Source organism: Streptosporangium sp. OZ121 (genome assembly GCF_051918885.1).
Taxonomy (GTDB): domain Bacteria; phylum Actinomycetota; class Actinomycetes; order Streptosporangiales; family Streptosporangiaceae; genus Streptosporangium.
On sequence record NZ_JBPXMC010000024.1, the window covers coordinates 57,672 to 141,808 of the forward strand.

Annotated in this window: 67 protein-coding genes, 2 tRNA genes, 1 pseudogene and 1 riboswitch; of the genes and pseudogenes, 24 read left to right on the top strand and 46 right to left on the bottom strand. The window is 72.0% G+C overall.

Features of this window, described 5'->3' with window-relative positions; genetic code table 11:
• Positions 1-100 precede the first annotated feature (100 nt).
• From ACTOQ1_RS32060 to ACTOQ1_RS32080, 5 genes are read left to right on the top strand one after another with little or no spacing between them, the layout of a single operon-like run.
• On the top strand, positions 101-2,626 hold the full coding sequence (locus ACTOQ1_RS32060; protein ID WP_440071710.1) for a hypothetical protein: 2,526 nt from the start codon (positions 101-103) through the stop codon (positions 2,624-2,626).
• Positions 2,619-6,059: a DUF6603 domain-containing protein gene (locus tag ACTOQ1_RS32065; protein ID WP_440071711.1), complete on the top strand. Its 3,441-nt coding sequence runs from the start codon at positions 2,619-2,621 to the stop codon at positions 6,057-6,059. The genes ACTOQ1_RS32060 and ACTOQ1_RS32065 overlap by 8 nt, the downstream gene beginning before the upstream one ends.
• Positions 6,056-9,052: a hypothetical protein gene (locus ACTOQ1_RS32070; RefSeq protein ID WP_440071712.1), complete on the top strand. Its 2,997-nt coding sequence runs from the start codon at positions 6,056-6,058 to the stop codon at positions 9,050-9,052. Before ACTOQ1_RS32065 ends, ACTOQ1_RS32070 begins: the two co-directional genes overlap by 4 nt.
• Complete coding sequence (locus ACTOQ1_RS32075; RefSeq protein WP_440071713.1) at positions 9,049-13,914, top strand: hypothetical protein; 4,866 nt, start codon at positions 9,049-9,051, stop codon at positions 13,912-13,914. Before ACTOQ1_RS32070 ends, ACTOQ1_RS32075 begins: the two co-directional genes overlap by 4 nt.
• Complete coding sequence (locus tag ACTOQ1_RS32080) at positions 13,911-15,794, top strand: hypothetical protein (protein WP_440071714.1); 1,884 nt, start codon at positions 13,911-13,913, stop codon at positions 15,792-15,794. Before ACTOQ1_RS32075 ends, ACTOQ1_RS32080 begins: the two co-directional genes overlap by 4 nt.
• 179 nt (positions 15,795-15,973) lie before the next feature.
• Here the strand turns inward: ACTOQ1_RS32080 and ACTOQ1_RS32085 are convergent, their stop codons facing one another.
• A complete protein-coding gene (locus ACTOQ1_RS32085; protein ID WP_440071715.1) occupies positions 15,974-16,450 on the bottom strand; it encodes a GNAT family N-acetyltransferase in 477 nt (158 codons plus the stop codon).
• Positions 16,451-16,544: 94 nt separating this feature from the next.
• Between ACTOQ1_RS32085 and ACTOQ1_RS32090 the strand changes: the two genes are divergently transcribed.
• Together ACTOQ1_RS32090 and ACTOQ1_RS32095 are read left to right on the top strand one after the other, a co-directional pair.
• Positions 16,545-17,339 (top strand): neutral zinc metallopeptidase, encoded by a 795-nt coding sequence (locus ACTOQ1_RS32090; RefSeq protein ID WP_440071716.1) that lies wholly within the window; start codon positions 16,545-16,547, stop codon positions 17,337-17,339.
• A 235-nt stretch (positions 17,340-17,574) separates the two neighbouring features.
• Entirely contained in the window at positions 17,575-17,886 is a 312-nt protein-coding gene (locus tag ACTOQ1_RS32095; RefSeq protein WP_440071717.1) for a hypothetical protein, read from the top strand.
• Positions 17,887-17,900: 14 nt separating this feature from the next.
• Here ACTOQ1_RS32095 and ACTOQ1_RS32100 read toward each other — a convergent pair whose 3' ends face one another.
• Positions 17,901-18,389: an N-acetyltransferase family protein gene (locus ACTOQ1_RS32100; RefSeq protein ID WP_440071718.1), complete on the bottom strand. Its 489-nt coding sequence runs from the start codon at positions 18,387-18,389 to the stop codon at positions 17,901-17,903.
• Between the two features lie 300 nt (positions 18,390-18,689).
• Between ACTOQ1_RS32100 and ACTOQ1_RS32105 the strand changes: the two genes are divergently transcribed.
• Complete coding sequence (locus ACTOQ1_RS32105) at positions 18,690-18,965, top strand: hypothetical protein (protein ID WP_440071719.1); 276 nt, start codon at positions 18,690-18,692, stop codon at positions 18,963-18,965.
• 185 nt (positions 18,966-19,150) lie between these two features.
• Here the strand turns inward: ACTOQ1_RS32105 and ACTOQ1_RS32110 are convergent, their stop codons facing one another.
• The 3 genes from ACTOQ1_RS32110 to ACTOQ1_RS32120 form a co-directional block, all read right to left on the bottom strand.
• A complete protein-coding gene (locus tag ACTOQ1_RS32110) occupies positions 19,151-19,585 on the bottom strand; it encodes an N-acetyltransferase family protein (protein WP_440071720.1) in 435 nt (144 codons plus the stop codon).
• A gap of 201 nt (positions 19,586-19,786) precedes the next feature.
• A complete protein-coding gene (locus ACTOQ1_RS32115) occupies positions 19,787-20,695 on the bottom strand; it encodes a phosphotransferase enzyme family protein (protein ID WP_440071721.1) in 909 nt (302 codons plus the stop codon).
• Complete coding sequence (locus ACTOQ1_RS32120) at positions 20,692-22,062, bottom strand: helix-turn-helix domain-containing protein (protein ID WP_440071722.1); 1,371 nt, start codon at positions 22,060-22,062, stop codon at positions 20,692-20,694. The genes ACTOQ1_RS32115 and ACTOQ1_RS32120 overlap by 4 nt, the downstream gene beginning before the upstream one ends.
• Before the next feature lie 276 nt (positions 22,063-22,338).
• Between ACTOQ1_RS32120 and ACTOQ1_RS32125 the strand changes: the two genes are divergently transcribed.
• The 4 genes from ACTOQ1_RS32125 to ACTOQ1_RS32140 all read left to right on the top strand — a co-directional run bounded on the left by ACTOQ1_RS32125 (position 22,339) and on the right by ACTOQ1_RS32140 (position 27,114).
• Positions 22,339-22,839: an ATP-binding protein gene (locus ACTOQ1_RS32125; RefSeq protein WP_440071723.1), complete on the top strand. Its 501-nt coding sequence runs from the start codon at positions 22,339-22,341 to the stop codon at positions 22,837-22,839.
• Between the two features lie 242 nt (positions 22,840-23,081).
• Positions 23,082-23,930: a TetR/AcrR family transcriptional regulator gene (locus tag ACTOQ1_RS32130; protein WP_440071724.1), complete on the top strand. Its 849-nt coding sequence runs from the start codon at positions 23,082-23,084 to the stop codon at positions 23,928-23,930.
• Entirely contained in the window at positions 23,927-26,488 is a 2,562-nt protein-coding gene (locus ACTOQ1_RS32135; protein ID WP_440071725.1) for a PEP/pyruvate-binding domain-containing protein, read from the top strand. Before ACTOQ1_RS32130 ends, ACTOQ1_RS32135 begins: the two co-directional genes overlap by 4 nt.
• Before the next feature lie 107 nt (positions 26,489-26,595).
• The gene (locus ACTOQ1_RS32140; protein ID WP_440071726.1) at positions 26,596-27,114 is read left to right on the top strand and encodes an O-acetyl-ADP-ribose deacetylase; all 519 of its coding nucleotides are present in this window, start codon (positions 26,596-26,598) and stop codon (positions 27,112-27,114) included.
• A 141-nt stretch (positions 27,115-27,255) separates the two neighbouring features.
• On the opposite strand, the gene ACTOQ1_RS32145 is transcribed toward ACTOQ1_RS32140, so the two are convergent.
• Together ACTOQ1_RS32145 and ACTOQ1_RS32150 are read right to left on the bottom strand one after the other, a co-directional pair.
• The gene (locus ACTOQ1_RS32145) at positions 27,256-28,014 is read right to left on the bottom strand and encodes a restriction endonuclease (protein WP_440071727.1); all 759 of its coding nucleotides are present in this window, start codon (positions 28,012-28,014) and stop codon (positions 27,256-27,258) included.
• Positions 28,015-28,158: 144 nt separating this feature from the next.
• Positions 28,159-28,770: a TetR/AcrR family transcriptional regulator gene (locus ACTOQ1_RS32150; RefSeq protein ID WP_440071728.1), complete on the bottom strand. Its 612-nt coding sequence runs from the start codon at positions 28,768-28,770 to the stop codon at positions 28,159-28,161.
• 83 nt (positions 28,771-28,853) lie between these two features.
• Here ACTOQ1_RS32150 and ACTOQ1_RS32155 point away from each other — a divergent pair, with 83 nt between their 5' ends.
• Complete coding sequence (locus ACTOQ1_RS32155) at positions 28,854-29,804, top strand: SDR family NAD(P)-dependent oxidoreductase (protein ID WP_440071729.1); 951 nt, start codon at positions 28,854-28,856, stop codon at positions 29,802-29,804.
• Between the two features lie 93 nt (positions 29,805-29,897).
• On the opposite strand, the gene ACTOQ1_RS32160 is transcribed toward ACTOQ1_RS32155, so the two are convergent.
• The 4 genes from ACTOQ1_RS32160 to ACTOQ1_RS32175 form a co-directional block, all read right to left on the bottom strand.
• Positions 29,898-30,704: a thioesterase II family protein gene (locus ACTOQ1_RS32160; RefSeq protein WP_440071730.1), complete on the bottom strand. Its 807-nt coding sequence runs from the start codon at positions 30,702-30,704 to the stop codon at positions 29,898-29,900.
• The gene (locus ACTOQ1_RS32165; RefSeq protein WP_440071732.1) at positions 30,701-33,706 is read right to left on the bottom strand and encodes an SDR family NAD(P)-dependent oxidoreductase; all 3,006 of its coding nucleotides are present in this window, start codon (positions 33,704-33,706) and stop codon (positions 30,701-30,703) included. Before ACTOQ1_RS32165 ends, ACTOQ1_RS32160 begins: the two co-directional genes overlap by 4 nt.
• Before the next feature lie 377 nt (positions 33,707-34,083).
• Positions 34,084-34,968, bottom strand: a complete 885-nt coding sequence (locus ACTOQ1_RS32170) for an NAD(P)-dependent oxidoreductase (protein ID WP_440071733.1) — start codon at positions 34,966-34,968, stop codon at positions 34,084-34,086.
• 1 nt (position 34,969) lies between these two features.
• Positions 34,970-35,815, bottom strand: coding sequence for an SAM-dependent methyltransferase (locus ACTOQ1_RS32175; RefSeq protein WP_440071734.1), 846 nt, complete (start codon positions 35,813-35,815; stop codon positions 34,970-34,972).
• Between the two features lie 1,069 nt (positions 35,816-36,884).
• On the opposite strand from ACTOQ1_RS32175, the gene ACTOQ1_RS32180 reads away from it, so the two are divergent.
• Complete coding sequence (locus tag ACTOQ1_RS32180) at positions 36,885-37,148, top strand: SAV_915 family protein (RefSeq protein ID WP_440071735.1); 264 nt, start codon at positions 36,885-36,887, stop codon at positions 37,146-37,148.
• Positions 37,149-37,450: 302 nt separating this feature from the next.
• Here the strand turns inward: ACTOQ1_RS32180 and ACTOQ1_RS32185 are convergent, their stop codons facing one another.
• The 3 genes from ACTOQ1_RS32185 to ACTOQ1_RS32195 form a co-directional block, all read right to left on the bottom strand.
• Positions 37,451-38,320 carry a class II glutamine amidotransferase gene (locus ACTOQ1_RS32185; RefSeq protein ID WP_440071736.1) on the bottom strand — a complete coding sequence of 290 codons (870 nt, stop codon included), beginning with the start codon at positions 38,318-38,320 and terminating at the stop codon, positions 37,451-37,453.
• 85 nt (positions 38,321-38,405) lie between these two features.
• Positions 38,406-39,836 (bottom strand): glutamate decarboxylase, encoded by a 1,431-nt coding sequence (locus ACTOQ1_RS32190; RefSeq protein WP_440071737.1) that lies wholly within the window; start codon positions 39,834-39,836, stop codon positions 38,406-38,408.
• 193 nt (positions 39,837-40,029) lie between these two features.
• On the bottom strand, positions 40,030-40,806 hold the full coding sequence (locus tag ACTOQ1_RS32195; protein ID WP_440071738.1) for a DUF4184 family protein: 777 nt from the start codon (positions 40,804-40,806) through the stop codon (positions 40,030-40,032).
• Positions 40,807-40,974: 168 nt separating this feature from the next.
• Here ACTOQ1_RS32195 and ACTOQ1_RS32200 point away from each other — a divergent pair, with 168 nt between their 5' ends.
• A complete protein-coding gene (locus ACTOQ1_RS32200) occupies positions 40,975-41,547 on the top strand; it encodes an NADAR family protein (RefSeq protein WP_440071739.1) in 573 nt (190 codons plus the stop codon).
• A 203-nt stretch (positions 41,548-41,750) separates the two neighbouring features.
• Here the strand turns inward: ACTOQ1_RS32200 and ACTOQ1_RS32205 are convergent, their stop codons facing one another.
• Entirely contained in the window at positions 41,751-41,948 is a 198-nt protein-coding gene (locus ACTOQ1_RS32205) for a hypothetical protein (RefSeq protein WP_440071740.1), read from the bottom strand.
• A gap of 211 nt (positions 41,949-42,159) precedes the next feature.
• Here ACTOQ1_RS32205 and ACTOQ1_RS32210 point away from each other — a divergent pair, with 211 nt between their 5' ends.
• On the top strand, positions 42,160-42,966 hold the full coding sequence (locus tag ACTOQ1_RS32210) for a hypothetical protein (RefSeq protein ID WP_440071741.1): 807 nt from the start codon (positions 42,160-42,162) through the stop codon (positions 42,964-42,966).
• A gap of 619 nt (positions 42,967-43,585) precedes the next feature.
• On the opposite strand, the gene ACTOQ1_RS32215 is transcribed toward ACTOQ1_RS32210, so the two are convergent.
• A tRNA-Ile gene (locus ACTOQ1_RS32215) sits at positions 43,586-43,659 on the bottom strand.
• A 149-nt stretch (positions 43,660-43,808) separates the two neighbouring features.
• On the opposite strand from ACTOQ1_RS32215, the pseudogene galK reads away from it, so the two are divergent.
• Positions 43,809-44,914: pseudogene (gene galK / locus ACTOQ1_RS32220) on the top strand (galactokinase).
• Between the two features lie 100 nt (positions 44,915-45,014).
• On the opposite strand, the gene ACTOQ1_RS32225 reads toward galK, so the two are convergent.
• Positions 45,015-45,653, bottom strand: a complete 639-nt coding sequence (locus ACTOQ1_RS32225; protein WP_440071742.1) for a MarR family winged helix-turn-helix transcriptional regulator — start codon at positions 45,651-45,653, stop codon at positions 45,015-45,017.
• Between the two features lie 128 nt (positions 45,654-45,781).
• Here ACTOQ1_RS32225 and ACTOQ1_RS32230 point away from each other — a divergent pair, with 128 nt between their 5' ends.
• A complete protein-coding gene (locus ACTOQ1_RS32230) occupies positions 45,782-47,008 on the top strand; it encodes an MFS transporter (RefSeq protein WP_440071744.1) in 1,227 nt (408 codons plus the stop codon).
• Positions 47,009-47,032: 24 nt separating this feature from the next.
• On the opposite strand, the gene ACTOQ1_RS32235 is transcribed toward ACTOQ1_RS32230, so the two are convergent.
• Positions 47,033-47,671, bottom strand: coding sequence for an FAD/NAD(P)-binding protein (locus tag ACTOQ1_RS32235; RefSeq protein WP_440071746.1), 639 nt, complete (start codon positions 47,669-47,671; stop codon positions 47,033-47,035).
• Positions 47,668-47,928, bottom strand: a complete 261-nt coding sequence (locus ACTOQ1_RS32240; RefSeq protein WP_440071747.1) for a hypothetical protein — start codon at positions 47,926-47,928, stop codon at positions 47,668-47,670. The genes ACTOQ1_RS32235 and ACTOQ1_RS32240 overlap by 4 nt, the downstream gene beginning before the upstream one ends.
• A 39-nt stretch (positions 47,929-47,967) precedes the next feature.
• Positions 47,968-48,080: riboswitch (SAM riboswitch) on the bottom strand.
• 52 nt (positions 48,081-48,132) lie between these two features.
• Between ACTOQ1_RS32240 and ACTOQ1_RS32245 the strand changes: the two genes are divergently transcribed.
• Entirely contained in the window at positions 48,133-48,654 is a 522-nt protein-coding gene (locus ACTOQ1_RS32245; RefSeq protein WP_440071748.1) for a DUF402 domain-containing protein, read from the top strand.
• Positions 48,655-48,724: 70 nt separating this feature from the next.
• Here the strand turns inward: ACTOQ1_RS32245 and ACTOQ1_RS32250 are convergent, their stop codons facing one another.
• Positions 48,725-49,477: an ABC transporter permease gene (locus ACTOQ1_RS32250; RefSeq protein WP_440071749.1), complete on the bottom strand. Its 753-nt coding sequence runs from the start codon at positions 49,475-49,477 to the stop codon at positions 48,725-48,727.
• The gene (locus tag ACTOQ1_RS32255; RefSeq protein WP_440071750.1) at positions 49,470-50,408 is read right to left on the bottom strand and encodes an ATP-binding cassette domain-containing protein; all 939 of its coding nucleotides are present in this window, start codon (positions 50,406-50,408) and stop codon (positions 49,470-49,472) included. Before ACTOQ1_RS32255 ends, ACTOQ1_RS32250 begins: the two co-directional genes overlap by 8 nt.
• Before the next feature lie 100 nt (positions 50,409-50,508).
• On the opposite strand from ACTOQ1_RS32255, the gene ACTOQ1_RS32260 reads away from it, so the two are divergent.
• Positions 50,509-51,246: a TetR/AcrR family transcriptional regulator gene (locus ACTOQ1_RS32260; RefSeq protein WP_440071751.1), complete on the top strand. Its 738-nt coding sequence runs from the start codon at positions 50,509-50,511 to the stop codon at positions 51,244-51,246.
• A gap of 171 nt (positions 51,247-51,417) precedes the next feature.
• Here the strand turns inward: ACTOQ1_RS32260 and ACTOQ1_RS32265 are convergent, their stop codons facing one another.
• The 7 genes from ACTOQ1_RS32265 to ACTOQ1_RS32295 form a co-directional block, all read right to left on the bottom strand.
• Positions 51,418-52,191, bottom strand: a complete 774-nt coding sequence (locus ACTOQ1_RS32265; protein ID WP_440071752.1) for an enoyl-CoA hydratase-related protein — start codon at positions 52,189-52,191, stop codon at positions 51,418-51,420.
• 60 nt (positions 52,192-52,251) lie between these two features.
• The gene (locus ACTOQ1_RS32270; RefSeq protein WP_440071753.1) at positions 52,252-53,019 is read right to left on the bottom strand and encodes an ABC transporter ATP-binding protein; all 768 of its coding nucleotides are present in this window, start codon (positions 53,017-53,019) and stop codon (positions 52,252-52,254) included.
• A 46-nt stretch (positions 53,020-53,065) separates the two neighbouring features.
• Positions 53,066-54,112, bottom strand: coding sequence for an ABC transporter permease (locus ACTOQ1_RS32275; RefSeq protein ID WP_440071754.1), 1,047 nt, complete (start codon positions 54,110-54,112; stop codon positions 53,066-53,068).
• Between the two features lie 49 nt (positions 54,113-54,161).
• Positions 54,162-55,319, bottom strand: coding sequence for an ABC transporter substrate-binding protein (locus tag ACTOQ1_RS32280; RefSeq protein ID WP_440071755.1), 1,158 nt, complete (start codon positions 55,317-55,319; stop codon positions 54,162-54,164).
• Complete coding sequence (locus ACTOQ1_RS32285; RefSeq protein WP_440071756.1) at positions 55,319-56,494, bottom strand: agmatinase family protein; 1,176 nt, start codon at positions 56,492-56,494, stop codon at positions 55,319-55,321. The genes ACTOQ1_RS32280 and ACTOQ1_RS32285 overlap by 1 nt, the downstream gene beginning before the upstream one ends.
• A 235-nt stretch (positions 56,495-56,729) precedes the next feature.
• Complete coding sequence (locus ACTOQ1_RS32290; RefSeq protein ID WP_440071757.1) at positions 56,730-57,851, bottom strand: nitric oxide synthase oxygenase; 1,122 nt, start codon at positions 57,849-57,851, stop codon at positions 56,730-56,732.
• Between the two features lie 398 nt (positions 57,852-58,249).
• Positions 58,250-58,325, bottom strand: a tRNA-Asn gene (locus ACTOQ1_RS32295).
• Between the two features lie 170 nt (positions 58,326-58,495).
• On the opposite strand from ACTOQ1_RS32295, the gene ACTOQ1_RS32300 reads away from it, so the two are divergent.
• Positions 58,496-58,807, top strand: a complete 312-nt coding sequence (locus tag ACTOQ1_RS32300) for a YtxH domain-containing protein (protein WP_440071758.1) — start codon at positions 58,496-58,498, stop codon at positions 58,805-58,807.
• A gap of 251 nt (positions 58,808-59,058) precedes the next feature.
• Here the strand turns inward: ACTOQ1_RS32300 and ACTOQ1_RS32305 are convergent, their stop codons facing one another.
• The 4 genes from ACTOQ1_RS32305 to dnaG all read right to left on the bottom strand — a co-directional run bounded on the left by ACTOQ1_RS32305 (position 59,059) and on the right by dnaG (position 64,154).
• Positions 59,059-59,520, bottom strand: coding sequence for a hypothetical protein (locus ACTOQ1_RS32305; protein WP_440071759.1), 462 nt, complete (start codon positions 59,518-59,520; stop codon positions 59,059-59,061).
• Positions 59,517-60,818: an MGH1-like glycoside hydrolase domain-containing protein gene (locus ACTOQ1_RS32310; RefSeq protein ID WP_440071760.1), complete on the bottom strand. Its 1,302-nt coding sequence runs from the start codon at positions 60,816-60,818 to the stop codon at positions 59,517-59,519. The genes ACTOQ1_RS32305 and ACTOQ1_RS32310 overlap by 4 nt, the downstream gene beginning before the upstream one ends.
• Before the next feature lie 193 nt (positions 60,819-61,011).
• A complete protein-coding gene (rpoD, locus tag ACTOQ1_RS32315; RefSeq protein WP_362677942.1) occupies positions 61,012-62,148 on the bottom strand; it encodes an RNA polymerase sigma factor RpoD in 1,137 nt (378 codons plus the stop codon).
• A 152-nt stretch (positions 62,149-62,300) separates the two neighbouring features.
• On the bottom strand, positions 62,301-64,154 hold the full coding sequence (dnaG, locus tag ACTOQ1_RS32320; protein WP_440071761.1) for a DNA primase: 1,854 nt from the start codon (positions 64,152-64,154) through the stop codon (positions 62,301-62,303).
• Between the two features lie 235 nt (positions 64,155-64,389).
• Between dnaG and ACTOQ1_RS32325 the strand changes: the two genes are divergently transcribed.
• A complete protein-coding gene (locus ACTOQ1_RS32325; protein ID WP_440071762.1) occupies positions 64,390-65,244 on the top strand; it encodes a M23 family metallopeptidase in 855 nt (284 codons plus the stop codon).
• Between the two features lie 93 nt (positions 65,245-65,337).
• Here the strand turns inward: ACTOQ1_RS32325 and ACTOQ1_RS32330 are convergent, their stop codons facing one another.
• The 4 genes from ACTOQ1_RS32330 to ACTOQ1_RS32345 all read right to left on the bottom strand — a co-directional run bounded on the left by ACTOQ1_RS32330 (position 65,338) and on the right by ACTOQ1_RS32345 (position 71,606).
• Positions 65,338-66,570: a deoxyguanosinetriphosphate triphosphohydrolase gene (locus ACTOQ1_RS32330; protein ID WP_440071763.1), complete on the bottom strand. Its 1,233-nt coding sequence runs from the start codon at positions 66,568-66,570 to the stop codon at positions 65,338-65,340.
• A gap of 268 nt (positions 66,571-66,838) precedes the next feature.
• The gene (gene ppdK / locus ACTOQ1_RS32335; RefSeq protein ID WP_440071764.1) at positions 66,839-69,481 is read right to left on the bottom strand and encodes a pyruvate, phosphate dikinase; all 2,643 of its coding nucleotides are present in this window, start codon (positions 69,479-69,481) and stop codon (positions 66,839-66,841) included.
• Positions 69,482-69,726: 245 nt separating this feature from the next.
• Positions 69,727-70,938 carry a sensor histidine kinase gene (locus tag ACTOQ1_RS32340; protein ID WP_440071765.1) on the bottom strand — a complete coding sequence of 404 codons (1,212 nt, stop codon included), beginning with the start codon at positions 70,936-70,938 and terminating at the stop codon, positions 69,727-69,729.
• A complete protein-coding gene (locus tag ACTOQ1_RS32345; protein WP_362677182.1) occupies positions 70,935-71,606 on the bottom strand; it encodes a response regulator transcription factor in 672 nt (223 codons plus the stop codon). The genes ACTOQ1_RS32340 and ACTOQ1_RS32345 overlap by 4 nt, the downstream gene beginning before the upstream one ends.
• A gap of 257 nt (positions 71,607-71,863) precedes the next feature.
• Between ACTOQ1_RS32345 and ACTOQ1_RS32350 the strand changes: the two genes are divergently transcribed.
• Positions 71,864-73,057 (top strand): RNA-guided endonuclease InsQ/TnpB family protein, encoded by a 1,194-nt coding sequence (locus tag ACTOQ1_RS32350; protein ID WP_440071766.1) that lies wholly within the window; start codon positions 71,864-71,866, stop codon positions 73,055-73,057.
• Between the two features lie 39 nt (positions 73,058-73,096).
• On the opposite strand, the gene ACTOQ1_RS32355 is transcribed toward ACTOQ1_RS32350, so the two are convergent.
• The 6 genes from ACTOQ1_RS32355 to ACTOQ1_RS32380 form a co-directional block, all read right to left on the bottom strand.
• On the bottom strand, positions 73,097-74,044 hold the full coding sequence (locus tag ACTOQ1_RS32355) for a VWA domain-containing protein (RefSeq protein WP_440071767.1): 948 nt from the start codon (positions 74,042-74,044) through the stop codon (positions 73,097-73,099).
• Positions 74,041-74,970 (bottom strand): DUF58 domain-containing protein, encoded by a 930-nt coding sequence (locus ACTOQ1_RS32360; protein ID WP_440071768.1) that lies wholly within the window; start codon positions 74,968-74,970, stop codon positions 74,041-74,043. The genes ACTOQ1_RS32355 and ACTOQ1_RS32360 overlap by 4 nt, the downstream gene beginning before the upstream one ends.
• Positions 74,970-75,992, bottom strand: a complete 1,023-nt coding sequence (locus ACTOQ1_RS32365) for an AAA family ATPase (RefSeq protein WP_440071779.1) — start codon at positions 75,990-75,992, stop codon at positions 74,970-74,972. The genes ACTOQ1_RS32360 and ACTOQ1_RS32365 overlap by 1 nt, the downstream gene beginning before the upstream one ends.
• 35 nt (positions 75,993-76,027) lie before the next feature.
• The gene (locus ACTOQ1_RS32370) at positions 76,028-76,201 is read right to left on the bottom strand and encodes a hypothetical protein (RefSeq protein ID WP_440071769.1); all 174 of its coding nucleotides are present in this window, start codon (positions 76,199-76,201) and stop codon (positions 76,028-76,030) included.
• Positions 76,202-76,528: 327 nt separating this feature from the next.
• Positions 76,529-77,914: a glycine--tRNA ligase gene (locus ACTOQ1_RS32375; RefSeq protein WP_440071770.1), complete on the bottom strand. Its 1,386-nt coding sequence runs from the start codon at positions 77,912-77,914 to the stop codon at positions 76,529-76,531.
• Positions 77,915-78,069: 155 nt separating this feature from the next.
• On the bottom strand, positions 78,070-78,348 hold the full coding sequence (locus ACTOQ1_RS32380; protein ID WP_344748919.1) for an antibiotic biosynthesis monooxygenase family protein: 279 nt from the start codon (positions 78,346-78,348) through the stop codon (positions 78,070-78,072).
• Between the two features lie 80 nt (positions 78,349-78,428).
• Between ACTOQ1_RS32380 and ACTOQ1_RS32385 the strand changes: the two genes are divergently transcribed.
• On the top strand, positions 78,429-78,818 hold the full coding sequence (locus tag ACTOQ1_RS32385) for a DUF6703 family protein (protein ID WP_440071771.1): 390 nt from the start codon (positions 78,429-78,431) through the stop codon (positions 78,816-78,818).
• Positions 78,819-78,883: 65 nt separating this feature from the next.
• Here the strand turns inward: ACTOQ1_RS32385 and ACTOQ1_RS32390 are convergent, their stop codons facing one another.
• The 4 genes from ACTOQ1_RS32390 to ACTOQ1_RS32405 form a co-directional block, all read right to left on the bottom strand.
• Positions 78,884-80,428 (bottom strand): aldehyde dehydrogenase family protein, encoded by a 1,545-nt coding sequence (locus tag ACTOQ1_RS32390; RefSeq protein WP_440071772.1) that lies wholly within the window; start codon positions 80,426-80,428, stop codon positions 78,884-78,886.
• 29 nt (positions 80,429-80,457) lie between these two features.
• Positions 80,458-82,188, bottom strand: coding sequence for a glyoxylate carboligase (gcl, locus tag ACTOQ1_RS32395; RefSeq protein ID WP_440071773.1), 1,731 nt, complete (start codon positions 82,186-82,188; stop codon positions 80,458-80,460).
• Positions 82,185-83,054, bottom strand: a complete 870-nt coding sequence (locus ACTOQ1_RS32400; RefSeq protein ID WP_440071774.1) for a 2-hydroxy-3-oxopropionate reductase — start codon at positions 83,052-83,054, stop codon at positions 82,185-82,187. Before ACTOQ1_RS32400 ends, gcl begins: the two co-directional genes overlap by 4 nt.
• Positions 83,055-83,193: 139 nt before the next feature.
• Entirely contained in the window at positions 83,194-83,979 is a 786-nt protein-coding gene (locus tag ACTOQ1_RS32405; protein WP_440071776.1) for a hydroxypyruvate isomerase family protein, read from the bottom strand.
• Between the last annotated feature and the right edge of the window lie 158 nt (positions 83,980-84,137).

Here is an 84,137-nt window from a genome sequence, read left to right on the forward strand (position 1 = left end):
CGCCTTCCGAACGGACGCGAGGTCGGCCCCGGCCCGGGGCGGCACGGTCTGGAACGCTCTGCCGGACGACGGCGCCTGACCGACTTCCATGGGGGACGCGTTGATTCCCGGCATTGTCCTGTTTCCGCACTGCGACCTGCACCTCTCTCTCGACGACCCGGAGCTCGGCGTCCAGGTCTTCCGCCGCACGATGTCCGGCTTCCAGTCGCCGTACGACCTCGTCCCGATCGCCGGCGCCGACGTGAGGTTCGACTTCTACGCGCCCCACGCGCCGGAGGGGCAGCGATATCAGAACCTGCCCGTCGTCCAGCCGGACGGCAGGGTCGTCGCCACCACACCGGGGATCTACCTCTTCCAGTGCACGGCCGACACCCGCTCGATCGTCGGCCGGCTGCAGGTGCACCAGGCGATCACCGACTGGTGGTTCGGCAACGACTCGATCACGACGGCGGTGGACACGGTCGCCCACGCGCAGCCGACGATCTATGCCAGGTTCACCCCGGACGACACCGGCACCGACCTGGTCGGGGACATCACCGGGCACGGCTACGTGGCGCTGGAGTCGTCCGACGAGGGCAAGGTCGAGCTGAACCCGCTGCAGCGCCTGCGCGGTATCGCGGAGACCGGCGACCAACCGGTCAACCTGATCGGCAGTTACCTCAACGTGGTGCGGCAGCTCCCGGTGCGGGTGGTGGACTACCGCAGGCGCAGGGACATCCTCGAACCCGTCGTCCACGACCCGATCGGGGATCACCACCTCACGCCCAACCTGGTGTTCCTCGGCGAGGGCTTCACCGCGTCCGACCAGATCGCCTTCGACGAGATCGTCGAGGACGTCTACATGGACATGTTCATCAAGCCCCGTCACGAGCCGTTCCCCATGCTGATGAGGAGCATGAACGTCTACAAGGCTCCCGTCAGATCCACCCAGGGCCTGCTCACCCCCGGCTTCCGGGTCGTCGACCACTCCGACCTCAAGGGCATGCCGGTACCACTGCAGATCGAGGTGAAGGGCTTACCGGCGGACGCCTACACGGTGCCCCAGCTGACACTCCTGGTGGGTCTGCCGAAACGGGGAGAGAGCCGCTCGGTCGAAGCTCTGAGAACCGAGTGGGGCACCCAGCACCTCGACGGCCTCGACCTCGCCAGGGTGCATCCCCCCGTGGTGGAGAGGTGGCGGACTCAGGGGTCCACCGCCGCGCTCCAGGCCCACGACACGTTCTTCGGCCTCCACCTCGGCCGGCGGCCGGCCGATCGCGAATCCGACAACCACCCGGTGCCCAACCCCGGTGCGGACGGTGACCAGGCACTGCTGCCGGCGTTCGTCCGGAAGCTCTACACCTTCTATCAGACCGGCGGGCCCCACAACATGCAGCTCGATCCCCGGCGGCATCCGCCGGAGCTCTACGGCGAGAACATGGAGAACCCGCTCACCTCGGTGAGCACCTTCGTCCGCGGGCTCGCGGAGTCGCTGCCACCCCACAGGCATGTGGGGCCCGAGTGGATCCCCGACGGGGTCAACCTGAAACTGAGCCGGGGGCTGATCGTCGTGATCGCCAAGGACTTCATGCACGGCGGGCAGAACATCGAGCACGGGCTCGCCTGCCTCACCCTGAACTCGCGGGACCGGACGGGGTTCGCCTCCGGAAGCCCCTCCGTTCACACGAGACGGCGCACGGGGGCGTCGGCGCTCACCTACGACAAGACCAGCGTGAGCGACCTCGCGATCCACGAGCTCGGTCACAGTTTCAGGCTGGGCGACGAGTACGAGGAGAACGCCGGCCGGGCACCCGCGGCCGGGGGAGACGGGTTCGACAACCTCACATCGTGGACAGCCATCGCTGACCCTGCCAATCCCGGGCGTTTCCTTCCTGAAAGGGTGAAATGGCTGGGCCTGATACGCGTCAGGTTCGCGTCCCGGGTACGGGACGTGCAGCCGCTGCCCGACGGCATCAGGGTCACCGTGCCGCCGGAGGACATCCCGCACTGGGAGCGGGTGCGCCTGGAGAACCCCGCGGTCCTTCTCCAGAGGACCCTGAGTCTCGGCATGGGCCAGATCCCGTTGATCCCGGGTGAGTTCGGGAATCTGATGGAGTTCCACATGGGGAGCAGCCCCGACCCGGTGGCCGCGACCATCGACCTGACCGGGCCCCCGACCCCCTTCGGGAAGGACTCCATCCTCCTCAGCCAGTTACGCAACACGAGCAACGAGCCCCTGTTCGTCACCGAACGACGCGTGCTCGATTTCCTCCGGAATCCCGAGGGCCGGCCCGGGCGCCCGCTCAACGTCGACGTGGCGAACGACCCCAACGGCCCCGGGCCCCACAGCGGGCCCGACCTGCCGAGAGAGATCTCCGCCTCCACGCCGGGCAACCCGCCCGGTCGCAGGGTCACCTTCACGCCGGCCAACCCGTCCAGCCAGACGATCGGCGTGTACGAGGGCGGGCTGAAATACGCCCAGGGCGTCTACCGCCCGGCCGGCTCCTGCAAGATGCGCAACCAGCACCAGTCCGGCGACGACGGCAAGTTCTGCTTCGTGTGCCAGTGGCTGATCGTGAACCGGCTGAATCCCTCCCTGCACCGCACTCTGGACCTCACCTACTCGTTGGGGACGCCCCATGCCTGAGCCGAGCACGTTCGACCGCGTACTGTGCGAGCTGGCCCTCGCGTTGCGACCGCTCACGCGGGCGCTGTCGTCGCCCAGAGCCGCGCGCGGCCTGCTGCGGGAGCTGGGCTGGGTCGTCGACGACGTCCCGCAGCCCCTGCTCGACCTGCGCACCGACCTCGACGTGCTGGACGAGGCGCTGCGCAGGATGTTCGGCCCGGCCGAGCCCGTGAACCCGGCCGCGCGGCCCGACGACCTGGCGCGCGTCCTGGCCGCCGTCGGGCGGATCGTCGGCGCCGTCCGCGACCTCGCCACCGACGACCTCATCCCGTCCTCCCTCCAGAAGGACGGGTTCGGCCAGACGTTCCCCCGCCAGCTCGTCGACCACCTGGTGGGCGCCTATCTGACCAGGCACCGGCCACGCGTCGGTTTCGCCCTGCGGGCCCTGGGCGTCCTGCGCACCACCCGCGAGCCCGCGCAGGGTGACCGCCCCGCCTACCGCGGGACGACACTCGACCTGGCGAGGCTCCCGCAGGCTCTCGGCGACCCCGAGGTGGTGCTGCGCGACGCGTTCGGCTGGGGCGAGGACACCTTCGACCACGGCGCCTTCCTGTCGGCCGTGGACGACCTCCTCATGTCGGTGGGTGTCGACGTCAGGTTCGGCCCGGTGGAGGACGCCACGGCGACCGGCCTGCTGGGACTGCCCGCCGGGGAGGATCCGCCCATCGAGCGGGCCGTACCGCGCGGGCTCAAGGCCGTCCTGCTGGAGCAGGTCGTGGACGGGACGGTCACGACCGCCGGCGTCCGGCTGCTGCCGCTGCCCGCCACCGCGACCGGCAGGCCCGGACTCGCGCTCGTGCCCGCCCTCGACGGCGCGCTCGACACCGCCCTGCCGGTCGGCGGCGACCTGACCGCGACCGTGCGCGCCGACCTCGACCTGCAAGGTGGCGTCGGGCTGCTGGTACGGCCCGGCGAGCCCGTGGACCTGATCGTCGGTTTCCTGTCGGAGGAGGCGCCCACCCACGCGACCGGCTCGATCCAGGTCAGGCTGGACGGCGCCACCGGCGCCACCGGCACGCCGCGGGTCCTGCTGGGCGCCGAGGACCGCACCCGGCTGCGGCTGCGCGGCCTCGGCGGCGCGGGCGGCCTGCGCGTCGACGCCGGGGACGGCCTGGACCCGTACGTCGAGCTCGAACTCAAGGGCCTGGAGTTCGTGTTCGTGCCGGACGGCTCCGACGGTTTCCTCGCGGCCGTCATGCCCTCGGAGGGGTTCGCCTTCGAGACCGACCTGACGATCGGGGTCTCGCACCGGGACGGGTTCGCCTTCCGAGGCACCTCCAACCTGGAGATCCAGGTCCCGGCGCACCGCAGGATCGGCCCGGTGGAGGTCCGGTCGCTGACGATCTCCGCGATGCCGTCCGGCGGGAGCCTGCCCGTCTCCCTCGGCGCCACCTTCGCCGTCTCCCTGGGCCCGGTGCGGGCGCTGGTCGACCGGGCCGGGCTCACGGTGAACCTGGAACCGAGGCCGGACCTCGACGGGAACCTCGGCCCGGTCGACCTCTCGGCAGGCACGCTGCCGCCCTCCGGCGTGGGCCTGGCCGTCGACGCGGGCATCGCCTCCGGCGGCGGCTACCTGCGGTTCGACACCGAGCGCGGCGAGTACTCCGGCGTGCTCGAACTCGCCCTCGGCGAGGCCCTGTCGCTGAAGGCCCTCGGCGTCCTCACCACCCGGCCGTTCTCGCTGCTGATGCTGGTCACCGCCGACTTCGGCGAGGGGCTGCCGGTCGGGTTCGGGTTCACCCTGCTGGAGGTGGGCGGGCTGCTCGGGCTCGACCGGGGCATGAACGTGGCCGCCCTGACCGAGGGGGTGCGTTCCGGCTCGCTGGGGTCGCTGATGTTCCCCCGCGACGTGGTGGCGAACGCGCCGAAGGTCATCGGCGACCTGCGCGCCTACTTCCCTGCCCGCCCTGGAACGTTCCTGGTCGGCCCGATGGCGAAGCTGGCCTGGGGCACGCCCCGGCTGATGCACCTCACCCTGGGCGTGATCGTGGAGATCCCGGGCGACGTCGCTGTGGTGGGCGTGCTGCGGGTGGCCCTGCCGCACGAGGACGCCCCGGTCGTGGTCCTTCAGGCGCAGTTCGCCGGCGCGATCGAGTTCGGCAGGCGGCGGATGTTCTTCCACGCCGCCCTGTTCGAGTCCAGGATCGCCTTCGTCCCCCTCGACGGGGAGTTCGGGCTGCTCGTCGCGTGGGGGGAGGACGCCGGCTTCGTCGCCTCGCTCGGCGGGTTCCACCCGAACTTCGAGGCGCCCGCGCTGCCGTTCCCGACGCCGCGCCGGGTGACGATGAGCCTGCTCAACACCTCGGTTGCCCGCCTGACCGCGCGGGGATACCTCGCGGTCACCTCCAACACGGTCCAGTTCGGCGCCCGGATCGACCTCTACTTCGGGGTGTCGGCGTTCAGCGTCACCGGCTTCGTCGCCTTCGACGCGCTGCTGCGGCTCCTGCCGCTCCACGTGGAGGTGGAGATCGCCGCCGCCATGTCGGTGAAGGCGTTCGGCGTCGGCCTGTTCTCGGTCAAGATCCGGGGCAGCCTGGACGGCCCCTCGCCCTGGCACGTCAAGGGCCACGGCGCGATCTCCCTGCTGTTCTGGGACCTGGACGTGGAGTTCGAGCACACCTTCGGCGACCCGCTGTTCCAGCCGGAGCTGCTGATCGACGTGCTGGACGCGCTGGCCTCCGAGCTGGAGCGGCCCGAGGCCTGGAGCGCCGTGCCCCCCGGGGGCGGGCGGCCGGCGGTGACCGTACGCGAGCCCGCCGAGACCACCCTGCACCCCAACGGGGTGCTGCGCGTCTCGCAGAAGGCGCTGCCGCTGGGGCTCACCCTCGACAGGGTGGGCACCCAGCGTCCCACCGGGGCGAACCACCTCACGCTCACCCCGGCCGGCCCCCTGGTGAAGGTGGCCGACGCGCACGAGGAGTTCGCCCCGGCCCAGTTCGTGGAGCTGTCCGACGCGGACAGGCTGAGCAGGCCCGCGTTCGAGACCCAGCGCTCCGGCGTGGACCTGGCCGCGGCGGGCGACGACCTGCGCACGAGCGGGATGGCCAGGCGGGTGGTCCGCTACGAGGAGATCCTGCACGACCGGTCCTTCACCAGGGAACACCGCCGCCTGGCCCCCTACCAGGAGGGGCTGTTCACCTTCCTGCTGCGCGACAACGCGGTGGCGCGCTCCCCGCTGTCGCGGTCCGGCCGCGACCTGCTGCGCCCGCCCGGGGAGACGGTCACCGTGTCGGGCGAGAGCTACACCGTGGCCTACACGGCCGACAACCGCGCCCACGTCCCGGCCTTCGCCGGCGCCGCGGCCGCGCACGAGTTCCGGGCCGCGATGGTCTCGGGCGACCCGGCCGTGGCCGGCTCCGTTCACGTCATTCCGAGCTTCGAGGTGGTTCCATGACCGCGCCCGCCTACACGTTCCTGCCGTGGCTGCGGCGGGGCCTGGCCAACCAGGTGACCGCCGCCGACGGCGACCCGGCGGTGCGGCTCCGCCCCCGGGTGACCGTCTCGCTCACCGCGAGCGGCCGCTCCCCCGGCGGGGCCGTGCAGAACCGTACCCTCACCAGGCAGGTCTCGCTGTACGGCCCGGCCGACGTCGTGGGCATCGACCCGAACGCGATCGTACGGACCGAGCCGCGCCCCTGGATCACGAACGCCGAGCCCAACCTGCTCGCCCACGTGGACTTCTACGACGAGGACCTCCCCTGGCGCCACACCCCGGCGGCCCCGGCGGCCGGGCGGCTGCGGCCGTGGCTCACCCTGCTGGTGCTGACCGAGGAGGAGTTCCGCGACAGCCCGGCGGGCGGCGCCGCCCCGCTGCCCCGGGTGGACGTTCTCGACCCGGCCGTACTGCCCAGGGCCGACCAGCTGTGGGCCTGGGCGCACGTGCACGTCGACCGCGGTCTCGGCGGCGACGACGGCGAGATCGTCTCCGGCGACGGCCCGGCGGTGGCCGCCCGGCTCGCCGCCACCCTGGCCGGAGATCCCGACCTGGCCCGCTCCCGGCTGCTGTGCCCGCGCCTGCTCGCGCCGGACACCGGCTACCACGCGTTCCTGGTGCCCACCTTCGAGGGCGGGCGCCGGGCCGGGCTGGGACTCGACCCCGGCGACATCCCGGCCACCATGACCGCGTGGCCCGCGTCGGCGTCCGACCAGGGCCCGCGACCGCAGCCCTCGTCGTTCCCGGTGTACCACCGCTGGTACTTCAGGACCGGCGCCAGGGGCGACTTCGAGACCCTGGTCAGGCTGCTGCGCCCGGCCCCGATCGACCCGGCGGTCGGCACCCGCGCCATCGACGTACGGCATCCCGGCTCCGGCGTGCGCGGCGTCGACAAGCCCGGACTCGACGGCACGCTGCGCCTCGGCGGGGCGCTGCGGCCACCCCACCTCCCGCTGCCGGGCGACCCCTGGGAGTCCTGGGACGAGCCGTTCCCCCGCCCGCTGCAGGAGGACCTGGCCCGCCTGATCAACCTGGCCGACGACTATCGCGCCGAGGCCGACGCGGACCCGGTCATCTCGCCCCCGCTGTACGGGCGCTGGCACGCGCCGGCCTCCCGGGTACGCACCGACGAGGCACCGGACGGCTGGGTGCGGCGGCTGAACCTCGACCCCCGGTTCCGGATCGCGGCCGGCCTCGGCGCCAGGGCGGTGCGCGAGAACCAGGAGCGGTACATGCAGGCCGCCTGGGACCAGGTCGGCCAGGTGCTGGCCGCCCAGCGGCGCGTGCGCAACGCCCAGTTCGGCCTGCGGGTGAGCACGGTCTGGCACGAGCGGCACCTGGCCTCCACGCTGCCGGTGCCCCAGCGGGCGCTGTACCTCACCGCCCCGCTGCACCGCCGGATCCTGTCCGGGGGCGAGACGCTGCGCCAGGCCCAGACCACCGCCCGCGTCTCGCCGACCCTCTTCTCGGCGCCGCTGCGCCGGGCCCTGCGACCGCGCGGCCGGATGATCGGGCTGCTGCCGTTCGACGAGCATCATCAGGCCACGCGCCTGCTGGACCGGGTCAACACCGGCGAGGTCGACCCCGCGCCGCCGGAGCAGCCTCCACCCGGCGTCCTCACCGCCGACGTGGCCGCGACACTGGTCGACGACCCCACGGCGGCCGCCACCGTCGGGGAGTCCGGCCTCACCCCCGGGTGGCTGGCGGGACTGCCGGGCGCCTCCGGCTTCACCGTCGGCACGCTCACCAAGCCCGGCACGCCCGGACGCGGCGGCGAGGACAGCCCCGAGGCGATCATCTTCAAGGAGGCGCTGGAGGACAGCCTCGACTTCCGCGAGGAGGCCGAGCAGAGGGGCACCCCGCCGGAGCCGGACGAGGTCGACCTGGACGGCATGGCGCAGACGGCGGTGGACGCGGTGCGCCCCGAGGTGACCATCCCGCGCCGGATCGAGACGACCGTCCACATCCCCCAGGCGATACGCGACGAGGTCGGCCCCGGGCTGGTCGAGCCCATGGCCTACCCGGTGATCGACCAGCCGATGTACGAGCCGCTGCGGGACCTGGGCACCGACCTGTTCCTGCCGAACGCCGATCTGATCACCCCCAACACGGTGACGCTGCTGGAGACCGACCAGCGCTTCGTCGAGTCCTACCTGGCCGGGGCCAACCACGAGTTCGCCCGCGAGCTGCTCTGGCGCGAGTACCCGACCGACCAGCGGGGCACGCCGTTCCGCCAGTTCTGGGACGTGCGCGGCGCGACGGCCGCCGCCTCCGGCGACGCGCGGGAATCGCTGCGGGACATCCCGCCCCTGCACGAGTGGGCGCCCGCCTCCTCGCTGGGCAGCCACGACCACCGCGACACCGGCGGCGGGCGCGACGAGCTCGTGCTGGTGATCCGCGGCGAGCTGCTCAAGCGCTACCCGAACGCGGTCGTCTACGCGCACCGGGCACGGTGGCCCGCGCCGGGCCAGACCGGCCCGCGGCAGCTGTCGGGCGACCCGGACGCGGTGCGCACGCCACGGTACGCCGCGAGGATCGACCCGGACATCACCATCCTCGGGTTCGACCTCACCGCGGAGGAGGCCATCGGCGGCGACGACCCCGACACCGACCCCGGCTGGTACTTCGTCATCAAGGAACGCCCCGGTGAGCCCCGGTTCGGCCTGGACACCGAACCGAGCTCCCCCCGCGAGGTGTGGAACGACCTGTCGTGGCCCGAGGTCCACCCGGGCCCGGCGGGCGGCTGCCTCGACCTCGCCACCGCCCCGGCCTCCCTGACGCTCACCGCGCCGGCCGGGCCCCCCGAGGCGGTCCAGCACGCCGAGGACGTCCAGGTCCGCTGGGATCCGGCGATGACCGCCGCCGACCTCGCCTACATCCTCTTCCAGGCCCCGGTACTGGTCGGGGTGCACGCGGCACAGATGCTCCACACACCCTCCGAGGAACCCTCATGAGCCAGTTCACCACCGACCCGCGCGAGGGCGTCAGCGACCTCGACGACGGCTCACCGATCCTGCTGATGCCCGTACGCCTGGAGACCAGGTTCGCCAAGGACCCCGCGCTGCTGGTCCGCGTCTACCCCGACGACTGCAACCTCTCCACCTTCGACGCGGAGATGACGCCGTCGGAGGTCGACAACGTGCGGCGCTACTGGACCGAGGCGCGCGAGGCCGGCCCGGCCGAGGCCCCCCGCAGGGCGGCCTGGCGGCGGCTGGTGGCCGCGCACGGTTCCGGCCGGGCCACCTGGCTGCGGACCGCGCACCGGCCCGCCAACCCGTCGGGACCGCCGGAGTTCCCCGAGGTCACCACCAAGCAGGACGCCTGGTCCCAGGCGCCGCGCGTGCTGCTGATGCCCCAGCGTTTCGTGGTCGTCGGCTTCCGCGCCGGCGAGGATCCGCTGGTCGAGATCGGTACCGAGATCGACCAGGAACTGTTCGCCGGGCCGGACCCGGCTGCCACGGGCGAGGACCAGCTGCGCCACGACGAGAACGGCGACCTGGTCGTGCCCGACCGGCTGCGCTGGCTGTCGGACTTCGACCGGGCGGTCGAGGTGGGCATGGGCCTGCGGATCCCGCTCACGCCGCGACAGGCCGAGGGCGGGTTCGACCGGCTGCTGGTGCTCGGCGTGCGGCTCGGATCCGAAGCCGAGGAGGGCGCCGCCCAGCTGCGCGACCTGCTGGAGCGGCACGCCCGCAGCCGCACCGGCGTCGCCCTGGTGGCCCAGGGCACCCCCACCAACAACGGCGAGGACACCGGCTCCGGGCACGGCCGCCGCGACGACCCCGACGCCTCCTTCGACGACCTGCGCGAGCCGGCCTACGAGGTCACCCCCCGGCCCGACGAGAAGCGGGACGGGCAGTGGCTCGCCGAGTACCTCGGGCTGCCGGCCGACTTCTTCGTCCACACCCGCGGTGCCGCCGGGACGGACCGGCTCACCTCCCGGGCCATGAACACGCTGCTGTGGCCGGCCACGTTCGGGTACTGGATGCGGGCGATGATGGGCCAGGTGTTCGACGGCGGCGCGACCGACGGCGTCGGCGAGTTCCTCACCGGGCACGTGGTGGGCGGCGGGGCCGTGCCGGCGATCCGCGTCGGCGCCCAGCCGTACGGCATCCTGCCCGCGACCGCGTTCTCACGGCTGGAGTGGCCGGACCGCGACAGCGACGCGGACAAGCTCTCCGGGCCGCTCTACCGGGTGCTCGACACCGTCCGCCGGGACTGGACGCCGCTGGTCGAGCGGGTCGCGCGCGTCGGCGGGCCGTCCGGCGACCCGCACCAGACGCTCCTGGACGTGCTCGCGCTGCACCCGGGCTCGGTGGAGTGGTCGCAGCGCTACGCCGAGAGCCTCACCACCCTGGTCAACCGGCTGAACCTACGGGACCTCGCGGGGGCGGTCCAGCAGATCCTGCCCGCCGCGCGTCGCGTCGCCGCCCGCGAGTTGCTGGGGCGCCACGGGTACGACGGCCCCGCGCCGCCCGTCCTCGACCAGGTGTTCTCCGGCCGGCGGAACCTGCTCGGCGGCGGGGTGGTGGACGGGCTGCCGCCGTCCGAGTCCGCGCCGCTGCGGCCCGCCACCACGGACGGCCGCAATTACCTGGCCTGGCTCGGCTCGGCCGCGAGGAACGGCCTGGAGCGGCTCTACGAGCAGGAAGGCTTCGTCGACGACCGGCCCCCGGCGTCGCTGCTCTACCTCCTGGCCAGGCACGCCCTGCAGCAGGGATACCACGAGAGCGCGATCCGGCTGTACGAGGCGAGCGGCCTCTACACCCCGGCGCAGGCCCGGACCGCCAGGACCGACAACCCCGTCCTGCACATCAGCTCCGGCAACCCGCTGAGCGAGAGCCGCTACCAGCCGCTGTTCGCCACCGCCCCGCCGATCACCGGGAGCCCGACCCGCCGGGTCGGCGACCACATCGCGATGACGCTCGGCTCGCCGCAGAGCGTGGAGCTCGCCGCCCAGCTCGACGCGCTGGCGCGGCTGGAGAACGCGCCCACCGCCCAGCTGGGACGGGCCTTCGCCGACCACGTCGACACCTGCTCCTACCGCCTCGACGCGTGGCTGCTCGGCCTGGCCGACCTCCAGCTCACCCGGATGCGCGAGCAGCGGCCCACCGGCCTGCACCTGGGCGCGTACGGCCTGGTCGAGGACCTGCGCCCCGGCCGCTCCGAGCGCCTCGACTTCGAGCCGGAGGACGAGGACGTCGCCGCCGACTTCCGGGGCGGGCCGCTCGCGCTCGACCCGGCCAACCAGGGCTTCGTGCACACCCCCTCGCTCAACCACGCGGTCGCCGCCGCGGTGCTGCGCAACGGCTACCTGTCGGGCGTGGCGCCGGGCGAGGGGCCCGCGGTCGACCTGTCCTCCGCCCGGGTGCGCGCCGCGCTGGCGCTGATCAACGGGGTCCGGGAGGGGCAGAGCCTGAGCGACCTGCTCGGCCACCGGTTCGAACGCGGCCTGCACGACCGGCACGACCTGGCCGAGGTCGACGCCTTCGTCCAGCCACTGCGCAAGGCGTTCCCGCTGCGGGCCGACCGGATGGCGTCGACCCGCACCGACGACGGCGTGCCGATCGAGGCGATCGAGGCCGGAAACGTGCTGGACGGCCTCGCCCTGGTGGAGCGGCTGCGCACCGCGAGCGGCTACCCGTTCGGGGTCGCGGGCCTGCCCGCGGCGAGCCCCGCCCAGGCGGCCGCGATCGACGCCGAGGCGCACCGGCTGCTCGACACCCACGACGCGGTCGCCGACCTCGCCCTGGCCGAGGGCGTCTACCAGGCCGTGATGGGGAACTACGACCGCGTGGCGAGCACCTACGACGCCTACGCCAAGGGGGCGAGCCCCGCTGAGCCCGACATCGTGCGTACGCCGTCGAGCGGCGTGACCCTCACCCACCGGGTGGCGCTGCACCTGCCGTCCGCCACGACGCCGGGATCCGGCGCGACTCCGCGCGCCCGGATCGAGCCCTCGATCAACGCCTGGCTCGCCGGGGTGCTGCCGCCGCTGGAGGAGGTCGGCTGCACGGTCTCCTTCCACTCGGCCGGCGGCGGAGCCGAGACGACCCGCGAGGTCACCCTCGCCTCGCTCGGCCTGCAACCCGCCGACCTGGTGGCGATCGGGCGCGTCGAGGCCCTGTCGGAACTGGACGCCCGGGTACGCCGGTTCGTCCGGGCCACCTTCGACCCGCGCCCCGACCGGCCCGTCACCGTCGATCACCACGAGGCGGCACCCGGCCGGATCAGCGTGTTCGAGCTGCTGCCCCTGCTGCGGGCGGCCCGCCGGCTGGTGACCCTGTCGCGCCCGCTGACCGGCAACGATCTGCGGCTCACCGCCGACGCCCGCGCCGGCGACGAGCCCGCGCCGTTCGTCGACCGCCACCGGGTCGGCTCGGTGGACACCGCGTTGCGGGTGGCGCGCTCGGAACTGGCCGCGGCCGCCGACGCCCTGGCCGCCCCCGGCCCGGTCGCCGACGTGGACGGCCTGGTGGAGTCCGCGGTGGACGCGCTCGCGCACGCGGCCCTGTTCGGGCTCCCCCAGGCCGGATGGGACTTCGCCCACGAGGCCCTCGGGCCGGCGTACGCCGACCTGCTGGCCGCGTGCGCCGAGACCGCCGGGCGCTGCGGCGACCGGCTGGAACGGTTCGCCGAGGAGTTCGCGCGCTACCTGGCGGTGCCTGCGGAGGGGGCGGACGAGGAGCGGTTCCTGTTCCTCGGCCGGGCCGAGGCGGCCGTCTCCACCGCGCCGATCCAGCCCCGGCCTGCCACCCCGGCCGCCTTCGCGGCCGCCCTGCAGGCGGGCCCCGTCGCCGACCTGAGCGCGGCCAGGGACCGCTACCAGGCCGTGGCGGCCACCACCCGGACGACGGTGGGTGGCCTGCGCGCCGACATCCTGGCCATCCCCCCGGCCGCGCCGGTCGATCTGGCCGTACCCGACCTGGCGCCGGCCGAGGACCGGCTGGTCCGGCTGCTCGCCGACACCCGGGCGGTGCTCGACGTCGTGCTGGCCGAGACCGACCGGCGGCTGGCGGCGGCCGGGACCGCGTTCGACCGGCACGACGGCACCGACTCACCGGCCGAACGGGTGGCGGCTCTGCGGGAGGCGGCCGGAGCGCTGCTCGGCGACGAGTGCCGGCTCGTCCCCGAGTTCGCCCTGGACGGCCAGCACGCCGCCCAGGTCTCGGCGGCGCTGGCCGCGAGCCGGTCCGGGGCGCCGTTCGCCCACCTCGACGTGGACTTCCCGGTGGACACCTGGCTGCACTCGGCCGCGCGGGTCCGGGAACGGCTGCACGACTGGGAGCGGCTGCAGCTGCTGGCCGGGGCGTTCGGCGGCGCCGAACCGGAACTCGACGCGCTGCAGCTGCCACCGGTCACCGGCGAGGGCTGGCTCGGCCTCGACGTCCGGCCGGACCAGGTGGTCGACTCCGACCGGCTGCTCTACACCGCCCACCTGCCGTCCGGCTTCGTGCCGGGCGCGCCCCAGCGGGGCCTGCTGCTCGACGAGTGGACCGAGACGATCCCCTCGGCCACCGCGGAGAGCGGCATCGCCTTCCACAGCGACCGGCCCGGCACCGAGGCTCCGCAGGCGATGCTGCTCGTCACCCCGACCCTGACCCGGGGCGCCTGGCAGTGGGACGACCTGGTCGACGCCGTGTGCGACACCGTGGACCTGGCCAAGCTGCGGGCGCTGGAACCGCACCACATCGCTGAGCTGCCCTACGCGTCCTTCCTGCCGACGACCCTGATGGCCAGTCAGGTCAGGCAGCTCACCATCGCCGCCGACCTCGCACTCAACAACGTGCTCGCCGACGTGAGGGCCCCGTCATGACAGAGAAGTACATCACCCCGCAGCTCGGCTCGGTGATCGCCTCCCGCCGCAGACCCGGCGTGACGTTCTGGAACCGGCTGGAGGGACGGCCCCGCACCCGCGCCTTCGACCGCGCGCTGCGGGCGGAGGTGCGCGACGCGCTCTGGATGCTGACCCGCCAGTGGCAGGTCGGCGAGCTGCGCGGCGAGGACGCCGGCTCCCCCATCCAGGCGAAGGTCCGCGTCGACACGACGCCGGTACGGGCGTTCCGCGCCCCCGGCGCCGAGAGGACGGCCTCGGACCTGCCGCCCCAGGCGGAGGTGGAACGGCTCCCCCTGCCCGCCGAGACATCGCTCGACCTGCGCCTGCTGATGGGCAGGTACTGGCTGAAACTCCTCGCCACGGTATGCCCGGCCGCGGCCGGCGCCTACCGGGCCGCCTACCCCGCGCCCCGGCCCGACCCCGCGTGGGACGCCGGGATCTGCGCCCACCCCCAGGTCTGGTCCGCCCACCGGGCCGCCGCGACCCGGCTGATGGACGGCGCCGCCCTCTACCGGTCGATCGTGGCCGGGACCCCGGCCTCGACCGGCATCGAGGAGGTCGCCGGCGCCGAGCCCGAGGTCGACGCGCTCGGCGTGCGGTTCGCGGCCTGGTTCGACCGCCTGATCAGCCGTCCGGAGGAGGCCTCCGCCTGGCGGCCAGAACGGATGGAGTACGGCTTCCAGGCCGACGCCGGGACCCGTGACGACCCGGCCGGCCTGGTCGCCGAGGAGTACTTCCACGGCCGGATCGACTGGCACGCCCTCGACGCCGTCCCCACCCCGCCCGACCCGGGCGACGACGAGACGGCGACGACCCGGCACGTGCTCACCACGCTGCCCACCACCGCGTCGTTCAACGGCATGCCCAACACCCGCTGGTGGGCCTTCGAGGACGGCGACACGAACTTCGGCGGCATCCGGCCCGACAGCACCGACCTGGGCACGCTGATGCTCGTCGAGTTCGGGCTGGTCTACGCGAACGACTGGTTCGTCGTCCCGTTCACCGTCCCGGTCGGCACCGTGGCGAGCGTGCGCGGCCTCGTCGTGACCGACGTGTTCGGCGAACGCACATGGGTCGAACCGGCCCTCTCCGAGGACTGGAAACTGTTCCGGACCAGCGTGGCCGGCGGCGCTGTCGGCGGCGCGGGGGCCGCGGGAGGTGCCGCGATCGGCGGCGCGGGGGCCGCGGGAGGTGTGGCGGGAGGTGCCGCGGTCGGCGGTGCGGGGGCCGCGGGGGGTGTGGCGGGCCACGATCTCACCGTCCTCGACACGGCCGACCACCTCCAGGAGAGCGCGCCCCTGGACGAGGTCGTGTTCGTCCGCGACGAGATGGCCAACCTCGTGTGGGCCGTCGAGAAGACCGTCCCCTCCCCCGCCGGAGGCGGCATGCCGGGAGCGGAGGCGGGCCACGAGCTGCGCGACTTCCTGCTGCGCGACTTCGAGCGCCGCCACGGACACCCTCCCGCGCCACCGCCGCCGGCCGAGGGCACCCACGTCCGGTACGAGGTGATGACCTCGGTGCCGGAGAACTGGATCCCGATGATCCCGATGCACCGCCCCGGCGACAACCGCGAGATCCAGCTGCGGCGGGCCGCGATGCCCCGCACCTTCGACGGCGACCCGGACCCGCCCGCCCCGGTGCGGCCGCGCACCTGGTTGCTGGGGGCGCCCGGCCTGCACGTCCACGAGGAGGAGGTGCCCCGGGCGGGCATCCGGGTGACGCGGACCTACCGGCGCACCCGCGACCGGCGGGGCCGGGTGCACCTCTGGCTCGGCGCGACCAAGCGGACCGGTCGTGGCGAGGCCTCCAGCGGGCTGGTCTTCGACCGCCTCGCCGACCACCCCTCTCGGGGGTCGTGAGCCCTGCGATCCGGGGCAGGGGTGCTCACGGCCGCCGTTCCCGGGGGTCGTGACCCCTGCGATCGAAGCCGGGGGTGATCACAACGTCCCTTCCCGGAAGTCGCGACCCCTGCGAGCCAAGCCCGGGGTGATCACGATTACCGATGGACCTGAGGGCGCCGGGGACGTCCCGGGCGCTCTCAGGCCCCGGGCAGGTCCAGCTCGCCGACGACCTCCTCGCCGCTCCTCTCCCCGGTCAGGCGGAACCCGAGCCGCAGGTAGAAGCGCTCGGGTCCGTGCTCTCCCGGAACCCAGGTCACCGTCACGCGCGACTGCCCGCGCCTCGCGATCTCCGCGCACACCGACTCCACGGCGAAGCGGCCGTATCCCCGGCCCTGCTGGTCGGCGGCGATGTTCAGCCGCCAGAGCCCCGAGCGGAGCCTGTCGTCCGGGTCGTCCGGATCGAAGCGGACATCGAAGAAGGCCATCACGAAGCCCACGAGCCGCTCGCCGTCGTAGACCAGCCGCGGCCAGGCGATCTCGGGTTGCGCGTACGCCTCGGCCAGCGACCACGCGACCGGAGCCACCCGTCCCTCCTGGTCGGGGCGCACCCGGAGCCGGCAGGCGGCCTCGACGTTGTCCGGCGTGACCTTCTCCAGGCGCGGCGATGAGGACATGCCGGACACCCTACAAGTCCGCCTTTCCCGTCCGCCTTCCCGTTTTCCGGCGCCGCCTCGGCCCGGCGCGCCGGGAGTCCTATGCTGTCCGGCCATGCGCCTCCTCCCGCCCGGCGTCGCCTCCCGGCGCTCCGCCGCCCTCACCCGATGGGCCCTCCTGGTGACCGTGTGCCTCACCGTGCTGCCGTCCGGGGTCGCGCGGGCCGCCTCGCCCAAGAACCCGCTGCTGAGCAGCGGGAGGCTGGCGGCCACCTCCTGCCAGGAACCGCCGATCATCGACAGGGGCGTGCCGCTGCCGCGCGAGTATCTGACGGCGGTCATGAGATGCCTGGACACATCGTGGTCCGCCCACTTCGCCCGCGCCGGGCTGAGGTTCCGCAAGCCCGCGGTCCGCTTCTACGAGGAGCCGACGCGGCGCGTGTGCGGGGTCCGCTGGCCCGCCAACGCGGACGCCTTCTACTGCACCGAACGGGCCACGATGGTCTTCCCGCTCACCGGCCACTGGATCGAGGGCCGGACCGACCTGTATCCCCTGAAGGTGGCGGCCCACGAGTACGGCCACCACCTGCAGAGCCTCACCGGCGTCAGGGCCGGCTACGAGGCCCGCGCCCGCTCCGACCGCGCCCACCGGGCCGAACTCGGCCGCCGCTACGAGCTCCAGGCCGACTGCCTGGCGGGCGTGTTCCTGGGCAGCGTACGAGCCTCGCTGCCCCGTACCGGACAGGACTGGGAGGCGCTGTCCGGCGCGCTTCGCGCCGGCGGCGACGAGGGCGGCCACCGCACCCACGGCACCGGCGCCAACCGGCTCCGCTGGTTCGAACGCGGCCTCCGGGCGGTCTCCCCCGCCGCCTGCGACACGTGGACGGCTCCCGCGTCCCGGGTGTCCTGATCCGCGAGGGGAGATACGATCGCGAGCCCGCGTCTCTCCGTCGTCGCCGGCCGGAGGACCGCGAGGCCGGCCGCCGGGACCGGGCCGCCCGGCGTGCCGTCGGAGAACATGTCGTCAGCCCCGAACGCGAAGCCGAGGAGACAGCGAGATGCGCGGGTCACCGCACGACCGGGCCCCGGCGGCCCCACCGCTCCCGATCCCGCCGCCCCCGGGCGGCCCTCTCGGGGGTGCCTGAATGGGAGCCAGGGACCACGAGCTGCTGCAGGCCGCCAAACGCGTCGCCATCGCGCTGGGCCTCACCCCCGACGAGGTCATGCGGCGCTTCGTGGAGCTGGGCCGCGGCGAACGCGCCGACTGGTCCAGCGGCGAGCTGCTGCTGTTCGCCCTCGCCCAGCTGGCGGCCGAGCGGCCGCTCCCTCCCGGAGCGGGCAGGCGCCCCGAGACGATCGAGGACGTCGAGGCACCGCGCCTCGGCGTCGTCCCGGGTGGCCGTCGGCGCGGTGCGACCGCCGCGCCCGAGGGCACCTCGGGCGTGGAGGGCGGCTGACCTGCCGCGAACGATCAGAGGGGCCTGTACATGATGTGCAGCCCGACGTAGCCCTTGACCGGGTGGTCGAAGCCCTCCGGCAGGGTCGCCAGCACCTCGAAGCCGAGTGAGCGCCACAGTCCCACCGCCCGGGTGTTGGTCTCCACGACGGCGTTGAACTGCATCGCCCGGTAGCCCTCGGCACGCGCCCAGTCGAGGACGTGCTCGCCCAGGGCCCGCCCGACGCCGCGTCCGGCGTGATCGGGGTGGACCATGAAGCTCGCACTGGAGATGTGCGAGGCGGGCCCCATGTGGTTGGGGTTCATCTTGGCCGTGCCCAGGACGGTCCCACCGGCGTCGACGGCGACGACCGTGCGTCCCGGATGCTCGAGAAGCCACATCGCCCGGGCCCGCTCCTCGCTGACGTCGCGATCCCAGGTGAAGGTCTCACCCGCGGCCACGATCTGACGCAGGAAAGGCCAGATCAGCGGCCAGTCGGCGGACGTCGCGTCTCTGATCGGCATGACGTCCAGAATGCTGGCCGGGGTGACGGGCCGCAAATCGTTTTCACAGGGATCTTCGCCGGCGTCCCCGTTCGCGGCCGGCCGCGGATCCCACGGCCGGCACCGCCCGACCGTACGGAATCGGCAAAGCGCACCAGGAAGATCTTGAAGGAGAGCGGCGTCACCGTACGGAGTGACACCAGAGCGATCGGGCATCTTCCAGGTGGGGAGTCCGGCCACGCGGGCTCCATCCGATCGGCGATGGCCTCGGGCCATGGCGCCCTACAGCCGTCCAGCGCACGACGCTCCCAGGAGAACCCGATGGCTCCCAAACCCAGCCAGCCCGTCACCGATGACAGCATCGTCGTCCGCCAGCTCAGCCACTACCAGTTCAGCTGGATCGCCGGCGAGCCGGGCCGACCCGGCAGCTACACCTTGCAACTCGTCCTGGACCAGGGGGCCTGGGAAGAGGTGCTGACGCTGGATCCCGATGACGCCGACAACCTCCAGGAACTGTTGTCCGGCGCCGGGACCGTCTTCTACGACGTGCGGCGCCGCACCCTGATGTTCGGTACCACCCCCGTCGGCCGTAGCTGACGTTCCGGGCGGGCGCAGCACGTGATCACTGAGACCGATCGCGTCGGCGCCCCGGGCTTCGTCCGCTCGCCGAGGGCGGCGAAGACATCGGGGGCGTCACGGAACCCGTGACGTCGGGACCGTTCCCCGGCCGGATCACCGGGGACGCCGGCCGGGGAGCGATCCCCGGCTGTCCCGCCCGATGGCTAGAGGTCGATCTGGTAGAGGATGAACCCCCTGTTCACGCCGACCTTGTCGTAGAGCCGCCGGGCGGCGGTGTTCGTCTCCTGGGTGGACCAGTAGACCCTGCTGCAGTCGCGGGCGCGTGCCCACTCGGTCACTTCATCGATCAGTGCCCGCCCCGCCCCCCTGCCCCGGGCGTGCGGCGCGGTGAACAGGTCCTGCAGGTAGCACACGTCCAGCGCCGTGGTGCTGGAGTGGATGAGGAAGTGCGCGATGCCGACCAGCTCGCCGTCGAGCTTCGCGCCGAGGGCGTGCATCCGTACGTCCTCCCGGAACTCGTCCCAGGCACGGTCGTACAGTTGGGGCGTGAGCGTGCGCTCGTAGAAGTCGTTGTAGCCGCGGAACAGGGTTTCCCATCGAGGGCGGTCAGAAGAGGTGAGCTTGCCGATCCTGAGCATGCGATGTCCTCCGAGCGACGGTCGGGAGTTCAGCCCCTATGTCCCCCGTGAGGACCACCCCGAACGTTGACCGGGTGTCGCTTCCCGACAACCTGCCCCCACTTGCCCGTCCCCCAGGACCACGTCCCGGAATCCTCCGGCCGGCGCACGGCCCCGGTGTCCCCGGGGCCGTGCGCGGTTTCCGCCGGGCCCGTTCACCGGTCACCGGTACGGCTGCCACCTGACCGTCTGGTCGCGGGACCTGAAACTGCGCATGCGGTGTTCCCACTGCGGCCGGATGCCCGGGTTGCTGCGCAGGACGGGCACGACGCTGGTGACCAGCTTCAGCTCGCGGAGGCGGCGCAGCACCGGGAAGCCCGGCCAGCGGGTGACGTCGAAGCCGTAGCCCTCGGCGAGCGGCGTGTGCTCGTCCCAGGGATAGTCCATCCGCAGGCGTCCGACCGCGACGGGGGCCAGGTCCCACTCGCGCGGGCCGATCGCCGTGCTGTCGAAGTCGCACAGCACCGGCCCGGCGGGACCGGCGATGACGTTGCCCATGAACACGTCGCCGTGGATGACCCCGGCGGGGAGCACGTAGTCGAGTGCGGCGAGCCGCTCCTCGATCTCGTCGCACTCGTCGAGCAGGAAGGCGTGGTCGCCAGGGGGCAGGTCCTCCGGCTCGTCGAGCCGCTGGCGGACCTCGGCCATCGGGGCCCACTCCGGCAGGTCCACCGGCGGGTCCGCGAGCGTGTGCAGCCGCCTGAGCACGGCGGCCAGGTCACCGCCACCGGGGCGCGGCCCCACCTCGGGGGTGTTCTCCCACAGGGTGACCAGGTGGCCCTCCACCTGGAGCGGCTGCTCGCAGCCGGGCAGCAGCCGCACCGCGGGGAAGTCGTGGTCGGCCAGCCAGCGGGCGACCCGCACCACCGTCGGCACGCGGGAGCGGGCGGCCGAGGAGCCGGCGACCCGCACCACGACGGACGCCCGCCGCAGGCGGAAGACGGCGTTGTTGGTGAACTTGATCAGCTCGGCGTCACCGGGTACGAGCCCCGCCCGGGCGCAGACCGACGCCAGCAGCGAGTGGAGCCGGTCGCGGGTGAGCCCGCCGGCGTGGTCGGTGGTCATCGTCATGCGGCGCGCACCGCCGAGATCCGCCGGGCGAGGTCCTGCGCGTCGCCGCTGTGCGCCCGCATCATGGCGACGGCCTGCAGCGGCGCGAGGCGGTCGATGATCCTCGCCGAACGGATCTCGGTCGCCAGGGTGACGGCCTCGTCGCCGTTGGCGAGCCCCGAGGTCATGTCACCGGTTCTGAGCTGCACCGTCGCGAGGGCCGTCAGCTCGAAGGCCCTGCTCCTGGCCATGCTCGGATCGCGCTGCCCGAGCGCGTCGGTGAGGAACCGCTCGGCGATGCCGAGGTGACTGTCGAGGTGGGTCACGGCGAGGTCGGCGTGGACCATGCCGCTCGTGGCGTCGAGGTCGGCGGTGCCGAAGAAGCTCACCCAGGCGGGTGACTCGCGGTCGCGGGCGCGGGCCAGTTCGTCGCTCGCCCTGTTGATCGACTTGAGGGCGAGGTCGCTGTCGCCCAGCAGCGCGTAGGCCCACGCCTCGTTGGCGAAGAGCATCGCCACGGTCCGCTCGCAGCTGGCGTCCTGCGCGCAGATCTGCCCGAGCTGGAAGAACCGCAGCGCGTCCAGGATGCGGTCGCAGTGCAGGTGGACGCGCCCCATCCGATACAGGACGTTGGCCGCGAGCGAGGGGTTCCTCGCGTACTTGGCCTGTTCCAGCGCGCGGGCCAGGTGACTTCTCGCCGCCCCGTACAGGCCGACGTCGAAGGAGGTCCAGCCCGCGAGGTTGTGCTGGTCGGCCAGCGCCTGGTGCAGCCGCAGGGTGACCGACTCCGGGCACGTGGCCCGCAGCAGCCGCTGCGACCAGGTCAGCTGCGCCACCACCGCGTCGCGGCAGACACCGCCCCCGTGCCGGTAGTCCAGGGCGCGCAGCGTGCGGGTCACCGCCTCGATCTGCTCGACGTCGGCCATGCCGATGCGGTACGGGACGGGGGTCTCCGTGGGCGTCAGCGGCTCGGCCCACTCCTCGGCGTCCCCGACCGTCGCGCCGATGGTCACCTGCGCGGCGTGCGCGAGGAGGCGGCGCACCTGCTCGTCCTCGCCGGGGTCGTCGCGGTGGTCGGCCGCCGCCGTCCCGGCCAGCGCCGTGGAGGAGGCGTCGTAGGCCAGTCCCATGTAGCCGCGCGGGATTCCCAGACCGTCGGCGATCCGGCCGAGCACCTCGTACGCCATCACCTGGCGGCCCTTGAGGATCTCGGAGATCTCCGACTGGGACTGGGCCGTGAGGGCGGCGATGTGACGCTGGGAGACCCCGATCCGCTGGAGTAACCGGTACACGGTGGCCATGTCGCGGGCGGCCAGAGCCTGGCGCATCTGCGGGCGTTCCCAGAGCGCGGGGTCGATTTCCTGCGCGTTCCCACTGCTGACGTTCATGCCGACCTTCCCGGCCGAATTCCCCTGACGGTTTGCCTTGACGGGTTCCCTGACGCCAAGGTAACCGGCGACCCGGCACCGCCGGAGCCGTATCGGTACGACCGATCATGCAAGGTGATCGGCCCCGCTTATCGCCGAACCGATCTGCGGAAAGTATTGGCCCTGCGACTCTCCGTATATCGGTCTTGTCCCGCACCATGGGTAATTCAGACCAGCGAGCGGCCGGACACCCCCGGCGGACCGTGCCCCTGGTGCCCTTACGCGATAGGAGCGACGATGCTCACCGAGCGCGCTCAGGCTCTGGACTTCGGCGTGCACGGCATGATCCAGGGCCGCTTCCGGATGACCGCCTGGTGCCTTCCGCAGGGCGGCGCCGCCCGCCGCGCCCGCAAGCTGCTCCACGACCTGCTGTCCCGGCCGCCTTTCGCCGCCCACGAGGTGGCCGAGCTGGAGGTCGTGGTCACCGAGCTGGCCACCAACGCCAGCAGCTACGCCCCGGGACCGTACGAGCTTCGCGTCCTGCACGACGGCGATCTGCCGATCAGGGCCGAGGTGGCCGACGCCGGTGGCGGGGTCCCGCTGATCGAACGCCTGCTGCGCCGCCCGTTCACCGCCCCCTGCCGCGTGGACGATCTGGAGCTCGGCGGGCGGGGCCTGCGGATCGTCGACGAGTTCACCGCGGGCCGCTGCGGGGCGCGCTGGACGCGGCTGTGCGGCACCGGGCAGATCGGGACCGGCGTCTGGTTCGACCTGCCCGCGCACCGCCCCCGGACGTGACCCTTCACGCCTCAGCGCACTCTGGAAGTACCCCGGGCACCGCTCACCGGCACCGCCTCCGCGCCCCCGGGCATACCCGCGGCCACCGCTCACCGGCACGCCCCCGGCCGCACCCCCGGGCACCGCTTCCGCGCCCCCGCCCCGCACCCCGTCCCCGTACCGCCATCTCCCCGGCGGTATGGTATTAATTAAATGACCAGATGAGGATATTTGGTCAAATTTACGGGAAATGGTAGGGGACCATGAAGCCGGAGGGCAGGAAGGCGGGCCGACCCCCGCAGGACGCCTCGCACCGGCTCGCACGGGCGCACCGCATCCTGGACACCGCCGCCGACCTCGTCCTGCGCTGGGGGTACGACAAGACCACCGTCGAGGACATCGCCCGGCGGACCGGGGTCGCCAAGGGCACGATCTACCTGCACTGGAAGACGCGCGAGGAGTTGTTCGCCGCGCTGGTGCGCCGTGAGCGGGTCGAGATGATCACCGAGGTGCGGCGGCGGCTCGGGGACGGCCCGGCCACCCTCCGCGACCTGCTCAGGTCGCTCGCCTCGGAGGTTCTCGGCAGGCCCCTGATGCGGGCGAGCATCCTGGGCGACTCGGAGGTGCTGGGCAGGCTCACGCGCCAGAAGCGGGACGGCGCGGCCGGCGCCGAGCTGGGCGGCGACTTCCAGGCCTACCTCGGCACGCTGCGGGAACACGGCGCGCTGCGAAGCGACCTGTCGCCCGCCGAACACGTGACCATGCTCGTCTCCGTCCTGTACGGGTTCCTGCTCGTCTCGCCGATGATGCCGGGCGGGTACAGGCCGTCCGACGAGCGACTAGCGGAGCTGATCGCCGACGCCGGCGGCAGCGCGACGGAGGCCGCGGGCCCCCTCCCCGCCGGCGTCACCCGGGTGGTGACGCGGGCCACCCTGGAGTACGTCGACGCCACCGTGGAGGCCGCGCAGCGAAAACTGCGCGTCTCCCTGGGCCTCGAGGAGAACGGGGAGTCCGAGGAGAACAGGGAGTCCGGGAAGTTCGGGGAGTCGCGGAAGTTCGGGGAGCCCGGGAAGTTCGAGAAGCCAGAGAAGTTCGAGGAGAACACGCGGTGAAGACCCTCCCCCTGGACGACGAAGCGGCCGACCTCGCGCTGGCGGGCGGCAAGGGAGCCTCGCTGGCCCGGCTGGCCCGCGCGGGCCTGCCGGTTCCCGGCGGTTTCCACGTCACCACGGACGCCTACCGCGACTTCGTCTCGCGCGACGGCCTGAACGACCAGATCATGGAGGCCGTCTCCGGCATGCCTCCGGAGCAGGCGTCGCCGCGGATCGCGGCGCTGTTCTCGGAACGGGAGATACCGGCGGAGACCGCCGCCGAGATCCGCGCGGCCCACGCGAGGCTCGGCGAGGACGTGCCGGTCGCCGTACGCTCGTCCGCCACCGCGGAGGACCTCCCCGACATGTCGTTCGCCGGGCAGCAGGACACCTACCTCAACATCCGGGGCGACGGCCTGCTGGACGCGGTCCGGCGCTGCTGGGCCTCGCTGTGGACCGCGCGCGCCATCGCCTACCGGGCCGCGAACGGCGTGCCGCAGGACGACGTGACGCTGGCCGTGGTGGTCCAGGAACTGGTGGCCGCCGACGCCGCGGGCGTCCTGTTCACCGCGAACCCGGTCACCGGCGCGCGCGACCAGATCGTGATCAACGCCTCGTGGGGCCTGGGCGAGGCCGTCGTCGGCGGGCAGGTGACGCCCGACACCGTCATCGTCGCCAGAACCCGCGGTGGAAAAGGCGAGAACAACGAGCACGACGGGAACAGCGGCATCGGCGACATCGTCGAGGAACACGTCGGCGACAAGACCGTCATGACGGTGCGCACCCCCGGCGGCACGCGTGAGGAACCCGTGCCCGAGGACCTGCGCCACCGGCCCGTGCTCGACCCGGCCCAGGTCACCCGGCTCGCGCGGCTCGCGACGGAGATCGAGGAACTGTACGGGACGCCCATGGACGTGGAGTGGGTCAGGCGCGAGGGGACGTTCCTCATCGTGCAGGCCCGCCCGATCACCCGGCTCAGGCAGCAGGTCGAGGAGTGGAACGACAGCCTGACCGGCGACTACCTGTGGACCGGCGCCAACCTCGGCGAGGCCATCCCCGACGTGATGACGCCGTCCACGTGGTCACTCGTCCAGATCTTCATCGGGGAGGCGATGTCGACGTCGGCGCTGCCGGGCTTCAACATGGTCGGCAACATCGGCGGCCGCTTCTACATGAACCTGAGCGTCGTGTTCTCGGTGGCGCGCGCCCTGGGCATGCGCAGGCGGCTCGGCGCGGTCGAGCAGGTCTTCGGCAGGCTGCCGCGTGGCCTGGACGTGCCGCTGCTTCCCGCCTCACGCTGGCAGATCATCAGAAGCGTGCTGCCGCTCGCCTTCACCCTGCGCAGGCGGATCGCGGCCAACGCCGCGAGGATGCCCGGTTTCCTCGCCACGGCGCGGCGGCGATGCGAGGAACTGCGCGGGCGGATCGCCGCCACCGCGACCACGGGCGAGCTGGCCGGATTGTGGGAGGCCGAGCTGCTTCCGTACTTCGTCGAGGCCTGCCAGACCCTGGAGGCCGCCGGGCGGCAGGGCGGCAACACCCTGGTCATGACCCGCGCCAGGCTGCGCGAGATGGTGGGCGAGACAGACGCCGAGGCCATACTCACCGGCGCCAACGCCGACGGGGAACTCGCCAGCCTCGGGACGATCGTCGGCCTGGAGAAGCTCGCCGCGAAGGAGATCGACAGGGAGACGTTCGCCCGCCTCTACGGGCACCGGGGCGCGCACGAGTTCGAGGTCTCCATCCCACGGCCCGGCGAGGACCCGCGGTGGATCGACGCGCAGCTCGCGGCCGTTTCCGAGAGCAGCGGGCACACCGGTGCGCTGCTCGACCGCCAGCGGGAGGCGCGTGAGGCGGCCTGGAGGCGCTTCGGGGAGCGTTACCCCCGCAAGGCGGCCAGAACGCGCCTGCGGGTGGCGCGGTGGAACGCGATCGTCCGTGACCGGGAGTCGGCCCGCTCGGAGGTGATTCGCGCCTTCTGGGCGTTGCGCTCCTTCGTCCTGCGGGCCGGGGAGCTCACCGGCCACGGTGACGACCTGTTCTTCCTGTCGATCCAGGAGATCCTCGCCGTCCTGCGCGGCGACGACGCACCGGCGGAGAAGGTGGCGGTCCGGCGGGCGACGTACGAGCGGTACGCGGCCCTGCCCGCCTATCCCACGCTGATCGTCGGCCGGTTCGACCCGGAGCGCTGGGCCGCCGATCCCGGCCGGCGCGGGGACATCTTCGACGCCAGGGGCGGCGGCGCCCCGGTGAGCGACACCGTGACCGGCTTCCCCGGAGCGCCGGGCGTCGTCGAGGGCGTGGTCCGCGTCATCGCAGGTCCCGAGGACGGCGACAGGCTCGCCCCCGGCGAGATCCTCGTGACGACGCTGACCAACATCGGCTGGACGCCGATGTTCCCCCGCGCCGCCGCCGTGGTGACCGACATGGGCGCCCCCCTGTCACACGCCTCGATCGTCGCCCGCGAGCTCGGCATCCCGGCCGTGGTCGGTACCGGCAACGCGACCATGCGCCTGCGCGACGGCGACCGGATCAGGGTCGACGGCGAGCGCGGCACGGTCGAGCTGCTGGAGCCGTGATCCCCCGGTGGCCGGGGACCGCCGGGGTGACCGGCCGCGGCGGAAAAACGGGAAACCGGGGAAGGACCCGATACGAGAAGACGAACCGCCGAGGAAGGCCATGGCTCATGAGGATCACGCTGGTCCAGGGGGACATCACCACGCAGTACGTCGACGCCGTCGTCAACGCCGCCAACTCCTCGCTCCTGGGCGGCGGCGGGGTCGACGGGGCCATCCACCGGCGCGGCGGCCCCGCCGTCCTCGCCGAATGCCGGGACCTGCGCGCCTCCCGGTACGGCAAGGGACTCCCCACCGGGCAGGCCGTGGCCACCACCGCGGGAGACCTCCCGGCCCGCTGGGTCATCCACACCGTCGGCCCCGTCCACTCCCTCACCGAGGACCGCACGCACCTGCTGGCCTCCTGCTACCGCGAGTCCCTCCGCGTCGCCGACGAACTCGGCGCCACCAGCGTCGCCTTTCCCGCCGTGTCGGCGGGAGTCTACGGCTGGCCGATGGACCACGCCGCCCTCACCGCCGTCGGCACCGTACGGGCCACTGCGACACAGGTGACGGACCTGCGTTTCGTCCTGTTCACCCCGGAGGCCCACGCCGTCTTCGAAAAGGCCCTCGACACCGCGGGATCGTGAGCCGCCCCGGCCGGACGGACCCGGGATCCGACACCGGCTAGCCGGGAGACTCGCCGGTCGCCGCCTCCCGGCGCCCCCGGCCCCGCAGTGCCCCGGCATGCCCCGGCATGCACCGGTGCGCACCGGCGGACGGCCCGGTCGTCAGGCCGGTTCGTCGCCGAGCGCTCCCTCCAGGCCCGTATCGCCGTCCGGACAGGGCGTCGCGGGACGGCGTCCCGGCAGGAGTCGCCGGCCGGCCCCGCGGCGTGCCCGCGGAGCGAGGGTGAAGGACCCGGTGAACCAGGCGGCGAGCAGCGCGCGGTCGATCAGCGTCAGGCCGGTGCCCGCCGCGCACTCCCTGGCCGGAGCCGTGAAGGTCGACGAGGTGACGAGCACGCCGCGGTGGCCGGGATAGGCGTGGAGCGCGCCGAGAAGGTCGCGGATCTGGGGTGAGCCCACCGAGGTGCCCCAGCGCTTGCACTGGATGACGAAGTGTTCGCCGCCGGGCGCGGTCGCGACGACGTCGACGCCGCCGTCACCGCTGCCGCCGATCCTGCGCACCCCGCGGAAGCCCTCGCGCCGCAGCAGGGCCTCGACGAGGGCTTCGAACCGGTCACCGGTCATGCGGTCGACGCGTTCGAGGCGCGCGTTGTCCTCCAGCCATTCCCGCTCCCGGGCCTCGATCACCCGATGGCGGAGCACGAGCGCCCCCGCCAGACCCGCGATCAGCACGATCGTGCCGCCGATCACCAGCGGCCAGTTGGCGACGACGACGTCGACGAGCCACACGGCGGCCACGAAGAAGGCCGCGGCCGCGACCGCCCACAGGAACCGGTCGCCGTCACCCTGGCGCCGGCGCGGTCTTCGCCCGCCGGACGCCCGCCGTCGTACCGCCTTGGCGGGTGTCCGTCGCCGTGCCATCGCGCACCTCCGGGGGACGAGGGTGGAACGTTGCCGCTGACCCTGCCGACTCTGACAACGGGCACCGACAGTTTCCAGGGCGACCCAGGGCGACGTGCTTCGGGGCGACCGGCGAACGCGAAGAGAGGGCCGGGCGACGGAGCCTCAGTTCGCCCGGTGGTGGCAGCACACGACCAGGTCCACGGCCTGCCGCATCGCGTTCCGCACCCCTTCGGGCGAGTCGCCGCGCCGAAGGCTGGCCAGTGTCGCCGCGCTCACCGCGCCGACCATCGCGCCCACCAGGGCAGCGGCGGCAACCGGGTCCAGCTCGTCCGGATACGCCTGGTGCAGCGCCCGGGCCAGCTCGGTCTGCGCGGTGACATACCCCTGCAACAACCGCGCCTGCAACACCGGCGCCGACTCGGCCAGGCGGACCCGGAGCGCCGCGAGCCCGCTGGTCAGATCGCTGTCCCAGCTATTGGCGATCATCTGTTCCATCGCCCGCGCGAGAACGCCGGGAAATCGCTCCTCGGCGCCGCGCTCGGCGACCGCCTGCAGTGCCAGATCGATCCGCACGTCGGCGTTGGCGAAGAGCACGTCCTCCTTCGTCTGGAAGTGAAGGAAGAACGTACGGGTGGACACCTCCGCGGCCTCGGCGATCTCGGCCACCGTGACGTGTTCGAACCCCTTCCGCTCGAACAGGCGGACCGCCGCCTCGATCAGCGCCTGCCGTGTGCGCCGCTTCTTGCGCTCCCGCAACCCCGGACTCTCCGTCATGACCTCAGCCTATTGCATTCCATGCATTGCTTCATGCAATGTATTAATGCATCAAGTGTATTGATTGAGAGGGAGTGGTGCACGTGGGGAGTCTGGACGGACGCGTCGTCCTCATCACAGGAGGCGGGCGCGGCATCGGGCGAGAAGAGGCGTTGTTCTTCGCGTCCGAGGGTGCCAGGGTCGTCGTCAACGACCCCGGCGTCGCCGTCGACGGCACGGGTGGCGACGCCGACGTGGCGGCAGCGGTGGTCGAGGAGATCATCGCCCGCGGCGGGCAGGCGGTCGCCAACACCGACAGCGTCGCCGACTGGCACGGCGCCCGGCGCATGGTGAACACGGCCCTACGGACCTTCGGTGACCTCCACGTCGTCGTCAACAACGCGACCGTCGAACGGAACCGCGGAATGGCCGACCTGACCGAGGAGGAGTTCGACGACGTCATCGCCGTGAAGCTGAAAGGCACGTTCGCGGTCACTCGCTGGGCGGCCCGTCACTGGCGCGAACGGTTCGAGGCCGGCGACCGCGTCGACCGTGCCGTCGTCAACACCTCCTCGGGCTCGGGCCTGCTCAACCCGCTGCCCACGCAGGCCTCCTACGCCGCCGGTAACGCCGGAGTCGCGGCCATGACCATCGTCGGAGCTCTCGAACTCGGCCGGTACGGCGTGCGGGTCAACTGCGTCTCGCCCTCCATGGCGCGCACCCGGCTCACCCTCCAGGTCCCCGGCATGCGCGAGGAGCCGCCGGCAGGACGGTTCGACCCGCTGCACCCCTCCACCAACGCGCCCGTCGCCGCCTACCTGGCCACCGCGGCGTGTCCGCTCACCGGTCAGGTGCTCTCCATCCGAGGCGGATCGGTCACGGTCAACCACGGATGGTCGCCCGGTGCGCACGTCCACAAGGACGGCCTGTGGACGGTCGACGAACTCGCCGACGCCCTCGGCCGCGCCCTCGGCCCCACCGGGCGTACGCAGCTCCAGCAGATGATCGACGCCCTCCTCGATCAAGGAGCCCGTTCCGGCGGCACACCCGGATGACCGGCATCGGGGGACCCGCCTCCGGTCCCGCCGCCCGCTGCCGGGCTGTCGCCGATCACGATCGTGACATCTCTTCCATGTGCGCCGGGAACCTCACACGTGCCCTGAAGAAGCGGGTGAGCCCTCGCGGAACGCCTGGTCGATGTCCCCGACGCCGGCGAGGCGCTCCGCGATGTCGGCGACGAGTGCCCCCTCCGCGTCCATCGGACAGAAGGGGCTCCCGGGGAAGGTCCGCAGCTCGAACCCGGAGCCCGCGACGCGGCTCCAGGCACGCATCTCCCCGTGGCTCACGCGCGGATCGTCCGTCCCCAGGTAGCCGATGATCGGAGCGGTGACCGGCGGGGTGAACGCGGGCCGGTAGGCGTGCAGGAGATCGTGGTCGGCCCGCAGCGCGATCATCGCCAGGTCCATCAGCTCCGGGAAGCGCAGGAGCGTCGGATTAGCGGCGGCGGCCTGCTCGGCGAGCTGGCGGTCGCCGATGGGGATCCTCCTCGCGTCGTCCGCGCACAGGTGCGGCGCCGCGTGCGCGGACACCAGCAGCGCCGCCGGGGAGATCCGGTATCGTCCGGCGAGCCTGACCGCGACCTCGTACGCGACCACGGCGCCCATGCCGTGCCCGAACAGGGCGAGCGGCCGGTCCGCCAGGGTGACCAGTGCCCGGCAGACGTGGTCGACGAGGGTTTCCATCCGGTCGATCGGCCGCTCGTTGACGCGGTTCTGCCTGCCGGGATAGCACACGGCGGAGAGCTCGACGTCGGCGGGCAACCGGTCCTGCCACCCGTGGTAGGACATCGGGGCACCCCCGGCGTGGGGGAAGCAGACGAGGCGCGCGCGGGGCTCGGCGAGCGAGCACTCCCCGTGCAGCCACATGCGGGAGTCGGCCGGGATCGTCTCGGTCACGGGAGGTCGTTCCTTCCGGGGGCCGCGTACGGGCCGGCCGCCTCCGGTTCTCCCTCGCCCCCGGCCCGGGGGGTCGCGTCTCCGTGCGCGCGAGACTCCCCGCCCGCCGCAGAGGTCGCGGCGAGGTGACGCGTGCGCAGGGGCCGTGACCGGGCGTCCGGCGCCGGGGCCCGCCGGGCGGGGTCCGTGTCCCCCGGAGGGCGGGAGGAGACGACGACCTGACCCAGCGAAAGGACGGCCAGGCACCTGTCGAAGACCGCCGGCCCCTCCTCGGGGCTCAGCCCTCCGGTGAGGCCCTCCCCGGTGAGCTCACGGTGACGGCGTTCCGCGTCACGGGCCGTTCCCACGCCGTTCCACCGGTCCCAGTTGATCGACAGCACCGGTACGCCTCCGCCGTCGCGCCGCGCGCCGAGGGCGAACGTGTCGAGGAAGGCGTCGGCGGCCCCGTGACAGGTGCGGCCGGGCGCCCCGGAGAACGACGCCAGCGAGGAGAACAGCACCACGAAATCGGGAAGCGCGCCCACCTCCCGCAGGACCGAGACCAGGGTGGCGGTCCCCTCGGTCTTGGCCCGCAGGGCGGCGGCGATGCCGTCCTCGGTCAGGAACTCCGCCATGCCCTCCCCCGGCACGCCCGCGGCGTGGATCACCCCGTGGATCTCGCCGAACCGCGCCCGCGCCTCTTCGAGGACCTCCCTGAGGCGCCGGGCGTCGGCGACATCGGCACCGCGCACCAGCACGTCGTCCCCCCGCTCCGCGAGAAGGGCCCTCAGCGCCGCACCCTCCCCGCCACCGGAGCCGGAGGCGGGGCCGGGGCCGGGTCCGTACGACGGGAACGTCCCGGACGCCTCGCGCCCGATCAGGACGAGCCGCGCCGAGTGGACGGCCGCGAGGTGTCCGGCCAGCCGCAGCCCGATCCCGCCCGTCCCTCCGGTGATCACATAGGTCCCGCCCCGGCGCACCGAGGGACTCCCGTACGTGCCGGGCGCCACGTCCAGCGGCTCGAACCCGCGCAGCCAGCGGTGCCCCGCCCTCAGGCCGACCGGATCCTCGTGCGGCGGGCGGCAGAGCTCGGCCAGGAGCTCCGCGGCCCGTATCCCGTGGTCTTCGTTGTCGCCGGGGTCCAGGTCCACGAGCCGGACACGTGTGCCGGTCAGCTCGCGGCGGAGCGGCCCGGCGGCTCCGACCGTGAGGGCCGCCCGCGGGTCGAGCCGCTCGCCTCCGGTGATCTCCAGGGCTCCCCGGGTGACGAGGCAGAGATCGGTCTCCGGCCGGCCGCTCAGGGCACGGGCCAGGCCGGCGACATGGCCCAGCGGCGGGCAGACCTGTGCGGGCAGTGACGCTCCCCAGAGGCAGACGATACGCGACGGCCCCTCCGCGTCACCCTCCACCGTCTTCAGGAGCTGCTCGTAGTCCTCCCCGCACCGGGGGTCGATCGTGATCCGGTCCCGGGCCGCGTGGTGGAACGCGCGCCCCGGGGTGACGACGACGGTCGTGGCCCCGTACTCCTCCAGCCTCGCGGCGACCGCCTCGGCGAGGGGTGACGAGTCGGAGAGCAGGATCCAGCGGTGTTCCCGCACGGCGGGGCCGGGATCGGCCGGGGACACCTCCACGGCCCGTTTCCAGGTGATCCCGTAGAGACCGGCGGACGAACGTTCCCGCCCGGTGACGGCGGGATCGGTGACGCGCGGCCGGTCCGGAGAGTGAGCGACGGCCGGCAGGTCCGGCGGGTTGACTCCGGTCGGCCGGTCCGGCAGGTGAACGGCGGCCGGCCGGTCCGGCGGGTGAACGGCGGCCGGCGCGAAGGGGTGAGGCGGCGCGGGCGGCCTGAGCCGCCGCTCCGGCCGCGGGGAGGACAGGTCGACCTCGACGCCCGCCTCCCGCAGCCGGGCCAGCGCGCCGAGCAGGACCTCCCCGTCCGTTCGCTCCTCCGCCGGATGGCGGGTCACGTTGACGACGACGGAGTCCGTACCCGCTCGTGCCCGGGCCAGCGTGGTCAGGGTCGTGCCAGGTCCCACCTCGACAAGGATCTTCGGACCGCCGGCCAGGACGTGGCCGAGTCCGGCGTCGAAGCGGACCGTCGCCCGCAGATGGGTGACCCAGTACCCGGGGTCGGCGAAGTCGGCGTCGCCGGTCCCCGTCACGCCGGACACGAGGCGCAGCGAGGGGCGGCGCAGCGGGACGCCGTCGAGGAAGTCGCGGAACTCGTCGATCACGGGGTCGACCAGGGCCGAGTGCGCGGCGGTGCTGAGCGGCAGGAGGCGGCAGGCGATCCCGCGCCGGTCCAGGAGTTCCCTGACCTCGGCGACGTGGGCGGCGGGACCGGCGAGCACGCAGGACGCCGGGCCGTTGACCGCCGACAGGCACACCCCCTCCCCGAGGAAGGGCTCGACCTCCCGCTCGGAGGCCGGAACCGTCAGCATCGCCCCGTCGCGCAGGGTGGCCAGGAGCTCTCCGCGCCTGGCCACGACGGCCAGGGCGTCGCGCAGCGACATGACGCCCGCGACACAGGCCGCGGCGTACTCACCGACGCCGTTGCCGATCAGCAGGGAAGGGCTCACCCCCCGCGTCATGAGGAGCCGGGCGAGTGCGATCTCCATGACGAACACGGCCGGCAGCGCCGGCGAGGGGCCGGCCTTCCCGGCCTCCTCTCCCGCCGCCCCGTTCGTCTCCTCCCCCGCCGCCCCACCCGGGGACACACCGGTCTCACCGGCCTCGCCCGGGAGGGCCGGTGCCGCGTCCGCCCACAGGGCCTGCAGCCGCTCGGCGGAGCGGCCGGGCAGCAGGCCCAGGCACTCGTCCACGGCCGCGCGGAAGACCGGTTCGTCGCGGTAGAGCTCGCGGCCCATCCCGGGATACCGTGCCGCCCCGCCGGGGAACATGAACACCACGTCGCCACCCGTACGGACGGCGGGGACGGGCGCGCGGGGAGGGCGGCGGGCGATGCCGGCGGCCTCGGTGCCGGCACCCGGAATCCCGAGATCGGGAGCGCCGGGATCGGGCATGCCGGGACCCCGGGGACCGGGATCGGGACCTCCGGGGCCGGGGGTGCCTGGACCCGGAACTCCAGGGCCGGGAATCCCGGGGCCTGGGATTCCGGGGCCGGGGACGGCCGGATCGGGAAGGCCTGGACCGGGAGTGCCCGGCCTCGGGGAACCGGGTCTCGCGACGCCGCCGGTCCCGGCATCCTCGCCGGAGCCGCCGAGACCGCCAAGGCCATCAAGGCCATCAAGGCCGTCGTGGCCGCCGGAGCCATCAGGGCCATCAGGGCCGTCAAGGCCGTCAAGGCCGCCGGAGCCATCAGGGTCGTCGAAGCCGCGGAGGTCATCAGGACCGTCAGGTGACTCGCCGTCGACCGGTTCAAACCCGTGCATGCTTCACCTCAGCGGTCATGGAAGGCCGCTCGGCGGCTGCGGAACTGTTCGGTGAGCACCGCCACGTGCTCGCGCCGGTAGCCCTGCTCCATCGCCCTCAGCACGCGCTCGCGCATCACACCGAGGTAGGACTGGTCGATCCCGGCCCGCTCCGCGATGCCCGCCAGGTTGTTGAGAACGCCCAGGTGCGAGGTGAGCGGAGCCTGCTCGAAGGTGTAGTCACGGCGCGCGATGAGACCGAGGCCGACGCCGATCGTGTTCTGGAAACCGGGGTCGTAGAGCGGCACGGACTCCGCGAAGTCGTTGAGGGGGACTCCCATGCTCTCCGCGATGGCCGAGCATTCGAGGAAACCGTTGACGAAGGCGTAGTAGAAGGCGCTGGAGACGACGTGGTAGGCCTTGGCGTAGCCGGGATCGGGGCCCAGGCGCACCTGCTTGCCGGACAGCGCCTCGGTCACGCCCGCCAGCTCCTTGAAGTCCTCGGCCGCCCCGCCGTAGACGGTGAAGCAGTCTTCGGTGCCGATGGCGTCCGGGTAGTTGAGGATCGCGGCCTCCAGGTATCTGCCTCCCGCGGCCTCCACCCGCTTCCGCAGGGGTGCGACGTCGTCGGGGATGCCGCTGGCGTGCTGGACGACGAGCCTGCCGGAGAGGTCGGCCGCGGTCTCGTCGAGGACCGCGTGGGTGATCTCGTAGTCGAGAAGGCACAGCAGCACGATCGGGGAGGCCTCGATCGCCTCGGCGGCCGTCGCGTGGAGGTGGACGTCCCGTCCCGCGAGCCTCTCCGAGCGTTCCGGCGTACGGTTCCAGACCGAGACCTCCAGGCCCGAGTCGACGCAGGCCCGTACGATCGCGGAACCGACCACCCCGGCCCCGATGACCGTCACATCCGTCATGTCAGTGCTCCATCCTGGTGAAGGTCATGACCACCCCGCCGATCTCGGCGGCGTCCGCCCACGCGGCGAAGGCGGCGGGCGGCCGCCCGGTGCCGGGCGTCCCGCGTCCGGCCTCCGGCCGCGCCCCGCTCTCCCGAGGCCCGCGCGCGAGCCGGGAGAAGGAGTCACGCACGTCCTCGGTGATGTCGACGAGCTCCGTGGCGGCCATCCCGGCCCGCCGCGCCGCCGACAGGTGGTCTTCCGGCGCGTCGAGCGACACGGCGTTCAGCATGGCCAGGTGGGGGCCGACGCGCTCGCGGACCTTCTCGGTCATCGGAACCCGCGGGTAAGGCGTCTCGACCACCAGGCGGCCCCCCGGGCGCAGGACCCTGGCGATGCTCCGGTAGAAGGCCGCGATGTCCAGGTTCGGGGTGACCTCGAGGGCCAGCACCGCGTCGAACGAGGCGTCGGCGAACGGCAGGTCCATCGCGTCGACGTGCCGGAACCGCACCGTCTCCGCCACGCCCTGTGCCGCGGCGTGCTCGGCTCCTTCGCGCAGTGCCTCCCGGTCGATGTCGATCGCCACGACCCGCGCGCCCAGGGTCCGGGCCAGGCGCACGGCCGGGCGGCCGTTGCCACAGCCCACGTCCAGCACCCGGGAGCCCGGTCCCACCCCCAGTCTGGCCACCACGAGGTCGGCCATCCGCTCCGTGGCCTCCAGGGTCGGCGCGACGTCCTGGGAACCCGCCCAGAAGCCGTAGTGCCGGTCGGGCCCCGCGATCCCGCCCACCAGTGCCGTGAGCTCGTTGTAGGTCGACTCGATCTTCGAGGACGGCGAGGGGCCGGTCCTGACGTTTCCCGCGCCCATCCGGAATTCGGAGTCGTCACCATCCAGACCAGAAATGAGACACCCCCTTTAACCAGAATCAACCCGGCTTAAGCAGAGAAACGCGACTTATCCCGACAGGCACACATCGCCGGCCGGGCGAACCCGCCGGTTGGGCGAAACACTAGCAGCGGGCGCCGATACCGTCGATGACCCTGAATATTGGTTTCTCGCCAGACAAGGTCAACGTTTCCACTGACATCAACATGGACGCCACCCCCTTTCGCCATAAAGCCATTCTTCAGCAAAGGCGACCTAAATCCGATCTCCTTCCCCCCGGTCGTTCCTTTTCCGGTCCACGGGCATTCCGTCCACGGGAACCGGCCGGTCGCACCGATCCCGTTCCGGCCTGAATGCGCAGTTCACAGACTCGTGGACCAACTGGTTCCGCCACGGAACAAAGAAATCCCCAACAGGGAAACCGCCGAGGGGGGTCTGACGAAAAACAGCCGATGTCGACAGTCGCTCTTGGGCTCCGTTCGCGCTACGCCAAGCCCCCACGGCCGGAATACCGGTGGCGCGACAACGAGGAACCGAAGAAAGAAAGATCCCCGCAGTCCCGGAACGCGCACTGTCCGGATGTTCGCAAAATATCTCAACGATTTACATTTTATCGCCTTATAGCTCTACGCGTCTTCCGGTCCGCGAGCACCTCCCGGATGGTTCCACACCACCGACGACGGGCACGAGGATTTCCCGCTCACCCCGCTCCGCCCACCGACGACGGGCCCGGTACGCGACACGTCCCGCACCGGGTCGCCCGGCCCGGCAGGACGGCAGGGCGGCAGGGCGGCGGACGGGACGGCAGGACGGCAGGGCGGCAGGACGGGACGGCGGAACGACCTGCGGCACAGCAGGGCAGCGGGCCGTCTCCCGAGCGGGCCCCGACCGGAGGCGACGCCCTCCCGCACGCCCCGGGCAACGGTGTGCCGCGCGTCAACGTGACGTCAACGCTCCCGGCATCCCCGTCTGAATCATGTAGAGATCACACCGAAATCCATCGGAAGGGAGATAACGTCATTTTCGTACGAGTTCTCACCAGGAGGAAGCAATGTCGGAAGTCCCGTTATACGTGCCGGTCCGTGAAGGCGCCTTCAGCATGTCGCTGCGGCTGTTCAGGACCGATTCGGGCAGGAGGACGGCAGCCGCCTTCTCCTCGCCGATGCGCCTGACCAAGGTGCTCGGCGCCGGCCAGCGCTGGATCCGGCTCACCGAGCCCGCGCTCCGGAACATGATCGAAGATCTGGACGTCACCGGCATCGTGATCGACCCCGCCGGGACGACGGCTCAGCGGACATCCCCTCAGGCCGCGTGATGTGCGTTCTCACACAGGACCTGGAACACCAGACCGCCTCCGCGACGGAAGGCGTACCGGAACACCGCCCGGCGGCCGGAACCGCCGGCACGCCCCCTCGCCGCCCGTCACCGTCACCGTCACCGTCACCGTCACCGTCACCGTCACCGGGGGAACGGTCCGCCCGTACGGCGAGCCCGTCGACCTGGCGCGGGTTCCTGCTCACACGTCCCTCCGGTCATCCGCCTCGGCGGTTCCGGACCTGATGTCGCGCCACCTCGTCCCTGACCGGTGGTTCGACGCGCACACCGCGAGACGCGGTCTCAGGTGACCTGCTGCGAGGCGGCGGCCTCGGGGCGCAGGTCGGCGAGGCTCAGCCGGTGCGCGGGCTCGTCGGGCAGCACGATCCGGCGGGTGGGGTGGAGGCCCGGTCCGATGTGGAGCAGCTCGCCGGGCTCCATCGGGCACCAGTCGGGATGGTCGTCCATGTGCTCGCTGGCGACCACGAAGGCGGGGACATCCACCAGGTCGCGGGAACGGACACGGATGCGGCCGTCGGTGCCGCTCTGGTCGAGGTGCCGTCCGCCGCGGCACCCGCCCGCGGCACGCTGGAGCACGTACAGCTGGTGGGTGTCGGGGTAACGCAGCGCCCACAGATCCCGCGGGGTGCTGAGGACCAGGTTGAGGGCGTAGACGGGCAGGTTCTCGGCCACCCAGCGGGCGGCGGCCTCGATACCGGCGGCGACGTCGCCGCCGTGCGCCCTGGTCTCACGGGTGATCAGCGCGAAGAAGCGCTCGGAGTCGGTCTCCCCCTCGACCAGATCCCGGTACTCGCCCAGCTCCGCGTCGAGTTCGTCCAGGCCCTCGATCACCCCGTTGTGTGCGAAGAGCCGCCCGTCCTGCAGGAAGGGATGCGTGTTGCGTCTCTCCAGGCCACCGGTGGAGGCGAAACGCACGTGGGCCACGAAGGTGGCGGATTCCGTCTCCTTGGCCTCCTCTGCGAAGCACTGGTCCCGGTAGGCGGCGACGGGCGTCTTGTGCACCTCCGGGGTGCCGTCGGCGTCGAAGTACCCCAGACCGGTCCCGTCGGGATAGTGGTGGCTCTGCTCGCTCATGCTGACCGGCGCGTCCAGAAGCCAGAAGGTGGCACACGTGCGCCGAGGCGCGCTGCTCATGCCGAACAGACGGCACATCCCGATCTCTCCTTCTCCCTCGTCCTCCGCCCGCGCCGGTTCTCCCCCGTCCGGCGCGGACGTCTTCGATCGTCGCCGCGCGCCTTCAGCCGTGGCCGTGACGGCGAGAGCTCTTGCTCTCGGTACCGTGCGCGAAGCCTCCGGCGTCATCGGCGGTGCGGCGCGGTTCGCCCTGAGCCTCCAGCCGGGGCAGCACCCTGCGCAGGTCCTCCAGCAACAGATCGGCCAGGTCGTGGCTGAAGCCGTTGCGGACGACGACGCGCAGTACCGCCAGGTCCGTACGGTTCTCGGGGAAGGTGTAGGCGGGCACCAGCCAGCCGCGCTCACGCAGCGCGGCGGAGACGTCGAAGACCGTGAAGCCGTCGACCCCCTTCCGTACCCGGAAGGCGAACACCGGGGTCTGGCCGCCGTCGGTGATCAGCTCGAACGGGCCCAGCTCGGCGATCTCCCCGGCCAGGCGGGTCGCCACATCCCGGCACGTCCGCTGCACCCGGCGGTAACCGTCGAAGCCCAGCCTCAGGAAGTTGTAGTACTGCGCGACCACCTGGGCGCCCGGCCGGGAGAAGTTCAGCGCGAAGGTCGGCATGTCCCCGCCGAGGTAGTTGACGCGGAAGACCAGGTCGTCGGGGAGCGCCGGGGAGTCGCGCCACAGCGCCCAGCCCACTCCGGGCATCACCAGGCCGTACTTGTGCCCGGAGGTGTTGATCGACGCCACCCGCGGCACCCGGAAGTCCCAGTGCAGGCCCGGGTCGAGGAAGGGGGCGATCATGGCACCGGAGGCGCCGTCCACGTGGATCGGCACGTCGAGGCCGGTGCGGGCCTGCAACTCGTCCAGGGCCACCGCGATGTCGGCGACGGGCTCGTAGCTGCCGTCGAACGTGGAGCCGAGGACGGCGACGACACCGATGGTGTTCTCGTCGCACGCCTCGACCGCCGTCTCGGGGCTCAGGTGGTATCGATCGCCCTCCATGGGCACGTACCGGGGCTCGACGTCGAAGTAGTCGGCGAACTTCTCCCAGCAGATCTGCACGTTGACGCCCATCACCAGGTTGGGGCGGTCGACGGGGCGGCCCTTCGCGCGGCGCCGGTGCCGCCAGCGCCGTTTGAGCGCCAGACCGCCCAGCATCGCCGCCTCGCTCGACCCGGTCGTCGAGCAGCCTGTCGCGCGATGGGGGTCCTCGGCGTGCCAGAGCCGGGCGAGGATGTCCACGCATCGCTTCTCCAGCTCCGCGGTCTGCGGATACTCGTCCTTGTCGATCATGTTCTTCTCGACGCACTCGGCCATCAGCCTCAGCGCCTGCGGCTCCGCCCAGGTGGTGACGAACGTCGCGAGGTTCAGCCGCGCGTTGCCGTCCAGCATCAGCTCGTCATGCACCAGCTGGTAGGCCGTGTCCGGCTCCATCTCCCCGTCCGGCATGGCGTGGCGCGGGACCCGGAGGGGCTCCCGGCTGAAGATCGGGTTGATCTCCAGATCCCGGCTTTCGCGCCCGGTGTGACCGGGCTGCCGCAAAGGCATCGTCCATGTCCTTCCCGAGCTGATCAAGCACCGTGAGCTGGGGTTTTCCCCCTGAACGGGGTACCCCGCCACCGCCGCGCGACACCACCTCGAGACGTGTGGGGCCCGGGACCGTCCGGTCGCGGCGGCCGGCTCACCGATGTTCGCCCCCTCCCGATCACCCCGGTTGCCGCGTGCGGACGGCCCGGGACCGTCAACGAGCGTGATCCTCGATTCGATCCGGTCGCGGCACGGCCCGCCGGGAGCGCGCCGCCGACCACACGTGCCACGCGACCACGTAACCGGCCAGGACGACGCCGCCCCCGATCATCCCGCCCAGGATCACGCACCGCACCAGGTCGTACAGGCTCACCGCGGCACGGTCGCCGCTCCCCAGCACGACCGCGCCGACGGTCGCGGCGCCCGCCCCGGCGACCAGGACCCACCCGCGCGACCGCCCCGTCACGCCGAGCCGTCGTCCCGGCCTTACGGCGGCGCCCCGGTACCACAGGACGAACCAGCAGGCCAGGACCACGAGCCCGCCCAGCGAACTGACGTACATCACCACGTTGAACACCCGGTGCGCCCCGACGACCGAGACGCGCATCGCCGGCCAGTGCACCACGGCGAAGCCTCCCACCTGGGTGAACCCGTCCCACACCAGGTGCGTGGCGACGCCTGCCAGCAGCGCGGCCACCACCGCGATCCCGCGCCCGGACGGCGCCGGGTCGGGCAGCCTCGCGCGCAACCCGTCCGGGGCGAGCGCCGTCAACGGCGCGCGCAGCAACAGATTGAAGACGACGAGCACCGCCACCCCCACGGGCAGATCCACCAGCAACGCGCCCGGCCAGCCGTGGGTGGTCCTCGGGGAGAAGGGCAACGGCAGGTAGTACGGCAGGTCGGGCACCATCGCACCGATCGCCAGCGCCGAAGGGGGCAACCATCGCCGCAGCGGCAGGATCGCGACGGTGTGGCTCAGGGTGAAGGGCATGTCCCATTATCGACATCGTCGACACGGGCGGTGATCATCTCGGAGGCCGGTCATCCGCGGCCGGTGATCATGCCGGACGGCCGGTCATCCGCGGACGGCGCCGAGGTCGTCCCTGCCGAGCCGGTAACCCGGTGGCCGTCCGGCGGCCGCCCGTGGCACGGTGTACCGGTGTCCGATCTCATCAGAGCCCCCCGCTCGGTCGCCGAAGCCGTCGCCGCCGAGCGAGACGGGGAGCGGTTGCGTTACCTGTTCTTCTGGGGCCACCGGCCGCCGCGGGACGGCGGGGTCGGCGCCGGATGCCTCAGCCAGTGGTGGGAGGCCGTCTTCACCTCGGAGGGGCACGACTTCCGGTCGGCCGAGCACTACATGATGGCGCACAAGGCATGGCTGTTCGGCGACGGCGGGACCGCCGCGCGGATCCTCGCCGCCGAGCACCCCGGCGAGGCCAAGAAACTCGGCCGCGAGGTCCGCGGCTTCGACGAGGCCGTGTGGGACGAGCACCGCTACGAGATCGTGGTGCGCGGCAACATCGCCAAGTTCGGCGAGCACCCCGAGCTGAGGGACTTCCTGCTCGGCACCCGCTCCCGGGTCCTGGTCGAGGCCAGCCCCGTCGACCGGGTCTGGGGCATCGGGCTCGCCGCCGACGACGAACGCGCCGCCTCTCCCGCCACGTGGCGGGGCCTGAACCTGCTCGGCTTCGCCCTCATGGACGCCCGCGACGCCCTGGGCGCCTCATCGTGAAAGGGCCCGGACCTTCCTTGATCGAGGCGAAGTCCGACCGGGCCATCGGTCGAGGGGTCCGGGGCGCGCGACATCTGGAAGGCTCCCTCCTCGAGGGGCACCTGACCCCTGTCGGGCCGGTGCCGGGCCGGGATGCCTCGCCGGGTGCCGAAGTGTTTCCGGTCTAGCGTCGGCCACGTGAAACCCTCGCCGGACACCGGTCGTCAGACGGAATCGCCCACTTCGGCCGCGGCGGACGTCACCGCCGCGTCATGCTCCGTGACCTGCGAATCCACCCGCACCGCCGACCGGGCCCGTCCGCCGCCATCGCCACCGGCCCGCCCTGCCGCCAGCCGGTCCATCTGCACCCAGTCGTACAGCGTGTACTCGTTGATAACCAAGATCCCGCGCGACGGGCTCACCGGTCTTCCTGACGATCCTCACCGCCCCGGCCCGGAATTCCGGACCAAAGCGACGCCGCGTGGCTCCAGCCACAACCGAACCTTTCCCGGTCGGGTCTCCACGTTACGAGGGAAAGCCCGCGGAAGCTCTCCCCGCGGCTCGCGGGAACTGCGGGTCTTCGGCGGCGCGTACTGCCGGGCGACACGTCCACAACACCGTGAGGAGCGCCCGATGAGTAGCGTCAGCTTGAAGCTACGCTTGTCGTTGCTGGTCGCCATGTCCACCGTCGCGATCGGCGCTACGGCCGGTCCGGGCCACGCGGCCGATACCAGCCGCGTCGAGATCGTCAACGGAAAGATCGTGTACACGGGCAGCGCCGGCTTCAACGATGCCGTCGTCTCCCTGAACGAGGCGAACGGCCGGCTCCGCGTGAGCGACCTGGGCGGTACGACCCTGGTGACCAGCAGCCCTGAATGCGTCAGTCTGTCCGGCGGGACCGTGGTGGAGTGCGCCACCACGATCACCGTCATGGACGCCCACCTCGGCGATGGACACGACCGATTCCGGAGCAACATCCCGCTGACCGCCTTCGTGGAAGGGGGCGCCGGGATGGACACCTACTTCGCCGGAACCTCTCAAGGCCCCTCGAACGTCACCTTCAGCGGTGGCGCCGGACTCGATGAGATCGACTACAGCGCCAGCGACGAGGGCGGCGTGTTCGTGACGATTGACAACGTCCGCAACGACGGACGCTATCTCGACACCGATAACGTCGGCATGGATGTGGAGTCCGTCGTCGGCACCGCGTTCGCCGATACCCTGATCGGCAACGATTTCGACAACGGCCTCAAAGGTCTGGCCGGAAGAGACACGCTGAAGGGAAAAGGCGGCTCTGACGACGTGGACAGCCGCGAGAACCTCTTCAGCCAGAACATCACCGGCGCGGACGTGATCGACTGCGGTAGTGGAGAGGACACCCTCTACTACGACAAGGCGGACCCGGAGCCCCCCAACTGCGAGGACCTCCGAGAAGCGTAACCGGCGACCGGGCCTGCCCTTCACCCCGCGGGCTCGGGCCTGGCGAGGTCAGGGCGAGCCCACCAAGCACGCCCAGGGCAAGAAACGTGCGCGTCACGTGACAGAAGTTCGGGCTCCGAACCGGTCCATTCGATCGACACGAAACCGGACCTTACCGCTGGGCCGGTTCCGCTCTAGATGGCTGGGGGCAAGCGGGCCTCGTCAGGCGGAGGTCGCCGTCTTGACAGCGGCGCCGGACGGCCCCGCCGCTCATTGCCCACCAAAAATGGATGTGATGCCGAGTACGCCTCTCCTCTCGGTAAGCGCGTCTACGACCTTCGGCACGCCTGCCTGTCCACCTGGCTCAACGCCGGGGTGCCTCCTGCGCAGGTCGCGGCATGGGCGGGACACAGCGTCGACGTACCGCTGAAGATCTACGCGAAGTGCGTCGTCGGGCAGGACGAGACCGCCGAGCGCCGGATCTCAGAGGCGCTCGGCGGGGGAGGTGACGATCTCTCCGAGACTTCGGCACGTATTCGGCACAGCCGTCCACAAACGATCGGCGACAGCCGGGCACAACAAAAGCGCCCTCGACCGCGAACACGCAGGTCGAGGGCGCTTTTCGTGTGATCAGCGGGGGTAGGGCGGGCGGGACTCGAACCCGCGACCCAGGGATTATGAGTCCCCTGCTCTAACCGGCTGAGCTACCGCCCCTCGCGCACGCCGTACGCGGCATTCAACCAAACGTAGACGCTGTTCGCACACCTGCCGGGCGGGACGGGTTCAAGATGTGACCTTCAGCGGAACCGGGCTCCGGCGGACTCGCTACCCTACTGGTGAACCTTGTTGAGGAGTGTTGGATCATGCGCGTTGTTGAAGCTTTCAGGGACTCGTACGGCACGGAACCGGCCGGGGTGTGGCACGCCCCGGGGCGGGTCAACCGTTCGCGCTGCCGTGGGGGGTGACCGCGGCGGTGTCGCCGCGCGAGGACGGGGTGGTCAGGCTGCGGTCGCTGCAGGCGGGCGGGCCGGTGACGCTGGCGACGCTGGAGGAGGCCGAGGGCTGGGCCCGCTACGTGGCCGGGGTGTTCTGGGCACTCGGCGAAGCGGGGCGGGAGCAGGGACAGGGGCAGGGCCGGGAACGCTCGGTCGGCGGTGCGGATGTGGTGATCGACGGGGACGTGCCCCGGGGGGCGGGACTGTCGTCGAGCGCGGCGCTGGAGGTGGCCGTCGGCACCGCGCTGAACGAGCTGTACGGGCTCGGCATGACCAAGATGGAGATCGCCCTCGCCGCGCAGAAGGCCGAGAACGACTTCGTGGGCATGCCGTGCGGGATCATGGACCAGGCGGCCTCCGCCCTCGGCGAGGAGGGGAAGGCGCTGTTCATGGACTGCCGGAGCCTCGGTACCAGGAGCATCCCGTTCGACCTGGCGAGTCACGGCCTGCAGTTGCTGATCATCAACACCGGGGTGCACCACGAACTCGCCGACGGGCAGTACGCCCGCCGTCGCAGAGACTGCGAGAACGCCGCCAAGCACCTGGGCGTCGACGCGCTGCGCGACGTCACGGACCTGGCGGGCGCCCTGGCGCAGCTGAGCGGCGACGAGCGCAGGCGCACCCAGCACGTGGTGACGGAGAATCACCGGGTAGAGGCGGTGATCGGGATGCTGCGAGCCGGTGCGGTGCGGGAGATCGGGTCGCTGCTGAACGCCTCCCACCTGTCGCTGCGCGACCAGTTCGAGGTGTCCTGCGCCGAGTTGGACGTGGCCGTGGAGTCGGCGGTCAGGGGCGGGGCACGGGGGGCGCGGATGACCGGGGGCGGGTTCGGCGGGTCGGCGATCGCGCTGGTCGCCGACGACCGGGTGGAGTCCGTACGGGAGTCGGTGACCGGGGCCTACGCCGAGCGCGGCTGGGCCGCGCCGGAGATCTACCCGGCGATCCCGGCCGCGGGAGCCCGCAGGTTGCTCTGACCGCCCCACCTCCTCCCGCGCGCAGGATCATCCGACGGCCGGTCGGGTGGCCTCGGAACCGGTTCCGAGGCCACCCGACCGGCCGTCTCCACTTCCGAGGTCACCCGGCAGGCCGGCTCGATCCCGTGTCCGCACCGGAACCCGGCCCCGCCGCCGAGTCCACCCCCGCCCTCGACCCCGAACCCGGATCCGCTCCCGGAGCCGGGTCCGGCCCGGACGGCCAGTCGGGCATCAGCGGCGGGCCGTCCCGCTCCGCGTTCCGGACCATCCGGCGCAGGAGATCGTCGAGGACCTCGCGCTCCCCGGGGTCGAGCGGGCCGAGCAACTCCCGCTCCGAGAGGTCGCCCTGGTCCATGCGCTCCTGCCAGACAGCGCGCCCGGCGGGGGTCAGCGCGACGAGCAGGCGGCGGCGGTCGCCCGGATCGTGCACGCGGTCGACGTATCCGGCCTGCTCCAGCCGGTCGAGCCGGTTCGTCAGCGTGGCCGGGTGGGTGTCGAGCCACCCGGCCAGCTGTGAAGGGGTCGCCCGGTAGGGCGGCCCGACCGCGACCAGATGGTGGAGGACGTTGAACTCCCAGGGCTTGAGCCCTCCCTCGCTCAGCCAGGCGTCCTTGTTCCGCTTGAGCAGCCGCGCGAGCGCCTGCATGCGCGTGATGATCCCCTCGACCTGCGGATCGAGGTCGGACAGCTCGCGGGACCAGTGCGCGATGTGCCGGTCGATGGAATCAGGCTCTGGCATGCCCAAAGGGTAACGCCGCCCTCCGCCGGATCGCCGTCGACGCCACATCACCTTTAATACGGATGCATATATTATGTTTTCGTAGTAAATTTCCATCCATGACTCCTTCGCGCGGTTTATGGGCCCCCTTGCGAGATCCTCGCTTCCGCCTGCTGTGGACCGGCCAGACCCTCTCGCACATCGGCGACTCCATCACCGTCGTGGCCCTCGCGCTGGCGATCGTCACCGCGACCGGCTCGGCCACCGACCTCGGGGTGGTCCTGGCCGCCCAGTCGATCGCCACGGTGGCGCTGATGCTGCCCGGCGGCGTGTGGGCCGACCGGCTCCCGCGCCGTCGCGTGATGATCGGCGCCGACGTGGTGCGCGGGCTCGCCCACGCCGCCATGGGCCTCGAGCTGATCACCGGCACGGTCGACATCGTCCACCTGGCGGCGCTGGCCGCCGTCTCGGGGGCCGGTTCCGCGTTCTTCCTGCCCGCCACGACCGGCCTGGTGCCCGCCACCGTGGCGGCGGAGCACCTTTCCCGGGCCAACGCGCTCATGGCGATCGCCCAGCGCGGGTCCATGCTGCTCGGCCCGGGGATCGCCACCGCCCTCGCGCTGACCGCCGGCCCCGGCTGGGCACTGCTCCTGGACGCCGCGACGTTCACGGCCAGCGCGGTGCTGCTGGGCCGGCTCCGGCTCGCGCCGATCCCGCCCGCGCCGCGCGAGCGGTTCGTCAGGCAGCTGGCCGAGGGCTGGGCCCAGCTGCGCCGCCACCGGTGGTACTGGACGAACCTCGTCGGCCACTCCATGTGGAACCTCAGCCGCTGTGCCCTGATCACGATCGGCCCCGTGATCGCCGTCACGACCCTCGGGGGCGAGCTCGCCTGGGGCACGATCGTGCAGGGCGGCACGGTCGGCGCCCTGTGCGGCGCGCTGCTGGCACTGCGGGCGAGGCCGCGAAGGCCTCTGGTCGTGGCCAACGTCGCGCTCACGCTCGGCGCCCTGCCCCTGGTCCTGCTCGCCGCCGAAGCGCCCGCACCGACCGTCGCGGTGGCCTACGGGCTGATGACCGGCGGCCTGGCCTTCATGTCCCCCATGTGGGAGACCGCCGTGCAGGAGCACATCCCGGCCGAGGCGATCTCACGGGTGTCCGCGTACGACTGGCTGCTCTCCCTCGGGCTGACCCCCCTCGGCATGGCGCTGGCCGGGCCGCTGGCCGGGGCGGTGGGCACGGCCCCCACCCTGTACGGGGCGGCGGCGCTGCTGGCGATCTCCTGCCTGGGGGTGCTGGCCCTGCCCGACATCCGTGGCCTCCGTCAGGGCTCGGCCGGCACCAGCTTGGGCACCGCGCCGAGCAGCTCGCGGGTGTAGTCGTGCCGGGGCAGGAAGAACACCTCATCCACGTGCCCCTCCTCCACGCCCCTCCCTCCGGGCGGCGCGGGGTACGACGTCGTGGGTGGCGAGCACCTCGGCGATCTCGTCGCCGACGGTACGGAGCGGGTCGAACGACGTCAGCGCGTCCTGGAACACCAGCCCCACGAACCGGCCGCGCAGTCGCCGCCGGTCACGGGTGCCGAACCGGAGCGCGTCCCGGCCGTTCACCGCGAACCGGGAGGCCGTGACCTCGGCGAGGTCGACGGCGCGGGCGGCGTGCACGTGCACCCGGACGCCGCGCGGGGCGGTCGCCACCGCCTGCCGGAAGACGTGGGAGAGGTAGCCGTTCTGTGCCGGGCGGGAGGCGAACCCGCCGGGGTCGCAGCCGAGCCACTCGGCCAGCGTGGGTCCGGGGCGGATCGGTCCCTCGCAGCGCACCGACTCGTCGGTGAAGAGCGTCACGTCGGCGGCGGTGGAGTTCATCCAGAGCAGGTCCGGCTGGTCGTGGCGCCAGACGCGCCCGCCGCCCGGCGGGTGGGGGTCGATCACGTGGACGTCCAGCGACGGCCAGCCGAGCAGGTCGGCGGCGTTGGCGCAGATGCGCTCCACCAGGCAGGTGCCCGTCGGCCCGGCGCCGACGACGGCGATCGCGGCGCTCATACGGCGGCTCTGCGGCGCGGGCGGTCCCGGTCGGCGTGCGACGGCTCGACCGGGAAGGCGACCACGGCCGCGCGCTGCGCGTACGGACAGACGGCCGCGACGTAGAGGTGGTGGCGCCCGGGCTCGGCGGGGAAGGCGGGTGTGCCGATCCGCCCCTGGAAGGGACAACGCGGGCCGGGCCTGCCACCGGGCCGGTGGTGGCCGTGGGTGTCGAGGCCGACGGGGCTCGCGTGGTTCGGTGTGCTGGTCTTCGACATGTGGCGCTCCCGGGCATGTCTCGGTGACCCTGGTGAGGGAGTCCGCGCTTGCGGCACGCCCACCGTGCCGCCAGGTCTCCCCCGGGGGCACCCCGCCGCGGTGCGAGGGTTGCCGGTCAGCCGGCCGGGGCTTCTCACTGACGCTCTTAACCTATTTATAGGGTAGGAAATACATAGATCTCTGTCAAGCCTTAGTGTCGTGGAATGTCCTATGAGAGCGTGAACGTGGTCTACCGCAAGTACGACGGGTCACTGCACTGGCACCACCGCGGCCTGCTCCTCGGCGAGGACGAGCACGGGGTGTGGACGGGCTGCGTGGCCGGCTCCAGTGGTCACAAGGGCGACGGTCCCGCGGTCGCCTGGCCGCATCCGTTCGTGATGCTCTTCCCCCGCGACGCCTGGTGGACGGCCGCCTTCAACGCCGCCCCGAACAAGCACGAGATCTACTGCGACGTCTCCACGGTGCCGGAGTGGAGAGACGGCGAGGTCACCATGGTCGACCTGGACCTCGACGTGATCCGGACCCGCCGGAACCTGCTGAAGGGCCGCCCGAGCCGGGTCTTCCTGGACGACGAGGACGAGTTCGAGGAGCACCAGGTCAAGTACGCCTACCCGCCCGACGTGGTCGAGAACGCCCGCGCCTCGGCCGCCTGGCTGATGGAGGCCGTCACCTCCCGCACCGCCCCCTTCGGGGACGCGCCGCGCTGGCTCACCCTGGTCGGCTGAACCATGGGCGGGGGCACCGGGGGGTACCGGGGGCGGCGCCACCCCCACCGCTCCCGGCGCCCCCGCGACCTCAGCGGGCGCGGCGGCGGAACATCCCGCCGGAGAGGACCGTCGAGACCAGCAGGAAACCGCCGCACCAGGCCAGCGCCTTCCACGGGTCGCTCCCCACGGGCCGGTCGAGCAGCAGGCCGCGTACGGACTCGATGATCGGCGTGGCCGGCTGGTTCTCCGCGAACCCGTGCAGCCACGCGGGCATGGTGTGCACCGGGACGAAGGCGCTGCTCGGGTAGGGCAGGAACATCACCAGGAAGGTGAAGGCGCCCGCGGCCTCCGGTGTCCTGGCCAGCAGGCCGACCAGGGCCGAGACCGCGGACATGGCCAGGACGAACACCACCAGGACCCCCACCGCCGCGGCCCAGCCGGACAGGCCCGCGTCCGCCCGGAAGCCGAGCAGGAACGCGACGGCGAACACGACGGCGAGCGAAGTGAGGTTGCGCACGGTGCTCGCGGCCACGTGCCCGCCCAGGAACGCCCCGCCGCCGACGTCCATCGACCTGAACCTGTCGACGATCCCCCGGCTCATGTCGTGGCTGACGGCGACCGCGGTCAGGGAGGCGCCGTAGGAGGCGCACATGACGAGGATGCCGGGGACGGCGTAGGTGACGTAGTCGGTGCCGGTCTGGATCGCGCCGCCGAACAGGTAGACGAACAGCAGCATGACCAGGACGGGCATCAGGAACGAGGTGAGCAGCGCGTCGAGGTTGCGCAGCGACAGGCGGACGGCACGGCCGGTCATCACCGGCCAGGCGGCGAGTTCAGACACCGGCCCGCTCCCTGTCCGTCAGCGCGAGGAACGCGTCGTCGAGCGTGGCGCCGCGCACGGTGAACCTCTCGACCGCCGAGCGCCCCGGGTCCACCTCGTCCAGCAGGGCCCGGATCCCCGTGGCGCTCCCGTCGGTGGCCGCCCCGACGGTCAGCGTGGCGAGATCGGCGTGGACGGCCCGCGCCCCGAGAAGGCACGTCACCTCGGCGAACGACCGCGCGTCGGACAGGACGAGGTCCAGCCGCCAGGCGGCGACCCTCGCCTTGAGCTCGTCGGCGGTGCCCTCCGCGACCACCCGCCCGCCGTCGAGCAACGCGATCCTGTCGGCCAGGCTGTCGGCCTCCTCCAGATACTGGGTGGTCAGGAAGACCGTGGTGCCCGAGCCGGTGAGCTGGGTGATCACTTCCCACATCGCCTGCCTGCTCCGCACGTCGAGACCGGTGGTCGGCTCGTCGAGAAAGATCACCGACGGCGCGCCGACCAGCCCCGCGGCCAGGTCCAGCCGTCGCCACATGCCGCCCGAGTACGTGCCGACCCGCCGCCTCCCCGCCTCGGCCAGGTCGAACCGCTCCAGCAGCTCGGCCGCCCTGCGGCGGGCCGCCGCGCGTGACAGGCCGGACAGGCGGCCCATCATCCGCAGGTTCTCCTCGCCGGTCAGCAACTCGTCGACCGCCGCGTGCTGGCCGGTCAGGCTGATGGCGCGGCGGACCCGGCGGCGGTCGCGCACGACGTCGAACCCGGCCACCGTGGCCCGCCCCGCGTCCGGCCCGACCAGCGTCGCCAGGATGCGCACGGTCGTGGTCTTGCCCGCGCCGTTCGAACCGAGCAGCGCGTACACGCTGCCCCTGGCGACGCGCAGGTCGACACCGGCCAGGACGGCGACCCGGCCGTAGGACTTGGTGAGGCCGACGACCTCTATCGCTGGTTCCACTACCCCTCCTGCGTATGGCGTACGCTCTACTGTTTATGGCATACGCGGTACTGCGTAAGGTATACACTCGCAGGAAAGGACGGTCAAGCCCGGGAGCGCGATGGAAGTGCCGGAAAGCGTGGAGATCGCCTGGGGGCTGCGCGAGCGGCCCGGCAAGGGACCCAAACGCACCCTGAGCCTGGAGCACATCGTGGAGGCGGCCCTGCGGGTGGGCTCCGCGGAGGGACTCCCCGCGGTCTCGATGAGCAAGATCGCCGCCGAGCTCGGCGTCTCCACGATGGCGCTCTACCGCTACGTCACCTCCAAGGGCGACCTGCTCATGCTCATCACGGACGCGGTGCTCGGCCCGCCTCCCCCGCTTCCGGAGCCGGGCGACGACTGGCGCCGGGGCGTCCACCGGTGGGCCGCCGCCATGCGCGCCTCCCTGCAGAAGCACCCCTGGTCGTTGCGCATCCCCATCACGGGCCCGGGGATCATGCCCAACCACGTCGCCTGGCTGGAGGCCGGGCTGCGCTGCCTGCGCGGCACCGGGCTCGACCCGGACACGAAGCTGGCGGCGCTGCTGCTGGTCAACGGCTTCGTCAGGACCGAGGTGGCGCTGCTGGCCGACCTCCAGGACGCCTTCGACGCCTCCCAGGTCACCGACGAGGAGGCGCTGTCCGGCTACGCCCGGTCACTCGCCAGGCTCACCGACGCCGAGCGCTTCCCCGAGATCCACGAGCTTCTCGAAGCCCGGGTCTTCGACATGTCGGGCGGTCCCGACGACGAGTTCGCCTTCGGCATGGACCGCATCCTCGACGGCGTCGCGGTGCTCGTGACCGGAGAACCGCCCGCCTGATCCGGGACGCCCCCTCACCCCCCGCACCCCTCGTGCCCCCGCGCCCCTCAAGCCGGAGGCCGGCCCGGCCCGGTGGCCCGGCGACGTCCCGCGCTCGACGGCGTCCCGCGCTCGACGAAACGGAAGGCCGCCGGCCCCGCCCGCGAAGGACCCCAGCGGGACCGCGGGGGACTACAGGGGCGGGAAGCCGGGTGCGCGGCGCTCGACGAAGCTGGCGACACCCTCGACGAAGTCCGACCGGCCGAAGGACTCGGCCATCAGACGCGTCGCGGCCGACTCCGACGCCTCCAGGCTCTGCTGCCAGTCACCCCAGACCTGACGCTTGATCACGGCCATCGAGGCCGGGGAACTGTACGCCGCCAGCTCGCGGGCGTAGGCCAGCGTCTCCTCCATCAGGCTCTCCCCCGGCACCGACCGGCCGGCCAGGCCCAGCTCGCATGCCTCGGCGCCGGTGAAGGTGCGGCCCGACAGCAGCAGGTCCATGGCCCTGGCCTGACCGGCCAGCCGGGGCAGGACCCACGACATGCCGTACTCGGCGATCAGGCCGCGCCGGGCGAAGGCGGTGGTCCACTTGGCCTCGGCGGCGGTGAAGACCAGGTCGCAGAGCAGGGCGTGGACCATGCCGAGCCCGGCGCAGGCGCCGTTGACGGCGGCGATGATCGGCTTGCGGATCGTGGTCGGGAAGGTGGTGGGGCGCGGGTCGGGCCGCCCCGCGTAGGAGCCGTCCTGCAGGGCGGTGAGCGTCCGGAAGTCCGCACCGGCGCAGAAACCACGCCCCGCGCCGGTGACCACGATCACCCGGACCTCGGGGTTCTTCTCAGCCTCGGCCAGCTGGTCGAAGTAGCGGCGGCCCATCTCGTCGGTCCAGGCGTTGAGCCGGTCCGGGCGGTTGAACGTCAGCGTCAGCACGCCCCGCTCGATCGACGACAGCACCGGATCGACCATGCCGCATCCCCCTCGGAAGCCCATCGGGGCTCCCCGCCCGGAGAGCCACAGAATATCGTTCTACACCTTTTCCCTCTCCGGCGTCAGCATGTGCGAGCGGACCAGATCCTCGACCGTGGCACGCAGGCCGAGGAAGGAGGAGGTGCGCTTGACCGCGAGGGCCCGGTAGGCGGGCAGGCCGATCGGGACCTCGGCGGCGACCCTGCCGGGACCGCAGGCGAAGACGAGCACCCGCTGGGCGAGCAGGACGGCCTCCTCCACGTCGTGGGTGACCATCAGCACCGTCGTGCCCGTGTCGCGCCACACCTCGCGCAGGAAGAGCTGCATGTCCTCCTTGGTCTGTACGTCCAGCGCCCCGAAGGGCTCGTCCAGCAGCAGCACGGCCGGCTCGCACGCCAGTGCCCTGGCGATCGCCACCCGCTGGCGCTGCCCGCCGGAAAGCTGCCGGGGCAGCGCGCCCGCCAGGGACGACAGCCCGACCTCGCCGAGATACCAGCGGACCCGCCGCTCCCGGTCCGCCCGGGAGATCGGCAGCAGCCGCAGCCCGAAGGCCACGTTCTCGGCGACGGTGAGGAAGGGGAACAGCGCGCCCGACTGGAAGACCAGCCCGCGCTCGGGCCCCGGGCCCGTGACGGGTGCCCCGTCGAGCGAGATGGATCCCGCGCTCGCCGGGGTGAGCCCGGCGATCAACGACAGCAGCGTCGACTTGCCGGAGCCGCTCGCCCCGACCACGCACACGAACTCACCAGGCTCCATCGACAGGTCGATGCCGTCCAGGACGCGCGTGGCGCCGTAGTCCTTGGCCACGCCGCTCAGCACGAGGGTCATGCCGCCCACCTCCCGGAACGGTCATCCGGCACTCGTGACGTGGACCTCACACCACCCACCTCCCGAGACGGTCGCGCAGGACGCGCAGCGCGACGTCGATCAGCAGGCCGACGACCCCGATCACGATGAGCACCGCGAAGATCTTGTCGGTCTGCAGGAACCGCTGGGCCCGGACGATCCGGTAGCCGAGCCCAGACTCGGCCGCGATGAGCTCGGCCACCACCACGAAGTTCCACGCGGCGGCGGCGTTGATCCGCGCCGCGTCCACGACCGCCGGGAGCGCGTACGGCCAGGTCACCTTCCTGAGGATCTCACCGCGCCGGGCGCCGAGGGTGGCCGCGGCCTGGCCCAGCTCGCCGGGCACCCGCCGTACGGCGTCGGCGACCATCAGCGTGTTGAAGAACACCACGCCCAGCACGAGGATCGCGATCTTGGAGAGCTCGCCGAGGCCCAGCCAGATGATCAGCAGGGGGATGAAGGCGGCGGCCGGCATGTAGCGGAGCAGGCCGACGACCGGTTCCAGCAGCGCCAGCGCCACGGCCGAGGTGCCCATGGCGACGCCCAGCGGCACCGAGATCAGCACCGCCAGCCCGAACCCGGCACCGACCCTGCCGAGGCTGGCGAGGGTGTCGTCGAGCAGCTGTCCGGTGCCCAGCATCTCCGCGAACGCCTCCAGGACGGCCAGCGGCGAGGGCAGGAAGGTGGGATCCACCAGTCCCGCCGTGCTGACGGCGGCCCAGAGGGCGAGCGGGAACAGCACCGAGGCCGCCCGCAGGCCCCATCGGGCCCGGGCGGACGGGCCCCCGCCTGATCGGCCTTTCCCGGGGAATCGGCCTTCCGCGGCGGACCGGCCCTTCCCCCCGGACGGGTTCGCGCCGGACGGGCCGGAACCAGAGCCGAGGCGCCGTCCCCGGAGGCGTCCCTGCCGGTCCGAGCGCCGGGGCAGCGGCTCCCAGTCCTGCCGCCCCGCGCCGGGAGACGCGACGGGCTCCGCGGTCCGCGCGCTCATGAGGGCCTCGACCTTCCGGGTGGCGAGCAGGGCGAGCCGGACCCGCCCCGGCAACAACCGGTCGTCGCCCGGCGTCGTCTCCATGTCGGCGCTCCCGCTCTCGCAGCTCTCACGGCTTGCGGCTCCTGACGGATCACGGCTTGAGACTCCTGACGAACTTCGGCTCGAACAGGCCGTCCAGCGAGGGCTCGGTGTCGGCCAGGCCCGAGTCGACGAGGAACTTCGCGATCAGGGCGGCCTGGTGGCCGAGGTGATCGCCGGTGTCACCGGGTTCGAAGGCGGCGAGGTTGTCCTCCAGGGAGAAGATCGTGGTCCCCGCGTCGTAGCTCGCGTAGTCGGCCTCGCTCACCCCCGCCCGCCTGGCCATGATCGCGGTGGCGTCGGCCTTGTTGGCGGCGATCCACTCCAGGGTCTCGAACCAGGTCTTCACCAGCGCCTGCACCTCCTGCGGCCGCTCGGCGACCAGCGAGGCGGCCACCACCAGATGGTCGGGGATGGCCCCGGGGAAGTCCTTGGAGGTGGCGATCGCCGTCGAACCGGGCAGCTCCAGGGCGGTGGTGGTGAAGGGCGCGAACACGCCGACCGCGTCCACCTGGCCCGCCTTGAAGGCCGCGGCGGCGGCGTCGGTCGGCAGCGGCTTGAAGGTGACGTCCTTCTCGGTCAGCCCCGCCTTCCGCAACGCGAGCAGCAGCAGGTAGTGGTCGACCGTCCCCTGCTCGGCCGCGACGGTCCTGCCCTTCAGGTCGGCCACCGTGGAGACGCCGGACCTGGCGATGATCTGGTCGTTGCCGGTGGAGTTGTCGTTGACCAGCACGATCGTCTGCTTCGCCCCGCCGGACACCGAGGCGATGGTGTCGTTGAGCGTCTGGCTGTTGGCGTCGACGTTGCCGGTGGCCAGCGCGGTCAGGCTGTCGGTGTAGCTGTCGAAGTACTTCAGCTCGACCTCGAGGCCGTTCTTGGCGAACAACCCCTTCTCCTGGGCGACCTGCCAGGGAAACCAGCCGGGCCAGGCGGAGAAGCCCAGCGTGAGGGTCTTCTTCCCGCCGGAGGCGGCGGGCTCGGCGCCCCCTCCCGGGGTGGACGCGCACGCCGCGCAGGCGGCGAGCAGGCAGAGCGGGACGAGCAGGCGAAGCGAGAGCGGCGACCTGAGCGACCGAGGCCGGGAAAACGAGGGGAACGAGGGGAACGAGGGGAACGAACCGAGCGGGCCGAGCGGGCCGAGCGGACGGAACGAACGCCGCGAACCGAACAGGCCGAGTGAGCGGAGGGTGACGAGCGGGCGGCGGAGCATCAGGAGGCTCCCTTCCTCGCGGGCAGGTGCCCGGAACGGACCAGGCAGCCGAGGGTGTCGCAGATGACGCGGGTGGCGATCAACGAGGTGATCTCCGCGTTGTCGTAGGGCGGTGAGCACTCCACGACCTCGATCCCGGCCAGCGGCGCCGCGTCGGCGATGATCTGGATGAACTTCAGGACCTCGCGCGGCAGGAAGCCGCCGGGTTCCGGCCAGCCGGTGCCGGGGACGAACGCGGCGTCCAGGCAGTCGACGTCGAAGGAGAGCCACACGGCCTCGGCGTCCTTCCAGGCGACCTCCAGCGCGCGCTCGGCCGCCGCCTCGATGCCCATGTCCACGCAGTCGGTGACCGTCATGATCGTGGTGCCGCGTTCGCGGCCGACCTTCACCCCCGGCCGGGGCGCCTGCCAGCCGCCGATGCCGATCTGCACCAGGTTCTGCGGCGGCACGTTGGGGATGTCGGTCGCGTGGAACCACGGCGTGGTGTGCATGCGCTCGTCGAGGTCGGTCTCCTGGGTGTCCACGTGCCGGTCGAAGTGGATGATCCCGAGGTTGCCCGACAGATGCTCGGCCACGCCGCGCACGGTCGGGTACCCGATGGAGTGGTCGCCGCCCAGCACGACCGGGAACGCCCCGCTGGAGTAGACGTGCGAGACGGCCTTGGAGATCTGGTCGAAGGTCTTCTCGATGTTGCCGGGGATGGTGAACACGTCCCCGAGATCGGCCATCGTGATCGACTCGCGCAGGTCGACCCCCAGCTCGAAGCTGTAGGGCCCGTACAGGGCGGAGATCTTCCTGATGCCCTGCGGGCCGAAGCGGGTGCCCGAGCGGTAGGTCGTGCCGCCGTCGAACGGCGCGCCCAGGATCGCCACGTCGTACTCCCCGCAGCGCCGCACGTCCTCGACGTACGGGGCCTTGAGAAAGGTGTTGATCCCCGCGAAGTGCGGCAACTCTCCCCGGGAGAAGGTCGGGATGCGCCGGTCGACGATGGAGTCGGCGCCCTGCAGACCCACCTCCAGGGCCCAGGCGACCTCGCGTTCCCAGTTGGTGGTGGGCAGTTCGGCCTCGCGCTCGACGGCGAAGCGGGCCTCGGGGCCGTACCGGCCCGGCCCCGAGGGGGCCGCGCCGGAGGGGCCCTGGCGGGCGGGGTCGGAAGCGGACGGGTGCCAGTGCATGGAGCTCCGATCAGCTCGGAACCCGGCCGGAGGGCAGCCGGGATCGGCCGGCCTCCCGGGCTTTTGTCCCGCCGTGGAACGGCCGCGTGGCCGCCTGCACCTCTCGGACCAGTCCCGCGCCGACGCCGTACGACCTCACGATCGTGGCGCGCGGCGTCGGCGGCGGCGGAACCCTAGGTGCGCCCCACCATGAGGTGGGTCACTGCAAGTGCATCGCCGGTACGTTTCCTCCGGATTAACCCCCCGTTGCAGTCCGGTGACCGAGTGCACGCTCCAGGGAGTCCGGATGGTGGACGAAGTTCGGCGACAGCAGCCGGTCCTCGTAGTAGCGGTGGAAGACCGGCGTGGCCGAGGAGGACATGGGGGGAACGATCCAGGTCCAGTCGGCCGGGCAGACCCGCCCCTCCCTCTCCTCGCGTTCGAGATGCATCAGGAAGTGCCTGGACTCGGTGTGGTGGTCCGTCATCGTCACCCCCGCCCGCTCGAAGGAGTGCAGGACGGCCACGTTCAGTTCCAACAGCGCGTGGTCCCGCCAGAGCGAGCGGTCGCTTTCGGTGTCCAGTCCCATGCGCCGGGCGATCAGCGGCATCAGGTCGTAGCGGTCGGTGTCGGCCAGGTTGCGGGCGCCGATCTCGGTACCCATGTACCAGCCGTTGAACGGCGCCGCCCGGTAGCAGACCCCGCCGATCTCCAGGCACATGTTCGAGATGACCGGCACCGCGTGCCAGCGCAGTCCCAGCTGCTCGAACCACGGGTGGGTGGGGTGCGAGAGCGCGACCTCCAGCACGGCGTCGCCGGGGATCGTGGACAGCAGCGGCGGCCCGTCCCCCACCGAGACCGCCAGCGGGAGAACGTCGAAGGGACTTCCGGGACCGCCGGGCCAGCCGAACTCGCGCAGCATCGCGGTGAAATCGGTGTAGCGGGGGTCACCGACGACGGAGCCGTCCTCCATCGCGTACCCGGCGTAGCGGATGAGCTGCTCGTTCCAGATCCGCGGCCCCGGGGCCCCCGGCCGGTCCTGCGGGAAGACGGTGATCGTCGGGCGGATCCGGCGACTCGGCGCCGCGTCCCGCAGGTGGTTCACGCACTCCACGGCGACCCCCTCGGCCGTGGTGACGTGCCGCCGGTCGCGCACCCGCAGCGAGCGCCAGTACAGGCGTCCGATGCACCTGCCGCTGTTGCGCCAGGCCACCCTGGCACCGAAGATCAGCTCGCCGGGAGTGTGCGTGTACGTCCCGGTCCTGGCGATCTCCTGCCGGACCTCGCGTAGGCGCTCCCGCAGGACTCCCGCCCCGGGATTCTCCGTGTGGAACAGCTCGAGGTAGTCCTCGGCCGCCGCCACGTCGACCGGGGGCACCTCGGGGACACCACCGAGGATCCCGGGGACACCGAAAACACCAGGAACATCAGGGACATCAGGGATGCCGGGAACGTCATAGATCGGATCCGGCGCACGCCGCCGGGACCTTCGCCAGGTCAGCACAGAAAAACCACCAATTGTGGCTCACGGGCACGACGACCGTTCCGGGCGGCGCGGTGCCCTGAACGCGGCGGCCCTTCCCCGCTGCGATCGCTGTTGTCCGCGGCAACCGCGCGTCGGCTCACTCGCCGCGATCAGAGCGGCACCGGGCGCGGCGTTCCTCATTTTCTGTGATTCACCGTGGTTTGTCCGGCGAATCGCGACGCGAGAGGCCACCTGAATCGGAACGGGAGACGACGAAGGCCCCGGAAGCGGGGCTTCCGGGGCCTTTCGACTGGCTCCCGCGATAGGACTCGAACCTATAACCTGCCGGTTAACAGCCGGCTGCTCTGCCGATTGAGCTACACGGGATTGCGCTTTGCGCTGGTCGGGCCGGGTGTTCCCCGTTCCTTGCGGCGCAGGAATAGATTAGCGCACTCCATGGGTGTGTGTCGCATCGATACTCCGGGGTAGGTGCGAGACGAGGCGATCCGCGAGTGATCACAGGACAGGGTCCGCGGAACATGCTTGTGGAGGTGGACATGCGTTATCGACTGATGCTCGGACTGGGATTCGCGGTCGGCTACATCCTGGGGAGCCGTGCCGGCCGGGAACGTTACGAACAGATCAAGGCGCTGGCCCAGCGGGTCTCCGACAACCCCACCGTGCAGGAGACGGCCGGGCTGATGGGCGCCAAGGTCTCCAAGGCGACGGGCGTGGCCAGGACCAAGGTGAGCGACGTGGCCAGGAACCGGTTGCCGTTCCTGCGCTCCGCCAACGGCTGGCACGGCGACGAGCACGACGACACCGGCACCGGCTGGCCGGACAACCAGAGGACCAACGCGCCCTACTGATCTTTCCAGCCGCCGCCCCGTCGGCACTCACGGGCCGGGAACGGCCCGCCGGTGCGAAAGGCCCCTCCAGGGGCCTTTCGCGTGTCCGGGGCCGATCCTCACCCGCTCCCGGGCCCACCCGGAAACCCGGCCCGTGCGGGAGCCCGGCCCACTCGGAAAGCCAGCTCGTATTGGAACGTAGGGTCTCGCACCTGAACGGGAGGTTTCAGCCGGTTCAGCCGATCGACCCCGGGCGGCCCGGCTCCGGCATCTCAGACGCCGAAGCTCCGGCGTGTCTCCTCGAGCGCCTGTTCCGCGAGGGCGCGCAGGCCGGGATCTTCCGGATCGAGACCGGCGTCGAAGACGAACTCCCAGATCAGCCGGTCGGTGTCGGTCTTCCTCGCCACCAGCCGCACTCCCCCTCGCGCGTCCAGCGGGACGTACTGGTTGACCACGATCGAGGCGGTCACCCGCTCCCGCACGGCCTCGGGGATCCGGCCGGGCTCGGGCAGCAGCGCTCGGTGCGACCGCCCGTCGGTGGTGCCGACCGTCAGCCCCTCCTCGTCCCACACCCCGCGATCCACCTGGAACCAGGGCAGGCGTTCACCGCCCAGGTAGAGGGCCTTGTCCGCGGCGATCACGTAGCCGTCGGGCCCCTCGGCGTAGACGAGCGCCCGGTCGCCGGGAGCGAGGGCCGCGCGGACCTCGGAGGGCATGCGATTGAAGAGCTTCACCGTTCCACGGTATCCGCCAGCAGGTCGAGGGTGAGCGCGGCCGACCAGGAGAAGTCCCGGCTGCCCCGCCCGCTGCCGTCGAAGGGGTCGAAGCACTCGCGGAAACCCGCCTGCCGCACGAGGCGCAGGGTGCCCGAGCCGAGCAGCCGCACCAGTCCCGGCAGATCGTGCGCGCCCGCCGCCCGCCGCAACAGCCAGTTGGTGTTCACCCAGGACGGTCCGCGCCAGTAGCAGGACCGGTCGAACTGCTGGGCGCGGATCTCGCAGCTCGGCACCGGGTATCCGGCGGCTCCCATGAAGCGGGCCGACTCCAGCACCCTCACCAGCTCCGCGACCCGGTCGGCGGGCATCTCCTGGTCGAGCATCGGCCCGAAGCAGCCGACCGTGCAGACGGGGCTGAGCCGCCCGCCGCGCAGGTCGCGGGCGCGGAAGACGCCGTCGTCCCAGAGGCGTTCCAGCAGCGCCGCCCGGATCCGCCCCGCCGCCTCCCGGTACGGGCCCGCGTCCGCGCCCGCCACCGGGGCCAGCTCGGCGAGGGCCTGGCAGGAGGCGAGCCAGATCCCGTTGAACATCGGGTCCTCGACCGCGAACGGGTGCTCGTCCCGCAGGTAGGCCGGATCGTAGCCGGAGTCCCGGTAGCCCAGGACGAGGGCCATGTAGCGGTCGTGGCGGCTGTCGGGATGCCGCTCGGGGGGCTCCTCGCGCCGGTGGTAGGCGTGGCGCACCGGGGGCAGCGCCTCCAGCGGCGCGTCCCAGGCGGGGCTGTCGTCCATCCCGGACTCCCACGGGTGCACGATCGCGGCCAGCCCTCCCCCGCCGAGGTCCCTGGACGTGGCGAGGTAGTCGTGCTGGGCGGCCAGCATCGGGTAGATCCGCCGTACGAGGGCGACGGCCGTGTCCCGGTCGGCCGCGTGCCGCCATATCCACCACAGGGCCAGCGCGTGCAGCGGCGGCTGCGTCAGCCCGGAGGTGCACACGGCGTTGGGAGAGGCCGGATGGTCCGGGGAGCGCCAGACCGAGGGGCCGGGGAAGTAGCCCTCCTCGCGGGCGGGGCGGAAGACGATGTGCGGCACCATCCCGGTGTCCCACTGCCCCGCCAGCAGGCTGATCAGCTCGGTTCCGGCCCTGCGGGTGTCCCAGCGGGCCAGGCCCATCGCGACGAAGGTGGAGTCCCAGTTCCACTGGTGGGGGTAGAGGCCGGGCGCGGGGACGGTCGCGGACCCCGTCCAGTTCGCGTCGAGCACGGACCACGCCTCACGCCCGAGCGCGGCGTCGTCGACCGCCGCTCGCGACTCCATTCGCCCAGTCTGCGCCTGTATCGGTCAGGAGAACAGCCCGGCCTGCCTCGAATGCGCCGAAGAGGGGCGTGGCACGGCCCCGCGCAACGGCGCGGGCCCCGGGAACGGAGGTCCCACGACGATCACAACAAGCCCCGCGCAACGGCGCGGGCCCCGGGGACGGAGGTCCCCGGGGCCCGCGCCGTATGGCTCCTCAGTCGAGGTAGTCGCGAAGCATCTGCGCCCTCGTCGGGTGCCTGAGCTTGGCGAGGGTCTTCGACTCGATCTGCCGGATGCGCTCGCGCGTCACGCCGAACTCCCTGCCGACCTCCTCCAGGGTCCGGGGATGCCCGTCCGCGAGCCCGAAGCGCAGCTGGATGATGCGCTGCTCGCGATCGGAGAGGGTCGCGAGGATGTCGTCGAGCTGGTCCTGCAGCATGATGAAGGCGGCCGCCTCCATCGGCACCACCGCGTCCGCGTCCTCGATGAAGTCTCCGAGGTCGGAGTCCTCCTCACCGATCGGCGACTGGAGGGAGACCGGCTCCTGGGCGATCCGCTGGATCTCGATCACCCGGTCGATCGGCAGGTCCATCTCCATCGCGATCTCCTCGGGCGCGGGCTCGCGGCCGAGGTCCTGGTGGAGCTGGCGCTGGACCCGTACCAGCTTGTTGATCGTCTCGACCATGTGCACCGGAATCCGAATGGTGCGCGCCTGGTCCGCGATGGCCCTGGTGATCGCCTGGCGAATCCACCAGGTGGCATATGTGGAGAACTTGTAGCCCTTGGTGTAGTCGAATTTCTCGACCGCCCGGATGAGGCCGAGGTTGCCCTCCTGGATGAGATCCAGGAACAGCATCCCGCGTCCCACATATCTTTTGGCGATTGACACGACCAGCCGCAGATTGGCCTCGATCAGCCGCTGCTTGGCCCGCGTGCCCTGCCAGGCGAGCTCCTTGAACTCCGGGAAGACCAGACGCGAGACGACGCTGGTCAGCTTGTCCTCGGCGAACAGGCCCGCCTCGATGGACTTGGCGAGCTCCACCTCCTCCTCGGCCGTGAGCAGGGGCACGCGACCGATCTCCCGCAGGTAGATGCGGACGAGATCGCTGGTCGGGGCCCTTTTCCCGACATCCTCCTCATCGGGCCGGACGGGTTCCTCGTCGCCCTGGGGCTCGAGGACCTCCACTCCGTGCTCGGCGAGCATGCGGACGACGCGTTCGAGCGCGTCGGACGGCAGCTCGGACTTGTCGAGAGCGGCGGCCACGTCATCGACCGTGACGCTTCCGCGCTCCCTTCCCTTCGTAACGAGGTCGGCCACCTGGTCTACCGATGGCGGCCCACTTGGCAGCACCGATGCACCCACGGGAGACAGTCTGCTGTATTGGGTCCCCTAAATGGCAGACCTATTTTTGTCACCGGAGGTAAGGCCGCGATCATTATCGGATCGAGACCTTATTCGGGTTTGGTGGAATCATCCCGCGGATATTAATGCCAATTACGCCGTCAGCTCCCGGCGGCACGCTCCCTGAGCACCCGCCGCTGCTGTTCCAGCGCGACCAGCTCTCCGAACAGCCGGTTGTACTCCTGCTGCTCGTCGACCGGGTTCGTCCGCTCCATCCTCGACTTGAGCCGCTCGATGGCCCGCGAGACCGAGACGAGCTCCAGGGCCGCCAGCATGGCCGAGGCGTAGCGCTCCTCGCTCGCCAGGTCGGCGCGCAGCTCCTCCACGGCGAACCGGGTGACGACCCCGCGCAGGGAGTCCTCGGCCCCGCCGAGCAGCAGGTCGACCCACTCGCGCCCGCCCTGCCCCGCCGCGGCGGTGCCGCCCGAGCCGACGATCAGCCGGTAGAGGGCCGCGTGCTCGGGAAGCGTGAACGCCTCCGCTCCCAGCGCCTCGAAGCCAGGGCCGAGCAGCGCGGGACGCTGCACGGCCAGCCGCAGCACCTCCGCCTCGGTCCGTACGCCGGGATCGGTGAGGTCGGCGACCTTTCGGGGCCCCGCGGGGCGCTGCTGGGCGCGCGGCTGGGCCGCCGCGGAGACCTCGGTGATCCGGTCGAGGACGAACCGCTCGTTGTTGAAGCCCAGCCACCGGTCGAGGTCGACGGCGTACAGCCGGCGCAGGGACGTGTCCTTGATTCCGGCCACGATCGGGGCGGCGGCGTCGAGGGCGGAGAGCCGCCCCTCGTTGGTGCTCGCGTCGTAGCGGGAGATCACGCTGCGGATGGCGAACGCGAACAGCGGCTCCCGCCCGGCGATCAGGTCGCGCACGGCCGCCTCGCCGTGCCTGATGCGCAGGTCGCACGGGTCGAGGCCGTCGGCCTGCACGGCGACGAAGGTCTGGGTGACGAACTTCTGCTCGTCGGCGAAGGCTCGCAGGGCCGCCTTCTGGCCCGCCGCGTCGCCGTCGAAGGTGAAGATCACCTCGCCGTGCGACCCCGACTGGTCGAGCAGCAGCCGCCGGAGCACCTTGATGTGCTCCTCGCCGAACGCGGTGCCGCAGGTGGCCACCGCCGTCGGCACGCCCGACAGGTGGCAGGCCATCACGTCGGTGTAGCCCTCGACGATCACGGCCTGGGAGCGCTTGGAGATCTCGCGCTTGGCCAGGTCGACGCCGTAGAGGACCTCGCTCTTCTTGTAGAGCGGGCTTTCCGGGGTGTTCAGGTATTTCGGCCCGTCTTCGGCATCGTTCAATTTCCGTGCGCCGAACCCGATGACGTCGCCGGTTATGTCGCGGATGGGCCAGACCAGCCGTCCCCTGAAGCGGTCGATGGGGCCGCGCCGTCCCTCCTTGGCCAGCCCGCCCTTGATCAGCTCCGCGGTGGTGAAGCCCCGCGCCATCAGGTGCCGCGAGAGGGCCTCCCACTCGGCCGGGGCGTATCCGACGCCGAAGCGCTCGGCGTCGACCCGCTCGAACCCGCGCTCCGACAGGAATCTGCGCCCGATCGCGGCGTCGGGGGCGGACAGTTTCGAGACGTAGAACTCCGCCGCGGCCCGGTGGGCCTCGATCAGGCGGATGCGCTCGCCCTGCTCGCGCCCGGGGACGTAGCCGCCCTGCTCGTAGCGGAGCTGGACGCCGGCCCGGTTGGCCAGCCGCTCGACCGCCTCGCCGAACGACAGGTGCTCCAGGCGCCGGACGAAGGTGATGACGTCACCTCCCTCGGCGCAGCCGAAGCAGTACCAGTAACCCCGGGTGGGGGTCACGTTGAAGGACGGGCTCTTCTCCTCATGGAAGGGGCAGAGCCCTTTCAGGTTGCCGCCGCCCGCGTTGCGGAGCTGGATGTGCTCGCCCACGATGTCGGCGATCGGTGAGCGCTCCCGTACGAGCGCGATGTCCTCATCACTGATCCGGCCTGCCACGCCGCGAGTCTAGTCCGGCCCCCCGACAGGTCGGGGCGACGAGTGCGCCCGCCCTCGCCGCGATCTTCCGGCAGGCCGGGACGCTACTGCCGGGACGGGAGGGACAGGAGGAACGATGACTTTCCCGAAGTGGTCGTGACCAACCAGGACGTCGGTTACAAAGGTAAAGGCGGATTCTCGATAATGTACGCGGGTGGAGATCATGCGATCGGGGCATATAGCACGATTGGCCGCTGTGACCGGCGCGGTACTCGTCACCGGAGCCTGCGCGTCGCCCGGCGGCGTGGCGGGCATCGGCACGGCGGTTCCGACCCCCGGGACGGAGTCCGCGGCCGGGTCACCGGCCTCGTCGGTCACCGCGACCCTGCCCGAGGCGACCCCGACCCCGGCCCCCCGGACCGCGGTCGACCGTCCCAAGGCCGACCCGCCGGTCCGGGTCCCGCCGCCGAAGGTCTCCAAGCACACCTACGTCTTCCCGGTGAAGGGCTGCTCGGTCACCTACGAGAGCAGGCTCCTGGTGCTGCCCAAGACCACGATCTGGGCCGGCAAGGGCTGCTCGTTCGTCTCGCCGGTGAACGGCGTGGTCGACGAGGTCAACACCAAGAACCGGTGGAAGCCCTCCACCGACCGCGGCGCCGACCGGGAGGGCCGGTTCGTCACGGTCGTCGGCGACGACGGCGTGCGCTACCTCGGCGGTCACCTGGACAAGGTCGCCCTGGGGATCAGGCCGGGACTGCGCGTCAGCGCCGGTCAGGTCCTGGGCCAGGTCGGCAACTCGGGCAACGCCCGCTCGACCGCAAGCAACCTCTACTTCGCGATCTCCTGGAAGACCTCCCCCTCGCTGTGGTGGGTGCGCCGGGGCATGGTCAAGCCCTGGAACTACCTGGACGCCTGGCTGAAGGGCAACCCCACGCTCTCCCCGAGGGAGGAGATGCAGGCCGTGATGAACCAGACCGGCGCGGCTCCCCGGTGCTTCACCCTGTGCGCGTCGAAACCGCAGCCGACGAAGAAGCCCACCAGGAAGCCGAAGCCGCCGGAGCCGGAGCAGATCCCGCTGGGCGGCACCAGCGCGCCGGCCTCGGGAACGTGACACGGCGGCCCGCGGCGGGCTCGTCCACGACGCCACCCGGGAACAAAACACCGGGCCCCGCGGGCGGAGGCGCCGGGAACGTGACACGGCCCGTCAGCGGGCCGCCAGGGCGCGGTGCCAGGCGACGGCGGAGGTGTCGGTGAGCGAGGCGATCTGGTCGACGACCACGCGGAGCCGGCCGGCGTCGCCGCCGGCCCTGACGAAGGCGGGCCTGAACGCGGGCTCCAGGGTGCCCGGGGCGCCCAGCATGATGTGGTGGGCCAGGTCGTGGATCAGCTCGCGCTGCCTGGCCTGGTTGGCGTTGTGCGCGTCGCTCGCCATCACGTAGTGGGCCGTGACCCCCTTGAGCAGCGCGCACTCCAGCCGGGTGGCCCTGGGCACGATCAGGTCGGCGCTGTAGCGGCCGGCCGCCGGTCCGTACGCCTCGCGGGTGGCGACCTCCGCGGACTTGCAGAAGTGGCCGATGAGCGAGCTGGTCAGCCCCTTGATCGCGGCGAGGTCGGCGAGTGAGCGGTCGAAGTGGCGGGGCCAGAGCGGCTGGGTGATCAGGCGTCCGAAGAGGTCCTCCAGCTCGCCGGGCTCGGCGTCGGGGGCGTACCACTCGCGGGTGGTCGCGCAGACGTCGCGGCGCTCGGCGGGATCGCGCATCGCCTCCAGGACCACGCCGCCGGAGTGCAGGGCGTCCTCCAGGTCGTGCACGGAGTAGGCGACGTCGTCGGCCCAGTCCATGATCTGGGCCTCGAAGCTGACCTGTCCCTCCGGCGCGCCCTCCCTGATCCACTCGAAGACCGTCGTGTCGTCGTCGTAGACGCAGTACTTGGCGCCTCTCTCGCGGGTCCACGGGTATTTGACGGCGGCGTCCAGGGAGGCGCGGGTGAGGTTGAGCCCGGCACTGCGGCCGTCCTCGGTGACGACCTTGGCCTCCAGCCGGGTCAGCAGGCGCAGGCTCTGCGCGTTGCCCTCGAAGCCTCCGCACCCGGCGGCGAGCTCGTTGAGCGCCGTCTCCCCGTTGTGGCCGAACGGCGGGTGGCCGAGGTCGTGGGCCAGGCAGGCGGTCTCCACCAGGTCGGGGTTGCGGCCGAGGGTCTCCCCCATCTCGCGGCCGATCTGCGCGCACTCCAGGGAGTGGGTCAGACGGGTGCGGGGGATGTGCTGGCCACTGCCGAAGGTCTCCCCCGGGCCGACGACCTGGGTCTTGGCGGCGAGCCTGCGGAGCCCGGCGCTGTGCAGCACCCGTGCCCGATCGCGCTCGAACGGGCTTCGGCCGGGGTTGCCGGGCGGTTCCGGCACCCACCTGGCCTGATCGTGTTCGTCATAGCCATGCATAAGTGCACTGATTTTATCCGCGAAAGGGCCCGGCCATGCCGAACGACGAGAAAACACCTGGTTACCGGGCACGTGCCGCCGTTCCCCACCCGTACGAGCGGCCCATCAGGACGGTCCGTCAGGGGAGGCCCGCCACGAGCGCGACCGCGCGGGCGTGGCGCGTACCGGGCCCGCGGCCGCCCCGGTGAGGGTGGGGCGGGCCGCGGGGACCGGCTCCGCGGGGCGTCGTCTCCGGTGGTGCCGGAGCGCCCCGCGAAGCAGGCGGGGGTCAGCGGGTGTCGGAACCGCCGCACACCAGGGTGGCGCGGGCGGCCTCCAGCCGGGCGACCGGGATGCGGAACGGCGAGCAGGACACGTAGTCGAGACCGGCCTGGTGACAGAAGTGGATCGAGTCCGGGTCGCCGCCGTGCTCGCCGCAGATGCCCAGCTTCAGGTCGGGACGGGTCGCGCGGCCCTGCTCGACGGCGATCTCGACGAGCCTGCCGACGCCGTCGCGGTCCAGGGTCTCGAACGGGGAGACGCCGAAGACCCCGAGCTCCAGATACTTGGCGAAGAAGGCGGCCTCGACGTCGTCCCTGGAGAAGCCCCAGGTCATCTGGGTCAGGTCGTTGGTGCCGAAGGAGAAGAACTGGGCGGCCTCGGCGATCTGCCCGGCGGTCAGCGCCGCGCGGGGCACCTCGATCATCGTGCCGATCAGCGCGTCGACACCGGTCTCCTCCAGGATCCGCCGCGCCTCGTCCTTGACGTGCTCCAGCTCCTGGACGGCGGCCACCAGCGGAATCATGATCTCCGGACGGCTGCCGGGCACCGCCTTGGCCGCCGCCGCGATCGCCCGGACCTGCATGGCGAACACGCCGGGGATGACCAGGCCGAGCCGGACGCCGCGCAGGCCCAGCATCGGGTTCTCCTCGTGGAGCCGCTTGAGCGCGACCAGGAGCTTGCGGTCCTTCTCCTCCGCCGCGTCACCGGCGAGGGCGACCCGCACCGACAGTTCGGTGTAGTCGGGCAGGAACTCGTGCAGCGGCGGGTCGATCAGGCGGATCGTGACGGGCATGCCCTCCATCGCCTGGAAGATCTTCGTGAAGTCCGCCCGCTGCAGCGGCTCCAGCGCGGCCAGCGCCCGCTCGCGCTCCTCGGCGGAGGTGGCCAGCACCAGGTCCTCGACCAGGCCGCGACGGTCGCCGAGGAACATGTGCTCGGTGCGGCAGAGCCCGATGCCCTGGGCGCCGAACCTGCGCGCCCTGGCGGAGTCCTCGGCGGTGTCGGCGTTGGCGCGCACGGCCATCCGGCGTACCCCGTCGGCGTGGGACATGATCCGGTGCACGGCGCGGACGAGCTCGTCGTCCCGGTCGCCCGAGCCCTCGAAGTACTCCACGACCGGGGAGGGGACCACGGGCACCTCGCCGAGGTGGACGGCTCCGCTGGTGCCGTCGATGGAGATGACGTCGCCCTCGGAGACCACGAGGCCGGAGGCCGTGGTGAACGCGCGGTCCGCGGCGGAGACCTCCAGTTCCTCGGCGCCGCAGACACAGGTCTTGCCCATGCCCCTGGCGACCACGGCGGCGTGCGAGGTCTTGCCCCCGCGGCTCGTCAGCACGCCCTGGGCGGCGATCATTCCTGCCAGGTCGTCGGGGTTGGTCTCGCGGCGGACCAGGATGACGGCCTCTCCGCTTTCGGCGAGCTCGACGGCCCTGGGCGTGGAGAAGACGGCCTTGCCGACGGCCGCGCCAGGCGAGGCGTTCATCCCCCTGGCGATCACCTTGCTCCCGGCGTCCTCGGCGAACCTGGGGAACATGAGCTGGGCGAGCTGGTCGCCGGTCACCCTGGTCACGGCCTCGTCGAGGTCGATCACGCCCTGGTCGACGAGCTGCACGGCGATGCGGAACGCGGCGCCCGGGGTCCGCTTGCCCACCCGGGTCTGGAGCATCCAGAGCTTGCCGCGCTCGACCGTGAACTCGATGTCGCACAGGTCGCGGTAGTGGTCCTCCAGCGTCTTCATGGTCCGCATGAGCTCGTCGTAGACGGGCTTGTCGATGCCCTCCAGCTCCTGCAGCCGCATGGTGTTGCGGATGCCCGCGACCACGTCCTCGCCCTGGGCGTTCTGCAGGTAGTCGCCGTACACGCCCTGCTGGCCGGTGCCGGGGTCGCGGGTGAAGGCCACCCCGGTTCCGGAGTCCATGCCGCAGTTGCCGAAGACCATCGAGCAGACGCTGACCGCCGTGCCCAGGTCGGCCGGGATGCGCTCCTGGCGGCGGTACAGGACCGCGCGCGGGGCGTTCCACGACGCGAACACGGCCTCCACCGCCATGCGCATCTGCCGGTACGGGTCGGCGGGGAAGTCCTCGCCGGTTCTGGCGCGCACGATCTCCTTGTACGTCGCGACCAGGCTCCTGAAGTCGGCCGCCTCCAGCTCCAGGTCGTCGCGGCCGTCCTTGAGCTCCTCCAGGGCGTTGTCGAAGAGCTCGCCGTCGATGTCCTGGACGGTCTTGCCGAACATCTGGATGAGGCGCCGGTAGGAGTCCCAGGCGAAGCGCTCGTTGCCGCCCGCCTGCTTGGCCAGCCCGTGGACCGAGTCGTCGTTGAGCCCGATGTTGAGGACGGTCTCCATCATGCCGGGCATGGAGAACGCGGCTCCGGAGCGCACGCTCACCAGGAGCGGGTCGTCTGCCTGGCCCAGCCGGCGGCCCATCGCGGCCTCCAGGGCGGACAGGTGCTCGGAGACCTCCTCCTGCATCCCCTCGGGAAGGACTCCGTCGGCGAGGAAGCTCCGGCACGCCTCGGTGGTGATGGTGAAGCCGGGGGGCACCGGCAGCCCGAGGTTGGTCATCTCGGCGAGGTTCGCTCCCTTACCACCGAGCAGGTCCTTGAGATCTTTGTTGCCCTCGGTGAAGTCGTAAACGTACTTCGGCACGGTTGCTCCTTCTGCGACTTCAATCGGCGTCTGGTTCCGCCTCTCTCCGGACTCTACCGACGAACAAGACGATGAAACGGCACCCATCACACGGAACAGCATCATCGCAGCTCAAAGCAGGCAAACCGGTCTAATCCAATTCAAATCCAGATCAAATACGCGAGGATATCGATCACCTCAGAAATTGGTTTACACCAATTGGTATAAACCAATTCCCCGCCCATTCAAACCCGTTCACGACCGGTTCAGCGACCCGCCAGACCGGCTCCGGCGAGAGGGTTCAGGTCGGGAACCTCCCCTTCCGCCGGGCCCTCGCCGGACGGCAGCCACAGCACGAACACGCTTCCCTCTCCCAGCCGGGAGAACAGGCGCACGTGCCCGCCGTGCGACTCCACGATCTGGCGGACGATCGCCAGGCCCAGCCCGCTGTGCCGGTCGCGGCGGCTGGCCTGGCCGCGCCAGAACCGGTCGAACACCCGCGCGTGGTCGTCCTCGGGCACCCCGGGCCCGGCGTCGCGCACCGCCACCCAGATCCAGTCCCCGGTACGGCCCGCCGCCACGACGACCTCGCTCCCGCCGGGCGCGAGCCGCACCGCGTTGGAGAGCAGGTTGCCCACGGCCCGGCGCAGCGCGTCGTGGTCCCCCACCCCGCGCAGCCCGGCGGGCAGCGCCCTGCGGATCGACAGCCCGCGCCCGGCCGCGAGCGCGGTGAACTCCTCGGCCGCCTCGGCGGCCAGCGTCCCCACGTCCACCTCGGCGTCGGCCAGCGCGGGCGCGGACCGGCGCGCGGTCGCCAGCAGGTCCTCGACCAGGCGGGTCATCCGGGTGGTGGCCCGGTCCACGATGGCCACCGCGCGCATCCGCTCCTCCTCGGTGCTGTCGGGCGAGGCGAGGACCGCGTCGACGTTGGCCCGGATGATGGCCAGCGGGCTGCGCAGCTCGTGGGAGGCGTCGTCGATCAGCCGCCGCTGCGCCAGGAAGGCTCCCTCCAGGCGGCCGAGCATGGTGTCGACGGTGTCGGCGAGGTCGCGCAGCTCGTCCTTCGGGCCGGTGAGCAGGATCCGCCGCGACAGGTCGGTACCCTGGATCTCGGCGGCGGCCCTGGTGATCGAGCGCACCGGACGCAGCACCCGGCCCGAGAGGACCCAGCCGATGCCGAAGCTCGCCAGGAACAGCCCGCCCAGGGTCAGGAACGAGTAGTCGCGCAAGGTTCGCAGGGTGAGCAGGTTGACCGCGTTCTCGACCTCGGCGAGTTCGACGACGGGGGCCTTGCCGACGTAGCGCTCGGTGTCGACGCTGTAGAGCTTGGCCTGCTGGACGGTGTAGGGCCGCTCCTCGGCGCTCCTGGCCACCGCGACGTACAGCAGGCCGATGACCAGCGCGGAGAGCAGGAACAGCAGACTGGAGTAGAGCACGGTCAGCCGGAAGCGGATCGTCTGCACGAAGGAGAACCTCATACGTCCTCCCGCAGCCGGTAGCCCTTGCTGACCACGGTCTCGATCACGGCGTCGGCGCCGAGCTTGCGCCGCAGGTTTCCCACCGTCACCCGCACGGTGTTGGTGAACGGGTCGGTGTGCTCGTCCCAGACGTGCTCCAGGAGCTCCTCGGCGGAGACGACGTGCCCGGGACGGGTCATCAGGTAGTGCAGGACACCGAACTCCTTGGGGGTCAGCCCCAGCTCGCGCCCGGTCGAGTGGGCCTCCACCCGGGAGGTGTCCAGCCGCAGCGCCCCCACCTGCAGAATCGCGGTGCCGCCGCCCGGCTCCCTGCGGAGCAGCGCGCGGACCCGGGCCAGGAGCTCGGGGAAGGCGAACGGTTTGACCAGGTAGTCGTCGGCGCCCTCGTCCAGCCCCCTGACCCGGTCGTCCAGCCGGTCCCGCGCGGTCACCATGATGATCCGCACGGCCTGGCCCTGGTCGGTCCCGCGCAACGCCCGGCAGACCTCGAAGCCGTCCCCTCCGGGCAGGTTGAGGTCGAGAAGGACCAGGTCGTAGGAGTTGACCTGGAGCTTCTCCCGCGCCTGGGCCACGTCGTAGGCGACGTCGACCGCGTATCCGGCCCGGACGAGCCCCACGCGCAGGGCGTCGACCAGGTCTTCCTCATCTTCGACAACGAGCAGTCGCATGGTACGAACCTAGGTCGTGCGCGGCCGGAAACGCGGATGCCACCGCCATACCGCGCTTCTCTTCCCTCGCATCTCTCGCATTCCCTTCCCTCCGCTTCCGTTCATTTCTCCGATCACTCCCGGATGGCCCGTGCGCCTCCGTTCACCGAAACCTTGCAGTGTGGATGCCCCCTCCTTCAGGGGCGGAGAGGAATCGTGGAACGGTCGGGCATGGTGGTCTCCCGGTTTTGTCGGGGGGTGTCGGTAGGTTGGTCGGCGTGTCGCGGTTTCGGCTTCAGCCCTCGCCCGCTCAGGAGCGGGCGTTGCTGGAGCATTGCGGGCATGCCCGGTTTGTATGGAATCTCGCGGTAGAGCAGCACGCTCATTGGAGGCCGGGCCGGGGGTCGGCGCCCGGGTTCGCCGAGCAGTGCCGTCAGCTCACCGAGGCGCGGGCCACGTTCGCGTGGTTGGGCGCCGGATCGGTGATCGTTCAGCAGCAGGCGCTCAAGGACTTCGCGCAGGCGATGGCGAACTTTTTCGGTAGAACTCACCGCAAGCCGACATGGCGCAGCCGGGGACGCGGTGAGGGCTTTCGGATCGTCGCGGTCACACCCGGTGATGTGCGGCGGGTGTCGCGTAACGTGGGCGAGGTGAAGATCCCGAAGGTGGGGTGGGTGCGGTTTCGCTGGTCGCGCCCCGTCACCGAGGCGAGGTCCTACCGGGTCACCCGGGATGCGGCGGGGCGTTGGCATCTGGCGTTCGCCGCGATTCCCGAGCCGATTCCCGCACCGGATGCGGGTGGGATCGTCGGGGTGGACCGAGGCGTGGCCGTGTCGGCGGCACTGTCCACGGGTGAGCTGCTGAGCGTGCCCGCCCTGCGCGACACCGAGAGGAAACGGCTGCTCAGGCTGCAGCGAAAGCTCGCCAGGGCCAGGCGCGGGTCGAACCGGCGCACGAAGGTGAAGCTCGCCGTCGCTCGCCTGAGGGCTCGTGAGGCCGATCGGCGTAAGGACTGGGTGGAGAAGACCAGCACCGATCTGGCGCGCCGTTTCGAGGTGATCGCGGTCGAGGAGTTGAAGGTCTCCGCGATGACCCGTTCCGCTCGCGGCACGATCGAGGTGCCGGGTCGTAACGTCCGGCAGAAGGCGGGCCTGAACCGGGGCATCCTCGCCGCCGGATGGGGTCGGCTCGTGACCCGGCTGGAGCACAAGGCTCCGGGCCGGGTTCAGAAGATCGATCCGTGTTTCACGTCGCAGACCTGCAACGCCTGTGGGCACCGTGCCGGGGAGAGTCGCGAGAGCCAAGCGCTCTTCCGGTGCGTGGCCTGCGGGCATCGGGTCAACGCCGACGTCAACGCGGCGAGAAACATCCGAGATACCGCCGCGGGGCACGCGGTGGCCGCGCGGGGAGGCTTGCCGTTGGGCAGGCCGGTGAACCGCGAGCCTCAACGTGACCTCCTCTTCGTGGAGTAGGTGCCGTTGGAATCCCCCGCCTTCGGACGGGGGAGGATGTCAAAGGATCCTCGAGAACCAGAACAGGGAGGTCCCGGCCGCCACGACCGCGCCGAGCAGGGCCACCCCCACGAACCACGGCCAGATCTCCTGCCGCTCGGTCCGGTAGCCCACCGAGCTGCCGATGTCGTCGTAGACCGCCCGCAGCTCGCCGCCGGAGGCCGCCTCGTAGAACCCTCCGCCGGTGCTCTCCGCCAGCTCGCGCAGCGCCGGGCCGTCCACCGGCACCCGCGTCTCCCTGCCTCCCAGCTGGATCGTGCCGTCGGAGGTGCCGTACGCGATGGTCGAGACCGGCACGCGCCGGGAGGCCGCCTCCCGCGCCGCCAGCTCCGGCGTCCGGCCCATGGTGCTCGACCCGTCGGACATCAGCACGATGTGGGCGGGCGGCCGGTCTCCGCCCTCGCCGCCCTCCAGGGCGTCGATCGCGTCCAGGGACGAGAACACCGCCTCGCCGATGGCCGTACCGGCGTCCGTGGTGAGCCGGTCGATCGCGGACAGCACCGCCGCCCTGTCGGCGGTGGGCGGCACGCTCACCGAGGCCGAGGACGAGAACGTGACCAGGCCCAGGTTGAACCGGGAGGGCAGGTCCCCGACGAACCGCCGCGCGGCCTCCCGCGCCGCCGCGAACCGGTTCGGCGCCACGTCCGTGGCCTGCATCGACGCGGAGACGTCGAACGCCACGACGATCGTCGCCCGCTCTCTCGGGACCCGCACCTCGGCCGTCGGCCGCGCGAACCCGACGACGAGGAGCACCAGCATCCCCATGAACGCCGCGGCGGGCACGTGCCTGCGCCACCCGGGCCCCTTGGGCGCGAGCTTGTCCAGCAGGTCCAGGTTGGTGAACCGCAGGGCGTACCGGCTGCGCCGCAGATACATGACCACGTAGAGAACCGCGATCATCAGGGCGGGCACCAGCAGCCACAACCAGACCGGAGACAGGAACGTCACGCCACACCGCCTCTCGCGCCTTTCGCGCCACGGGCCCGCGCCAGGCGGCGCTGGAGCACGACGTGACGGACCAGGTCGCGGACCCAGTCGCGGTCGGTGTCCAGGCGCAGGTGCGCGGCCCCGCACCGGCGCAGGGCGGTCGCGACGGCCGTCCGCTGGCCCGCGGCGGCCTCGGCGTAGCGTTCGCGGAGGCGGGCGCCGGCCGTGGAGACCTCCCTGCGGCGGCCGGTCTCCGGGTCGACGAGGGTGAGCACCCCCACGTCGGGCAGGGTCAGCTCCCTGGGGTCGACGACCTCCACCGCGAGGAGCTGGTGACGGAGCGCGAGATGACGCAACGGCCTCTCCCAGCTCTCCGGGGGATCGAGGAAGTCCGAGACGACGACCACGAGCCCGCGGCGGCGCACGACGCGGCGCAGGTCGTCGGCGGCCGGGCCGACGCGCGGCGCCGGGACGCCCGGCTCGGTACGCGGCAGCGAGAACACGGCGTTCAGCAGCGCCATGAGATGCGGGCGCCCGCTCCTGGCGGGGAACCGCCGGACCTCTCCGCCGTGCAGGATGTGCGCCCCGACGCGGTTGCCCGTCCGCTCGGTGAGGAAACCGACCGCCGCGACGGCGGCGAGCGCGAGTTCCCTCTTCTCCATCAGCGCGGTGCCGAAGTCCATGCTGGCGCTGGCGTCGAGCAGCACCCAGGTCTCCAGCTCCCGGTCGGCGATCATGTCCCGTACGTGCGGCTCCGTCGTGCGGGCGGTGACGTTCCAGTCCATCCGGCGCACGTCGTCACCCGGCGTGTACGGCCTCGCCTCGGCGAGCTCGCCACCGGGCCCGGGGGTCAGCCCCTGGTGGTCGCCCTGCAACAGCCCGTCGAGACGCCTGACCACGGTCAGCTCCAGCCGCCGGAGCACCCGCTCGGACAACAGGTGCCGCATCAGGCCGCCTCTCCCTGGCCGGGGGCGATCCTGGGCATCGGGATCGCCGCGGCCACCAGGTCCACGATCCGCCGGGGGGAGACGTCGTCGGCCAGCGCGTCGAACGACGGCACCAGCCGGTGCGCGATCACGTCACCGGCCAGGTCCGCGACGTCCTCGGGCAGCACGTAGTCACGCCCGCGCAGCAGCGCCAGCGCACGGGCCGCGGCGACCAGGCCGAGCGTCGCCCGCGGACTCGCGCCGAAGGCCAGCAGCGGTGCGACGTCCGCCAGCCCGAACCGCGCGGGCTCCCGGGTCGCGTACACCAGCCGGACCGCGTACTCGGCGACGGCGTGGTGGACGAAGACGTCGTCCACGGCTGCCTGGAGCTCCAGCAGCCGCCGGGAGCCGAGCACCCGCCGGGAGACCGGCCGGCCGGTGCTCATCCGGTAGAGGATCGCGAGTTCCTCCGACTCGCTCGGGTACCCCACGTCGATCTTCATCAGGAAGCGGTCCCGCTGGGCCTCGGGCAGGTGGTAGACGCCCTCCGACTCGATCGGGTTCTGGGTCGCCAGGACCAGGAACGGAGCGGGCACCGGGTGGGTGCGCCCGCCGATGCTCACCTGGCGCTCGGCCATCACCTCCAGCAGCGCAGACTGGACCTTGGCCGGAGCCCTGTTGATCTCGTCGGCGAGCACGAAGTTGGCCATCACCGGGCCCAACTCGATGTCGAAGCTCTCCGTGGACGGCCGGTAGATGCGGGTGCCGACGATGTCGGCGGGCACCAGGTCGGGAGTGAACTGGATCCGGGCGAACGAGCCGCCCACGACACCCGCGAGCGTCTCGGCCGCCAGCGTCTTGGCGATGCCGGGGACCCCTTCGAGCAGGCAGTGCCCCCGGGCGAGGACCGCGACGAGCAGGCGCTCAACCATGCGGTCCTGGCCGACGATCACCCGCTTCACCTCGAACAGCGCCCGCCCGAGCACGGCGCTCTCCGGCGCCCTCTCCGCCCCGCCGTCCGTACCGGACGGGATCTCCCTCACATGGTCCGTGTGCTCGGCGCGCTCGGTGTACTCGCTCACGGGGCGATCGCGGAGGCCGAGGCCGGGCAGTCGTCGACGAGCAGCCGCAGCTCGATCGCGTCGTGGGCGGGTCGCGGATCGGCGTGAGCCGCACTTCCCGTGAGCAGGAAGACGACCCCGCCGAGGGCCACGACCCCCGGAACGGCCTTCCAAGGTGATACGCGTGCCATCGTTCTTCCCTTCGTCGAACGAACGATCACCCTGATGTCATCAAAAGCCTCCGAAAACCGCCGTAAGCCTGCTTTTTATCTCGTCTTTCGCCCTGAGCCGCCCAGCTCTGGCCCGGTGGCCACCGGGCCAGAGCTGGGCGGAGAGCCGGAGTGACCGGAGGAGAGCCGTGGCGGGGAGCCGTGGGGAGCCGGAGTGGGGAGATGCCGGGGCCGGGAGAGACCGGGGCCGGTGGGACCGGGAGGAGAGCCGGGGCCGGGAAAACAGCGACGGCCGGCGACCCCCGGGTGCGGGGGGCGCCGGCCGTCACCGGTCGGGCGGGGCGGACCTCAGTCGTTGAGGTGCCGGCGGAGGTAGGCGTCGACCTGGTCGAGAGCCACCCGCTCCTGGGCCATCGAGTCGCGCTCGCGGATGGTCACCGCCTGGTCGTCGAGCGTGTCGAAGTCGACGGTGATGCAGAACGGCGTGCCGATCTCGTCCTGACGGCGGTAGCGGCGGCCGATCGCGCCCGCGTCGTCGAACTCGACGTTCCACCGGCGGCGGAGCTGGGCCGCCAGGTCCTTGGCCTTGGGCGACAGGTCGGCGTTGCGCGACAGCGGGAGCACCGCGACCTTGACCGGCGCGAGCCGGTGGTCGAGGCGCATGACCGTGCGCTTCTCCATGACGCCCTTGGCGTTGGGCGCCTCGTCCTCGGTGTAGGCGTCGATCAGGAAGGTGAGCGTGGCCCGGTCGACACCGGCGGCCGGCTCGATCACGTACGGGACGTAGCGCTCGCCGGTGTCCTGCTCGAAGAAGCTCAGGTCGGTGCCGGAGGCCTTGCCGTGCGCGGTCAGGTCGAAGTCGGTGCGGTTGGCGATGCCCTCGAGCTCGCCCCACTCGGTGCCGGTGAAGTTGAAGCGGTACTCGATGTCGACGGTCCGCTTGGAATAGTGGGAGAGCTTTTCCTTCGGGTGCTCGTAGATGCGCAGGTTGTCCTTGTTGATGCCCAGGTCGGTGTACCAGCGGAACCGCTCGTCGATCCAGTACTGGTGCCACTCCTCGTCGCTGCCCGGCTTGACGAAGAACTCCATCTCCATCTGCTCGAACTCACGGGTGCGGAAGATGAAGTTGCCCGGGGTGATCTCGTTGCGGAACGACTTGCCGATCTGGCCGATGCCGAACGGGATCTTCCTGCGCGCCGACTGCTGCACGTTGAGGTAGTTGATGAAGATGCCCTGGGCGGTCTCGGGACGCAGGTAGGCGAGGCCCGACTCGTCCTCGACCGCGCCGAGGTAGGTCTTCAGCAGGCCGCTGAACTGCTTCGGCGCGGTGAAGGCGCCCTTGGTGCCGCAGTTGGGGCAGGTGATGTCGGCCAGACCGTTGACGGGCTGCTTTCCGTGTTTTTCGGTGTAGGCCTCTTCGAGGTGGTCGGCCCGGTAGCGCTTGTGACACGACTGGCACTCGGTCAACGGGTCCGTGAAGGTCTCCACGTGGCCACTGGCCTGCCACACCTCGCGAGCCAGGATCACCGAGGAGTCGAGGCCGACCACGTCGTCACGCCCCTGCACCACGGTCTTCCACCACTGCCGCTTCACGTTGTTCTTGAGCTCCACGCCCAGTGGACCGTAGTCCCACGACGCGCGCAGGCCGCCGTAGATCTCGCTGGAGGGATACACAAGACCGCGCCGCTTGGCGAGGCTGACGATGGTGTCCATGATGTCCGTACGGCGTGCCATAAGGGAGAATCTCCATCCGGCTGGAGGTCGGCGAGGAATTGATTGAGCTCCCAGCTTAGGGGAGACGAACCCCCGGGACGTGCGGATAAACCATGCCGCCCGCCTCGTCCGGGCAAAGCTTCCCAGGGGATGACGGCGGGACGACGGGCGGGACGTCAGGGGCGCTCGACGTCCTCGAACGCGCTCGGTTCGTTGATCATGAGGGTCATCAGCGGATACATCGCCATCCGCGCCGCGCCCAGAGCCCTGCGGTAGAACCCCGCGCCCTCCCACTCGCTGACCAACGCCCACAGCTCCGGCTCGTCCACCGACCTCGACACCCGGCCGCGCACGTAGCCCGGCTGTCCGGCCAGGGTGTCGACGATCTCGTGAGCCCGGAGCGTGAACTCCTCGGTCTGGCCCGGCGGCACCGAGTAGCGGATGAGAGCAAGCATCCGCCCAGCATGACAGAACCCGCTCCCGGTCCCCGGCTCCGGGCATGTCGTGGCGGGCGCGGTGGCGTTAGGCTCGACCCGTGGCCGACAAGCGTCAGGAACGCCCCGCACACCCGCTGGCACAGCCCCGTCCCAGGCAGGGCAAGCGCCCGCTGCCCCCGGGTGAGCAGTTCTTCACGCCGGGGGCGACCGGGCTGCGGCGGAAGGTCGAGCTGCGCAGCGCGGCCCCGCTCGTCTTCCTGTTCCAGCTCCCCCGGTGGATCGCCCCGGTGGCGCTGGTGGTCCTCCTGCTGGCCGGATTCGCGGTGCCGTCCTTCTGGGGCGGCGTCGCCGTGCTTCCGGTGATCGGGTTCGTCGGCTGGCTCGCCTACATGTCGTGGCCGTCCCTGGGAAACGGGGGGCGTCTCCTGCGCGTCGCGCTGCTCACCTTCCTGATCCTGCTCGCCGCCGACCGTTTCGGCGCCTTCTGACACCTCCCTCGGCTCCCCCGGCTTTCTTCGGCGCTTTCCGACACCCCCTCGGCTCCCCCCGCCCTTCAGCGGGACGCGGGCAGGAGGGTGTAGCCGGGGAAGTTGCCCGGCAGGCGTTCGGTCTCCGGCCCCTGGGTCACGGCCCGGACGAGCAGCTCGCCACCGACGAAGGCGCCCCGCCAGGAGGCGCCGAGCCCGCCGAACAGCTCCTCCCGGTCGCCGCGCGAGCGGGGCGCGTTGATCCCCACCTTGAACGCCCGCACCTCCGGGGCCAGCCGCCTGACGGTCTCCTCGTCGTCGCAGGAGACCGTGGCGACCAGCGCGCCGTTGCTGGCGTTCATCGCGGCCAGCAACTCGGCCTCGGTGTCGACCAGCACGACGGTGTCGACCGGCCCGAAGGGCTCGGCGTGGAAGAGCGGGGACGAGCGCGGCGGGCCGAGGATGGCGACGGGCGCCAGGTAGCCCGAGGTGTCCTGGCCGGGCAGGAACAGCCCGTCGTCGAGGGAGCCCCGGTACAGGGGGACCCCGCCCTTGGCCACCGCCTCGTCCACCTGGTCGGCGAGCTCCTTGACCTTGGCGTTGGTGATCAGCGGGCCGAAGTCGAGGTCGGGCGGCGGGTCGTCGGGCCCCCGCACGGCCAGCGGGTGGCCGAAGCGCACCGACCGGACCGCCGGCAGGTAGGCGGCCAGGAAGTCGTGGAACAGCGAGCGCTGCACCACGAAGCGCGGGTAGGCCGTGCAGCGCTGCTTGGCGTAGTCGAAGCTCTTGCGGATCTGCCCGGTCAGCAGCTCCCAGTTGCCGTACTCCCACACCCCCCAGCAGTTGAGCCCCTCCTGCTCCAGGACGTGCCGGTGGCCGAGGTCGGCGAGCGAGGTGGCCACCTGCCCGCCCGCGTCGCGCCCGCCGACGAAGGAGACGCAGCCCAGTTCCTTGCCGCGCACCAGCGCCGGGGAGAGCTCGGCGCCTCCCCCGCTGACGAGGGTGAACGGCAGCCCCTCCTGGGCGGCGAGCGCGGTCGCGAGGGTGAGGCAGGCGAGCCCGCCGTCGGTGGGCGCCTTGGCGATGACCGCGTTGCCCGCGAGGGCCTGCACGAGCATGGCGTGCATCAGCACGCTCATCGGGTAGTTCCAGCTGGCGATGTTGCTGACCGGGCCGGCCAGGGGGACGCGGCCGGCGACCATCCGGTCGATCTCGCCGACGTACCAGTGCACCCCCTCGATGCACCGGTCGACGTCGGCCGCGGCGAGCTTCCACGGCTTGCCGATCTCCCAGACCAGCAGCAGGGTCAGCAGGTCGCGATGGGCGGTCATCGCCTCCAGCGCCGCCGTGACGCGGGCCTTGCGCTCGGCGAGCGGCACGTGGCGCCAGAGGCGGTGCTCGTCGAGACCGGCCCGTACCGCGCGCAGGGCGGTGGCCCTGTCGAGGCGGGGCGGCCCGGCGATGGCGGTGCCGTCCACCGGTGAGGCGGCCGGCTCCGGGCGGCCGTCGCGCTGCCAGAAGCCGCCCCAGTGGTTGAGCACCCGGTCGTCGTGGAAGGCCTGGGGCGCCGCCGCCACGCACCGGTCGTAGGCGTCGGACCAGGCCGACCCCGGCTTGAGCATGAGTGACATGGGTGGTCTCCTCGGTTGGACCGGTCGATTCAGTCGGACCAGTCGATGGCCAGGGCGAGCTCCTGCTCGGGCAGCGGCTCGAACTCCTTGATCGCGTCGAGTGCGGGGCCCATGGCCGCGTTGGCCTCTCTCTCGACCATGACCTCGACCAGCACCGGGAGCTGCAGGCGGTCCGACTCCGCGCTCGCCCAGGCCAGCGCGTCTCCGATCTCGCCGGGCAGCTCGACGCGCCGGGCCGGGCAGCCGAACGCCTCCATGAGCTTCACGTGGTCGACACCGCCCTCGCCGTAGTGGAGGTCGACGGCGTAGTTCATGTCGTAGGGGATCTCGGCCTGGCGGATCAGCCCGAGATACTCGTTGTTGATCATCACGATGACGAACGGGATGCGGTACTGGGCGGCGACCGCGATCTCCTCCATCAGGAACTGGAAGGAGTAGTCGCCCGCCACGGCCACCACCTGCCGCTCCGGGTAGGCGCACTTGACGCCCATCGCGGCGGGCACCTCCCAGCCCAGCGGCCCGGCCTGCCCGCAGACGAGGTATCGGCGCGGGAGGTAGGTCTTCTGGAACTGTCCCGACCAGATCTGGTAGAGGCCGATCGCGGTGACGAACGTCGTGTCGGGCCCGTAGAAGTCGTTCAGCTCCCGGAAGACCCTCGGCGGCTTGATCGGCACGTCGTCGAAGTCGTCGCGCCGCAGCAGCGTGCTGCGCAGCTCGGTGACCCGCGCGGGCCACCGTCCGGGACGGCGGGCCTCGGTACGGCCGCGCGCCTCCTTCGCCAGGGCCGCCAGCGTGGGCCGGGCGTGGCCGACCACGCCCAGGTCGGGCTCGAAGACCTTGCCGATCTGGGTGGGCTCGATGTCGACGTGGATGAACGTGCGCCCCCGGCGGTAGGTGTCGAGGTCGCCGGTGTGCCGGTCGCCGAACCTGGCGCCCACCGCCAGCACCAGGTCGCTCTCCAGCAGCGCCGCGTTGCCCCAGCGCGTCTGGGTCTGGATGCCCGCCATGCCGGCGAACAGGGGGTGGTCCTCGGGGAAGGCCCCCTTGCCCATCAGCGTCACCTGGACGGGAACCTGCAGGTGCTCGGCGAGCGCGCGCAGCTCGGCGGCGGCGTCGGCGATGACCACCCCGCCGCCGGCCAGGATGAGGGGCCGCCGGGCGCCCATGAGCATGTCGATCGCCGCCCGGACCGCCGGGGCCGTGGGCTGCGGGACATCGATGGGGAGCGGGGTGTCGATCTCCGCGTCGTACAGGCAGGTGCCGCGCTGCACGTCGATCGGCAGGTCGATCAGGACGGGGCCCGGCCGCCCGGACCTGGCGATCCTGAAGGCCTCCCTGAACACCCACGGGGCCTGGGCCGGCTCCTTCAGCTGGACCGCCCACTTGGTGACGGGCTTGGCGATCTCCACGATGTCGACCGCCTGGAACGCCTCCTGGTGGAGCTTGTCGCGCGCCGCCTGCCCGGTGATGCAGATCATGGGAATGGAGTCGGCGAGGGCGGTGTAGAGGCCGGTGATCATGTTGGTGCCGGCCGGGCCCGAGGTGCCGATGCAGACGCCGACGTTGCCGGTGACCCGGGCCCAGCCGTCGGCGGCGTGCGTGCCGCCCTCCTCGTGGCGGACGGTGACGTTGCGTATGTCGCTGTGCTGGAGCGCCGCGTAGAGCGGGAGGATCGCCGCGCCCGGGATGCCGAAGACGGTGTCGACGCCTTCGGACTCCAGGACGGCCACCACGGCCTCCATGCAGGGGATCCGCTTCACTGGTTGATCCTTTCGATCACCTTGAGCAGGGCGGAGTGGTCGAGGGAGCCGTGCCCCTGGGCACGGGCCGCGGCGACGAGCTGGGCGACCAGCCCGGTGAGCGGGAGCGAGACGCCCGCCTCCCGCGCCGCGGCGATGGCGATGCCCATGTCCTTGTGGTGCAGGTCGATCCGGAACCCCGGCGCGAACTCGCGCCTGATCATGGAGTGCCGTTTGAGGTCGAGGATGCGGGAGCCCGCCAGCCCGCCGGCCAGGACGTCGAGCCCGCCCGCGGGGTCGACCCCCGAGGCTTCGAGCAGCATGATCGCCTCGGCGACCAGGCCGTAGATGCCCCCGACGACGAGCTGGTTGGCGGCCTTCACGGTCTGCCCCGCCCCGGCGGGACCCACGTGCACGATCGTCGTGCCGACGACCGCCAGGAGCGGGCGTACGGCCGCGAAGTCGGCGGCGGCGCCGCCGACCATGATCGAGAGGGTGCCGTCGACCGCGCCGCGCTCACCGCCGCTCACCGGGGCGTCCAGTGCCCTGATGCCCTTGACGGCCGCGGCCTGCGCGACCCTGCGGGAGGTCTCGGGCCGCACGGTGCTCATGTCGATGTGGATCAGACCCTGCCTGCCCTGCTGGAGCAGCCCGTCGTCGCCGAAGGTCACCTCCTCCACCTGGGGCGAGTCGGGCAGCATGGTGATCACGACCTCCGCCTGCGCGACGGCCTCCGCCACGCTGCCCGCGGACTTGCCGCCGGCCACGGCGAGGGCGTCCATCCGCTCGGCGCTCATGTCGTAGCCGACGACGGTGTGCCCGGCCCTGACCAGGTTCGCCGCCATCGGACTGCCCATGATCCCCAGGCCGATGAATCCGATGTTCATGAGCGGCTCACCGTTCCTCCCTCGCTCAGCGTTCATCGAATACCTCCAAGGTGGAGACCCTGGGCCTCGGCCCGGGGCCGGGCGCGGCCGGTCACCGCGCGCGATCCGGTGGTGTGCCCCGTGCGGCCCGTGCGGGGGGTCAAGCGTCCCTCCAGCCGAAGCTCTCGGCGCTGGGGCCGGTGGGGCGGTACTCGAGCCCGATGTGGCCCCGGTATCCCGAGGTCTCCAGGCGCTCGAGGATCTGGTCGTACGGCATGGCGCCGGAGCCCGGCTGCCCCCGGCCGGGGGCGTCGGCGATCTGGACGTGGCCGAACCGATGGACGCTCGTGTCGATGAGGGTGAGCACGTCCTCGCCCATCCGGTGCAAGTGGTAGAGGTCGGCGAGGAAGGCCACGTTGCCCGCGTCCACCTGGTCGATCACCTCGAAGGCCGTGGCCGAGGAGGTGATCGGGTAGTCGGGGTTCTCGTAGGAGTTGAGCGCCTCGACCACGACCGTGGCGCCGACCCCGGCCGCCGCCCTCGCCGCCAGGGACAGGTTGGACAGCGCCAGCTCGCGCTGGGCCTGCGGGGTCAGCCCCGCCACGCTGTTGCCGTAGAGGGCGTTGAGCACCCGGCAGCCGAGCGCTCCGGCCAGGCCCGCCGCGACCTCGACGTTGGCCTGGAACCTGGCCGAGCCGTCGGGCCGCGACAGCAGGCCCCGCTCCCCCGCCGCCATGTCCCCGGCGTCGAAGTTGAGGCCGACCAGGCGCACCCCGGCCTCCTCGATCGCCCGCCGCAGGGCGTCGATCTCGCGGTCGGCCGGGCAGGGGACGGCGAAGGGCCACCAGAGCTCGACCGCGTCGAAGCCCGCCTTGGCCGCCGCGGCGGGGCGCTCCAGCAGCGGCAGCTCGGTGAAGAGGATGGAGAGGTTGACGTCGAACTTCACGGCGCCTCCCCCGCTCCCAGGGAGACCTTCACGGGCGGCGCCGACGGCACCGCCGGCGTGCCCAGCGCGGCCAGCGCCGACCGCATCAGGCGGGCGGTCTCGCTCGGGGTCCTGCCGACGCGGACGCCGACCTTCTCCAGGGCGTCCTTCTTGGCCTG

What these genes read in the sequence shown, in the direction of transcription:
- ACTOQ1_RS32275 (WP_440071754.1), bottom strand. Translation starts at nt 54,112, where the DNA reads ATGGAGACGACGCCGGGCGACGACCGGTTGTTGCCGGGGCGGGTCCGG.
- ACTOQ1_RS32225 (WP_440071742.1), bottom strand. Translation starts at nt 45,653, where the DNA reads ATGCCAGAGCCTGATTCCATCGACCGGCACATCGCGCACTGGTCCCGC.
- ACTOQ1_RS32170 (WP_440071733.1), bottom strand. Translation starts at nt 34,968, where the DNA reads ATGACGGATGTGACGGTCATCGGGGCCGGGGTGGTCGGTTCCGCGATC.
- ACTOQ1_RS32180 (WP_440071735.1), top strand. Translation starts at nt 36,885, where the DNA reads ATGTCGGAAGTCCCGTTATACGTGCCGGTCCGTGAAGGCGCCTTCAGC.
- ACTOQ1_RS32245 (WP_440071748.1), top strand. Translation starts at nt 48,133, where the DNA reads ATGTCCTATGAGAGCGTGAACGTGGTCTACCGCAAGTACGACGGGTCA.
- ACTOQ1_RS32360 (WP_440071768.1), bottom strand. Translation starts at nt 74,970, where the DNA reads ATGCGGCACCTGTTGTCCGAGCGGGTGCTCCGGCGGCTGGAGCTGACC.
- ACTOQ1_RS32375 (WP_440071770.1), bottom strand. Translation starts at nt 77,914, where the DNA reads ATGGCACGCCGTACGGACATCATGGACACCATCGTCAGCCTCGCCAAG.
- ACTOQ1_RS32120 (WP_440071722.1), bottom strand. Translation starts at nt 22,062, where the DNA reads ATGAACGTCAGCAGTGGGAACGCGCAGGAAATCGACCCCGCGCTCTGG.
- ACTOQ1_RS32190 (WP_440071737.1), bottom strand. Translation starts at nt 39,836, where the DNA reads ATGCCTTTGCGGCAGCCCGGTCACACCGGGCGCGAAAGCCGGGATCTG.
- ACTOQ1_RS32300 (WP_440071758.1), top strand. Translation starts at nt 58,496, where the DNA reads ATGCGTTATCGACTGATGCTCGGACTGGGATTCGCGGTCGGCTACATC.
- ACTOQ1_RS32280 (WP_440071755.1), bottom strand. Translation starts at nt 55,319, where the DNA reads ATGCTCCGCCGCCCGCTCGTCACCCTCCGCTCACTCGGCCTGTTCGGT.
- ACTOQ1_RS32400 (WP_440071774.1), bottom strand. Translation starts at nt 83,054, where the DNA reads ATGAACATCGGATTCATCGGCCTGGGGATCATGGGCAGTCCGATGGCG.
- ACTOQ1_RS32185 (WP_440071736.1), bottom strand. Translation starts at nt 38,320, where the DNA reads ATGTGCCGTCTGTTCGGCATGAGCAGCGCGCCTCGGCGCACGTGTGCC.
- ACTOQ1_RS32345 (WP_362677182.1), bottom strand. Translation starts at nt 71,606, where the DNA reads ATGCGACTGCTCGTTGTCGAAGATGAGGAAGACCTGGTCGACGCCCTG.
- ACTOQ1_RS32145 (WP_440071727.1), bottom strand. Translation starts at nt 28,014, where the DNA reads ATGGCACGGCGACGGACACCCGCCAAGGCGGTACGACGGCGGGCGTCC.
- ACTOQ1_RS32080 (WP_440071714.1), top strand. Translation starts at nt 13,911, where the DNA reads ATGACAGAGAAGTACATCACCCCGCAGCTCGGCTCGGTGATCGCCTCC.
- ACTOQ1_RS32380 (WP_344748919.1), bottom strand. Translation starts at nt 78,348, where the DNA reads ATGCTTGCTCTCATCCGCTACTCGGTGCCGCCGGGCCAGACCGAGGAG.
- ACTOQ1_RS32390 (WP_440071772.1), bottom strand. Translation starts at nt 80,428, where the DNA reads ATGTCACTCATGCTCAAGCCGGGGTCGGCCTGGTCCGACGCCTACGAC.
- ACTOQ1_RS32330 (WP_440071763.1), bottom strand. Translation starts at nt 66,570, where the DNA reads ATGCATGGCTATGACGAACACGATCAGGCCAGGTGGGTGCCGGAACCG.
- ACTOQ1_RS32100 (WP_440071718.1), bottom strand. Translation starts at nt 18,389, where the DNA reads ATGCCGATCAGAGACGCGACGTCCGCCGACTGGCCGCTGATCTGGCCT.
- ACTOQ1_RS32085 (WP_440071715.1), bottom strand. Translation starts at nt 16,450, where the DNA reads ATGTCCTCATCGCCGCGCCTGGAGAAGGTCACGCCGGACAACGTCGAG.
- ACTOQ1_RS32175 (WP_440071734.1), bottom strand. Translation starts at nt 35,815, where the DNA reads ATGGGCGCGGGAAACGTCAGGACCGGCCCCTCGCCGTCCTCGAAGATC.
- ACTOQ1_RS32130 (WP_440071724.1), top strand. Translation starts at nt 23,082, where the DNA reads ATGAAGCCGGAGGGCAGGAAGGCGGGCCGACCCCCGCAGGACGCCTCG.
- ACTOQ1_RS32340 (WP_440071765.1), bottom strand. Translation starts at nt 70,938, where the DNA reads ATGAGGTTCTCCTTCGTGCAGACGATCCGCTTCCGGCTGACCGTGCTC.
- ACTOQ1_RS32090 (WP_440071716.1), top strand. Translation starts at nt 16,545, where the DNA reads ATGCGCCTCCTCCCGCCCGGCGTCGCCTCCCGGCGCTCCGCCGCCCTC.
- ACTOQ1_RS32165 (WP_440071732.1), bottom strand. Translation starts at nt 33,706, where the DNA reads ATGCCCGATCCCGGCGCTCCCGATCTCGGGATTCCGGGTGCCGGCACC.
- ACTOQ1_RS32115 (WP_440071721.1), bottom strand. Translation starts at nt 20,695, where the DNA reads ATGACGATGACCACCGACCACGCCGGCGGGCTCACCCGCGACCGGCTC.
- ACTOQ1_RS32195 (WP_440071738.1), bottom strand. Translation starts at nt 40,806, where the DNA reads ATGCCCTTCACCCTGAGCCACACCGTCGCGATCCTGCCGCTGCGGCGA.
- ACTOQ1_RS32070 (WP_440071712.1), top strand. Translation starts at nt 6,056, where the DNA reads ATGACCGCGCCCGCCTACACGTTCCTGCCGTGGCTGCGGCGGGGCCTG.
- ACTOQ1_RS32075 (WP_440071713.1), top strand. Translation starts at nt 9,049, where the DNA reads ATGAGCCAGTTCACCACCGACCCGCGCGAGGGCGTCAGCGACCTCGAC.
- ACTOQ1_RS32265 (WP_440071752.1), bottom strand. Translation starts at nt 52,191, where the DNA reads ATGGTCGATCCGGTGCTGTCGTCGATCGAGCGGGGCGTGCTGACGCTG.
- ACTOQ1_RS32285 (WP_440071756.1), bottom strand. Translation starts at nt 56,494, where the DNA reads ATGCACTGGCACCCGTCCGCTTCCGACCCCGCCCGCCAGGGCCCCTCC.
- ACTOQ1_RS32125 (WP_440071723.1), top strand. Translation starts at nt 22,339, where the DNA reads ATGCTCACCGAGCGCGCTCAGGCTCTGGACTTCGGCGTGCACGGCATG.
- ACTOQ1_RS32370 (WP_440071769.1), bottom strand. Translation starts at nt 76,201, where the DNA reads ATGGCACGCGTATCACCTTGGAAGGCCGTTCCGGGGGTCGTGGCCCTC.
- ACTOQ1_RS32065 (WP_440071711.1), top strand. Translation starts at nt 2,619, where the DNA reads ATGCCTGAGCCGAGCACGTTCGACCGCGTACTGTGCGAGCTGGCCCTC.
- ACTOQ1_RS32270 (WP_440071753.1), bottom strand. Translation starts at nt 53,019, where the DNA reads ATGACCCTCGTGCTGAGCGGCGTGGCCAAGGACTACGGCGCCACGCGC.
- ACTOQ1_RS32240 (WP_440071747.1), bottom strand. Translation starts at nt 47,928, where the DNA reads ATGTCGAAGACCAGCACACCGAACCACGCGAGCCCCGTCGGCCTCGAC.
- ACTOQ1_RS32260 (WP_440071751.1), top strand. Translation starts at nt 50,509, where the DNA reads ATGGAAGTGCCGGAAAGCGTGGAGATCGCCTGGGGGCTGCGCGAGCGG.
- ACTOQ1_RS32150 (WP_440071728.1), bottom strand. Translation starts at nt 28,770, where the DNA reads ATGACGGAGAGTCCGGGGTTGCGGGAGCGCAAGAAGCGGCGCACACGG.
- ACTOQ1_RS32210 (WP_440071741.1), top strand. Translation starts at nt 42,160, where the DNA reads ATGAGTAGCGTCAGCTTGAAGCTACGCTTGTCGTTGCTGGTCGCCATG.
- ACTOQ1_RS32235 (WP_440071746.1), bottom strand. Translation starts at nt 47,671, where the DNA reads ATGAGCGCCGCGATCGCCGTCGTCGGCGCCGGGCCGACGGGCACCTGC.
- ACTOQ1_RS32110 (WP_440071720.1), bottom strand. Translation starts at nt 19,585, where the DNA reads ATGCTCAGGATCGGCAAGCTCACCTCTTCTGACCGCCCTCGATGGGAA.
- ACTOQ1_RS32310 (WP_440071760.1), bottom strand. Translation starts at nt 60,818, where the DNA reads ATGGAGTCGCGAGCGGCGGTCGACGACGCCGCGCTCGGGCGTGAGGCG.
- ACTOQ1_RS32140 (WP_440071726.1), top strand. Translation starts at nt 26,596, where the DNA reads ATGAGGATCACGCTGGTCCAGGGGGACATCACCACGCAGTACGTCGAC.
- ACTOQ1_RS32105 (WP_440071719.1), top strand. Translation starts at nt 18,690, where the DNA reads ATGGCTCCCAAACCCAGCCAGCCCGTCACCGATGACAGCATCGTCGTC.
- ACTOQ1_RS32095 (WP_440071717.1), top strand. Translation starts at nt 17,575, where the DNA reads ATGGGAGCCAGGGACCACGAGCTGCTGCAGGCCGCCAAACGCGTCGCC.